Here is a 114329-nt window from a genome sequence, read left to right as displayed (position 1 = left end):
GCTCGTAGGAGCCGATCATGGTGTCGTCGGCCAGGAAGGCGCCGTCGGCGACGGTGGTGAGCCGGGGCAGCATCAGTACCGTCGACGCCTCGACGCCGCGGCCGATCCGGGCCCCGAGCAGCCGCAGCCAGAGCGGCGTGAGCAGGCTCGCGTACAGCGGGAACAGGAAGGTGCGCGCAGAGTCCATCAGCCGCTCGGTCGCCCACACCTGCCACCCGACCCGGCTGCGCACCGGGTGGTATCCAGGTCGCAGGCCCAGTCCGAGCAGCCGCACCGCGGCGACGGTGACGACGGCGAACACCAGCAGCGCGACCGCGGTGGCGACCGGCAGCATCGGCAGCGCCCGCAGTGCGGCCTTCCCGAGCGTGTCGGCGTCGCGGATCCGCCAGCCCAGCAGTGCCAGAGCGCACCCGATGGAGGCCAGCGGAAGCCCCGAGAGCACGACCGAGGTCAGCCCGTACACCGGGACCCAGCGGGACGCGCGCGGCGGACGGTGGTCGGGCCACGGGTGTTTGGCCTTGCCCACCTTGACCGCCGGCGACCCGGCCCAGCGCTGCCCGGCCTTGACCTTGCCGAACACCGCGGACCCGGGGGCGATCTCGGCACCGGCGCCGATCGTCGCGCCGGGCAGCAGCGTGGAGCGGGCGCCGACCGTGGCGTCGGCGCCGACGGCGATGCGGCCGACGTGGATGACGTCACCGTCGACCCAGTAGCCGGACAGGTCGGTCTCCGGTTCGACGGCGGCGCCGTCGCCGAGTTCGAGCATGCCGGTCACCGGGGGCAGGGTGTGCAGGTCGACGTGGCGGCCGATGTCGGCGCCCAGCACCCGGGCGTAGTAGACCATCCAGGTGGCCCCGGCCAGGTTTGCCGCACCGCTCGCCTCGGCGAGCCGTTCGGCGATCCAGATGCGCAGGTGGACGCTGCCGCCGCGCGGGTGGGTGCCGGGCGCGACGCCGCGCAGCAGCAGACGCGCGCCGCCGGCGGACAGTGCCATCCGGCCCAGCGGGGTGATGAACACGACGAACATCGCCAACACCCACCACCAGGACAGGGTCGGCGCCCAGCGGACGTCCGCGGCCCAGGCGAGCACGTTGTTCGCGATCGCCAGCCAGGTCACCCACTGCAGCCCGGTGAGCGTGGTCAGCGGGACCGTGGCGGCGATCTGGGCGAACTGCGCGCGGCGCGGGATGGGTTGCACGCGCCGGGTCTCGACGGCCGCCGCGGGGGTGAGGTCGTCGAGGAACCCCGCCAGCGAGCCGAGACGGGGGTGGTCGTAGAGCTGGGCGACGGTGATCTCCGGGTGCCGCTCGCGCACCATGCTCACCAGTTGCGCGGCCGCGAGCGAGCCGCCGCCGAGGGTGAAGAAGTCGTCGTCGGGGCCGGTGACCTGCGCCCCGAGGACCTGCGTCCACAGCCCGGCCAGCCAGCCGGCGGTGCCGTCGAGTGGGGCGCGCACCGCGTCCGGATCGGCGCCGGGCAGCGGCCACGGGAGGGCGGCGCGGTCGACCTTGCCGGATGTGCGGGTCGGTAACCGGTCGAGCACGGCGAGGCGGGGCACGAGCGCGGCCGGCAGCTGCTCGGTCAGCAGTTCGCGGGCCCGCGCCCGGTCGAAGTCCGCGGGCGCGACGAGATATCCGATGAGCAGCGCGGTGCCGGTCGCGGTGTGCCGGACCGCGGCGGCGGCCGCACTCACGCCCGGGAGGGCCTGGAGCGCCGCGTCGACCTCGCCGAGCTCGATGCGACGCCCGCCGATCTTGACCTGGTCGTCGGCGCGGCCCTGGAAGATCAGGCCCGCCGTGTCGAGCCGGACCAGGTCGCCGCTGCGGTAGGCGCGGTCCCAGCCGAGCGAGGCCAGCGGGGCGTACTTTTCCGCGTCCTTGGCCGGATCCAGATAGCGGGCCAGGCCCACGCCGCCGATGATGAGCTCGCCGACCTCACCCTCGGCGACCGGATTGTCCGCGGAGTCGACGACTGCCAGGTCCCAGCCGTCGAGCGGCAAGCCGATGCGCACCGGACCGGCACCGGTGAGCCGCGCGGCGCACGCGACCACGGTGGCCTCGGTCGGGCCGTAGGTGTTCCAGACCTCACGGCCGGGGATCGCGAGCCGTTCGGCGAGCTCCGGCGGGCAGGCCTCGCCGCCGAAGATCAGCAGCCGCACCGATTCCAGCGATTCCGGCGGCCACAGCGCGGCGAGGGTGGGGACTGTCGAGACGACGGTGACGTCGCGCGCGATCAGCCACGGCCCCAGGTCCGTTCCGCTACGCACCAGCGACCGCGGCGCGGGCACCAGGCAGGCGCCGTGCCGCCACGCCAGCCACATCTCCTCACAGGAGGCGTCGAACGCCACCGACAGCCCGGCGAGCACCCGGTCGCCTGGGCCGATGGGGGTGTCCTGCAGGAACAGTCGGGCCTCGGCGTCGACGAACGCGGCGGCGTTGCGGTGGCTGACCGCGACGCCCTTCGGTGTCCCGGTGGATCCGGAGGTGAAGATGATCCAGGCCGTGTCGTCGACGGTGGGCGCCGTGGCTTCGAGCGCCGGACCCTCCTCGGTGACAGACAGCCCGGCGGCGGTGATGACCGCGGAGACCCTGGCCTCGCCGAACACCAGTTCCGCGCGCTCGTCCGGATCGTCGGCGTCGATCGGGACATAAGCGGCGCCGGACGCGAGCACCGACAAGATCGCGAGGTAGAGCTGTCGGTCGCCGGACGGCATCCGGACGCCGACCCGGTCGCCGCGGCCGATGCCGTGCGCGGCCAGCCACCGGGCGCCCTCGTATACGCGCGCGTGCAGCTCCGCATACGTGAGCTGAACCTCGCCGTCGTCCAGGGCGTTGGCCTCTGGGTGCGCGGCGGCCGTGGCGGCGAGGATGTCGACCAGGGTTCGGGGCGCCGGGGCGTGGTCGGCGCGGGTGAGCAGGTCGGGGACCAGCTGGGCGGCACGCGTGGGCACGGCGGACTCCTGTCGGGGCGGGTGCGAGGTGGTGTCGGAATGGGGACGGTCGGGTTCGGACGGCCGGCATCAGGGGGCCGGCTCGGCGTATTCCTTGGGCAAGCCGAGCGCCTGCAGGGTCAGCCGGTGCAGGGTGCGGCGGTTCTTGTCCGACAGCGTGGCGAGCGCGTCGTCGGTGGCGCCGGTGACCAGGCCGTCGGCGCGGGTGAGCGCTCGCTTGCCCGATTTGGTCAGCGCGAGGATGTGCTTGCGGCGGTCCTTGGCGTTCTTGGCTCGGGTGACCAGGCCCTGGTCCTCGAGTTTGTCGATGTGCCGGACCATGTCGCTGCGGTCGACGCCGAGGAGGTCGGCGACCTGCTTCTGGGAGAGCTCGTCCGCCGAGGCGAGGCAACTGAGGATCTGGTGCGTTCGGACCGTGAAACCTTCTGCGGACAAAGAACTCTCGATCTGGTCTCGCACCGAGAGGTGCAGTTGGGCGAGAGCGTATGCCGGGCTGCGCAGCAGCTCGGTCGACGGGGCGGTGGTCGCGGTCACGACGACCAGGCTATCAATCAGTAGGGAATGTAAATGATGGGAGTCGCCCACCATGGGCTTTCGCCCGAATCGCGCGGGATCCGCGTCGTGGCCCCTGGCAGGTGATGGCTCCGATCGGTTGCGCACAACCTGCTGGATCTCCGTGGTGCGCCTTCGTTCAGTAGGGGCAGGGTTCGTCGTCGTCGCCGTTTCCACTGTGTCCGAACATGATTCGTAGGTGGTCTTCACGTCGTGCGGTGGCGTTGTCGATGCGTTGTCGGTCGAGGCGGCGTGCGGTGTGGATGCGGGCGGCGCGGTTCTGGGCGCGGGTCCGATGGCGGCGGTGTCCCGCATCCCCGCCGATGTCGAACATGTGAGCGACTGTACGCCCGGGGTTCGACACAAACCTCTGAATCGCTGAACGGGTTGACTTCGGAGTAGTGGCCCGCGCGGCCGCATTCACCGGTGGCATCAGTGGGAAACATCGACAATGGGGACAGCCCATCGTATTTGGTGTCGACATTGATCGGTGCGGGTCGGCGGGACCACAATGGAGTTGTCCATCACGCACAAGTCAATTGGTAGGTGATGCAACGATGGGTGCCCTGTATCGGCAATTACCGCTCATGCGTCTGTTCGGCGGGCTAGGTGGTCTCGGGGGCGGAGGTCTCGGGGGCGGAGGGCTTGGGGGCCTGGGAAGTCTCGGCAGCCTGGGAAGTCTCGGCAGTCTGTGACGGCCCCGCTTGCGACGATTTTCTTCATCGTGCCCTGCCGGTGAACCGGCGGGGCATACAGGTGCGGTCGCCTCGGGTCTGGGGCGACCGCTTTGGTGACGAGTGCGATTTCGGTCAGTGACCCTCGGAATAACGTGGGGTGTACGGGGATTCGATCAGCTCGAGGTCGTCGTCGAGTTCGAGATCCAGTGAGTCAAGCGCATCGGCGAGGTGGCCGGGCTCGGTTACCCCGATGATCGGCGCAGTGACCGCACCCTGCAAGCGAACCCATGCAAGTGCCACCTTCGCCCGTGAGACACCGTGGGGTTCAGCGACCTTGCCGACTCCGTCTGCGATGGTGTGATTGGACCCGGCGCCCTGGCGATAGCTGCGGCGCAGCACCGAGTCGGAGTCCGATCGCATGCTCATCCCAGTGAACCTCCACGGTCGCCTCGTTCCTCCAAGGCGAAGTCTCGGGGTCTTGGCGCAGTGTTGCTGGCAGTGTGGCGCAGTCGCGTTCCATGAACGTTCAGCACCCTGAGGATGCTCGACTGCTCGAGCGCGTCGCGGAACTCGAGGCCGCCGACGCGACCTTCCGTCGACTCTGGGCCGCGCAGAAGGTCGGGTCGCGCCGTCACACCACGAAGTCCTTCGATCACCCGGCTCACGGCGCGGTTTCCTACGACTTCGAGACCCTGTACCTGCCGGAAGACGGCTTGCGGATCTCCGTCTACGCGCGGCAGCCGCGACCGCGGCGGAACCCGGGTGGTGGGGATCACGCTTGACAGGAACTGCGTCGACCTGCCAACCTTCGAACAGGTCACGAGTACCAGCGTCAAGCCCCGGCTAGCTGGTCGGCAACCCTCCACCGCGGCGGGGTGCTCCGGGTGACGACCTGGCTGCGACCCGACCGGGCGCGGCAAGCGCGGACTCTCACTTCTTCCGTCGAAGGCGAGTCCTGTACCCGAAGGACGTCGTGATGACTGCTGTGTGCCAACCTGTTTCGTTGATCAACTGCCCCATCGCCGAGGTGACCGGAGCCGACCTGCAGGTCCCGTTGATCCACGGCGGAACTGCGCGCTACGCCAACCTCGACTACGCCGCCAGCGCTCCGGCGCTGGCCACGGTCGTCGAGGAACTGAGCCGGACCCTGCCGTTCTATGCGAGTGTGCACCGCGGCGCCGGCTACGCCTCGCAGGCCTCGACGGCCTGTTACGAGTCCGCACGACGGGTGGTAGCGGGCTTCCTCGGGGCCCGAACCGACGACCACGTCGTCTTCACCCGGAACACCACCGACTCGCTGAACCTGTTGGCGCACTGCGTACCCGGCGAGACCGTCGTCCTCGACGTCGAACACCACGCGAACTTCCTGCCGTGGCGCCGAGGCGGTGCCCGCGTGGTCGAGGCGGCCGGCACGCTGGCCGAGACCCTCGAGTGCCTCGACCGAGAACTCGGCCGCCGTCCGGCCGCGCTGCTGGCCGTGACCGGCGCGTCCAATGTCACCGGCGAGGTGCTGCCGATCGCCCGGCTGGCGAAGATCGCGCACCGCCACGGCGCCCGCATCCTGGTCGATGCCGCACAGCTCGCCCCGCACCGTCGAATCGACTTGTCCGAGTGTGGAATCGACTACTTGGCGCTGTCCGGCCACAAGCTCTACGCGCCCTTCGGTGCCGGCGTGCTGGTGGGCCGGGCCGACTGGCTCGACGCGGCCGAGCCGTATCTGGCCGGCGGCGGTGCGGTCCGCAGCGTGGGCCTGCACGAAACCCGCTGGGCCGATGGTCCGGCACGCCACGAAGCCGGCTCGCCCAACGTCCTCGGAGCAGCGGCGCTGGCGCAGGCGTGCGTGACGCTGGCCGGCCTCGACCGCGACCGCGCACACCGCCATGAGCAGGCGCTCGTCCGGCTGCTCGTGACCGGACTGGAGGACCTGCCCGGGGTCACGGTGCACCGGATCTGGGGCGACCCCGAGGGCGGCGTCGACACCGTCGGCATCGCGACCTTCACAGTCGCCGGCCACCATCCCGCCGAGGTCGCGACCTATCTGTCGGCGGAGCACGGCATCGGGGTGCGGCACGGCAAGTTCTGCGCCCATCCGCTGCTGGACCGCCTCGGGCTGCCCGACGGTGCGGTCCGTACCAGCCTGGGTCTGGGGTCGACCGCCGACGACGTCGAACGGCTCATCCGCGCGATCGACCAACTGCTCACCTGCGGCCCGGTGTGGGACTACGCCGCGGACGCGCGGGGTCAGTGGGCGCCCGTGCCGGAGACCCGCACGCTGCCGGACTTCCTCGGCGGGCACCTGATCGGTGACCCCGCCGCGGGCACGCCGTCCACCCCGCCCTGTGGACGTGACTGAAATTCACTCTCGTGCCGGCCGTGGGTCCTACAGTCGTCGGAAACGGCGAACGGGGAGAGGGACGAGCCGATGCACAGGGGACTGCACAGCGTTGCACTGATCGCGGCGATCGTGGCGAGCATGGTGCTGGCGACGGGGGTGGCGGCCGCCGCACCCGTCGCGGCGCCCGCCGCCCAACCGGCGCCGCCCGGACCGTGGGGCGACTTCTACGACCCGCCGGTGCCGCTGCCGCCGGGACGCAACGGTGACCTGATCCGGACCCAGCCGTCGCACCTGGCGGTGTCGGTCGGCGACCTGCCCGGCGCCGCCACCCGGGTCCTGTACCGCAGCGAGGACACGCACGGTGCGCCGACGGCGGTCAGCGGCACCTACATCGCGCCGACGGCGCCGTGGAAGGGGAAGGGGCCGCGCCCGCTGGTGGTGCTGGCGCCGGGGACGCAGGGCGAAGGCCGGCAGTGCGCGCCGTCGATGATGCTGAACTCGCTGGTCCAGTACCATCCGCCGTTCGACCTGATGACCGAGTACGAGTTGCCCGCGATGGACTCGCTGCTCGCCGACGGCATCGCGGTCGTGTTCACGGACTATCCGGGCCTCGGCACCCCCGGACCGCATCCCTACGCGAACCGGCTGGCGCTCGGGCACGCGGTGCTCGACGCGGCCCGCGCCGCCCGGCGACTGCCCGGGAACGGGCTCGATCCGCACGGTCCGGTCGGGCTGTGGGGCTACTCGGAGGGCGGCGGCGCGGTCGCGTCGGCCGCCGAACTGCAGCCCGGCTACGCGCCTGACCTCGACCTCGAGGGTGTCTACGCCGGGGCGCCGCCGGCCCGCGACATGCCGGCGATGCTCGACCGGGTGGACGGCACCCTGTTCGCCGGCGCGATCGGCTACGCGATCAACGGATTCGAGGCGTCCTATCCCGAACTGCGACCGGTCGTCGACAAGTACCTCAACGACCGGGGCAAGCGGATCGTCGCCGCCACCGCCACCCAGTGCGACATGGAAACCATGCAGTACGGGCTGCAGCACACCAGCAGCTGGACGACGACCGGACAGTCGCTCTCGCAGATCATGATGGCGGACCCGACCTGGCGAAAGATCGTAGAGGAACAGCAGATCGGCACGCTCAAGCCGCAATCCCCGGTGCTGATCGCGTCGAACGTCAACGACGACCTCGTGCCCAACGGTCAGGTTCGGCAGCTGGCCGCGCAGTGGTGCGCCAAGGGCGCGACCATCGAGTACCAGCAGATCGACCTGCCGCCGCTGTTGCCCGGCAGCGTACTGGGACACGGCATCCCGATGGTGACGAACCTGCCTGCCGCCAACGCGTGGATGGTCGACCGGTTCAACGAGGTTCCGGCGCCGTCCAACTGCGCGGCGGTGTAGGGCGGGGCGTCAGCCGCGGGTGTTCGCGTCCAGCCACTCGACGGTCTGCATACCGAACAGGTCGGTGCCCCAGCCGTACAGGTTGGTCAGCATGCGGGTCATGCTGCAGTCGGTCGGCTGGTAGCTGACGTCGGTTCCTCCGGCCCGGTACTGCGCCACCAGATTCCGGGAGTCCGCGGCGGGCACCAGTGACATCGGGGAGTCATCCGCGGCGCACGAGGCGACCAGCACCTTCGACTTCGGCGCGCGCGTGCCGAGCAGGTTGTCGTCGTACACTGCCTGGAAGTCCGGGATGTCCGCCGGATTCTGCCCGCCCTTGAACAGCGCGCCCAGCGGCACGTACGGCAGCGTGAAGTACGCCGGCGTCTGGCACTGGGTGCGGTAGTAGTCCGCAACCGTCCGGCCCAGCGGACTGAGCTTCTCGTCGAGCTTCATCTCCGGATACGACGGCTCGAGACCGAGCAGCGTGGCGAACGCGAAGCCGGAGCCGACCGAGCCGTTCGCGACCCGCATGAAGTTGCGCTCGTCGACGACCATGCCTTCGAGCACGGTGGCCTTGATGTTCAACTCCGGTGCGTACTCGGCGGCCTGCTCGGCGGCGAAGGCCGCGCCCACACCGCCGCCGGCGATGCCGAATTCGCCGATCGGGGCGTGCTTGTTCAGGCCGGCGGGTGGCAGTGCCAGCGCGGCGCGGAGCCCGTCGAGGTTGGCGTGACCGGCGAACTTGCCGGCGAAGGGACTGTGCGGCGCGAGGGACCCGTCGTTGCCGATGTCGGTGCTCATCACCGCCATGCCCTTGCCGAACATCAGCGCCAGCGGGCCGAGCGCGGACCACGAGGCACCGTCCGCCGGGTCGCCGCCGGTCCACATCGTGCTCGGGTGGCAGTAGCCGCCGACGGCGTCGTTCGCCATCTGGTAGCCGACCAGCGTGCGGTCGGCGTTGTCGCGCCCGTCGCGGGGGATCATCAGGATCCCGGTGCTGATCTGCTTGTCGCCGTGCAATCCGGTGGTGACGTACATCAGCTTGTACGCGTCGACGTTGCCGGGCCGGAAGCCGGTGAACTGCACGTCCACCCGCTCCCACTTGAGCAGGGTGCCGGGCTTCTCCGCGCCGGTCAGCTTCGGTTCGGCGTAGAACGGGTCGTTCGCGTCGAGTCCGCGAGAGAACTCCGATCGGGTGGCCATCCGCCCGTCCTGGAACGCGCCGACCACGAATCCGTTGAACACCTGGCCGAGGGCCGGGGGCTGGTTGGGCACGTCCGCGCCGGGTGCGCCGGGAGCCGCCGCGTCCGCCGCCGCGGCGGGAGTCGCCAGCGTCAGCGCGCCGGTGAACACCACCAGCGCGGCCGCGGTGAGGGCTCTGGTCCGCACGCCCATCAGGTTCCTCCTCATGAGTACGTCACCGACGTCGCGGCGAGCGCGGACTGCAGGATCTCGGGAATGTTGTTGATCGGCCGGTGGCCCTCGAGTTGCTGCTCATAGGGCACCTGCAGTTCGGCGGCCAGCTGGGGCCAGTGGTCGTTGACCATCACCTTGTACTTTGGCAGCAACTGCGAGGTGATGTACTCCCAACGCTGGTCATACACCGACCAGTTCCAGTCCGGCAGCGGTGTGTGAAGGGTGGCGGTGCGCCCGTCCGGCAGCACCCGGCTGATCTGCACCGAGTGGAACTGTCGCGGCGGGAGGACGCCCGCGACCGAGGGCGACCCCGCGACCGTGCTCAGGTAGGTGATCGCCTCGCCGACGTCGCCCTTGTAGGCGCGGGTCTGGTCCCACTGGGCCTTGATGGCGACGCCCTGCTCGCGCTGAAGCAGGACCGCGTTGCCGTTCGCGATCCTGTCCGCGTTCCCGGACGCGATGTCGCGCCATGCGCTCATGATGTTGTCGCCGAACAACCCCGCGCGCTGCATCTCCTCGAGCGCCGGCAGGCCCTTGCTCACGTAGGCGCGGTGCATGGTCATCAGGTCGCCGAAGATGTTCTTCTGCATCACCAGGATCTGGCCCTGGATGTAGCGCAGGTCCTCCGGGGTGATCGTCTGCCCGGCGCGGGCCAGCGCCCGCAGACCTTCGGGCAGCAGGGCGATGCCGTCGGGCCCGAGCGCGCCGTCGACCCGGGTGACGATCTGGTTGGCGAGGTTCGCGATGCCGGGGAGGCTGTAGATCCCGGTGGCCAGGTCGAAGTCCAGCAGCCCGCCGCCGAAGTCGGCGCCCACCAGTCCGCCCATGCCGGCCCATTGCAGCTCGCGGTGGTGCAACTGCAACTGCTCGTAGAACGTGTACGACTTGACCAGGTTCTCGCGGTTGGCCGCCACGCCCGCCCGCGGGTCCCAGCGGGCCAGGTCGATGCCCGCGGCCTGCGTGGTGTCCGCCAGCCAGTACTGGAACAGCAGCGCCGCATAGGAAGTCGGCGCGTAGCCGTCGCGCCGGGCCTGGTCGAGCAGCCGGGTCAGCGTGGGCAGGTCGGTGGGCAGTGCCGGGTTGACGCCGCCGGGCCCCTGGCCCATGTCGCGGTTCACCAGCGGAAGGTTCAGGTAGCGGTCCACATCGGTGGCCGCGGTGTCGGTGACCGCCGTATCGGTGACCGCGGCGGGCGCGGCGACGGCCGCGGGGGCCAGGATCAGGGCGGCGGCGGCGGTCCCCAGGCCTGCAAGAGCCGTCCGCCGGGAAATGCGGTGTCCGGTGTGTCCGGGCATGTCTGCTCCTCAACGACGGACATCCCCGACCGCCGGTCTGTTTGTCTACAGTTCTCTTGACTTTCGGTCACACGTAGCGGTTCGTTACCTATGTGTGACCGGAAGTGCGCCGATTCACAGCTCGGTTCGCAGGCCTGCGCGATCCCGCCCGGGGTGCCGGAGGCTGTGGCACAGTCGCGTCATGGCGACCGAGATCAACGGGTGGACCGCGCCCGCGCGCGAGGTGCTGCGGGTGACCACGTCGACGCGGATCGCCGAGGTCGACGCGGGCGCCACTCCCGGATTCGACGGCGACAAACAACTCGGCTCCGCGCTCTTGGAGGAGCGCGGAGCGCGGCTGTCCGCGCTGCAGGAGCTGCTGTACGCCAACGGCCGCATCGGGGACCACCGCTCGGTGCTGCTGGTGCTGCAGGGCATGGACACCGCCGGCAAGGGCGGCATCGTGCGGCACGTGATCGGCCACGTCGATCCGCAGGGTGTCGACCACGCCGCGTTCGGGTCGCCCACCGAGGAGGAACTGCGTCACCACTACCTGTGGCGGATCGAGAAGGCGCTGCCACGCGGCGGGCAGCTCGGGGTGTTCGACAGGTCGCACTACGAGGACGTGCTGGTGGTGCGCGTCCACGAACTGGTGCCGGCCGACGTGTGGGGCGCGCGGTATCAGGAGATCGTCGACTTCGAGGACCGCCTCGTCGACACCGGGACGACGGTCGTCAAGGTGCTGCTGGCCGTCTCCAAGGAGGAACAGAAGCGTCGCCTCGCGCAGCGCCTGCGGAGGCCGGACAAGTACTGGAAGTACGACCGCCGCGATCTCGACGAGCGGGCGCTGTGGCCGGACTACGAGCAGGCCTACCAGGCGGTGCTCGACCGCACGTCCACCGAGCGTGCGCCGTGGTTCGTCGTGCCGTGCGACCGCAAATGGTATGCGCGTCTGGCGGTCACGGAACTGCTCATCGATGCCCTCGAGGGGCTCGAATTGTCTTGGCCGCCCGCGCATTTCGACGTCGAGGCGGAGCGGCTCCGGCTGGAACGGTCCTGATCGGACGGCAAGCTGTCCTGCGTCAGTCCAGCGGCTCGGGCCGGTGGTAACGGCCGCGGTGATAGAGCAGCGGCCGGACCGGCTCGCCCGTGACGTCGCCGCCGGTGGCTGCGTCTTCCGCTGCGACGTTCGTGCGACCCGCGCCGACCTCGTGCACGCGCGCGATCACCAGCGTGTGGTCGCCGACCTGGACGAGTTGCTCGATGGTCGTGCGCAGCCAGGTCGGGGTGTCGTGCAGCATCGGCTCACCGGTCGGCAGCCGGGACCAGCAGGACGGGTCGGCGAACCGCTCGGCTGCGGGTCCGGAGAAGCGGCGGGCCAGCGACTGCTGGTGCTCGCCGAGTAGATGGATGACCACCGAGTCGGCTGCGTGGACGGCCGCGAAGCTCGACGACGTGTGGGCGATGTTGAACGACACCAGCGGCGGGCGCATCGAGATCGAGGCCATCGAGGTGGCGGTGAACCCGACCGGTCCGGTGCCGGGGTCGAGGGTGACGATCACGACGCCGGCGGGATGCCCGCCGAGCGCCCGGCGGTACACCTCCGGATCGACTCCGGGTGCGGAGGCCGCGGCTGCGGTGTCGTCGGTACTCACACCGGTCATGATACGACCGGTCGCGAAACCACCGGCGTCACATGATCACTCAGGTGATGTCGATCGCGAGTCCGGCCGTGATGCGCAGCAGTTCCGGGAACGTCGTGCGGAACACCGTGCGCGGGTGGCCCGCGCACGCCCACAGCACCGGGTGATCCGCCAGCGACTCGTCCAGGTAGGTCGGCAGGTCGGTCGGATGGCCGACGGGGGCGATGCCGTCCTCGGGCTGTCCGGTCGCCAGCCGGACCATCTCGGGAGGCGCCGGCGCGAGGACGCCCTCCAGGCGCTTGCCGGTCGCCTCCTCGTTGACCTCGTGCGCACCCGAGACCAGCATCAGTACCGGGTCGTCGTCGAGCAGTAACACGACGGACCGGACTATCGCCCCTGCCTCGACCCGCAGGGCGGCGGCCGCCTGGGCGGCGGTGCGCACGGACTCGGCCTGGGCCTGGACCACGCCGGGATGCCCACGGGCGATGAGCGTGTCGGCGACGTGTGCCGCGGTGGGATGCAGTGGCACGGACATGAAGTCAGCGTAGGACGCCGTCGTCGATCGGGGCCGGGATTCGGCGCCGTGTGCGCGGTCCGGTCCGCCGACTAGCCTTAGGTGACCGTTCGGTAACTGATTTCCGAATGCATGTCCCGACTCACCGTTTCCGAACACCGATCCCCGACGGAGGAACCCATGAACGAGAACCCGACCGCCTGGAAGTCGGTCACGGTCGAGCGCACGGGCCATGTCGCCCAGGTGACGCTGATCGGGCCGGGCAAGGGCAACGCGATGGGACCGGACTTCTGGGCCGAGCTCCCGCAGGTCTTCGAGGAACTCGACGCGGACCGTGAGGTGCGGGCGATCGTGCTCACCGGCTCCGGGAAGAACTTCTCCTACGGGCTGGACCTGGCGGGTATCGCCGGCGACCTCGCGCCGGTGCTCGCCGACAAGGCGCAGGCCGCGCCGCGCACCGACTTCCACGACATGATCAAGCGGATGCAGCGTGCGACCACCGCGGTCGCCGAATGCCGCAAGCCGGTGGTCGCGGCGATCTCCGGATGGTGCATCGGCGGCGGCGTGGATCTCATCGCCTCGGCCGACATCCGGTACGCGAGCGCCGACGCGAAGTTCAGCATCCGCGAGGTCAAGGTCGCGATCGTGGCGGACATGGGCAGCCTGGCCCGGCTGCCCGGGATCATCGGCGCCGGCCATCTGCGCGAGCTCGCGCTGACCGGCAAGGACATCGACGCCGCCCGCGCCGAGAAGATCGGGCTGGTCGGCGACGTGTACGAGGACCAGGCCGCGGTGCTGGCCGCCGCGCATCAGGTCGCCGCCGAGATCGCCGCGAACGCGCCGCTGGTCGTGCAGGGCGTCAAGTCGGTACTGGAGCACAGCCGCGCGGCCGCGGTCGCCGACGCCCTGCGCTACGTCGCGGCGTGGAACGCTGCCTTCCTGCCGTCGGAGGACCTCGGCGAGGCCATGGCGGCGGTGTTCCAGAAGCGCGAACCCGAGTTCAAGGGCCGCTGACCGCGACGGGTGAGCGGGGGCTCGCGCGGAGGTCCGCTCAAGGGGCCGACGGGGCGTCGACCGTCCACGTGACCCGAATCATGATCGCCCCGTCGTCGCATCGAATGTCCAGCGCAACGGTGTCGTGACCGCCGACCTCGTGCCCGTTCCCTCGGGCACGGGGTCGACGGTCGGTCTCGGGGATTTGCATTCCTCTGCCCGCGGGCTAATGCTTGACGCATACAACTAGTTGAGACGTGAAAATACTTTCGGGAGGTGACCTCGATGACCGCCGATGTCCGTGTGGCATCCGAGCCCGGCATCGAACCGTACGCAGACGAGCTGGCCAATCAGCTCGGCAGGATGCAGCGGGTCCGTGAGCGGACGATGCACCAGCTGGGATCGCGGGGGCCGGGAGGCCTGGACCTGGCGGCATTCCGCTGCCTGTTCGCGCTCATCGAGCAGGGGCCGATGCGCTCGGGTGCCCTTGCGGAGGCGGTGCTCTCCGATCCGTCGACGGTCAGCCGTCACGTGGCGCAGCTGGTCCAATTGGGCCATCTCGAGCGGCTCGCGGATCCGGAGGACGGACGGGCGAGCGTCATCGCCGTGACACAGGACGGTCGCCGGGCCGCCGCCGAGATGCGTCACCGGCGCAATGCCCGGTTCAGCCAGGTGATCGAGCACTGGTCGATGGAGGACCGCGACGCGCTGCTCAGGTTGCTGACCCAGTTGATCGACGACCAGGAACGAGTCCGACTCGTCCGGGCGGCGGAGTGCGCGAAAGACGCTCCCGACCGGACCGGATCGGCCGACACTTCATTGAGGGAACAGAGATGACCGCCACCAAAGCCGCGCCGCCGGGCGCCACCGCCGAATCGCCGGGTGGGTTCACCCACCGGCAGATCATGCTGATCCTCAGCGGCCTGATGCTGGGGATGTTCCTCGCGTCGCTGGACCAGACCATCGTGTCGACGGCGATCCGTACCATCGCCGACGACCTCAACGGCTATGCGCTGCAGGCGTGGGTGACCACCGCGTACCTGATCACCGCGACGCTGGCGACCCCGCTGTACGGCAAGTTGTCCGACATCTACGGCCGCAAGATGCTGTTCATGTCCGCGATCATGATCTTCGTCGCGGGCTCGCTGTTGTGCACCTTCGCGCAGTCGATGTACATGCTCGCGGCGTTCCGCGCCTTCCAGGGCATCGGTGCCGGCGGTCTGATGTCGCTGGCATTGGCGATCCTCGGTGACATCCTGTCGCCGCGGGACCGCGCCAAGTACCAGGGCTACTTCCTCGCCGTGTTCGGCACCTCGAGCGTGCTCGGACCGGTGCTCGGCGGTCTGCTCGCCGGGACGAACTCGATCGTCGGCATCGCCGGCTGGCGCTGGGTGTTCCTGGTGAATGTGCCGATCGGCGCTGTCGCGCTGCTGGTGGTGTTCAAGAACCTCAAGCTGCCCAAGGTGCGCAACGAGACCCGGATCGACTGGTGGGGCGCCGCGGTGCTCGCGGTCGGCATCGTCCCGCTGCTGATCGTGGCCGAACAGGGCCGCGAGTGGGGCTGGGGCTCGGCGGCATCGTTGAGCTGCTACGTGATCGGCGCGATCGGTGTCGTGGGCTTCGTCCTCGTCGAGATCAAGATGCGCGACGCCGCGCTCATCCCGATGCGCTTCTTCCGCAACATCACCTTCTCGATGGGCGTGGTCATCTCGTTCGTCGTGGGTATGGCGATGTTCGGCGGGATCTCGCTGCTGCCGCAGTACATCCAGGTGGTCAAGGGGTCGACCCCGACGATCGCCGGCCTGCAGATGCTGCCGATGGTCATCGGCCTGATGCTCGGCTCGATCATCTCCGGTCAGCTGATCTCGCGCACGGGCCACTACCGCAAGTACCCGGTCATCGGCGCGGTCCTGCTGACGCTCGGCATGTTCCTGCTGCACTACGTGCACGCCGACACCAGCTTCACGATCGTGATGGCGTTCATGGCGATCGTCGGCTTCGGACTCGGCAACATGATGCAGCCGCTGACCCTGGCCATCCAGAATGCGTTGCCGCCGAAGGACATGGGCGTGTCGACCGCGTCGGCGACGTTCTTCCGTCAGATCGGCGGCACGCTGGGTGTCGCGATCTTCCTGTCGATCCTGTTCGCGCAGATGACGCCGAACATCACCAGCCGGCTGGAGACGGCGGCGAAGGACCCCGATTTCCAGCACGCGCTGGTGCAGGGCGTGCAGAGCACCAACCCGGCCGACGTCACGTTCTCCAAGGGCATCCTGAGCCGTGACTCCGCGGCCGCGGGCAAGGTGCTCAGCGACAGCTCGATCATCCAGCAGCTCAACCCCGAACTGGCGCAACCGCTCAAGGCAGGTTTCGCCGATTCGATGGACACGGTGTTCCTGTCGACGACGGTGTTCGCCGGCATCGCGCTGGTTCTGGTGCTGTTCTGGAAGGAGGTGCCGCTGCGCAAGGCCGGCGGTCTGGCCGCGGCGGCCGAGGAGTCGAGCGGTGAGCAGTCAGGCTCGGGGGCGCCGGCTCCGAGCGAGCCTGCCGCTCCGCCGGTCCCGGCGGCTCCGTCGGGGACCGCGCTCGAAGGCGACCCGGACGGGACCGGACATTCGGGACGGCACCGGGCGGACTGATCCGTCCCTGACGGATCCCGTTCCCATGGACGACGAAACGGCGGCCCCGGGCATCGATGCCCGGGGCCGCCGTTTCGTCGTGCTCGCGGCTCAGTGACCGCCGTTGACTCAGTGCCCGCCGGAATCGGCGAGACGCTTGATCGAACGCTCGATCTCGGCCTCCGCCTCGGCCTTGCCGACCCAGTCGGCCGCCTCGACGTGCTTGCCCGGCTCCAGGTCCTTGTAGTGGACGAAGAAGTGCTTGATGGCCTCCAGCTCGTCCTGCGGGACGTCGGCCAGGTCCTGGATGTGGTCCCAGCGGTGGTCGCCCGCGGGCACGCACAGCACCTTGTCGTCGCCGCCGGCCTCGTCGACCATCTTGAACATGGCGACCGGACGGGCCTCGACGATCACGCCGGGGTACACCGACTGCGGCAGCAGCACGAAGGCGTCGAGCGGGTCGCCGTCCTCGCCGAGCGTGCCCTCGATGAAGCCGTAGTCGGCGGGGTACTGCATCGACGTGTACAGGTAGCGGTCCAGGCGGATGCGGCCGGTCTCGTGGTCGACCTCGTACTTGTTCCGCTGGCCCTTGGGGATCTCGATGGTGACGTCGAACTCCACGCGTCCTCGCTTCGTGTCGGTGTGGTGCAGGTATCGGTGGGAGGATAGCCGGTCCGCACTAGGGTGGACGGACGAAGACCCACTGCGTGCTCGGAGTCGGCGCCGGCCCGACACGTCGCGGAGTGCTCGCTGGTCACGACGGGCGGAGATGAATTGGGCAGCAAGAAGCGCGGGAGTCTCGAGGGACGACGGCGCACCTGGCGCGTGACGGTCATCGTGGTCGCAGTGTTGTTGCTGGTCGGGGCGGGTACGGCGGTCGCGGTCACGCAACTCGGGGGAACGAGTCTGTTCGGTTCCGGCGCGGTCGCCACCGCGGCGGCGCCACCGCTGCAGACCCCGGCGCCGCAGGTGCTCCCGGTGCCTGCCGATGCGCCGGTGCCGTCGCCGGCGGGCTTGGCGCGCACGCTGGCGCCCACCCTCGCGAACCCGGGCCTGGGCTCGTTCACCGGGCAGGTGTCCGACGCCGAGACCGGGCAGGTGCTCTGGCAGCAGGGCGCCGACACCCCGCAGACCCCTGGATCGGTCACCAAGGTGCTGACCACTGCGGCGGCGTTGCTGACGCTGCCCCTCGACCAGCGGCTGACCACGAAGGTGGTGCAGGGTGCGGCGCCCGGCCAGGTGGTGCTGGTCGGCGCCGGCGATCCGACACTGACCGCCCAGCCGGACGGCGAGACGGGTTTCTACCTCGATGCCCCGCACGTCTCCGACCTGGCAGACCAGTTGCGCCGCGCCGGTATCCCCGTCACCAGTGTGGTCGTGGACAAGAGCCTGTTCCCGGGGCCGGGCATGGCCAAGGGCTGGGACGAGTCGGACATCGCCGGCGGCAACATCTCGCCGATCGAAGCGGTCATGCTCGACGGCGGCCGGCTCAGTCCCACCGTCGACGAGTCGCCGCGCAGTCCCACCCCGGCGCTGTACGCGGGACAGACGCTGGCGAAGCAGCTCGGCCTGGACGCCTCCGCGGTCACCGAGGGCACCGCGCCGGCGGGCGCGCAGACGCTGGCCTCCGTGCAGTCGGCGCCGCTGAGCGAGCGGCTGCACGAGCTGATGACGGTCTCCGACAATGTGCTCGCCGAGACGGTCGGGCTCGAGGTGGCCAAGGCGCGCGGTCAGGCGCTGACCTTCGACGGCGCGGTCGCGGCGGTGACCCAGACCCTGCGACAGGCGGGCTTCGACACCACCGGACTGACCCTCGAAGACGTCAACGGCCTGTCCACGTACGACCGTATCCCTGCGCGGCTGATCGACCAGGTGCTCACCGCCGCGGCCGGCCCCTCCCAGCCGAAGCTGCGCCCGCTGCTCGACGACCTGCCGGTCGCCGGCGGTACCGGCACGCTCGCGGACCGTTTCGACCACGCCTCGGCCGCCGCGGCCGGGTGGACCCGGGCCAAGACCGGCACGCTGTCCGGCGTCAGCTCGCTCGCCGGTGTCGTCACCACCGTCGACAACCGGGTCCTCACCTTCGCGCTGATGTCGAACGGCACCTCGCCCGACCAGGCGCGGACGGCGCTGGACGCGGTCGCCGCCGCGCTGCGCTCGTGCGGTTGCCGATGACCGGCGCGGCCGGCGACCCGGACCCCTCGGGGGGCGAACGCAGCCCGCTGGGCGGCGGGGTGGATTGGGCGCTGGCCGCCAAGACCGGCGCACGTCTGGTCCGGCCGGGTCCGGCGATGACCCCGTACACCCGTGCGGCCGCGACCGAGGAGCTCGCCGCCGCCGCGCGGTTCGCCGAGCAGCCGGTGCGGGAGGTGACCGGCCTCGCCGACGGACTGCCGGTGCCGGCCGCGATGGTCGTCGACCGCGCCGGCTGGATCGACGCGGCCGCGGCCTCGATGGGACAGCTGACGGCGGGGCTCGACGGTCAGGGGTCGCGAGACGGCAGTCCCGGCATCGGCGGTCGTGTGGCCGGGGTGCAGGCCGGCGCGGTGTTGGCCTTCCTGTCCACCGCGATCCTCGGCCAGTACGACCCGTTCACCGGCGAGCACGGCACGCTGCTGCTGGTCACCCCGAACGTGATTGCGGTGGAGCGCTCGTTGAAGGTGGCGCCCAAGGACTTCCGGCTCTGGGTCTGCCTGCACGAGGTGACCCACCGGGTCCAGTTCTCGTCGGCGCCGTGGCTCGCCGACTACATGAAGAGCGCGGTCGACCTGCTCGGCGAGGACACCGGGGAGCCGCTGGCGAACATGGCAGGCCGGCTCGCCGCGGAACTGAACCGCCGTCGCCGCGGCGAGGTCGAGCCGGGGGACGGGGGCCTGATCGGGCTGGTCAGCGCGGCCCAGGCCGAGCCCCAGCGCAATGCCATCGAGCGGCTGCTCATGCTCGGCACGCTGCTCGAGGGCCACGCCGACCACGTGATGGACGCGGTCGGGCCGGCCGTGGTCCCGACCGTCACCCAGATCCGCTCGGCGTTCGACGCGCGGCGCCGGCGCACCCCGAGTCCGCTGCAGCGCATCATGCGCGCACTGCTCGGCATGGACGCCAAGCTCGCGCAGTACGTGCGGGGCAAGGCGTTCGTCGACGCCGTGGTCGGCCAGGTCGGGATGGAGCAGTTCAACGCGGTGTGGACCGGCCCCGAGACGCTGCCGCGGCGCGCCGAGATCGACGAGCCGGCGCGCTGGGTCACGCGAGTGCTCGGTTGACCGGACCCGTCCCGCCCGTCTTCTCCCGCCGGCCCGGTCCCGGTGCGTTCGGCGAGGTGCGGCGGGCGCTGCGCGGCTGGCTCGACCGGCACGGCAACGCGTTCCCGGACGCCGGCGAGGTCTGCGTGGGTCTGTCGGGCGGCGCGGACTCGCTGGCGCTGACCGCCGCCGCGGTCGCCGAGTTCGACACCGTCCGCGCGCTGGTCGTCGACCATCGGCTGCAGGCAGGCTCGGACCGGGTGGCCGCACGCGCGGCGCGGCAGGCCGTCGACCTGGGATGCGGCGACGCCGAGGTGCTCGCCGTCGACGTGCACGGAGCCGGTGGGATGGAGGCCGCCGCGCGGCGGGCCCGGTATCCGGCGCTCGCCCGCGCCCGGGGCGGCGCGCCGGTGCTGCTCGCGCACACCCTCGACGACCAGGCCGAGACCGTCCTGCTCGGGTTGGCGCGGGGATCCGGCCCCCGCTCGATCCGCGGCATGAGCGAGTTCGACGCGCCGTGGGGTCGGCCGCTGCTCGGACTGCGCCGCGAGGTGACCCGCCGCGCGTGCGTCGAGTTGGGTCTGGACCCGCACGAGGACCCTCACAACCGCGACCCCGCGTTCACCCGGGTGCGGCTGCGGACCGAGGTGCTGCCACTGCTCGAGGAGGTGCTCGGCGGCGGGGTCGCGCCGGCGCTGGCCCGCACGGCGACGCAACTGCAGGAAGACGGCGCCGTGCTCGACCGCGCGGCGGCGGCGTGCCTGGACCGCGCCCGTGCGGCCGACGGCACGCTGGACGTCGCGGTGCTCGGCGAGGTCGAGGCCCCGGTAGTGCGAAGGGTGCTGCGGGAGTGGTTGCTGGGCGGCGGTGCTCGCGAGCTGACCGACTCCCACCTGCGGGCGGTCGCCGACCTCGTCGTGCGCTGGCGCGGGCAGGGGCCGGTGGCGCTGCCCGGCGGCGGTCCGGGTGCGAGGTTGGTCGCCTCGAGGCGACGTGGCAGGCTGAACCTCGGAACCGAGGGCTGATCCGCTCGGGTCCGGCCACCCACACGCGCAGCCACCCGCCTGGCACGAACAAAAGGGGATAGCGCCTTGTACGACGGCGACATCGCATCGGTCCTGATCTCCGAGGAACAGATCAATCAGCGCACCGCGGAGCTCGCGGAGATCCTGGCCAAGCGCTATCCGCCCTCCACCGACGGCGACCCCGACAGTGATCTGCTGCTGATCGGCGTGCTCAAGGGCGCGATGATGTTCATGACGGACCTGGCCCGCGCGCTGCCCATCCCCACCCAGATGGAGTTCATGGCGGTCAGCTCGTACGGCTCGTCCACCTCGTCCTCTGGAGTGGTGCGGATCCTCAAGGACCTCGACCGCGACATCGCCGACCGCAACGTGCTGATCGTCGAGGACATCATCGACTCCGGCCTGACGCTGTCCTGGCTGATGCGCAACCTCGCGAGCCGCAACCCGCGTTCGCTGGAGGTGTGCACGCTGCTGCGCAAGCCGGACGCCGTGCGCGCCGACCTCGAGGTCGCGAACGTCGGGTTCGACATTCCCAACGAGTTCGTCGTCGGCTACGGCCTCGACTTCGCCGAGCGTTACCGGGACCTGCCCTACATCGGCCTGCTGGATCCCAAGGTCTACAGCTCGTGACCGACGCGACGGCCGCGCAGATCGCCGAGTCGGTTCGGACCGGTTCGGCCTCGGCGACCGGGGCCGTCGAGCGTGCGCTGGCACGTATCGCCGAGCGCGACGGCGAGATCGGGGCGTTCCGCCGGGTGCGCGCCGCCGAGGCGATGGCCGAGGCCGAGCAGGTGGCCGCCCGCACCGACCTGGACCGGCTGCCGCTGGCCGGGGTGCCGGTCGCGATCAAGGACAACGTGGCCGTCGCAGGCGAGAGCCTGCGCGACGGGTCCGCGGGGACGAGCGGGCAACCGGCCGCCGCCGACCATCCGGTCGTCGCCCGGCTGCGGGCGGCGGGCGCCGTCGTGGTGGGACTGACCAATGTGCCCGAGCTGTGCCTGTGGGGCACCTGCGATTCCTCGTTCGGGATCACCCGCAACCCGTGGTCGCCGGGGCGCACACCCGGCGGGTCGTCCGGCGGCTCGGCCGCGGCGGTGGCGTCCGGCATGGTCCCGGTCGCCCACGGCAACGACGGGCTCGGGTCGATCCGCATCCCGGCCGCGAACTGCGGACTGTTCGGGTTCCGCCCCGGCCGCGACGTGGTGCCCGCCGAGCTGGGCGAGAACGCGTGGTTCGGCATGTCCGAGAACGGTCCGCTGACCACGACGGTCGCGGATGCGGCCCTGCTGCTGTCGGTGTTGGCCGGCCGGCCGGAACTGGCCGACCCCGCCCCTGCACCCGGACTGCGGATCGCGCTCGCGCCGGGGTCGCCGAGCCCGGTGATCGGCGTCGACCCCGCCTGGTCGGGCGCGGCGGCCCGGGCGGGCGAGGTGCTGTCCGGGGCCGGCCACACGGTGACCTCCGCGCGGCTGCCGTATCCACGGAACCTCGCCCCGCTGTTCGAGCGGTGGACCGCCGGCGCCGCGGCCGATGCGCGCGGGCTGGACCGGAACCTGCTGGCGCCGCGCACCCGGCGGCACGTCGCGATCGGGCGGGTTGTCGAGCGATTGCGGCTTGTCAACCCGGGCCAGCTGGTCGGGCTCGAGGCGCGGGTGCGGGAGTTCTTCGCGGACCACGATGTCGTGCTGACGCCGACGCTGGCGCGGTTCGCGCCCGAGGCGGCGCGGTGGTCCGAGAAGTCCTGGCTGTCCAACATGGCGGTCAACCTGCGGTACGCGCCGTTCCCGGCCCTGTGGAATCTGCTCGGCTGGCCGGCCGCGAGCGTGCCCGCCGGCGTGGACCCGGGCACCGGCCTGCCGGTCGCGGTGCAACTGGCGGCGCTGCCGGGCGGCGAGTCGACGCTGCTGGCCCTGGCCGCACAGCTCGAGGCGTTGATGCCGTGGCAGCGGGTGGCGCCCGGCTACCGCGACTGATCAGGTCGGGAACCGAATGCGGACGCCGGACGTTGCCCCCATGTCGGGGTGTCGCGATCCCCGTCGGTGGACCGTGCGGCACGGTTGTCGCAAGGTAGCCTGATAGTGCCGGTGAGCAGCCGGATCCTCATGACCTGGAAGGACGAGGCCACCTCGGCCGACGCTGTATGAACCGCAAGACTGTGTTCCGCAACCTGGCGATTCTTGCTGGAATCGTGCTGATCATCTGGGCGTTCTTCCACTTCAGCGACAGCACGCGGGGGTACACCTCCGTGGACACGTCGGTCGCGATCACCCAGCTGCAGAAGGGCAATGTCGAGTCCGCGCAGATGGACGACAAGGAGCAGCAGCTGCGGCTGACGCTCAAGGCGCCCGCGGACGGCACCGACGGCGCGAAGCAGATCATCACCAAGTACCCGAGCGGTGTGTCGGGCCAGCTGTTCGACGACCTCAAGGCCGCGAACCTCAAGGACTACAACACCACCGTCACGCAGGACAGCATCCTCACCTCGATCCTGGTCTTCGTGCTGCCGATGGTGGCGATCCTGGCGCTGTTCATGTTCATGATGAACCGCATGCAGGGCGGCGGTAAGGGCGTCATGGGCTTCGGCAAGTCCAAGGCCAAGCAGTTGACGAAGGACATGCCGAAGACGACGTTCGCGGACGTCGCCGGCGCCGACGAGGCCGTCGAAGAGCTGTACGAGATCAAGGACTTCCTGCAGAACCCGGCCCGCTACCAGGCCCTCGGCGCCAAGATCCCCAAGGGCGTGCTGCTGTACGGCCCGCCCGGCACCGGCAAGACGCTGCTCGCCCGCGCGGTCGCCGGCGAGGCCGGTGTGCCGTTCTTCACGATCTCCGGTTCGGACTTCGTCGAGATGTTCGTCGGTGTCGGCGCCTCCCGCGTGCGCGACCTGTTCGAGCAGGCCAAGCAGAACAGTCCGTGCATCATCTTCGTCGACGAGATCGACGCGGTCGGCCGCCAGCGCGGCGCCGGGCTCGGCGGCGGGCACGACGAGCGCGAACAGACCCTCAACCAGCTGCTGGTCGAGATGGACGGCTTCGGTGCGCGCACCGGCATCATCCTGATCGCGGCGACCAACCGCCCCGACATCCTCGACCCGGCGCTGCTGCGGCCCGGCCGGTTCGACCGGCAGATCCCGGTCGGTAACCCGGACCTGGCGGGTCGTCGAGCCATCCTGAAGGTGCACTCGGCGGGCAAGCCGATCGGCCCGGACGCCGACCTGGACGGGCTGGCCAAGCGGACGGTGGGCATGTCCGGCGCGGACCTGGCCAACGTGATCAACGAGGCCGCGCTGCTCACCGCGCGCGAGAACGGCACCGTGATCACCGGCGAGTCGCTCGAGGAGTCCGTGGACCGGGTGATCGGTGGGCCGCGGCGCAAGAGCCGCATCATCAGCGAGCACGAGAAGAAGATCACCGCCTACCACGAGGGCGGTCACACGCTCGCCGCGTGGGCGATGCCGGACATCGACCCGATCTACAAGGTCACGATCCTCGCCCGCGGACGCACCGGCGGCCACGCGCTCGCGGTCCCCGAGGACGACAAGGGTTTGATGACCCGTTCGGAGATGATCTCGCGGCTGGTCATGGCGATGGGGGGACGCGCGGCCGAGGAACTCGTGTTCCACGAGCCGACCACCGGCGCGTCGTCCGACATCGACCAGGCCACCAAGATCGCCCGCGCGATGGTCACCGAGTACGGCATGAGCGCGAAACTGGGTGCGGTCCGCTACGGCCAGGAGCAGGGCGACCCGTTCCTGGGCCGGTCCATGGGCATGCAGTCGGACTACTCGCACGAGGTCGCCCGGGAGATCGACGAGGAGGTGCGCAAGCTGATCGAGGCGGCGCACACCGAGGCGTGGTCGATCCTCAACGAGTACCGCGACACCCTCGACGTGCTCGCCGGGGAACTGCTCGAGCGTGAGACGCTGCACCGCAAGGACCTGGAGAAGATCTTCGGGGACGTCGAGAAGCGCCCCCGGATCACCGCGTTCGACGACTTCGGCGGGCGCACCCCGTCGGACAAGCCGCCGATCAAGACCCCCGGTGAGCTGGCGATCGAGCGCGGCGAGCCGTGGCCGCCGCCGGTCCCCGAGCCCGCCTACAAGCGTCGCCTCGCGGAGGAGCAGGCAGCCGCCAACGCGGCCGCGACCGGACCGAACGGTCACGGCGCGCCGCAGTACGGTCAGCCCTACCCGGTGCATCCGGCGCAGAACGCCCCGCACGGCGCGCTGCCGAACTACGGCGCACCTCCCGGGTGGTCCGCGCCCGGATGGCCGCCGCGCGACGGCGCCCAGCAGCCGGTCGGCCCGGGCTACGGTGCTCCCGGCTACGGCGCGCCGGGATATGGCGCACCGGGCTACAGCGCTCCCGGCGGCTACGCCCCATCGGGCCAGGCCGCGCCGGGGCAGGGGTCGACCGGCGAGGACGGCGCGGGCAGTGGCAACGGTGCGGGCAGTGGGCACCAGGGGCCGCAACCGAGCACCGGTTCGGACGCCGAGAGCAACCACTGGAATGCTGAAGACGGTAAGCGTTGACCACTCGCGGCCGGTGTCGTGCGGGTCGGTCGAAGAACGATCCGGAACTTCGGAGGTGCAGGCAGTGTTGTCGATCGATCGAGTCGGCGACCGGAGCAACGCAGGCGACCGGCGCGTCGGCGATAAGGCGGAGCCCGGCGCGAAGGTGTTCGACCAGGCGCGCGCCGAGGCGGCGGTGCGCGAGTTGCTGCTCGCGGTCGGGGAGGACCCGGATCGCGCCGGTCTGCTCGAGACCCCGGCCCGGGTGGCCCGGGCCTATCAGGAGATGTTCGCCGGGCTGTACACCGATCCCGACGCGGTGCTGAACACCACGTTCGACGAGGACCACGAAGAGCTGGTGCTGGTCAAGGGCATCCCGATGTACTCGACCTGCGAGCACCACCTGGTGTCGTTCCACGGTGTCGCGCACGTCGGCTACATCCCCGGCGAGCACGGTCGCGTGACGGGGCTGTCGAAGCTGGCCCGCGTGGTCGACCTGTACGCCAAGCGTCCCCAGGTGCAGGAGCGTCTGACCAGCCAGATCGCCGACGCGATCATGCGCAAGCTCGAGCCGCGGGGCGCCATCGTGGTGATCGAGGCCGAGCACCTGTGCATGGCGATGCGCGGCATCCGCAAGCCCGGCGCGACCACCACCACCTCGGCGGTGCGCGGGCTGTTCAAGTCGAGTGCGGCCTCACGAGCCGAGGCGCTGGACCTCATCCTCCGCAAGTGAACCCCGAGGTTCCGCCGGTGCGCGCGGATCGGTCGCAGAGCGGGCTGCCGACTCCCGGCCGGTGTGTGGTGATGGGGGTCCTCAACGTCACCGCGGACTCGTTCTCGGACGGCGGTCGCTACCTGCGCCACGACGCGGCGGTCGGGCACGGTCTCGACATGCAACGGCTCGGCGTCGATGTCATCGACGTGGGCGGCGAGTCGACCAGGCCCGGCGCCCAACGGGTCGATGCGGCTGTCGAGGCCGCGCGGGTCACCCCGGTGATCGCGGACCTCGCGGCCGGCGGCATGACGATCAGCGTCGACACCATGCGTGCATCGGTGGCGGCCGCGGCCGTCGAGGCCGGCGCCGCGATCGTCAACGACGTCTCCGGCGGGCTGGCCGACCCCGACATGGCCCGGGTGGTCGCCGAGGCCGGCGTGCCGTGGATCCTCATGCACTGGCGTGCCGACGGCGGCTACGTCCATGCCGGTGGTGCGGCGCATCGCGGTGAGGACGTCGTCGAGACCGTCGTGACCGAACTGCTGCGTCAGGTGGATGCGGCGGTCGCGGCGGGGGTGGACCCCGGCAAGCTGGTGCTCGACCCCGGTCTGGGCTTCGCGAAGACCGGCGCCGACAACTGGGCACTGCTGGACGCGCTGCCGCGTCTGACCGGGCTCGGGTTTCCGGTGCTGATCGGCGCCTCACGCAAGCGGTTCCTCGGCGAACTGCTCGCCGGGCCGGACGGTGCGCCGCGGTCGCCGGACGGCCGGGAGGTCGCCACCGCGGCCATCTCGGCGCTGGCCGCGGCCGGGGGCGCCTGGGGGGTACGCGTGCACGACGTACTCGCCTCACTCGACGCGGTCGCGGTCGCGACTCGGTGGCACCAGGAGGGACAGCGATGAGGGGCCGACGGGGATCCGACCGGATCGAACTGCGGGGGCTGCGTGTCCGCGGGTTCCACGGCGTCTTCGACCACGAGAAGCGCGATGGGCAGGACTTCCTCGTCGACCTGACCGTATGGCTGGACCTGTCGGTCGCGGCGGCCTCCGACGATCTGGCCGACACCCTCGACTACGGCGCGCTCGCGCAACTTGCCGCGGCGGTGATCGCGGGCCCGCCGAAGGACCTCATCGAGGCCGTCGCCGGTGAGATCGCCGACGGCGTGCTGGTGGACGGACGGGCGGAGGCGGTCGAGGTGACCGTGCACAAGCCGTCGGCCCCGATCCCGCTGACGTTCGCCGACGTCGCCGTCACGGCGTACCGCACCCGTGAGGGGCGACAGCGGTGAGCCGGGCGGTGCTCTCGATCGGTTCGAATCTCGGCGACCGGCTCACCCACCTGCAGTCGGTGCTCGACGCGCTCGGCGACCGGGTGACGGCATGTTCCTCGGTCTACTCGACGGCGCCGTGGGGCGGGGTCGAGCAGCAGGACTTCCTCAATGCCACGTTGATCGTCCGGGACGACGACCGGGACTGCCACGACTGGCTGCGGATCGGACAGGAACTCGAGCGCGCCGCGGAGCGGGTCCGGCTGGAGCGGTGGGGCCCGCGAACCCTGGACGTCGACGTCATCACCTGCGACGACGTCGTCAGCGACGATCCGGAGCTGACGCTTCCGCATCCGCGCGCCCACGAGCGGGCCTTCGTGCTGGTTCCCTGGCTGGAGATCGAGCCCGACGCGCGGTTGGCCGGCCGGCCGGTGCGTGAGCTCCTCGGCGACCTGGCGTCCGGCGAGTTGTCCGGGGTGACCCGGACCGAGTTCGTACTCGTCCGCGGGGGTGCATGAGGTTGCGGACGACGCGCATCCGGGACCTCGTCGCGCTCGCGGTGGTCGCCGCGGTCGTGGTGTGGACGCTTGCGCACGTGATCTACGGCTCGCTGCCGCGGGTCCCGATCTACGCGGGAGCCTCGCTGTATGTGCTCGCCGCGATCGAGGTCGTGCTGGCCTACATCATCCGGTCCCGGGTGGCGAACCGGGAGCTGGGCACCGACCCGCGCCAACTGCACCCGATCACCGCCGCGCGGGCGCTCGCGCTGGCGAAGGCGTCCGCGGTCGTCGGCGCGCTCAGCGCCGGCATCTGGGCCGGATTCTGGCTGTATCTGTTCCCACAGCGACCGTTGTTGCGTTCGGCCACGCTGGACAGCCCGGGAGCCCTCGTCGGCACCGTTGCCGGGATCGTGCTCGCGGCCGCCGCACTGTGGCTCGAACACTGCTGCAAGGCCCCGCCGGAGCCGCCGGAGGATCCCGCGCATTAGACGCGTGACCAGGAACTTTCTCGGGAATCGCCGTGCGTGCTCGGGTAATACACAGCCACATCCCGGTATGGTCGCGGCATGAGCGTTTCCGGTCGCAGCAACGTTCCACGTCAACGCCGCCGGAGCACCGCGAGGCGGGACGGAAGACGCGCCCGCAGCCCCTGGCAGGTGGTGTCGGCGGCGCTCATCGTGCTGGCCGTGATCGCCAGCATCATCATGATCTTCAGCGACAGTGTCGCGCTGCTGCGGCTGGCCGTGGTGGCGGCGGCGTGGGCGGCGGTGCTCGGCGCGATCGGGATGACCATGTATCGCAAGGAGTCGGAGAGCGACGCGGCCAAGGCGCGCGACCTCAAGCTCGTCTACGAGTTGCAACTCGAACGGGAGATCTCGGCCCGGCGGGAGTACGAGCTCGCGGTCCAGGCACAGGTGCGCCGCGAACTCGAGGAGGAGTCGTCGTCGGAACTGGCCGCGCTGCGCGAGGAGCTGTCGGCGCTGCGCTCGAATCTCGAGTTGCTGCTGGGCGGGGAGCTGCCCGACCTGGTGCCGGCCGTGCGGGCCCGGGCCGATCGTGTCCGCGAACTCGGCAACCGGGAGCGGGGGAACACCGACGAGCGCACCGACGCCCGGACCCGTGGCGACGACCGTCCTCCGGTCAGCGGGCCGAACCTGGTGCAGCCGGGGGACGAGCCGTGGACCGCGGAGACCCAGGTCGTGTCGATGTCCCCGGTGACCGACGATGTCGAGCCCCTCGATGCCGAGACCGAGATCATCCCGGCGGTCCGGGTGGGGACGGACGGGACGGCGACGGACGGGGCGTCCGATGCCGGCCGACGGGACGGCGCCGGTGCGGATGCCGAATCAGCTGCCGATGACGAGGACGAGGACGGCGCGCACTCGGGCGCCCATTCGGGGGGCAGCTCGGTGTCCGAGCTGTTGGCCCGGCTGCAGACGGGCGGTGCCGCGGCCGCGGGTGGGGGCCGGCGCCGCCGCGCCGAGTAGCCGCACACCCGCGTGACATGGCTCACCTCTCGTGGCCCCCGATGAGGCCGCCGCGATAACCTCGACGGGCACGTCCGGTACCTGCACGGCAGGACTGGAACGACTCCGGAAGGACCACGAGTGGACTCACTCGGCTTCAACGCGTTTGCCGACGGCGCCGACCCCGATCAGGGTGGCCCGGCTTCGGCGATCCCCGGGAACTGGCCGACGCCCGCCAGGCTCACCGTCGGCGTCGTCTCGGCCGGTCGCGTCGGCACCGCGCTGGGTGAGGCGTGGGAACGCGCCGGCCATGTCGTCGCAGCCTGCAGTGCCATCTCGGAGGCCTCTCGCGAACGGGCCGGCACCCGGCTGCCCGAATCCGCAATCCTGCCGATCCCCGAGGTCGTCGCCCGTGCCGAACTGCTGCTGCTGGCGGTGCCCGATGCGGAGCTGCCGGGGCTCATCCGCGGCCTAGCGTCCGACGGCGGGATCGGTCCGGGCAAGATGGTCGTGCACACCGCGGGCGCCCAGGGCGTCGGCATCCTTTCCCCGCTGACCGAGCTCGGCGCGATCGGCCTGGCGATCCATCCGGCCATGACCTTCACCGGCCACCGCGAGGACACCGACCGATTGGCATCGGCCTGCTTCGGGGTCACCGCCGCCGACGAGGTCGGCCACGCGATCGCGCAGTCGCTGGTCATCGAACTCGGCGGGGAACCGGTGCGCATCCCGGAACGGTCCCGACCGCTCTATCACGCGGCGCTCGCGCACGGCAGCAACCACCTGGTCACCCTCGTCAACGACGCCGTGGCGGCGCTGCGGGTGGCGATCGGCGACTCGGGCGCGACCCAGGACGCACTGCTCGGCGCCGACGCGGAGGGAGTGCCGCAGCGAATCCTCGCGCCGCTGCTGACCGCTGCCCTCGACAATGCCCTGCGCTACGGCGACCGCGCGCTCACCGGTCCGGTGGCCCGCGGCGACGTCGAGGCTGTCTCCACCCATCTGCGGGTGCTCGGCGAGGCCGATCCCGAGATCGCCGCCGGGTACCGGGCGCTGTCGCTGCGGACCGCTCGCCGGGCGGCGGCCGCACCCGAGCTGATCGCACTACTGGAGGACCAATCGTGACCGAATCGCCAACCGCTGCAGGCGGATACGTCCGTGGACAACTGACCGTCCACCACGACCCTGCCGCGCTGACCGCGGTGTCGCGCGCACTGCGCGGGGTCGGCAGGCAGGTCGTGATGGTGCCGACCATGGGCGCGCTGCACGCCGGACACGTCTCGCTGGTGCGGCAGGCGAAGCGGGTGCCGGGCTCGGTGGTCGTGGTGTCGATCTTCGTCAACCCCCTGCAGTTCGGGGCCGGCGAGGACCTCGACGCCTACCCCCGCACGCTGGACCGTGACCTGGAGCTGTTGCGTGAGGAGGGCGTCGAGCTGGTCTTCGCGCCGAACGCGGCCGCGATGTACCCGCACGGACCGCGCACCATGATCCACCCCGGACTGCTCGGTGCGGAGCTCGAGGGAGCTTCCCGCCCAACGCATTTCGCCGGGATGCTGACCGTCGTGGCGAAGCTCTTCGGGATCGTCGAACCGCATCAGGCGTTCTTCGGCGAAAAGGACTACCAGCAGCTCACGCTGATCCGCCAGATGGTGGCGGACCTGAACCTGAGCGTGCGGGTCGTCGGTGTACCCACGGTCCGCGAACAGGACGGGCTCGCACTGTCCTCACGCAACGCCTACCTCGACGAGGACCAGCGGGCGGTGGCGGCCGCCCTGTCGGCCGCGCTGGTGGCGGGGGCGCATGCGGCCGCCGACGGTGCCGAGGCGATCCTCGGCACCGCCCGCCGGGTGCTCGAGTCGACCCCGGAGATCGAGGTCGACTACCTGGAACTGCGCGGTGTCGACCTGGGGCCGGCGCCGGAGCGCGGCGACGGCCGCCTGCTGGTGGCCGCACGTCTGGGCGGCACCCGACTGATCGACAACGTCGGCGTCCCCATCGGCACCGGCTTCACTGGCTCCGAGATGCCCGGTGTCCCAGAATCTTCCACCGAATCCGTCAGCCACTGAACCGGAGGACCCAATGTTTCGCACCATGCTCAAGTCCAAGATCCACCGCGCGACCGTCACGCAGGCCGACCTGCACTACGTCGGCTCGGTCACCGTGGATGCGGACCTGATGAAGGCGGCCGATCTGCTCGAGGGCGAGCAGGTCGCGATCGTCGACGTGACCAACGGGGCCCGTCTGGAGACCTACGTGATCACCGGTGAGCCCGGCTCGGGTGTCATCGGGATCAACGGTGCGGCAGCGCATCTGATCCACCCGGGCGACATCGTCATCCTGATCGCCTACGGCGTGATGGACGAGCGCGAGTGCCGCGAGTACCAGCCGCGCGTGGTGTTCGTCGACGCCGACAACAAGCCCGTCGACCTCGGCTCGAACCCCGGGCACGCGCCGGAGGGCTCCGGCCTGGTCAGCCAGCAGTTCGTCGGCGGCCTGGTGTAGCGGTGCTGCTCACGGTCGACGTCGGCAACACCAACCTGGCGCTCGGCGTGTTCGAGGGCGCCGGTGCGGAGGCGGAACTGGTGCAGGACTGGCGGATGCGGACCGATCCGCGGGTGACCTCCGACGAGATCGCGCTGACCATCAGGGGCATGCTGGGCCGCCGGGTCGAGCAGATCACCGGTGTCTCGGCGCTGTCCACCGTGCCCACCGTCCTGCGGGAGTTGCGCATGATGCTGGCCCGGTACTGGGCCGATGTGCCGCAGGTGGTCGTCGCTCCGGGCGTGCGCACCGGTGTGCCGCTGCTGGTGGACAACCCCAAAGAGGTCGGCACCGATCGTGTGATGAACGCGCTCGCCGCGCACACGATCTTCCAATGCCCGTGCATCGTCGTGGATTTCGGGACCTCGACGCGCGTCGACGTGGTCACCGCGGCGGGCGAGTTCCTAGGTGGCGCGATTGCGCCGGGCATCGACATCTCGGTCGACGCGCTGGCCTCGCGCGGCGCCGCGCTGCGCAAGGTCGAACTGCTCCGGCCCCGGTCGGTGGTCGGCAAGAGCACCGTCGAGGCGCTGCAGTCGGGGATCCTGTTCGGCTTCGCGGGCCAGGTCGACGGACTCGTCGCCCGGGTGCGCCGCGAGCTCGCCGAGTTCGCGGGCGACGACGTCGCGGTCGTGGCGACCGGCGGGCTGGCGCCGTTGATCATCGACGAGTGCGAGTCGATCACCGACCACGAACCCGACCTCACGCTGACCGGGCTGCGGCTGGTCTACGAGCGCAACCAGGCGGGCACCCGCGCCGGCCGGCGGCACTCCGGCCAGTCCTGACCCGGCCGTCCTGATCTGGAGGGCTGCCCGCCGAGCAGCGTCCTTTCGTGGACCCCTGGCCTGGTCTGCTATTTTCGCAACAGAGTGGCACGTATCACAGGTTTCGGCTATGGTCACGATCACTGTTGGACGTTCGCCTAAGAGTGTGCCGAGGAGTCCCTGTGAGTGAACTGGCCGCCGCTGCCGTCTCGTCCCGTGCGTTCGGACGGGGCCCGGGTGTCGATGTCGAGATCTCGTTCGCGCCGCGCAACGTCGAGGCGCTGGTCGGCATGCTGAGCGCGTGGCGGGGCATTCAGTCGGGGCGCGCAGGTACAGCGCAGCGCCTCCCGTCGGACCTGGGGATGCACGCCCACGGATCGGCGCGTGGCGGCCGGGGACGGCTTGTGGCAGACTTGCCTGCGTGAATCGTCGTGCAGCCATCGACCCCGTGTGGGCGAGCGCTGCCGCGGTGTCCGGATGTTGCCAGGAGTGTTGTCGCGGCTGACCGCCGTATTGACCACCTCTCACTCCTGGAGTCCCCGAAATGGCTCTTTCTGTAGCCGACCTGTCTGTTCCCCGTCCCGCCGGCGCGAATTCGATCGCGCCCACCGATCTTCGCCCCGCGGATCTGCTGCGGATCACCGACGAGTACTCCGATCAGGTGCTGGCCGGCGACTTCGACCACCTGCTCCCGGCCGCGGGGTTGCCCGTCGAACAGCGATGGGCGACCCGCCTGCACATCGACGACGACGTCGACGCCTGGCTGATCAGCTGGGCCTCCGACGACTCCACCGAACTGCACGACCACGCGGGCTCGATCGGAGCGCTCACCGTGCTGTCCGGCGCGCTCAGCGAGTTCCGTTGGGCCGGTGGGGAGTTGAAGCATCGGCGGCTCGAGGCCGGTGATCAGGCCTCGTTCCCGCTGGGCTGGGTGCACGACGTCGTGCAGGCGCCCGGGGGTGCGGGCGACCCCACGCTGAGCGTCCACGCATATTCGCCACCGCTGACCGCGATGTCCTATTACGAGCCGACCGCACGGGGCACGTTGCGGCGCACCCGCACCGAGCTGACCGACCAGGCCGAGTCCGGGCGAGGGGGCGACCGATGACCGTCGTCGAGATGCTCGACCGCGCCCGCGCGCGGATCAGCCGGATGCCCGCCACCGAACTGGCCGAGGCGGTGCTCCGCGGGGCGGTGGTCGTCGACATCCGGCCGCAGGCGCAGCGCGACCGGGAGGGGACGCTGCCGGGCGCGCTCGCCATCGAACGCAACGTCCTCGAATGGCGCCTGGACCCGACCAGTGACGCACACCTGGCCACCGCCGTCGACCACGACGTGGAGTGGGTCATCGTCTGCTCCGAGGGCTACACCTCGTCGCTGGCCGCGGCCGCGCTGCAGGATCTGGGGCTGCACCGGGCGACCGATCTGATCGGCGGATATGCCGCCCTGCGGGAGACCGGACTGCGGCACGTGATCTCCTCGGCGGCCCACCTGCGGCGCGAGATGGCGACGATCACCGCGCACTGAGGGCCGGAGCCGCGGCGCGCGCCGCGGACCGCGACCGTGGCGTGGCCCGCGACACGAACTAGGCTGGTCGTCCGTGAGCAAAGCATCGCCTGTCGACACCGCGAACCCCGCGACCGCGGAGGACACCCTCCCCGAGCAGCAGCGCATCCGGCTCGGCAAGCGCGAGCGGATCCTCGCCGAGGGCGGGCAGCCCTACCCGGTGACGGTTCCGCGCACGCACTCGCTCGCCGAGGTGCGTGCGGCGCACCCCGATCTCGAGCCGGACACCGCGACCGGCGAGGTGGTCGGCGTCGTCGGCCGGGTGATCTTCCTGCGCAACACCGGCAAGTTGTGCTTCGCGACCCTCCAGGAGGGCGACGGCACCCAGTTGCAGGCGATGATCAGCCTGGCCGGGGTCGGCGAGGACGCGCTGGCGTCATGGAAGGCCGAGGTCGACCTCGGCGACTTCGTCTTCGTGCACGGCGAGGTGATCAGTTCCCGCCGCGGCGAATTGAGCGTGATGGCCGACGCGTGGCAGATGGCGGCCAAGTCGCTGCGCCCGCTGCCGGTTGCGCACAAGGAGATGAACGAGGAGTCGCGGGTCCGCCAGCGCTATGTCGACCTGATCGTCCGACCCGAGGCCCGGGAGGCCGCCCGTAAGCGCGTCGAGGTCGTGCGGGCACTGCGGGACGCGCTCGAGCGCCGCGGATTCCTCGAGGTCGAGACCCCGATGCTGCAGACCCTGCACGGCGGCGCCGCGGCCCGCCCGTTCGTGACGCATTCGAATGCGCTCGACATCGACCTGTACCTGCGTATCGCGCCGGAGTTGTTCCTCAAACGCTGCGTGGTCGGCGGCATCGAGAAGGTCTTCGAGATCAATCGGAACTTCCGCAACGAGGGTGTCGACTCATCGCATTCGCCGGAGTTCGCCATGCTCGAGACCTACGAGGCGTACGGCACCTACGACGATTCCGCGACGATGATCCGGGAATTGATCCAGGAGGTCGCCGACGCCGCCTTCGGAACCCGGCAGTTGACGCTCGCCGACGGCAGCACCTACGACATCGGAGGCGAGTGGACGACGCTCGAGATGTATCCGTCGCTGTCCGGCGCACTCGGCGCCGAGGTCACCCCCGACACCACCATCGACGAATTGCTCGCCCACGCCGACCGGGTGGGCCTGGAGGTGCCGTCGAAGGCCCTCAGCCACGGCAAACTCGTGGAAGAACTGTGGGAGCATCTGGTGGGCAACGACCTCAGCGCGCCGACGTTCGTCCGGGATTTCCCAGTCGAGACCTCGCCGTTGACGCGTCAGCACCGCAGCAAGGCCGGCGTGACGGAGAAATGGGACCTCTATGTGCGCGGGTTCGAGCTCGCCACCGGGTATTCGGAATTGGTCGATCCGGTCATCCAGCGGGAACGATTCGAGGATCAGGCGCGGCTCGCCTCGGAGGGTGACGACGAGGCGATGCGTCTCGACGAGGATTTCCTGGCCGCGATGGAGCACGGCATGCCGCCGACCACCGGGACCGGTATGGGGATCGACCGACTCCTCATGGCGCTGACCGGACTGGGAATTCGGGAGACCATCCTGTTTCCGATTGTGCGCCCGCACACACACTGACACCGGGTGCGAATTGGCCTGTCACCTGCACGGCGTGATCGCTATTGTGAATTCTCCAAAGAATTCGAAGTATGGGATTACCCGGTAGTAGGCTGACCTCTCGATAGGGCTTGCATATCGTGCGGCGGGCTTGTGGACACTGCTTTCGGGTCGAGAGGGAATTCATGGCGAAGAAGGTCACCGTCACATTGGTCGACGACGTCGATCAGGAATCACCCGCGGACGAGACCGTCGAGTTCGGTCTCGACGGCGTCACCTATGAGATCGATCTTTCGTCGGGCAATGCGGAGAAGTTGCGCGGCGAGGTCGAGAAATGGGTCGAGTACGCGCGCAAGACGCAGGGGCGTAAGCGTGCCAAGGGGCTTGCCCCCGCCGCCGGTGGGAGCCGAAGTCGTGCCGCGGTCGATCGCGAGCAGAGTGCGGCAATCCGCGCCTGGGCGCGCCGCAACAATCTTGCGGTTTCCGATCGGGGTCGCATCTCCGCGGAGGTGCTCGACGCCTACAACAAGGCGAATTGAGCAATTTCGAACGGACCGTCCGGTCCGGTACTGCCCCTGTCGGTTCCACCGGCGGGGGCAGTCGTGTATCGGTCGATTTCCCGGGCGGTCATTCGCGGTGGTCGTCATTCACGCGGTAATGCGATTCGAGGACGGCGGCCGCTGCCTCGATAAAACATGAGGAATTCCACATGTTCCGATTTTCTCGACGTACGCGCGGGTGCCCTGACCGGCGGCCGCGTGGCCGGGCGACAGTCGCGGCACTGGCCGTAGTGGTCGTGTCCGGGGCGCTGACCCTGCTGCCGGCCGCAATCGGCGAATCGGCCGTGCCGGTCGCGGCAGCGGCACAACCGCCGTTGCCGGTCCCGGGCACGGTGCTGTCGGGGATCGGCGAGGAACTGGCAAACCCCGGTGGTTCGTCGCCGGGGTCGAACGACTGGTCCTGCCGCCCGACCGTGGCCCACCCCGATCCGGTGATCCTGCTGCACGGCACCGCGGGCAACCGGCAGACGGAGTGGGGGACGCTCTCGCCGCTGCTGGTGAACGCGGGTTACTGCGTCTTCGCGCTCACCTACGGCAACGATCCTTCGCTGCCCTGGCCGCTCAGCGGGTTCGGCGGGCTGGGCCCGCTCGAGCAGAGCGGGGTCCAACTCGCCGATTTCGTGCACCGGGTGCTGGCGGAGACCGGGGCGCGCAAGGTCGACGTCGTCGGGCATTCGCTCGGCACGATCCTGCCGGAGTACTACGCGAAGTTCCTCGGCGGCACCGACACCATCGGCCGGTACGTCTCGCTCGCGCCGTTCTGGAATCAGGGACTTCCAGTCGGCACACCCGGCCTGGGCACATCCTCCGGCGGCGCCGTTCCCGCCGCGCCACCGCCCGTGCCGTCGCTGTGCGCCTCGTGCGACCAGACCGACCCCGGCGCCCCGTTCATGACGATGATGCAGAGTGGCGGCGTCTACTCGCCGCAGATCCGGTACACCAACATCATGACCAGGTACGACGAGGTCGTGGTGCCCTACACCGACGGATACGCGCCGGCGCCGAACGCGACCAACATCGTCGTGCAGGACCAGTGCGCGCAGGACTTCTCCGAGCACCTGGCGCTGGTGGCCGATCCGGTGGCGCTCACCGATGTGCTCAATGCGCTGGATCCGGCGCATCCCCGGCCGGTCCCGTGCACGTTCGTCCCCCCGTTCCTGGGATGACCGCTCCTCGGGCGCTGCGCGGCCTAGGCTGAGGGCAGGCCGAGGTGGTCCCGCGCGGTGGGGGCCGCCGGCAGTGGACGACCCGGTCCGGGGGCATGACCATGAGGCGAGCATTCGGCTCGGGCCCCGCAGGTTCGAGCCCGGCAGCGGCGGTCGCGGGAGGTGCGCCGACCGAGGAGCCCACCCGTGCCGCCGAGCCCCCGGCGCCCGATTCGCTCGACGCCGTCGAGGCGGGGCAACGGCTCGACGACTTCGACCTGCTCGTCGGGCTCGGCCGCGGCGCCTTCGCCCGGGTGTTCCTGGCACGTCAGCGGTCCATGCAGCGACTGGTCGCGGTGAAGATCTCCCAGGACAGCGGCACCGAGCCGCAGACGCTGGCGCAACTCGATCACGACTACATCGTCCGGGTGTTCGACCAGCGCCTGCTCGAGGAGCGCCGGTTGCGCGTGCTCTACATGCAATACGTGCCGGGCGGCACGCTGCTCGGCGTGCTGCGCCGGGTCCGGGACACCCCGCCGGAGATGCGTCGCGGGCGGCTGCTGCTCGAGGCGATCGACGATGTCCTCGCGGAGAAGGCCGCGATCCGGCCGAGCGACTCCGCTGTGCGTGCCCAGATCGCGCAGATGTCGTGGCCCGACACGGTGGCCTGGCTGGGCCGGCGCCTGGCCGATGCGCTCAACTATGCCGGCGAACATGGCGTGCTGCACCGCGACATCAAGCCGGCCAACGTGCTGCTGACCGAGGAGGGCGTGCCGAAGCTCGCAGACTTCAACATCAGCTTCTCCAGCGCGGTCGCCGGGGCCAGCCCGGTCGCCTACTTCGGCGGGTCGCTGGCGTACATGTCGCCGGAGCAACTCGAGGCCTGCCACCCCGGGATGGCCGGGACCGCCGCCGACCTGGACACCCGCAGCGACCTGTACGCGCTGGGCGTGATGCTGTGGGAGTTGCTGACCGGGGCGCGGCCGTTCGCGGACCGCGAGGACCCGGCCGGGGCGGACCCCGACGACGATCCGGACACCGAGGACGCGCTGCAGCACATGCTGGACCTGCGCCGCCGGGCCGTACCCGCGCAGGCGCAGGAGCGACTGCCCGCGGACTGTCCGGCCGCGCTGCGCCGGGTGCTGCTGACCTGCCTCGCCCCGGATCCAGGGGACCGCTGGGCCACCGGCGCGGAGCTGGCCCAGCAGTTCGATCTGTGCCTCGACGTCCACGCGCGCGATCTGGTCGACCCGCCGCCGCGCAGCCCGCGGGCCCGGGCCTCGCGCTGGCCGGCGCCGATCCTCGCCGCCGGCATCGGCATCCCCAACGGCGTCGCCGCGCTGTACAACTACCACCACAACAAGTCGTTGATCGTCGACGGGCTCGACCCGCAGGTGCAGGCGCGGTTCGACGACCTCGCGCAGGTGATCAACCTGATCGTCTTCTCGCTCGGCGCGCTGCTGATCCTGTACTTCTGCCGGCGGCTGCTCACCGTGCCGCCCGGGTTGCGTGCCGGTCGGACGTACGACGCCCGGACGCTCGCCCGGGTGCGCGCCGACAGCCTGCTGCTGGGTGACCGGGTGGTCGTGGTGTGCGGGCTGCTGTGGCTGGCGTCGGGAATCGCGTTCCCACTGCTGCTGCAGGCCGCCGGGGGATCGCTGCCGACCTACGACTTCGTGCATTTCGTCGCGTCCCAGGCGGTGTGCGGCGCGATGGCGGTGGCGTATCCGTTCTTCGCGGTCGCCTTCTACTGTGTGCGCTGCCTGTACCCGGCCCTGCTGCCGCACGGCGGTCCCGGCAGCGCAGCCGACGGCCGCAAGCTGCGCGGGCTGGTCCGGCGAAGCATCCGCTACCTGGCGGTCGCGGCGTCGGTGCCGCTGGTGGCCGTGGTCGGGGTGACGTTCCTGTCGCACGACGACTTCGATGCGGTGATCGTCGCGGTGCGGGTGCTCTGCGTGGGCAGCATCTTCGCCTTCATCGGCGCCTACTGGCTGTTCCGGATGCTCGAGGCGGACCTGCGCGCGCTCGAGCGGGTGGTGGCGACGGCGCCGCGAACGACGTGAGCCGGGGCCGGCCAGGGGTCCGGCTGCGGGGTCGCCACACGAGTGGCCGCCATGTTCGCTGCGGGCGTACAACGTCGGGAAACGTATCGATGGCCGTGGGCGTTGACTCCCTATACGGTCGTTCTCTACACCGAGTGCGGTGGAGGGAGCGCGGGTCGCAGGCCCGGCAACTAGAGTGAAAGGTGCGGAGACTCGCCCACGGGGGTGCGGGAGTTCGCACACCGGATGTGCCGGAGCGAATCCGGCGGAAACGGTGGGCACGACGACATTGGTCGGCGGTGCCGGCCAGCCCTTTCGGGGGTGTTCGCCACGGAGTGTAGGGAGAGCAATGTTCGAGAGGTTTACCGACCGCGCACGGCGCGTTGTCGTCCTGGCTCAGGAAGAGGCCAGGATGCTCAATCACAACTACATCGGTACCGAACACATCCTGCTGGGCCTCATCCACGAGGGTGAGGGTGTCGCGGCCAAGTCGCTCGAGTCGCTGGGGATCTCCCTCGAAGGCGTGCGCAGCCAGGTCGAGGAGATCATCGGTCAGGGCCAGCAGGCCCCGTCGGGTCACATCCCCTTCACCCCGCGGGCGAAGAAGGTCCTCGAGCTGAGCCTGCGCGAGGCGCTGCAGCTCGGACACAACTACATCGGTACCGAACACATCCTGCTGGGCCTCATCCGCGAGGGTGAGGGCGTGGCGGCGCAGGTGCTGGTCAAGCTCGGCGCCGACCTGAACCGGGTCCGGCAGCAGGTCATCCAGCTGCTCTCGGGATACCAGGGCAAGGAAGGCACCGAGGGCGCGGCCACCGGCGGGCGCAGCGGCGAGGCCGGCACCCCGTCCACCTCGCTGGTGCTGGACCAGTTCGGCAGAAATCTGACCCAGGCCGCGATCGAGGGCAAGCTCGATCCGGTCATCGGCCGTTCGAAAGAGATCGAGCGGGTCATGCAGGTGCTCTCGCGGCGCACCAAGAACAACCCGGTCCTCATCGGTGAGCCGGGTGTCGGCAAGACCGCCGTCGTCGAGGGCCTGGCGCAGGCCATCGTCAACGGCGAGGTCCCCGAGACGCTCAAGGACAAGCAGCTCTACACCCTCGACCTGGGTTCGCTGGTCGCGGGCAGCCGGTACCGCGGCGACTTCGAGGAGCGGCTGAAGAAGGTCCTGAAGGAGATCAACACCCGCGGCGACATCATCCTGTTCATCGACGAGCTGCACACGCTGGTCGGGGCGGGCGCCGCCGAAGGTGCGATCGATGCGGCGTCGATCCTCAAGCCGAAGCTGGCCCGCGGCGAGCTGCAGACCATCGGCGCCACCACCCTCGACGAGTACCGCAAGTACATCGAGAAGGACGCCGCACTCGAGCGCCGGTTCCAGCCGGTGCAGGTCGGCGAGCCGACGGTCGAGCACACCATCGAGATCCTCAAGGGCCTGCGCGACCGGTACGAGGCGCACCACCGCGTCTCGATCACCGACGGCGCGCTGGTCGCGGCGGCGACGCTCGCCGACCGCTACATCAACGACCGGTTCCTGCCGGACAAGGCCATCGACCTCATCGACGAGGCCGGCGCCCGCATGCGCATCCGCCGGATGACCGCGCCGCCGGACCTGCGGGAGTTCGACGACCGGATCGCCGAGGCGCGGCGCGAGAAGGAGTCCGCGATCGACGCGCAGGACTTCGAGAAGGCCGCCAGCCTGCGCGACAAGGAGAAGACCCTCGTCGCGCAGCGTGCCGAGCGGGAGAAGCAGTGGCGTTCCGGTGACCTGGACGTCATCGCCGAGGTCGACGACGAGCAGATCGCCGAGGTGCTGGGCAATTGGACCGGCATCCCGGTCTTCAAGCTCACAGAGGAGGAGACCACGCGTCTGCTCCGCATGGAGGACGAGCTGCACAAGCGGATCATCGGCCAGGAGGACGCCGTCAAGGCGGTCTCGAAGGCGATCCGTCGCACCCGTGCCGGCCTGAAGGACCCGAAGCGTCCGTCCGGCTCGTTCATCTTCGCCGGCCCGTCCGGCGTGGGTAAGACCGAGCTGTCCAAGGCGCTCGCGGAGTTCCTGTTCGGCGAGGACGACGCGCTCATCCAGATCGACATGGGCGAGTTCCACGACCGCTTCACCGCCTCGCGGCTGTTCGGTGCCCCTCCGGGCTACGTCGGCTACGAGGAGGGCGGCCAGCTCACCGAGAAGGTGCGCCGCAAGCCGTTCTCGGTGGTGCTGTTCGACGAGATCGAGAAGGCGCACCAGGAGATCTACAACACGCTCCTGCAGGTGCTCGAGGACGGCCGTCTCACCGACGGCCAGGGCCGCACGGTCGACTTCAAGAACACCGTGCTGATCTTCACCTCGAACCTGGGCACCGCCGACATCTCGAAGGCCGTGGGCCTGGGCTTCACCCAGGGCAGTGGCGAGGGCTCGAACTACGAGCGGATGAAGCTCAAGGTTCACGACGAGCTCAAGAAGCACTTCCGGCCGGAGTTCCTCAACCGTATCGACGACATTGTCGTGTTCCACCAGCTCACCCAGGATCAGATCATCGAGATGGTGGACCTGATGGTCGGTCGCGTCGAGAAGGCGCTGAAGAACAAGGACATGGACATCGAGGTCACCGAGAAGGCGAAGGCGCTGCTGGCCAAGCGCGGCTTCGATCCGGTGCTCGGCGCCCGTCCGCTGCGCCGGACCATCCAGCGCGAGATCGAGGACCAGTTGTCGGAGAAGATCCTCTTCGGCGAGGTCGGCCCCGGTCAGATCGTGCTGGTGGACGTCGAGGGCTGGGACGGCGAGGGCTCGGGCGAGAACGCGAAGTTCACGTTCGCCGGATCGCCCAAGCCGGTGTCCGTGCCGGACTCGCCCGCGGAGGCAATGGCCGCTGCGAGCGGTGACGGCGCAGGCTCGGGCGAGGCCGGGTCCGCGGACTAGTCCGCAGCGTTCCGCACAGGGCGGGCATCCCTCCGGGGGTGCCCGCCCTGCCGCATGTCGGGGCGCGGACCCGCCGATCCGCACCTTCACCCACGGGTGCGTACCCGCCGATCCCCACTCACACACCGCGCGCGAACTCCGCACATTCCCCACTTCACACACCGCGCCCGAACTCCGCACATTCCCCACTTCACACACCGCGCCCGAACTCCGCACATTCCCCACTTCACACACCGAGCGCGAACTTCGCACGCCCCCGGTGTTGTGCGAGGTGCACCGCCGGCACGCGAGGTGGTCAGATCGCCCCGGGAATCCGGCCGTCGGCGCCGCCGTTGCACCCGGTACAGCCGCGTGCGAGGGACTGCTCAAAGGGGACAGCGATGACCGTCGAGTTGAACCACACCATCGTGTACGCGCACGACAAGAGCGTCTCGGCGAGGTTCCTCGCCGACATTCTGGGAGTGCCGGTCGGGTCGCCCGCCGGGCATTTCGTCCCGGTAGAACTCGGCAACGGCGTGACACTGGACTATGCGGACGCCGACGACATCCGCGCGCAGCACTACGCCTTCCTCGTCGATGAGGAGGACTTCGACGCCGCCTTCGCGCGGATCCGCTCGTCGGGAGCCGACTACTTCGCCGACCCGGGACACCGCAGGCCCCGCGAGATCAATCACCGCGGCGGCGGCCGCGGGGTGTATTTCACCGACCCGAACGGTCACAACCTGGAGTTGCTGACCCGGTCCTGACCGCGCGGCCGGGAACACGCTGCCGGCGACGGGCGTTGCTGACGGACGTGAGCAACAACGAACCCACCGCAGCCGGAGCACCAGCCGTCGTCGAGATCTGGTCTGACATTGCCTGCCCGTGGTGCTACATCGGCAAGCGTCGGTTCGCCCGCGCGCTCGAGCAGTTCGAGGGGCGCGATCGGGTGCAGGTGGTGTGGCGTTCGTTCCAGCTCGCACCCGACACCCCCGCGGGCCTGGGCCGGAACGAACTCGAGGCGCTGGTCGAGCACAAGGGCATGGCCCCCGATCAGGTGCGCGCGATGTTCGCCCACGTGTCGTCGACCGCCGCGGCCGACGGACTGGACATGGATTTCGACACGGTGATCGCCGCCAACACGTTCGATGCGCACCGGCTCGTCCACCTGGCCGGCGACCGCGCGGACGAGGTCGTCGACGCGCTGTTCCGCGCGCACTTCACGCAGGGACGGATCATCGACGACCGTGACGAACTCGTCGCGGTCGCCGCGGAGGTGGGGCTGGATGCCGGCGAGATCCGGGCCGCGCTGGATGGTGACGCCGCCGCCGAGCAGGTGCACGCAGACCTCGCACAGGCCCGCGCACTCGGTGTCACGGGTGTGCCGTTCTTCGTGGCGAACCGGGCGCTGGCGGTCTCGGGAGCGCAGCCGGTCGGGGTGTTCACCCAGTTGCTCGACCGTGCCTTGGCGACGGCGGGCACGATCACCGCGGACGAGGCCGCCCCGTCCTGCGAGGACGGCTCCTGCGCCGTCTGATCGACGAGGGCGTTGGTTCGACGCTCGTGTCCGGTCGACGCGGGCGCCTGGAGCGGCTGGATCAACGCTCGGCGTCGAGCCGACGCATGGCCTCCGGCCACTGCAGCGGCAGCGAGGTGCCGGGCGCGGTCCAGAAGGCGAACGTCGAGCCGGCCATCTTCGGGTGGAAATTCGTCATGGTGTCGACGTGCGGACGATGTGCGACCGCCTTGTCCAGCGCCCCGCGGTCCGACCAGGCGGACAGGGTGAAGAACGTCTTGTGCAGTGGACGCGCGATCAGCGACAGGCCCACGACACCGGGTGCGCCGAGCATCTGGGCACGGATCCGCATCGCGGCGCGCAGGAAGGCGGGCACCTGCGCCAGGGACTGCAGGTCGAACCGGGAGGCCATGACCACTACCTCTGGCGGGATCGCGGCGTCCTTCGGGGTGGTCCAGGGGATCGTCGGCATGTCGTGCCTCCTCGGTGAAGGTGTTCGGATGAACACCGCCGTGAACTAGACACTGACCAGATTCCATCGGTCCGGCGAACTTGTCAATGACTAGTCTGCGGGTATCGTCGAGTCGTGGAACCCCATCCCTACCATCACGGAGATCTGCGGCGGGCGGTGCTAGACGCCGCCGCCGAGGCGATCCGCGAGCGGGGGATCGCCGCGCTGAGCCTGCGGGACCTGGCCCGCCGCGCGGGCGTATCGCATGCCGCGCCGGCGCACCACTTCGGGGACAAGTCCGGGCTGCTCACCGCGCTCGCGGCCGAGGGCTTCGACCTGCTGACGGACTCGTTCGCGGCGGCGTCGGATCCGGGACGGCCGACCGACCTCGCGGAGATGGGGGTGCGGTTCGTGCGGTTCGCGCAGGCGCACCCGGCGCACTTCCAGGTGATGTACGACCGGGAGGTCGTTCGGGTCGACGACCCGCAACTGACTGCCGCTCGGGACCGCGCGGGGCGTCTGCTGGGTGCGGCGGTCGCCGGCCTGTCCGCCGAACAGCGCGGGGAGGATCCGGCGCTGGCGGCGACGGCGGCCTGGGCGCTGGCCTACGGCTTCGCCGCGTTGTGTTCGTCTGGCAATCTCGACGTGGGGCCGCGGTCGCCGGACGAGGTGTTCCGATCCGTGACCGGACTGATCTTTCGGGGCAGGTGACGGACCGCACTTCTCAGCGCGGTCACAGCGACCGGCTGCCACCGTGGCGTCATGACGACCGCACCATCGACGCACGACCGCCGGACCCCCTCGCGAGAGGTGTGCCGCTGATGCAGCAGTTCATCGTCAGCGCGGGCTACCTCGCGGTGTTCCTGCTCATGTTCGCCGAGTCGGCGTGCATCCCGATCCCGTCCGAGGTGACGATGCTGTTCGCCGGGGCGCTGGCCGGCGGTGCGGTCGCGGGTGCGCACCTGAACATCGTCTGGGTGATCGTGCTCGGCGCGCTCGGCAACGTCGCCGGCAGCTACCTGGCGTGGGCGGTCGGACGCTATGCCGGGCGGGCCGCGCTCTACCGGTGGGGCCGCAAGGTCTGGTTGCGCGAGGACGACATCGACAAGGCCCACGACTGGTTCGTCAGGCACGGTCCGGTGTCGGTGTTCGCCGGGCGGTTGCTGCCGGTGATCCGCACGTTCATCTCGCTGCCCGCAGGTTTCGCGGCCATGCCGGCGGTGCGGTTCGGGATCTACACGACAGCCGGCTGCCTGCTCTGGTCGGCGGTGCTGGCGCTGATCGGCTACGCGATCGGCGCGAACTGGCACACGGTGGCCGACGGCTTCCACGGGCCCACCTACGTGATCGCGGCGATCGTCGCTGTCGTAGTGGTCGCGCTCGGGTGGCGGTTCGTCCAGCGCCGTCGTGCGGCCGCGGTGGACGCGGGCTGACGTGGCCCCCGGATCACCCCTCAGCGCCGGTTACCCGGAATGCCGGCCACCTGAAGCGGTCGGCAAGCCGAGACGGTAGGCAAGAACGAGACTCGGGATGCCCGGCAGGAATCTCCTCCTGCCGGGCATCCTGGTGCCGAAATTACTTGGCGGCCTTCACGTCCTGGACGACCTCGAACTCCAGCAACGAGGCGCCGGTCGAGACCGGTTTGGCCCGCTCACCGGCGTGCGCGGCGCGCGCGGGGCCGCCGGCCCACGCCTGGAACGCCTCCTCGGTCTCCCATTCGGTGACGACGAAGTAGCGCTGCTCGCCCTTGACCGGCCGCAGCAGTTGGAACCCGATGAAGCCGGGGGAGTTCTCGACCGCGCCGGCGCGGGCAGCGAAGCGCTTCTCCAGCTCGGGGCCGGCGCCCTCGGGGACCTCGATGGCATTGATCTTCACGACTGGCATGGGTTCAGCGTACGGGAGCGGGTGGGACCGCAGCGGGGTCTACGCGTATCTTGTCAGACAAGTGAATGACTGAGGGTGGGTGTGAATGCGTGGATTGACGAGGGTGCCGTTGTCCGAACGGGCGGCACAGGAGCTGATGGGCGAGATCGAGTCCGGGCGGTGGGAAGTCGGTGATCAACTGCCCGGCGAACTGGCGTTGGCTGCCGAGTTGAACGTGGGACGGTCCACGATCCGCGAGGCCATCCGCCAGCTGGCGGCCCGGCGGGTGCTCACGACCAGGCAGGGCGTCGGGGTGTTCCTCGCCGCCACCCGAGCCTCCGAGGGCTGGGACCGGCTGGCGGAGATCGCCGCCATCACCGAGGTGGTGCAGGTGCGCGTCGCGATCGAGTCGCGCGCCGCCGCATTGGCGGCTGTCCGGCACGAGGAGGCCGACGCGGACCTCATCCGCCGGGCGTTGACCGCGCGCAACGCGCTACTCGGCGCGCCCTCCGCGGAACTCGCCGCCGCGGACATCGAGTTCCACGGCGTCCTCGTGGCGGCTTCCCGCAACAGCCTGCTGGACGCGCTGTTCACCGGCGTGCGCCGCCGCCTCGTCGAGGCGATGACCGAGTTGCTCGACCTCATGCCTGCGACTGAGCAGGATGCCGACGAGCACCAGGCGGTGGTCGACGCGATCCTCGCCCGGGACGCCGACCGTGCCGAGGCCCTGACCCGCGCGCATCTGCTGGGCCTGGCGACTTCGCTGCAGTCCGGCGCGGGGCAGCGCTCGTGAGCGCGGCCGAGGTTGTCCTGTCCGTCGAGGACGCGAGCGTCGTCCGGCAGGGGCGTGCGCTGCTCGACGCGGTCGGGCTCGAGGTCCGCGCCGGCGAGCAGTGGGCGCTGCTCGGACCGAACGGGGCGGGCAAGTCGACCTTGCTGGGACTGTGCGGTGCTCGGCTGCACCCGACCACCGGGACCGTGCGTGTGCTGGGTCATCGACTCGGCCGCGTCGACATGCGGCAGTTGCGCACGCACATCGGGCATGTCGACCCGCGCACGCGGATCGAGCCGTATCTGTCGATCCGTGAGGTCGTGCTGACCGGCCTGGTCGCCGCAACGGCCTTGCCCCGCAACTGGAATCCGACCGGCGACGAGGCCGTGCGGGCCGACGAACTGATCGAGGTGCTCGGGCTGACCGCCCGCGCCGCACGCGAGTGGTCGGTGCTGTCGCAGGGCGAGCGCGGCCGTGCGCTGATCGCGCGGGCGCTGGTCACCGAGCCCGGATTGCTGCTGCTCGACGAGCCGACGACCGGGCTGGATCTGGCGGCGCGCGAGATCCTGCTCGAGGTGCTCGCGCAACTGCGGGTCGCCCGGCCGGAACTGTCCTCGGTGCTGGTCACCCACCATCTCGAGGAGCTGCCGGCGTCGACCTCGCACGCGCTGGTCCTCGCCGAGGGCCGGGTGCTCGTGTCGGGACCGGTCGAGATCGCGCTGAACTCCGAGGTGGTCTCCCGCGCGTTCGGGCATCCGATCCGCGTCGAGCGCAACCGGGGGCGGTGGTCGGCGACCGGGGCCGCCCGGGTCCATTCGGACTGACCGCTACGGGGACACGGCGACGCCGAGGGAAAAGGCGCCGGCGAACTTCGGTGTGCCGTGGGCGTAGAAGACGTCGACGGTGTCGACGACGAACCCGGCGTCGGTGAGCATCTCGACGACCGGGCGGGTAAGGTGGCAGCCGCCGGCCATGCGCCGCTGCATCGGCTCGAGCCGGTGCTGCCACCGTCGCACGCGATCGTCGGGCGCCAGCCCGTGCTCGAGGAAGTGCAGGGCCCCACAGGGTTTGAGTACGCGTCGCAACTCCGCGAGGGCATGCGGCGCATCCGGGATCGTGCACAACGACCAGGTGGACAGCGCGCAGTCGTAGCCGCCGTCGGGAAGGGGGAGCCGCTGCCCGTCCAGTCCGGCGCGGCGCACGTCCACCGCCGACGAGTCCACCCGGCGCCCGGCGAGGTGCCAGGCCAGATCAGACGGTTCCACGGCGTCGACCCGCCGCACTGTCGACGGGTAATGCGTGATGTTGCGACCCGACCCGAAGCCGATCTCGACGACGTCGCCGGTCAGCCCCGCGCACACCCGCTCGCGCAGCGGATCCATCTGCCGTGACCCGCAGGTAAGGTCGATCAGCCGCGGTAACACCCGCTCGTCGTACCACCTCACGGCCCATCCCTTTCCGCCGTCGTGTCACACCGGCGGGCTGCCCAGCTCCCGCACATGCGGCCACCGTAACCCGCGGACCACCGGTGCGAGGCCTTGTGCGGGGGATGGCATTCCGGTCACCATGGACAGGATGACGGACGGAGCGGTGAGGATCTGCCTTCCCGAGGCGCTGGTGCGCATCGGCGTGCGGCTACGCGGATCCAGGCGCGACCTCATCACCGCGGCGCGGGCCCGTCGCCATGTCGCGCGGTTGCAGTGCTCGCCTGCCGGTCACGCTCCGCCCCGACGGCTGTCGAAGACGGCGACGTTCGTCGAACGTTCCTTCCGTGGCCGGCCCTGCTATGAGGTGTCGCCACGAGCAGGTGCGGTCGCCGGGCGCGCCCTGTACCTGCACGGCGGCGGCTACGTGCGTGAGATAGTCCGACAGCACTGGCAGTTCGTCGCCGAACTGGTGGCCGCGACGGGTGTCGCGTTCACCGTGCCGATCTATCCGCTCGCCCCGCGCGGGACCGCGGCGACGCTGGTGCCGACCGCCGCCGACCTCGCAGAAGAGTTGCTGCGGGACGCCGGCGCCGATCGGATGTTCCTGATGGGTGACTCCGCGGGCGGCGGCCTTGCCGCGGCGGTCGCGCTGGAGTTGCGCGAGCGCGGCGCACCGCGGCCGGCCCGCACGATCCTGATCTCGCCGTGGCTCGACGCGACCATGAGCGACCCCGCGATCGATGCGATCGCACCCCGTGACCCCTTTCTGGCGGTGCCCGGTGCGCACGTGTTCGCGGACTACTACCGGGGCGCGCTCGACCCGCGGGACCGCCGGGTCAGCCCGCTCTACGCGGACCTCGCCGGGCTCGGCCCGACCACGCTCTTCAGCGGTACCGACGACATCCTCAACCCCGATGCCCGCCGCTTCGCCGGGCGTGCGCGACAGGCCGGTGTCGAGGTGGACCTGTACGAGGTGCTCGGCGCCATCCACGTCTACCCGCTGCTGCCGATGCGGCCGGGCGCACAGGCCCGCGCACAGATCCGGCAACTGCTCTCCGTGAGCGCATTGCGGGGCCCGGACCACGCAAGGCGCGCACGGGGGCGGATCGAGTAGCGTCCGGGTCGTGACCGAGAGCGCATCCGAGAAGGAACTCGAGCGGCTGGGCGTGGTCGACCGTGGTGGAACGGGGCGGCCGATCCTGTTGCTGCACGGGCTGATGGGCCGTGGCCGCACCTGGGACGCGCACCTGCCGTGGCTGCGCGGATACGGTCACGTCTACACGCTGGACGCGGCCTGGCATCGCGGCCGCGACGTCGCCGAGCAGCCCACCGCGGCCGGTGTGTCCACCGAGCGGTTCGTCGACGACGCCGCCCGCGCCATCCGGGCGATCGGCGACGGCCCGGCCGTGGTGATCGGGCACTCGATGGGCGGCCTGCACGGCTGGTGTCTGGCAGCCGCGCACCCGGATCTGGTGTCCGCCTTGGTCGTCGAGGACATGGCGCCGGACTTCAAGGGGCGCACCACCGGACCGTGGGACTCGTGGTTCGACAGCTGGCCGGTCGAGTTCGCCGACGCCGACGCGGCCCTCGGCATGTTCGGCGACGTCGCCGGCCGGTACTTCCTGGACTCGTTCGACCGCACCGACACCGGCTGGCGGCTGCACGGGCACATCCGCGTCTGGCGCGACATCGCCAATCACTGGGGCACGCGCGACTACTGGGCGCAGTGGCACGCGGTGCGCGTGCCGACCCTGCTGATCGAGGCCGAGTACTCCATCACACCCGAGGGGCAGATGCGTCAGATGGCGCAGACGCCAAGGGATTCCGGCACCACCTACCTGCGGGTGGCAGGCGCCGGTCACCTGGTGCAGGCCGACGCGCCGCAGGCCTACCGGCAGGCGGTCGAGGACTTCCTGTCCGGACCGGCTCAGCTCTCGCCGGGCAGCGCGAACAGGCCCTGATCGGTCTGCTCGATCAGGCCGTCCACCAGTAGCGAATCCAGCGCGCGGTCGCGCTGGCCGGGGTCGCGCAGCCACACCTGGTCCAGGCGGGCGCGCTCGACCGGTCCGCTGTCGTCGCGCAGCACGTCGAGCAGCAGGCCGCGGACCTGACGGTCGGTGCCGGCGTAGGTCTGGGTCTTGCGCCGCGGACCCGTGTGCGCGGGGGAGCCGGCCGCGCGCCAGGCGCACCGTGGCAGCGGACAGTTCGCGCAGTCGGGCTTGCGCGCCGTGCAGACCGTCGCGCCGAGTTCCATCAGGGCGGCCGACATCACCGCCGCTTGCGGGACCTCGGCCGGCAGCAGTGCCTCGGCGTCCGCGAGGTCGCGGCGGGTGGACGGGTTGCCGGGCTCCGCGGTGCCGTGTACGGCGCGGGCGATCACCCGTCGAACATTGGTGTCCACCACCGGAACTCGCTGTCCGTATGCGAAGCAGGCGACCGCCCGCGCGGTGTAGTCGCCGATGCCGGGCAGCGCGAGCAGCGTGTCGACGTCGTCGGGCACGCGGTCGCCGTGCTGCTCGGCGATCACCCGTGCGCACTCGTGCAGTCGCAAGGCCCGTCGCGGATAGCCGAGCTTGCCCCATGCGCGCAGCACCTCGGCCTGACTCGATGCGGCCATGGACGTGGGCCGCGGCCACCGGCTCAGCCACTCGGCCCAGATCGGCGCGACCCGGGCGACCGGGGTCTGCTGCAGCATGATCTCGCTGATCAGCACCCCCCAACCGTCGACGTCGGGACGGCGCCACGGCAGGTCGCGGGCATGCTCGTCGTACCACCGCAGGAGGGCGGACGCGTCCACCGTCTGGTTTGCCAGCACGAAACTTCTATCCTTACTCGGTGTCCCACCGGGGAGTTCACCCAGGGTGTTTTTGCAGGTCTCGCCGCTGCGGCGGACGTTTACGTGTGCACAATGGGCCCATGCCCAATTCGAATCCGATTTCTGCATGGAACGCCCTCAAAGAGGGTAACGAGCGCTTTCTCAACGACACCCCGATCCACCCGAACCAGGGGACCGCGGATCGCGCGAAGCTGGTCGACGGTCAACACCCGACGACCGTGATCTTCGGCTGCGGCGACTCCCGTGTCGCCGCCGAGCTCATCTTCGACCAGGGCCTCGGCGACACGTTCGTCGTCCGTACCGCCGGTCATGTCGTGGACAGCACGACCCTCGGCTCCATCGAGTTCGGTGTCGAGATCTTGAACATCCCGCTGATCGTCGTGCTCGGCCACGACAGCTGTGGTGCGGTCAAGGCCACCCTCGACGCCCTTGACAACGTCAACATCCCGGGCGGTTTCATCCGCGACATCGTCGAGCGGGTGACCCCGTCGATCCTCAAGGCCCGCCAGGACGGCGTGACCGAGGTCGACGAGTTCGTCGGCCGGCACGTCATGGAGACCGCGGACCTGCTGATGCAGCGCTCGCGGATCATCGCCGACGCGGTCGAGGCCGGAAAGTGCGCCATCGTCGGCGCGACCTACACGCTCTCGGACGGTCGCATCAAGCTCCGGGGCTCGATCGGCGAGATCGGTGAGCTGAGCGCCTGATCGCCTTCGGATTCATCGCCTTCGGTCACGCGCAGAGGCAACTGCCCTGCGCGTGACCTGGCGCTCTCCAGGACGACACGCCGGTCCAGCTGCTGAGCAGCAGGGAATCGGTCACCTACCGTGGAGTTCGTGTTCGAACCGAATGGGCCGTTGCCGCGTGAGATCTATTGGCGCCGTCGCGCGCTGGCGATAGGCGTCGCGGTCGTCGTCCTCATCGTGCTGATCGGGATCATCATCGCGGTCTCCGGCGGCGGGGACTCGTCCTCGGCCGCCGCCGAGTCCACGGCGAGCGCCCACCCCTCGGCCTCCGCCGATCCGTCCGCGTCGGCCGATCCCTCGGACAGCGCCGATCCTTCCGCGACCGGCACCGCCGACCCCTCGGCCACCGCCACGCCCGCCGCCGCCGTGCCGGGCGGGAACTGCGCCGACCAGTCCGTCGGCATCACGATCACCCCGGACCAGTCCAGCTACCAGGTCGGGGCCCAGCCCGTGTTCACCACCGCCGTCACCAACATCGGTTCGGTGGCCTGCACCCGCGACCTCAGCGCCGGCCTGCAGTCGGTGGTGGTCAACACCCTCGACGGAACGCACCGCATCTGGTCGAACGTGGACTGCTTCCCGGGCACCGGCAACGATGTGCGCACGCTCAAGCCGGGCGAGCAGGCATCGTTCCGGGTGACCTGGTCGGGCACGACCTCACAGCCGGGATGCCAAGGGGACCGGGCGCCGGTGCCGGCCGGGGGTTACACGGTGACCGCGACCCTCGGTGCACTGCACAGCGCTCCGGTCCCCTTCAACATCGGTTGAGCCGGGGCCCGACCCGAAGGTCAGGGCTTGACTGCCAACTCGGTGGCCCAATAGGTGGCCGAGTCGTTGGGCATCCCGTGGGACGTGAGGAACTGGTACAGCAGGGTCGACATGAGTCCTCCTCGCGCGACGATCGATCACTCGGACGTGTGCAGTATGCCCGAAATGGTGCTGTTGGTGTGGTAATCGCCCATCCGACGCGCCTGGCGGGTGTATGGGAGGGTCGCGCGGGCGGGGATCTGCCGAGAAGATCTTGGCCGGATACCTATGATTTGATTCCGCCAAATGGCCGCGGACCGCGCGGTAAAGTCCGTGAACAGTACTGATTGGTCTGATCGCCGACAGAGGGGTGGGGTGCGGTCGGGGGCCCGCACCCCTCGGCGGTCGGACCGATTCACCCTGCAGGTACCGACGCGGTACTCGGGTGCCGCTGCAGTCGGCCTTCAGCGTTGCCGACGGGCCGGCGGCAGCGCCGCGACCGACCGATCCAGCTCGTCCTCGGTGTTGTAGTAGTGCACCGACGCCCGGACGACGTCCGGCACTGCGCGTGCGGTCAGATCGAACTGGGATGCGGCCGCCGGCGACATGCTGGTGTTGATCCCTCGCGACGAGAGTTGCCGCCGCACATCGGCACTCGGCACACCGTCCACGGTGAACGTCACGATTCCACAGAGCGGCACCCCGCGGTCGCGCACCAGCACACCGTCGACCGCGTCCAGGCGCACACGCAGCGACTCGGCCAGCTCCCGGACCCGGGCCTCGATCGCGTCCAGTCCCCAGGACATCGCGTACTCCGCGGCGACACCAAGCCCGATCCGTCCCGCGACGTTGCTCTCCCACGTCTCGAATCGCCTTGCGTCCGGGCGGATCTCGAAGCTCGACGGTCCGGTCAAGGTAGCGGAGTGCAGGTCGAGCATCGGTGGGACCAGCCGGTCGACCAGATCGCGCCGGACGTACAGGAACCCGGTGCCGCGCGGTCCGCGCAGGAACTTGCGGCCGGTGGCCGACAGCAGGTCGCAGCCGATCTCCCGGACGTCGATCGGCAGTTGCCCGACCGACTGGCACGCGTCGAGCAGATACGTCACCCCGGCGTCGCGCGCCACCGCGCCGACCTCCGCGGCCGGATTGATCAGCCCGCCGTGGGTCGGCACGTGCGTCATCGCGATCAACCGCACCGGTCCGGCGCCGGGGCGGTTCAGCCGGCGGCGCAGATCCGCGACCGAGAACCGGCCGTGCTCGTCGTCGTCGACGACCTCGACGACCGCGCCGGTCCGCTGCGCGACCTGCAGCAGCGCGATGACGTTGCTGGCGTACTCGGCACGCGCGGTGAGGATCCGGTCGCCCCGCGTGAACGGCAGCGCGTAGAAGGCCATGTCCCAGGCGCGGGTCGCGTTCTCCACCAGCGCGATCTCGTCGGGATCGGCGCCGATCAACCGGGCGATCGCGCCGTAGGTGCCCTCGATCAGGTCCGCGGCGGCAGCGGCGGCCTCGTAGCCGCCCATCTCGGCCTCGCGGTGCAGGTGGGCGACGACGGCGTCGGTGACCTGCGACGGGGGCAGCGCGGCGCCGGCGTTGTTCAGGTGCACGACATGGGCGGTGCCGGGTGTGTCCCGGCGTGCCCGGGCCACGTCGAAAGCGGCACGCTCGACAGCGTTGCCGCCCGGACCGCTAGTCGTAGCGTTCCCCGATGCTCGACTCGGCGAGCCGGGACAGGCCCTCACGGATGTGCCGGGCCCACAGCCCGCCGATCCCGTCGACCGATTGCAGGTCGGCGGCGCTGGCCGCGAGCAGCGCCTGCAGGCTGCCGAACGCCTGGACGAGACGATCGATCTGGATGTACTGCAGCCGCGGGATGCGGGTGAGCAGCCGGTAGCCGCGCGGGCTCATCGGCGTCTCCAGCGCCTCGATGGTCGGCGGGTAGCCGAAGGTGCGCGCGATCGTGGTGAGGTCGAGCAGGTCGGCGTCGGTGAGCTGGTCGAGCGCGTCGAGCGCGATCTTCACCTCGGTGGACGACGGCCGGTCCGGTCCGGGCAGGTAGTCGCGGACCAGCAGTTCGCGCGCGGAGTCGTTGTTGCCGACGAGCTCCTCGAGCTGCAGTGCCAACTGGCGACCGTCGGTGCCCAGCTCGACGACGTTCTGATCGATCTCGATCGAGATGCGCCGGACCTTTTCCTGCCGCTGGGTGACCGTCAGCGCGTCGCGCAGCGTCACGAAGTCCTCGATCTCGACCACCGACAGCTGCCGGGTGACCTCGTCGAGACGCGTCTTGTAGCGCTCGAGGGTGGAGACGGCCTGGTTGGCGCGGGCCAAGATGGTGCCCGAGGTCTCGATGACGTGGCGGGTGCCGGCGACGTAGACGCTGACGATGCTCATCGACTGGCTCACGGAGATCACCGGGTAGCCGGTCTGGATCGCGGTGCGCTCGGCGGAACGGTGGCGGGTGCCCGACTCCTCGGTCGGGATGCTCGGATCGGGGACCAACTGCACGTTCGCCCGCACGATCCGGCTGCCGTCGGTGGACAGCACCACCGCGCCGTCCATCTTCGACAGCTCACGCAGGCGGGTGGGGGCGAACCGCACGTCGAGTTCGAAGCCGCCGTCGCACAGGTCCTCGACCAGGTCGTCGTAGCCGAGCACGATCAGGGCGCCGGTGCGACCGCGCAGGATTCGCTCGAGCCCGTCCCGCAGTGCGGTCCCCGGTGCCAGCCGTGCCACGGTTTCCCGCAGGCTGGGCGGTGTCCCGGCGTGGTTCATGGTGTGAGATCCCCCGATGGTTTCCGGCGTACCGGCATCTCGGCAGCCTGTCGATCGGCGCTCACGTCGTGGTGTCGGAAAACCTGTCGACGGTAAGGGTGCCTAACGGTCTGTTGTCAGTCGCATTTACATTACTCATTCATGAGTAGTACGTGGAGTTTGCCCGCAGACATCGAGATCCCGGTTCGGCATCCCATGGCCCCGGAGCCGGGAGCCCAGATGCGCGAGCACTGGGAAAAATGCTTCGGTTGCGGATCGGACCAGCCGACCGGTCTGGGCATGACGTTCATCGCGGGCGAGGGGCTGACCGTCGAGGCGCAGTTCGACGTCGCGCACCGCTACCAGGGCGGCCCCGGGGTGATCCACGGCGGCATCCTGTCCACCGGCTTCGACGAGGCGATGGGCACCTGCTGCATGCTGCTGGCCAACTCGGTGGTCACCGCGCACCTCGAGGTCGACTACGCGCGGCCGATCGTGTTGGGCAGCACGCTGAAGTTCTCGTGCCGGATCGACGGCGCGGTCCGCCGCAAGGTCTACACCAGCGCCGAGGCCTACGTCGACGGCAGCAACGCGCCGGTGGCCACCGCCCGCGCGCTGTTCGTGCAGATCGACATGGACCAGCACTTCAAGGACACCAAGCAGTTCATCGACCACTTCTGAGTCGCCCCGCGCCGGGCATCCGGGCCCGGTGACCGTCAGCCGCGCAGGACGCGCAGCGCGGCACCGAGGCTGTCGACGGGAATCGGTTTGATCCCGTCGGGAAGCCTGCCGGTACCGGCCGGGACCACCGCCTCGCGGAAGCCCAGCCGCGCCGCCTCCGCCACGCGCCGGTCGGCGCCCGCCACCCGGCGCACCTCGCCCGCCAGGCCCAGCTCACCGAGCACCACCATGCTCGGCCGCAACGGCCGGTCGGTCGCCGCCGAGGCCACCGCCAGGGCCAGCGCCAGGTCGGCGGACGGCTCGACCACGCGCATGCCGCCGACGGTGGCGGAGTACACCTCCTTGTCTGCGAGCTTGATCCCGCCGCGCCGGTCCAGGACGGCCAGGATCATCGAGACCCGGGCCGAGTCGAGTCCGCTGACCGCGCGGCGCGGTGACGGATTCGACGAGTTGGCCACGAGTGCCTGAACCTCGCCCAGCATGGGGCGCTTGCCGTCCATGGTGACCGTGACGGCGGTACCGGGCACGACGGCGTCGCGATGGTGCAGGAACAGCCCCGACGGGTCCGTGATGCCGACGATGCCGTCGTCGCGCAGCTCGAAGCAGCCGACCTCGTCGGCGGCGCCGAACCGGTTCTTGATGCCGCGCACCATGCGCAGCGTGGAGTGCTTGTCGCCCTCGAAGTGCAGCACGACGTCGACGAGGTGCTCGAGCGAGCGCGGGCCGGCGACCGCCCCGTCCTTGGTGACGTGCCCGACCAGCAGTACTGCGACGCCGGTGGTCTTCGCCAGCGACGTCAACGCGCTGGTGATCGCGCGCACCTGCGTCACGCCGCCGACGACGCCGTCCACGTCGCCGGCGATCATCGTCTGCACCGAGTCGACGACCAGCAGGGTGGGGCGGACCTGATCGACGTGGCCGATCACGGTGTCCAGGTCGGACTCGGCGGCGAGCAGCACCCGATCGTGCACCGCGCCGGTGCGCTCGGCGCGCAACCGCACCTGGCCGGCCGACTCCTCGCCGGTGATGTAGAGGGCCGGTCCCTGCTCGCTCTCGGCCCAGCGCCGGACCACCTCGAGCAGCAGCGTGGACTTGCCGACCCCGGGCTCGCCGGCGAGCAGCACGACCGAGCCGGGCACGATCCCGCCGCCGAGTACCCGGTCGAGTTCGCCGACACCGGTCGAGCGGGCGCGGGTGGCGTGGCCGTCGACCTGGGAGAGCGGAAGCGCGGGCGTGCTGGGGAGCATGGGGCTGCGCGCCGACCCGGCGCCGGCCCCGACCCCGCCGCGCGCGGTGCCGGAGGCGACGACCTGCCGCTCCTCGAGCGACCCCCAGCTGCCGCACTCGGCGCACCGGCCCACCCATTTGGGGACGGTGTGCCCGCAGGCGGAGCACTGGTAGCTGGTCTTCGGTTTCGGCACGGGGGCAGCCTACGGCGGGCGACCGACATCCAGCTGGACTGTCGGCCCGCGTGCGAAATGCGCCCGACCCCGGCACGCAGTGCGTGCCGGGGTCGGTGATCGTGAGGGTCGCTCCGTCGGGGCCGCTCCCTCAGGGGGCCGGGACCCGCGTCGGTGCTATCCGCCCTGTCGCGGCGAGGAGTAGAAGACGGTGACCGGAACGGACATGTGCAGCGGTCCGGCGCCCTCGAAGTCGAGGGTGATCGGCACGTTCAGACCCGGACGGATGCTGTTGCTCAGGTCGGTCACCGCGATGTGGATCGGCGCGGTGGCGGGGTTGACGGGCTGGTCGGTGGCGGGCATCGCGGCGGTGAGCGTCTGGCCGCCGGGGACGATCGCCTTGTCCGGCTCGACGATGGTGGCGGTCGCGCCGGTGACCTCGACGCCGGTCAGGCGGTCCGAGGCGCCGGGGTTGCCGTTGGCCACGGTGAACGTCAGGTTCGCCTTGGCCGGTTCGGCGCCGGGCTTCTCGTTGCCCTGCGGGAACATGATCTGGGCGTCGCGCACGTAGAGGGCGCCGATCTTGGCTTCGGTCCCGTTGACTGCCGGCACCTGGTTGGCGGTCTGGGAGATCTGACCGGCGCTGCAGGCGGACAGGCCGAAGGCGGCTCCGGCGCTGAGCGCCAGGGCGACCAGAGCGCGGCGGGCGGGTCGGCTGGTGGCCCGGGCCACCAGGCTGGGCTTCGACGCATTCGGGGCAGTCACGGGCGGATCCTCCAGGGCGTTTCACATGGTCGCGGTTGGGGCATGGTCACGGTCACCGTGATCGGACGGCGGTCGGTCGCCCCGGGGGCGGTCGACGCTCGGTCGTGACGTCGGGTGATCGGCCGTGCACGGTCACCGAGCGGTGGCCCAGCCGATGTGTGTCCAAACTCGACTACACAGAGTAGTGGCCGACCCCGCTGCCGTGGAAGCCTGGGTCGGCGAGTCGGCCGGGCAATCGGGTCGGGTGCGATGTCACCGGCCGCGTCGGACGGGCCTGTTTCGCATGGAATTCCACCGTCCGAACGCACGAATTAACCGGCCTGTCAAGTGGCCGCAAACCCCCAGCATGGCCCTGACCTGCAAGGACAGGAAAGGCGTAATTGGATGGCGTGTTAACATAGACACATCGAAAGGGGCACGGGACAGATGATTTTCAAGGTCGGAGACACCGTCGTGTATCCCCACCACGGTGCTGCGCTGGTCGAAGCGATCGAAACGCGCACCATCAAGGGCGAACAAAAAGAATACCTGGTGCTGAAGGTCGCCCAGGGCGATTTGACGGTTCGGGTCCCCGCGGACAACGCCGAGTACGTCGGCGTGCGTGACGTGGTCGGACAGGAGGGGCTCGACAAGGTGTTCCAGGTGCTGCGTGCGCCGCACACCGAGGAGCCCACCAACTGGTCGCGCCGGTACAAGGCCAACCTCGAGAAGCTCGCCTCGGGCGACGTCAACAAGGTGGCCGAGGTCGTGCGTGACCTGTGGCGTCGTGAGCAGGACCGCGGGCTGTCCGCGGGCGAGAAGCGCATGCTGGCGAAGGCCCGTCAGATCCTGGTCGGCGAGTTGGCTCTGGCCGAGGGCACCGACGATGCCAAGGCGGAGGTCATTCTCGACGAGGTTCTCGCGGCCGCCTCTTGATCCACAGGTGATTACACCGAACGGCGAACGCTCGGTCGTGGCGCTCGTCCCTGCCGCAGGCAGGGGCGAGCGCCTCGGCATGTCGACACCCAAGGCGTTCGTCGAACTCGGCGGGAAGACCCTGCTGGCCCGCGCGGTGGACGGACTGCTGGCGTCCGGCTGCGTGGACCGCGTGGTCGTGATCGTGCCGGCCGAACTGACGGCGGCGGCCGCGGCGCTGCTGCCCGCCGGCGTCGAGGTGGTGATCGGCGGCGCCGAGCGCACCGACTCGGTGCGGGCCGGGCTGACCGCCGCCGGCGACGCCGAGTTCGTCCTCGTGCACGACGCGGCCCGCGCGCTGACCCCGCCGCAGTTGATCGAATCCGTGGTGCGGTCGCTGCGCGGCGGCCGCGGCGCGGTGATACCCGCGCTGCCCGTGGTCGACACCGTCAAGGTCGTCGACGAGTCGGGTGCGGTCACCGGAACCCCGGACCGGGCCGCCCTGCGCGCCGTGCAGACCCCGCAGGGGTTCGCCGCGGAGTTGCTGCGGCGGGCCTACCGCAGCGAATCGGTCGCCACCGACGACGCCGCGCTCGTCGAACTCGCCGGCGAGACCGTGCACACGGTCCCCGGCGACCCGATGGCCTTCAAGATCACCACCCCGCTGGATCTGGCGCTGGCCAACGCTCTGGTGGAGGCCGGGCAGGAGACGTCCCGAGATGTGGACGCTGTCGGACGAGGAGGAGCGGCGTAGTGCGCGTGGGAATCGGGACCGACGTCCATCCGGTCGAACCGGGCCGGCCGTGCTGGGTGGCCGGGCTGCTGTTCGAGGGTGTCGACGGCTGCGCCGGGCACTCGGACGGGGACGTGGCCTCGCATGCGCTGTGCGATGCGCTGCTCTCCGCGGCCGGTCTCGGTGACCTGGGCGCCGTGTTCGGCACCGGACGCCCCGAGTTCGCCGGCGCGAGCGGGGTGACGCTGCTGGGCCACGTGCGGGAACTGCTCGACCAGGCGGGTTTCGCTGTCGGCAACGCCGCCGTGCAGGTGATCGGCAACGCCCCGAAGATCGGACCGCGCCGGATCGAGGCGCAGCGAGTGCTCTCCGACGTTCTCGGGGCACCCGTGTCCGTGTCCGCGACGACCACCGACGGGCTCGGATTGACCGGCCGGGGAGAAGGGCTTGCCGCGGTCGCGACCGCGCTGGTGCTGGCAGTACCGGCTGACCAGTAGGATGAGCCATCGTGACCCTGCGCCTCTACGACACCGAAACACGGGCTCTGCGGGACTTCCGTCCGCTGACCCCCGGCCACGCCTCGGTGTATCTGTGTGGCGCCACCGTCCAGGGTGAACCGCACATCGGCCATGTGCGCAGCGGCGTCGCGTTCGACGTGCTGCGGCGCTGGCTGCTCGCCACCGGGTACGACGTGGCCTTCGTGCGCAACGTCACCGACATCGACGACAAGATCCTGCGCAAGGCCGACGAGGCCGGCCGGCCCTGGTGGGAATGGAAGTCCACCTACGAGCGGGCGTTCACCCGCGCCTACGACCAACTCGGCGTCCTGCCGCCGTCTGTGGAGCCGCGCGCGACCGGCCACGTGACCCAGATGGTCGAGATGATCGAGCGTCTGATCGAGCGTGGTCATGCCTACGCCGCGTCGGGCAACGTGTACTTCGACGTGCTCAGCTACCCGGGATACGGGGCGCTGTCCGGACACAAACTCGACGACGTGCACCAGGGCGAGAGCGCCGGCGAGGGCAAGCGCGACCCCCGTGACTTCACGCTGTGGAAGGCCGAGAAGCCGGGCGAGCCGTCCTGGCCGACGCCGTGGGGCCGCGGTCGGCCCGGCTGGCACCTCGAGTGCTCGGCGATGGCCGTCTACTATCTCGGATCGTCGTTCGACATCCATTGTGGCGGAATGGATCTGGTCTTCCCGCACCACGAGAACGAGGTCGCGCAGGCCAAGTGCGCCGGGGACGGCTTCGCCGACTACTGGCTGCACAACGGCTGGGTGACCATGGGCGGCGAGAAAATGTCGAAGTCGCTCGGCAATGTGTTGTCGATCCCGAACGTGCTCAAACTCGTTCGCCCGCAAGAGCTCCGCTACTACCTGGGCAGCGCGCACTACCGTTCCATGCTCGAGTACTCGGAGGAGGCACTGCACACCGGTGCGGCCGCCTTCCGGGGCATCGAGGCGTTCCTGCAGCGGGTGAACGTGCGCGCCGGGGCGGTGTCGGTCGGCAGCTGGACCGAGGCGTTCGCCGCCGCGCTCGACGACGACCTGGGTGTGCCCGCGGCGCTGGCCGAGATCCACGGTCAGGTCACCGCCGGCAATCGTGCGCTCGAATCCGGCGACCACAAGTCCGCCGTCGACATCGCGTCCTCGGTGCGGGCCATGATGGGGATCCTCGGGGTGGACCCGATGGACGAGCACTGGAACGAGGCGAGCGCGCGGTCCGAGGCCGCGACCTCCGCGCTCGACGTCCTCATCCGTGCCGAGCTCGACCGTCGCCAGCAGGCGAAGGCGGGCAAGGACTGGGCGGTCGCCGACGACATCCGCGATCGCCTGGCACGGGCCGGGATCGAGGTCACCGACACCCCGGACGGCCCGGAGTGGGCCCTGCGGGAACGTGACCGGAGCAAGCAGAAGACCAACCCCGAAGGTGGGAACTGATGGCCGGCAACTCGGCGCGGCGCGGCGCAATCCGCAAGAGCGGCACCAAGAAGGGGCAGGTCGTCGGTTCCGGCGGTAAGCGCCGCAGGGGACTGGAGGGGCGCGGAGCGACCCCGCCGGCCGAGGCGCGCACCAAGCATCCCGCGGCCAAGCGTGCGGCGGCCGCCGCACGGGCCGAGCAGAAGCAGCAGGGCGGTCGGGGCCAGGGTGGCCGCGGACCGCAGCGGCGCAAGTCCGACGACGGGCCGGAGACCGTGCTCGGCCGTAACCCGGTGCTCGAGTGCCTGCGGGCCGGCGTGCCTGCTACGGCGCTCTACGTCGCGGTCGGCACCGAGAACGACGATCGGCTGAGCGAGAGCGTGCAGCGTGCCGCCGACGCGAACATCTCGATCCTCGAGGTGCCGCGCACCGATCTGGACCGGCTCTCGGCCAACGGCCTGCACCAGGGTGTGGCCTTGCAGGTGCCGCCGTACCGCTACGCGCACCCGGACGACCTGCTCGCCGCCGCGCGGACCGCGCAGGAACCGGCGCTGCTGGTCGCGTTGGACAACATCACCGATCCACGCAACCTCGGCGCGGTGGTGCGGTCGGTGGCGGCCTTCGGCGGGCACGGAGTGCTCATTCCCGAGCGGCGCAGCGCGAGCGTGACCGCGGTGGCGTGGCGCACCAGCGCCGGTGCCGCCGCGCGCCTGCCGGTCGCCCGCGCGACCAACCTGACCCGCACGCTCAAGGACTGGGCCGCGAAGGGCTGCCAGATCGTCGGGCTGGACGCCGGTGGCGACGTCACCCTCGACGACTTCGACGTCGCGACCGATCCGTTGGTCATCGTCGTCGGCTCCGAGGGCAAGGGCCTCTCGCGACTGGTGCGGGAGAACTGCGACGCGATCCTGTCGATCCCGATGTCCGGGCCGGTCGAGTCGCTCAACGCCTCGGTGGCCGCCGGCGTGGTGCTGGCCGAGGTGGCGCGCCGCCGCCGCGCCTGACCGGTGCCGATCGGCGCCGGCGCAACAGTCGGCGGACCTCGCCACGCCTGGCCTTCGTCGGCACGCTGGTGTTCGATGGACCCATGAGGCTTCTGCGCACGACCGATCGCATCCGTCTTCGCCGCGCGGCGGCGGCCGGCCTGCTCACAGCGGCGGGCGCCGCGGCCCTGCTGGGTGTGACCGCCACGGCGGCGGCCGCCGCACCCGCGCAGCCCGCCGCGCCGGTGGTCCCGATGACGCCGCTGTCGCAGTCCGGTGAGTATCAGGTGGTGCAGGTCGCCGACCAGAACGATCTGCTCAACAGCGACAAGGCCATCGTGATCGGCGGCGGCGACGTCCGTGCCACCAGTGTCGACGGCCAGACGTTCCACTACTACCGGGTGGTCGACGGCGCCCGCTCGCCGCTGGTCGCGTCGGCGCCGGTGTGTCTGCCGACCGGTGCCTGCCACATCGTGCTGTCCGACAACCAGAGCCCGGTCGTCTGACGTTCACCGGCCGGCGACCGCCGCGTCGACCAACTGGATCCGGCGCAGCGGGATCTGCGTCTGCAGCGCGATCGCGGTCGACGAGCGCAGCACGTGCTCGCCGTCGACGATCTCGTCGATCACCCGCTGCAGGTCGGCGTTGTCGCGGGCCGCGACCCGCACCAGCAGATCTCCCGAGCCGGTGATGGTGTGTGCCTCGAGCACCTCGACGATCGAGGTCAGGTGCGCGACGACCTGCTCGTGCCCGCGGCCCTGCGCGATCTCGAGGGTGGCGAAGGCGGTGATCGGGAAGCCGAGGGCCGCCGGGTCGAGGGTGGGGGACAGCCCGGCGACGACGCCGGCGCGCCGCAGACGGTCCAGTCGGGCCTGCACCGTGCCGCGGGCGACGCCGAGCCGCCGCGAGGCCTCGAGCACACCGATCCGCGGCTGTGCATCGAGCAACGCCAGCAGATCCGCGTCGAGCCGGTCGATGGTCACGGGCATCCCTCCCAACAGGGGAGCAGCATTGGTCACATTGTCCATTCGGATGCGACCGTTCGGCGGCAATTTGTACAACCTGGCCAGCTCGGTCGGCACCGGTTGAGCGGTCCGGACCGGCGCGTCCACAGTGGGGCATGACCCTCGCAGACGATCGCCTCACACCCCGCGAACGCGCCGCGCACCTGCACGCCGCCGACCTGCGCGCACTGGTCGGCCTGGTCGAACACGACGACTGCGCCGACCCGTTCCCCGTGATCGGGATGGATGCGGTGGTGTTCGTGTGCGGCAACGCCACCCAGAGCGCGCACCACTTCGTGCGCACCTGGGGCATGGACCTGGTCGCCTACGCCGGGCCGGAGACCGGGCTGCGCGACCACAAGGCGTTCGTCCTCGAATCCGGCTCGGTGCGGTTCGTGCTGCAGGGGGCGGTCGACCCGGCCAGCGCGCTCGCCGACCATCACCGCCGCCACGGCGACGGGGTCGTCGACCTCGCGATGGAGGTGGTCGACGTGGACCGCGCCGTCGCGCACGCCCGCTCCCAGGGGGCGACGGTGCTCGACGAGCCGTATGAGGTCACAGATCGGTTCGGCACGGTCCGGCTTGCCGCGCTGGCCACCTATGGCGACACCCGGCACACGCTCGTCGACCGCAGCCGGTACGCCGGGCCGTACCTGCCCGGATTCGTCCCGCGCAGCAGCGGCTTCGCGCGTCCCGCGGGTTCGCGCGTGTTCCAGGCGCTCGACCATGCGGTCGGCAACGTCGAGATGGGCCGGATGGATCAGTGGGTGGGCTTCTACCAGCGCGTCATGGGGTTCACCAACATGGCCGAGTTCGTCGGCGACGACATCGCCACCGAGTACTCCGCGCTGATGAGCAAGGTCGTGGCCAACGGCAACCACCGGGTGAAGTTCCCGCTCAACGAGCCTGCCGTCGGCCGGCGCCGCTCGCAGATCGACGAGTTCCTCGACTTCTACGGCGGGCCGGGGTGTCAGCACCTGGCGCTGGCCACCGCCGACATCCTCGCTGCCGTCGACACCCTGCGCGCCTCCGGCGTGGAGTTCCTCGACACTCCCGACGCGTACTACGACGACCCCGAGTTGCGGTCCCGGATCGGCGCGGTGCGGGTGCCGGTCGACGAGCTCAAGCGGCGCCGGATCCTGGTGGACCGGGACGAGGACGGCTACCTGCTGCAGATCTTCACCAAGCCGCTCGGCGACCGTCCGACGATGTTCTTCGAGCTGATCGAGCGGCACGGGTCGCTGGGCTTCGGCAAGGGCAACTTCAAGGCGCTGTTCGAGTCGATCGAGCGCGATCAGGCGGCCCGCGGCAACCTGTGACCCGGATGCCGATCGCCGGGCGGTGTCCGCATCACATGCTGGGAACACTCTGGCAGCAGCGGCGAAGGACACTACACCCTGTCGTTGGCAAATTCGCGATTACTGGGACACTGGAAGTCGTGACTGTCTCCCCGCACCCGGCCGAGCCTGGCACCCAGGCCTCTGCGCGGCTGTTCACCCGCGCCGCCGTCGTGACCCCCGGTGGGGTCAACTCGCCGGTCCGAGCCTTCCACTCGGTCGGCGGCACCCCCCGATTCATCAAGTCCGCGAAGGGCTGCCGGCTCACCGATGTGGACGACAACACCTACGTCGACCTGGTGTGTTCCTGGGGGCCGATGATCCTCGGGCACGCCCATCCGGCCGTGGTCGAGGCGGTCCAGCGCACCGCCGTCGACGGGCTGTCGTTCGGCGCGCCCACCGAGGGTGAGGTCGAACTGGCCGAGGAGATCGTGTCCCGGATCGAGCCGGTCGAGCAGGTCCGACTGGTCAACTCCGGCACCGAGGCGACCATGAGTGCGGTCCGGTTGGCGCGCGGATACACCGGCCGAACCAAGATCATCAAGTTCGCCGGTTGTTATCACGGTCACGTGGACGCGCTGCTCGCCGACGCGGGCTCCGGTGTCGCGACGCTCGGCCTGCCGACCTCGCCCGGCGTCACAGGTGCGCAGGCCGCCGACACGCTCGTGCTGCCGTACAACGACCTGGAGGCGGTCGCCGCGGCCTTCGCCGCCAACCCCGGCCAGATCGCATGCGTGATCACCGAGGCCGCCGCCGGCAACATGGGCACGGTGCCGCCGCTGGCCGGCTTCAACGCGGGGCTGCGCCGGCTGTGCGACGAGCACGGCGCGCTCTTGATCATGGACGAGGTCATGACGGGGTTCCGGGCCGGCCCCACCGGTTGGTACGGCATCGACGGTGTGGCCGGCGACCTGATGACCTTCGGAAAGGTGATGAGCGGCGGGCTGCCGGCCGCGGCGTTCGGCGGCCGGGCCGAGGTGATGAGCCGGCTGGCGCCGGACGGCCCGGTCTATCAGGCGGGCACGCTGTCGGGGAACCCGGTCGCGGTCGCCGCCGGACTGGCCAGCCTGCGCGCGGCCGACGCTGACGTCTACCGGCAGCTCGAGCGCAATGCGACCGCGCTGCGCACGCTGCTGACCGATGCGCTGGACCAGGAGGGCGTGGAGCACCGGATCCAATCTGCGGGCACCATGGTCGGCGTGTTCTTCACCGGCACCCCGGTGACCGACTACGCCACCGCCAAGGCCACCCACACCTGGCGCTACGCACCGTTCTTCCATGCCCTGCTCGAGCGCGGCGTCTATGCGCCGCCGAGCGCCTTCGAGACCTGGTTCGTCTCGTCCGCGCTGGACGACGACGCCTTCGAGACCATCGCCGACGCAATGCCTGCCGCCGCCAAGGCCGCCGCGGCAGCAAAGGAGCCCACCCAGTGAACGCCGTGAACAACCCGTCCGCCGACGCCCCGACCGCCGAAGCGGCCGAGATCCCGGGCGCCAAGACCCGGACGGTGGTGCACTTCCTCCGGCACGGCGAGGTGCACAACCCGACCGGGATCCTCTACGGGCGGCTGCCGGGCTTCCGGCTGTCGGTGACCGGGCAGGCGCAGGCCCGGACGGTCGCCAATGCGCTCGCCGACCACGACATCACCTATGTCGTCGCGTCGCCGCTGCAGCGTGCCCAGGAGACCGCGAGCCCGATCGCCGAGAGCCACGGCCTGACGATCAGCACCGACGAGAACCTGATCGAGGCGGACAACGACTTCGAGGGCCTGCGGGTGTCGGTCGGCGACGGCGTGCTGCGCCGTCCCCGGCACTGGCCGAAGCTGCGTGACCCGTTCACCCCGTCCTGGGGCGAGCCGTATCTGCAGATCGCGCACCGCATGCTGGCTGCCGCGAACACCGCGCGCACCAAGGCGTACGGGCACGAGGCGGTCTGCGTGAGCCACCAGCTGCCGGTGTGGACGCTGCGGCGGTTCCTGCAGGGCAACCGGCTCTGGCACGACCCGCGGCGTCGCGAATGCGGGCTGGCGTCGCTGACCAGCCTCGTCTACGACAACGACAACCTGGTCGACATCGTGTACTCCGAACCGGCGGGCGCCTCCGACCCCATGGTGACGGGAGCATGAGCCGCGGGCGCAAGGCGCTGGTGGCGGTGCTGGCGCTGCTGACGCTCGTCGTGGTGTCCGGGTGTGCCGCGGACAAGGACGCGGTCGCGCAGGGCGGCACCTTCGATTTCGTCTCGCCGGGCGGCAAGACCGAGATCTTCTACGATCCGCCGTCCTCGCGCGGGACCATCGGCGACCTGCACGGCCCTGACCTGATGCACGAGGGCAAGACCGTCTCGCTCTCGGACTTCCCGAACCAGGTCGTGGTCGTCAACCTCTGGGGCCAGTGGTGCGGCCCGTGCCGCGGTGAGGCCGGCGACCTCGAGCAGGTCTACACCGCCACCAAGGATCAGGGTGTGCAGTTCCTCGGCATCAACGTGCGCGACCAGCGTTCCGCCGCCCAGGATTTCGTCACCAACAACAACATCACCTACCCGTCGATCTACGATCCGGCGATGCGCAGTCTGACCGCGCTGGGCAGCCGGTTCCCGACCAGCGTCATCCCCTCGACGCTGGTGCTCGACCGGCAGCACCGGGTCGCGGCCGTGTTCCTCAAGGCGCTGCTCGCGGGCGATCTGACGCCCGTGGTCGAGCGCGTCGCGGCGGAGAAGTGACGGCGGACTGACGTGACGACCCAGACGCGCATCGCGATCGGGACGCGCCCGTGGTGACGGGCGCGGTCGTGCTCGCCTCGGGCGGGATCGGCGAGACGTTCCAGACGACCGCGGCGACCGGGCCGGTATTCCTGGCGCTCGCCGCCTGTGTGCTCGCGGGCGCCGTCTCGTTCGCGTCGCCCTGCGTGGTGCCGTTGGTGCCCGGTTACCTGTCCTATCTCGCGGGTGTGGTCGGCGCCGACGCGCCCGCGGTCACCGTCGCGGAGGCGAAGACGGGTGTCCGGCGCGGCGGGCGCTGGCGGGTCGCCGGCGCGGCCGGGCTGTTCGTGCTCGGCTTCACCGTCGTGTTCGTGCTGACGTCCGCCGCGGTGTTCGGGCTGATCTCCGCGCTCACCGTCAACCGGGACGTGTTGCAGCGCGTCGGCGGCGTGATCACCATCGTCATGGGCCTGGCGTTCATCGGGCTGATCCCCGCGCTGCAGCGCGACACCCGCTTCGAGCCGCAGCGGATCTCGTCGCTGCTCGGGGCACCGCTGCTCGGGGCCGTGTTCGGCCTCGGCTGGACCCCGTGCCTGGGACCGACGCTGGCCGGGGTGATGTCGGTGGCCGCCGGCACCGAGGGGACCACCGCGGCGCGCGGCGTGCTGTTGATCGTCGCGTACTGCTTCGGGCTGGGCCTTCCGTTCGTGCTGCTCGCGATCGGCTCGGCGGGAGCACTGCGCGGAGTGGGCTGGCTGCGCCGGCACACCCGCGCGATCCAGATCTTCGGCGGCGTCATGCTGGTGCTCGTCGGTCTGGCACTGGTCACCGGACTCTGGGGCCAGTTCGTGAGCTGGTTGCAGTCCACCCTCGTGGCGGGGGTCAACCTGCCGATATGACCTCGCACATGAACCTCGCCGGGGCCCCCGACCGGGCCCGCACAACCCGATCGACAGGACAGCGATGACGACCACGCAGCAGCGACCCAGCCCACCGGAGGAACCCCGGGTGGTCAAGCGGCAGTCGACGGCGCGCCGGGCGCTGGCGCTGGTCCGCAACGCCTGGCGCGGTCTGACCAGCATGAAGACCGCGCTGATACTGCTGTTCCTGCTGGCGCTCGCGGCGATCCCCGGCGCGCTGATCCCGCAGCGCTCGCTCAACGCGCAAAAGGTCGACAGGTACATCGCCGACCACGCGACCATCGGGCCGTGGATGGACAAGCTCGAGCTGTTCGACGTGTTCGGCAGCTTCTGGTTCACCGCCGTCTACGTGCTGCTGTTCATCTCGCTGGTCGGCTGCATCCTGCCGCGTGTGGTCGAGCACGCCAAGGCGCTGCGTTCCGCGCCGGTGGCGGCGCCGCGCAATCTGGGCCGCCTGCCGCACCACTCGGAGCAGATCTTCGACGGTTCTGTCGACGAGAACGTGCAGCGGGTCCGCGGGGTGCTGCGCGGCTGGCGGGTCACCACGCGTCAGGGGACTGGCGAGCGTTCCGATGAGGTGACGGTGTCCGCCGAGCGCGGCTACCTGCGCGAGGCCGGCAACATTCTGTTCCACCTGTCGCTGGTCGGGCTGCTCCTCGCGATCGGCCTCGGCAAGATGTTCAGCTACGAGGGCAACGTGATCGTGGTCGCGGATCCGAACGGCGCCGGGTTCTGCAACACCACCCCGGCGGTGTACGACTCGTTCCGCGCCGGGGCCACCGAGAACGGCACCGGGCTCAAGCCGTTCTGTGTGAAGGTCAAGGACTTCAACGCCGACTACCTGCCCACCGGTGAGGCGAAGATGTTCCGGGCGCACATCGACTACCAGGCCACCTCAGACCTGGCCTCGGACACCTGGCACCAGTACGACCTGCGGGTCAATGATCCGCTGCGCATCGACGGCGACCGGGTCTACCTGCAGGGCCACGGCTTCGCGCCGACCTTCACCGTCACCTTCCCGGACGGGACGTCGCGCACGCAGACCCTGCAGTTCCGTCCGGACGACGCCCGTTTCTTCCTCAGCTCGGGCGCGATGCGGTTCGATCCGCCGGGCGGCATGTACCCGAACGCCGACGAACGCCGTAAGCATCAGATCGCCATCGAGGGTCTGTTCGCGCCGACCGCGATGTTCGAGGGCAACCTCATGCAATCGGTCGCGCCGACCATGCAGAACCCGGCGGTCGCGATCGACATCTACAAGGGCGACACCGGACTGGACACGGGCCGGGCGCAGTCGATCTTCTCGCTGGACCCGTCGATGATCAGCCAGGGCCGGCTGGTCAAGCAGACCCGGGTGAACCTCAAGGAGGGGCAGAGCGCCACCCTCACGGACGGCACCAAGGTCACCTTCGACGGCGCGAAGGAGTTCGTCAACCTGCAGGTCTCGCACGATCCGACCCAGGACTGGGTGCTGGTGTTCGCCGTGACGATGATCGCCGGCCTGCTCGTGTCGTTGCTGGTCAAGCGCCGCCGGGTGTGGGCCCGGATTTATCCCGACGCGGCGTCGGCTAGCTTGTCCACAGGTAAACGACGTACCGTAGTAGAGCTTGGCGGCCTCGCCCGTACCGATCAGGCCGGGTGGGGCGAGGAATTCACCAAGCTCGGCAAGCGGCTCAGCGTCGGCGAACAGGAGTGATGTACCGATGCCCGTGAACGAAAACCTTTCGCATTACAGCGATCTCGCGTTCGGGTCGGCGACCGGCGTCTACGTGCTGGCGCTGCTGCTGCTGTTGGCGTCGTACGCGGTGGTCCGCGGACGGGCGGTCGAGGCCCGCGAGGAGGCCCGCGAGCGGGAACTCGTCGGTCCGGCCGGGCTAACCGCGACCGAGAACACCCCGGGGCGGGTGATCACGGACAAGCCGAACCGCCCGATGCACGAGCGCCTGGCAAACATGGGCTACGCGCTGGTGGTCCTCGGCTTCGGTCTGCACGTGGCGATGATCGTGCTGCGCGGCCTCGCGGTGCACCGCATCCCGTGGGGCAACATGTACGAGTTCGTCGCGCTGACCTGCTGTGTCGGCGTCGGCGCCGCGCTCTTCATGCTGCGCCGCCGCGAGCAGCACCCGCTGATGGCGTTCGTGATGGTGCCCGTGGTCATCCTCATGTTCGTCGCCGGCACCGTGCTCTACGCGAACGCCGCCCCGGTGGTGCCCGCGCTGCAGTCGTACTGGCTGCCGATCCACGTGACGATCATCAGCATCGGCAGCGGTGTCTTCCTGGTCTCCGGTGTGGCGAGCGCACTGTTCCTGTTCCGCGTGCGCTTCCCGAAGGGCGAGGAGCCCGATACCGCGGTGGGCCGGTTCGCCGCGAAACTGCCCGACGCGCGGGCGCTCGACCGCCTGGCCTACCGGACCGTGGTGTTCGCCTTCCCCGTGTTCGGCGCGGGTGTCATCTGCGGCGCCATCTGGGCGGAGGCCGCGTGGGGCCGGTTCTGGGGCTGGGACCCGAAGGAGACCTGCTCGTTCATCGCGTGGGTCATCTACGCGGCCTACCTGCACGCCCGCGCCACCGCGGGTTGGCGCGATCAGAAGGCGGCCTGGATCAACCTCGCCGGCTTCGTCGCCATGCTGTTCAACCTGTTCATCATCAACATGGTGGTCTCGGGTCTGCACTCCTACGCCGGTCTGAACTGAGCGCCGGTCTGAACGGGGCGCCGGTCTGAACGGGGCGCCGGTCTGAACGGAGCCTGCGCCGACAGCAGACGGGCCCGCCCCGGGAGCGATCCCGGGGCGGACCCGTCTGCTGAGCTCGGTCGACTACTTCTCGGCGTCGGGGCCGTCGGTCGGCGTGCCGAGGCTGTGCAGGAACTCGGGATCGTCGTCGGGGCCCGTCACCGGACCCTTCCCGATCCCCGTGGGACCGAAGGCCCGCCACGCGAGCACGACGAGTGTGGCCAGGCCGACCATGGCCAACAGGTAGATCACGGGTTTACCTCCTTTTCAGGCGAGGGTAGACCCGGTCCGATGGTCGCCGCCACCGGTCGGGGCCGCTACGGAGACGTCCGGCTCGGCAGCGTCGCGCCCGAACTGAGCGAGGCGAGCAGCCGCCGCACCTCTCCCTCTCTGAATCGGCGATGGCCCCCCGGCGTGCGTAGGAACCCGAGCCGTCCGGCCGCGGCCCACCGGGTCACGGTCTTCGGGTCGACCCTGAACAGTTGTGCGACTTCGCGCGGAGTGAGCAGACGTTCCTGCGCCGCGGTGTCGCCCAAGGTGGGCATGTCCATCGGATCTCCTCTGCTACGGACCTGATCCTGACATTGCGTTCCGATCCTGATGCGGAAACCGGACGCCCGGTACCGGGTCCGCGAACGTGACCCGCACCACCGGTTCAACCCGGATTCCTGATCCCGACATTGCACTCATAGTGGCACGTCACAGTGTCTTCCGGACGAGAAATCGGCCGTCCGGGGGTGTCCGCGCCGGTGTCGGTAACCTGGATCCGTGAGTGAAGTACCCGTGAGCCCGCCAGAGTCGAGCCCCAAGGCCCAGCTGGTCAAGCATCTGCTCTTCTACACCGCTGCCAGGCTGGTGCTGTTCGTCGTGCTGACCGCGGCGATCTTCGGCATCGGCCACGTGGTTCTCCACGACGGTCTGCCGCTGATCCTGTCGGCACTGTTCGGCCTGTTGATCTCGCTGCCGGTGTCGATGTTCCTGTTCAAGAAGATCCGGCAGAAGGTCAATGCCGACATCGCCGTCGTCGACGAGCGTCGACGTCGCGACAAGGAGGACCTGCGGGCCCGTATCCGCGGCGAGGACGGCAGCCGGTGACCGCGCGGTGACGCAGCACGTGGACCGCAGCGCTCCCCGCGACTGGGTCGACAACGCAGTCCGGCTGATCGAGGCCGACGCCCAGCGCAGCGCGGACACGCACCTGCTGCGTTATCCACTCCCGTCCGAGTGGGGCGTGCAGCTCTACCTCAAGGACGAGTCGACGCACATCACCGGCAGCCTCAAGCACCGGCTGGCGCGCTCGCTTTTCCTGTATGCACTGTGCAACGGCTGGGTGGGGGAGGGCACCACGGTCATCGAGGCCTCGTCCGGCTCCACCGCGGTGAGCGAGGCGTACTTGGCCAAGCTGCTCGGTCTCGAGTTCGTCGCGGTCGTGCCGCGCGGCACCAGCGCCGCGAAGATCTCGCTGATCGAGGCGCAGGGCGGGCGGTGCCATTACATCGACCGGCCGTCGGAGCTGTACTCGGAGGCGCACCGGCTGGCGGTCGCCTGCGACGGGCACTTCATGGACCAGTTCACCCACGCCGAGCGGGCCACCGACTGGCGCGGGAACAACAACATCGCCGAGTCGATCTTCGGGCAGATGAGCCTGGAACGGCACCCGGTGCCGGACTGGGTGGTCGTCGGCGCGGGCACCGGTGGCACCAGTGCGACGATCGGCCGCTACATCCGCTACCGCCGCCACCACACCCGTCTCGCCGTGGTCGATCCCGAGGGATCGGCGTTCTACGGCGGTTACGAGGCCGGCTCGTGCGACTTCACCACCGGCACGCCGTCGCGCATCGAGGGGATCGGGCGGCCCCGGGTCGAGCCGTCGTTCGTCGGGCAGGTCGTCGACCGCATGATCCGCGTTCCCGATGCGGCGTCGATCGCCGCGGCCCGACACGGCAGCGCGGTGCTGGGGCGTCGGGTCGGCGGCTCGACCGGCACCAACCTCTGGGGCGCGTTCTCCCTGATCGCGGAGATGGTGGCGGACGGGCGCCGCGGGAGTCTCGTGACCCTTCTCTGTGATGGCGGGGAGCGCTATGCGGACACGTATTACGACGACGACTGGGTCGCGTCGGAGGGGCTCGACCTGGCCGAGTCCGGTGCGGTGCTCGCGGAGTTCGCCTCGACCGGCCGCTGGCTGGGCTGACGGCACGGACGTCTGGATACCCTCAGGGGTATCATCGGCGGCAGGTGTACGAACCGCTGGATGAACCAGCCGCCCGACGAATGGGCGTCGACGCGAGAAGAGGGTGTCATGACCGGCGACGAGCAGAGCATTGCCCAGGTCCTCAATCGGCTGCGCCGTGCACACGGCCAGCTGGCCGGGGTGATCTCCATGATCGAGGCGGGGCGCGACTGCCGTGAGGTGGTCACCCAGCTGGCCGCGGTGTCGCGTGCTCTGGATCGCGCGGGGTTCAAGATCGTGGCCTCGGGCCTGCGTGACTGCCTCGACAGCGAAGGCGCGGACGGCCGGCCGGAGATCACCGAGGCCGAGCTCGAGAAGCTGTTCCTCGCGCTGGCCTGATCAGGTCGGGATGTGGTCGCAGATCACTCTCGCACCGCCCGTGTGAGTAACCTCACACGGCGGTGTCGATCCGCCTGTCGCCCGACAAGCAGGTGTGGCGCAGGTTGACCACTGTGACTGGTGAGTACCCTTTCCTTGAGACGGCGTGCGCCGAAAGGTGCGGGTGGGCGACGGATCGGCCGTGACCTGCGAGCATGATCTGTTTGGTCGAACGAGCGCCTGCCGCTAGTGTCCGTGGTCACCCGGACGTCTGCCCGTCCACCCATGTCGGGGGCTCGGACGCGAGCGCGGATCGATGTGGCGGAACCAGGTGGAAAGTGAGCTTGCCGAATGAGGGACGTGTCATCGCGGCGCTGGCGCCTGCCCAGCCTCGAAAACTGGGGCGTCCGATGGAAGGTCACCGCGGTCCTCGCGGTGCCGCTGATCGTCGCCATGGTGTTCGGCGCGCTGCGTGTGCAGTCCGAGCTGAGCGACGCCGTGCACTACAGCTCGGCCGCCGACCAGATGGTCGAGATCCCGCCGATCGTGGCGCTGGAGGCCGCTGTCGGCACGGTGCTCCCCGCCCAGGCGTCGGGCACGCTGAGTCGGGACGACATGGCGACCTTCGACGCAGCCATCGCCGACATGACCAAGACGGCGCACAGTCCGGATCTGGCGGCGCCGGTTGCCGCGGAGCTGGGCAAGGCACTCACGGCTGCTGAGGCGCTGCGCACTCAGGTCCAGGGCGGGATCACCGACGCCGCCGCATTGGGTGAGAATGCGAACACGTCGCGGTCGAGTCTGGTCAACGCGGCGGACGCCATTCTCAGTCCGATCGACGATCACGACATCCAGGCGGCGAAGACCAAACTGATCGACACCTGGCTCGCGCAGCGTCGCCTGAGTGACGAGGCCATGACGATGGTCCAGTACCTCGGCAACATCAACACTCCGCCGACGCACTATGCCTCGGTCACCGGTGCCGAGCAGGCACTGCTCGACACGCTGACCCGCGACTATCCCGCTGATGATCAGAACCTTGCAACGCTGCACGACGCCTTGAACCAGCGCATGAGGATGTTCGAGCAGGGCATTGCATCCAAGCAGTTGCCGGTCCTCGAGGAACGGCAGTCGCTGTTGGAGAGCCTCGCGACCTACCACGGCATGGTCAAGCAGGCGACGGACGAGATCACCCAGGGCGTGCAGGCCAAGGCCATCGCCACCCGGTCGGCGGCGCTGCGTGACGCCGCGATCGTGCTGGGCACGCTGCTGGCCGCGATGGTTCTCGCGCTGTTGGTGTCTCGGTCGCTGGTCTCCCCGATCCGTCGGCTCCGCCACGGCGCGCTGCAGGTGGCACGGCGCGACCTTCCCGACGCGATCGACCGGATCAAGGTCGGCGACACCGTCGACGAGTTCAACGCGGTGCCCGTCTACACCACCGAGGAGATCGGTCAGCTGGCCCGCGCGGTCGACGACATCCACGGCCAGGCGCTGCGGCTCGCCGGCGAGCAGGCGCATCTGCGCCTCCAGGTCAACGACATGTTCGAAACCCTGGCGCGGCGCAGCAAGACGCTCGTCGATCAGCAGTTGGGTCTGATCGAGGCGCTCGAGTACGAGGAGAAGGACCCGAAGCGGCTCGAGAGCCTGTTCCGGCTGGACCACCTCGCCGCCCGCATGCGCCGCAACGGCGACAACCTGCTGGTGCTCTCCGGCATGCGCTCGCGCCGCGGGCCATCCGCGCCGGTCGCACTCAGCGACGTGCTGCGCGCCGCGATCTCCGAGGTCGAGAACTATCAGCGCGTCAAGTTGGGGTCCACCCCGGAGGGCGCCCTGTCCGGGTCCACCGCGACCGATGTGGTCCACCTGCTGGCCGAGCTGCTCGACAACGCATTGCGCGCCTCCCCGCCGGACACCATGGTGTCCTTCAGCTTCGCGCAGGCGATCGACGGCGGGCTGCTGCTGGAGATCTCCGACCGCGGCATCGGCATCCCGCGCGACGAGCTGGCCGCGATCAACAGCAGGCTCTCGACGGGCGCCGAGATCACCCCGGAGACCGCGCGGCACATGGGCCTGTTCGTGGTCAGCCGGCTGGCGGAGCGGTACGGCATCACCGTGCGGCTGCGCCCGACGGTGGAAACGAAGACGAACCCCGGCGTGACCGTGAGCGTGCACCTGCCCCAGCAGTTGATGGTCGCACCGCTGGCCATCGGGATGACCGGTCCGCAGCAGCGGGTCGACACCGGTGCCCAACCCGCCGTGGTGCGCGGCGAACTCGAGTCCGCTCCCGCCCCGCAGCAGCCGGCCCCGACCGTCGAACAGCGCGACCCCACCGGGCCGATGACCGTCACGATGTCGATTCCGGGGAAGATCACCACCTCCAGCGGGTTGCCGCAGCGTCGGCCCGGCTCGCACCAGGTGCCCGCGTTGGGCGTTCAGCCGGATCAGGCCCCGCCGGAGCCGCCCGCTCCGACGCCGCGGCCCGCGGCTCCGGAGCGCTCCGCGGAAGCGCCGGTGCTGCCGCAGCGCACCCCCGCACCGGATGCGGAGGAACAGGCCAAGCGGATCGGTGGAGCCTTCGCACTGCCCCAGCGTCGACCCGTTGCCCCGCAAGCGGACGCGCCGCAGGCAGAGACTCAGACAGCCGCCCCGTCGGCAGAGGCGCAGCGGCCTGCCACCCCGCAGACAGTCGCCCCGCAGCCGGACGAGACGCCTGCCGCGGACGCCCCGCCGGTGCTGCCGCAGCGCCAGCCGGGCCGCAGCGGGGTCTCGGCGCTGCTCAACCCGTCGCCGGCGGCTCCGCGACCGAGCATCCCCGCCCCGGCTCCCACGCCGACGCCCGCTCCGGCTCCGGCTCCGGCTCCGGACACTGCATCCGCCGCACCGGCGGCCGGACGCGCCCCGGCGCCCGCGGCCGTTCCGGCGGCAGGACCGGCGTCGAGGCCGATTGCGAACCCCGAGAACCCGCTCGGCAGGCACCGTTCGGGCCGTGATCCGGAGAAGACCGCGTCGTTCTTCCGGCCGCGGGTCGCGAACCCCAGCGGCCCGGTGCCGCCGGTGGCGGCACCGACCGCGGACCCGGAGCCGGCGGAGTCGCCGATTCCCGACGACACCCCGATCTTCGCCGACATGGTGTCGATGTGGCTTACCGATCCGACCGAGCAGTCGGCTCCGGCCCCGACCACGTGGACCTCCCCCGCCGACGAGGGATGGTCGGCGGCCCAGCGGGCCAGTGAGGAGCCGGTGCGGTCGCGGACCGACAAGGGACTGCCGCAGCGCCTCCCCGGGCATCGGCTGGTGCCGGGTAGCGTCGGCTCCGATCACACCGGCGACGGGCGACAGACACGCGACGCGGCCTCGATCCGGACCCGCCTGAGCCGTCATCAGCAGGGCGTCCGCGACGGACGGTCCACCGTCGCACCGCACCACAGCGCACCTCCCACCGTCGCACCGGGCCACAGCGCCCCGCCCAGCCAGGGTGCGGCATCCGGCAACACCGAAGGAGACCGATGAACTTCGAGAATGGTTCCGACACTTCCCGTCCGCTGGACTGGTTGGTCTCGAACTTTGCGCAGGAGGCGGCGGGTGTCTCCCATGCGGTGCTCGTGTCCGCCGACGGCCTGCTGATGGCGGCCAGCGCCCACCTGCCCACCGACCGGGCCGAGCAGCTCTCGGCGGTCACCTCGGGTCTGGCCAGCCTGTCCGCCGGTGTGTCGAACCTGTTCGACGGTGGCGGCGTGCTGCAGTCGGTGGTCGAGATGCAGCACGGCTACCTGCTGCTGATGAGTGTCGGCGACGGCTCGCACCTCGCGGTGCTCACCAGCTCCTCGTGCGACATCGGGCAGGTCGGGTACGAGATGGCCATGCTCGTCGATCGTGTGGGCGCCTCGGTGCAGGCGAACCCGCGCGTGACCCTGGGATCCTGAGTCCCGGTGACCAGCGATGGATGAGCAGACCCCGCAGAACGGACCGAGCCTGGTCCGCCCCTACTCGCTGACCTCGGGGCGAACCCGCCCGGCGGTGGAGCTGGCGCTCGAGGCACTTATCCAGGCGGTGCCGATGGCAGCCGATCACGAGGCCGAACTCGACAACGTCGAGGCGGCCATCCTCGCGCTGTGCCGGCAGTCGCCGTCGGTAGCCGAGATCGCCGCACGCCTGAGCATGCCGCTCGGCGTCGCCCGGGTGCTCGTCGCCGACCTGGTCGAGGCGGGCCACGTGCAGATCCTGGCGACGTTGAAGGAAGACTCCAGCGACGCCGAACGTCGCGAACTCATCGAAAGGGTTCTCAGTGGACTTCGCGAAATCTAGTGCCCCGGGCCGGGTCACCTCCACGAAGATCGTGATTGCGGGCGGCTTCGGCGTCGGCAAGACCACGCTGGTCGGTGCCGTGTCGGAGATCGTGCCGCTGCGGACCGAGGCACTCGTCACCGACGCCAGCGACGGTGTGGACAACCTGAGCGCCACCCCGAACAAGTCCACGACGACGGTCGCCATGGACTTCGGCCGGATCTCGCTGGCCTCGGATCTGGTGCTGTACCTGTTCGGCACCCCGGGACAGAACCGGTTCTGGTTCATGTGGGACGACCTGATCCGCGGCGCGATCGGCGCCATCGTGCTGATCGACACCCGGCGGCTCGAGGAGAGCTTCGCGGCCGTCGACTTCTTCGAGGCCCGCAACCTGCCGTTCCTGGTCGCCATCAACGAGTTCGACGATGCGCCGCAGTATCCGATCGAGGACATCCGCCAGGCGCTGGCGGTGTCCGCAGAGGTGCCGATCATGTCGATCGACGCCCGGGACCGTGAGTCCGCCAAGCGTGGGCTGGTAGCGATCACCGAGTACGCGTTGAGCAAGCTCGCCCAGCCGGTCGCCTGACCAGAAGGACGTTCGATGTCTGATCATGTGGACCTGTTCTCGCTCGGGGTGTGGGTGCTGTTCCTGGCATTCGTCACCTCGACGATCGCCGCGGCGGTCGGCTTCGCCTGTGCGCGCAAGTCGCGGTACTCGCTGTCGGTGGTGCGCCGGTGGTGTTGGCTGGCCGCGGCTGCGATGTCGATCGGCGGCGTGGCGATCTGGCTGGTGCAGCTGATCGTGCTGGTCGGGTTCACCGTTTCCGGCACGAAGATGCGTTACGACGGCACCTGGGTCACCGTCTCGCTGGTGCTGGCCGTGGCGCTCGCCCTCGTCGGCTTGCTGATCACGGGCCGCCGGGAGGACCGGGACGGGCTCGAAGAGCAGGTGCGGCCGAGCGGGACCGTCGAGATCGCGCGGATCGTCGGCGGCGGTGTGGTGATCGGTGCCGCCGTGCCGGTGGTGCACTTCACCATCGTGCGGGGCATCCACATTCAGGGGTCGTTCGGTTACGCCGTGCCGCTCGCGGTCGAATCGGTGGCGATCGGCGTCGTCGTGGGGACGCTGGCGGTCTGGCTCACCCTCACCGCGCACAACCGGTACCTGCGGTGGGCCGCGGCGCCGGTGATGGCGCTCGGTGTGGTCGGCGCCCACTATGTCGCGATGATGGCGATGCAGGTCGACCTCGACTCGGCGGCGGTTCCCCCGGCCGGCGTCGAGGTGTTCTCGATCCTGTTCCCGGCCTTCGTGGCCGGCACCCTCGTCCTGACAATCCCCATCACCGCGCTGCTGACCGCGCCGACCCGGGCCGAGTCGCGGCTCGAGGAGGAGGCCGAACGCTGGGTGGTCGAGGAGTACGCCGCGCAGGCCGAGCAGCCCGTCGGCTGAGCGGGTACCGCCGAAACGGACCGTGCGGTCGGGTATCTCGGCGAACGGGTGTCATCGCGGCTACCGAGGGGTAACACTGGTCTTCAGGAACCAGTTGCCCAGCTCGGAGGCGTGTCATGGTCCAGGCGACCCATGTCAGTGAGGAACAGGCGCGAGCGGTCGCGGAGGAGGCCCGCGAGAGCGGGTGGGAGAAGCCCTCGTTCGCCAAGGAACTCTTTCTCGGCCGGTTCCCACTCGAGCTCGTACACCCGTTCCCGGTGCCGACGCCGGAGGAACAACAGCGCACCGACCGCTTCCTGGCCAGGCTGCGCGACGTGTGCGTGGGACTGGACGGGACGGTCGTCGAGCGCGATTCGCGCATCCCCGACGAGTACGTCCGGGCGCTGGCCGAACTCGGCTGCTTCGGCCTGAAGATCCCCGAGGAGTACGGCGGGCTGGGACTCTCGCAAGTGGCGTACAACCGGGTCCTGATGCTCGTCAGTTCCGTGCATCCGAGTCTGGGCGCACTGCTGTCCGCGCACCAGTCGATCGGCGTACCGGAGCCGCTCAAGCTGGCGGGGACCGAGGAGCAGAAGCGCGAGTTCCTGCCGCGTTGCGCGCGCGGGGCGATCTCGGCCTTCCTGCTCACCGAACCGGACGTCGGCTCCGACCCGGCCCGGATGGCGTCGTCGGCGACCCCCGTCGACGACGGCCGGGCGTACGAACTCGAGGGCGTCAAGCTGTGGACGACCAATGGCGTGGTAGCCGAGTTGCTGGTGGTGATGGCGCGGGTGCCCGCGTACGACGGCGACGACGGCAAGCATCACCGCGGCGGGATCACCGCATTCGTCGTGGAGGCGGACTCGCCGGGCATCACTGTCGAGCGCCGCAACGCGTTCATGGGCCTGCGCGGCATCGAGAACGGTGTCACCCGGCTGCACCGGGTGCGCGTGCCGGCGCGCAACCGGATCGGCCGCGAGGGCGAGGGACTGAAGATCGCGCTGACCACCTTGAACGCCGGCCGGCTCGCACTGCCGGCGATGTGCGCGGGGGCCGGCAAATGGAGCCTGAAGATCGGTCGCGAGTGGTCGGCGGAACGGGTGCAGTGGGGTCGGCCGGTCGGCGAGCACGGCGCGGTCGCCGAGAAGCTCTCGTTCATCGCCGCCACCACTTATGCACTCGAGTCGGTACTGGAACTGGCCGGTCAGATGGCCGACGAGGGGCGCAACGACATCCGGATCGAGGCGGCACTCGCGAAGCTCTGGGCCAGCGAGATGGGCTGGCGGATCATCGACGAACTGGTGCAGATCCGGGGCGGGCGCGGCTATGAGACCGCCGCGTCACTGGCCGCTCGCGGCGAGCGCGCGGTGCCCGCGGAACAGTTGTTGCGGGACCTGCGGATCAACCGGATCTTCGAAGGCTCGAGCGAGATCATGCGACTGCTCGTCGCCCGTGAGGCGGTCGACGCGCACCTGACCGCCGCCGGCGACCTGGCCGACCCGAAGGCCGATCTGCAGCACAAGGCGAAGGCGGCCGCGCACGCCAGCGGCTTCTACGTGTCGTGGCTGCCGCATCTGGTGGCGGGCAAGGGGCAGATGCCCACCTCGTACGGCGAGTTCGACTCGCTGGCAACACATCTGCGGTTCGTCGAGCGCAATGCGCGCAAACTGGCCCGATCCACCTTCTACGGCATGGCCCGCTGGCAGGCGGGCATGGAGAAGCATCAGAGCTTCCTCGGCCGGGTGGTCGACATCGGGGCCGAGCTGTTCGCGATGTCGGCCTGCTGCGTGCGTGCCGAGATGCAACGCGCCGAGGATTCGGACGAGGGCACGGAGAAAGGTGCGGCCGCGTGCGAACTTGCGGATGCCTTCTGCCGGCAGTCGCGCATCCGCACAGAGGCGCTCTTCGCGGCGTTGTGGGACAACACCGACGACGTCGATCACCGGGTCGCCCAGTCGGTGCTGGACGGTCGGTACGCGTGGCTCGAGGAAGGGGTGCTCGACCAGAGTGAGGGCACCGGCCCGTGGATCGCGACGTGGGAGCCGGGACCGTCGACCGAGCCGAGTGTGGCGCGGCGGTTCGACCTGGACGGCACCGGGAGGCAGGGGACGCAGTCCTCCGACAGCGTTGGGAAGGAAGGTTTCTCGGCGGCGGATTCTGCCGTGGATGGCGGTTTCGCCGCGGACTGGGACATCGTGACCGGAGTCGGCTTGACGGCGCTGGGGGTCGCCGCGGGCCGCGCGATGGAGACGCACAGTGAGGGCGCGCTGGTGTCCGACCCGTTCGCGGAGGCGTTCGTGCGGGCGGCCGCGCCGCCGAAGCCGATGCCCACCCGGCTCGAGGATGTCGGCGACGACGAGGACCAGGTGATGTCGTGGACGTCGATGGCCACCTACATGGGGGTGCGGTCGCGCTACTTCGACGAGCGCCTGGCCGCCGCGGCCGAGGCCGGGGCTTCGCAGATCGTGCTGTTGGCGGCCGGCCTGGACGCGCGGGCGTACCGGATGTCGTGGCCGGAATCGGTGACGGTCTTCGAGCTCGATGCGCCGAAGGTGCTGGCGTTCAAGGACGCGGTGCTGGCCGGGCGGGGCGTGCGCGCCGGGGCGCAGCGGCGGACGGTCGCGGTGGACCTGCGCAACGAGTGGACCGGTGCGTTGCGGCAAGCCGGATTCGATCCGGCGCGGCCGTCGGCGTGGCTGGCGGAGGGACTGATGATGTTCCTGCCGAATGCGGCGAAGGAGCGACTGCTCAGGATCGTCGGCGATCTGACCGTGCCCGGCAGCTCCCTCGAGGTGGAGTACGTCGAGGGCATGGCGGCGATCCGGCGCGACCCGCAGTTCCAGCGGCGCCGCGCGCAGATGTCGGAGCGGATGGGTCTCGACGTCACCGATCTGTGGCCCGACGAGCCAGACTTCCCGCTCGGCGACTGGCTGCGCGAGCACGGCTGGACCGTGTCCACCGACTACGTCGTCGACGTCACCGGCCGGTACGGTCGCAGGCTCGAGGACGAGTCGATGTTCCCGCCGCGCTCGGGGGCGTTCGTCTCGGCGCGCAAGTAGGACCCGAGCCGGTCGCGTCAGCGGGGCGCGCTCGCAACCGGGCCGACCGGCCCGACCGGTCCGGTGCCGACACACAGTCGCAGCCCGGGGGTCAGCGTGCGGACCCGCAGCGTGTCACCCCCGCCGACGAGCCGCACGAACACCCGGTTCAGACCGGTACGGACGGGGACCCGCACCGCGGCGTCGTGCCCGACCGCGACGTCGATCGAGCCGTCCGCCGAGGCCAGATAGTTCAGCTGCGCGGTCCAGTTCCAGTCCGGCAGCCTGCCGCTGAGGACGAGGGTGGCGGGGGCCGCCGCGTCGACGCGGTACCCGCAACCGGCGACCGGCCCGGGCCGGATCGCGCGCGCCCACAACACTTTCGCGTCGACGATCTCGCCGGTGTCGGTGACCATCCGCAGCCGCGGGGTCGACGTCGCGAAGGCGGGCCGGTCGGGCAGCGGCGCGAAGACGTGCGACGCGAGGTTGTCCGGGTAGGTCAGCGGGGTCAGCACCCAGATCGAGACCGGCTGGTCCAGCAGCGGGACGTCCCGATGTGCGGCCAACTCGCGCCGGGCGGTCGCCAGGTACGACGCGGTCGGGTTCTTCTCCCACTGCCGGGTGAACGCCTGCGTGGACCACAGTGAGGCGCCGACGAACAGCACCGCCGCAGCGGCCCCGAATGCGGTTCGCGCGCGGTGCGGTCGCTGGGGTTCGGGCGGGGGCCGTCTGCGGGGCGCGCGCAGCACCAGTGCGCACGCGATCGTCAGTACGACCGCGCTGTCGGGCAGATACCGCAGCGTCTGGGCGAGCTCGGGGGCGGTGTCGGGGCTGTCCCGGACCAGTGCGATCGACAACTGTGCGACCACCACATAGGCGGCGGCGCAGAGCCACACCACGGCGACCCCGCGGCGGCGCAGCGAGGTTGCGACCAGCAGGAGGGTTGCGGCCACCGCGCAGCCCACGACCGCCGGGGTCGCGACGACCGCCCACGGCGGGGTGGTGGGCCAACGGATCCATGCCCACGGCCCGCCGAACAGCCCCGGCAGCACACCGCGGAACACCGACCGCGACACGAGCTGGCCCAGCATGTGCTCGCTGCCCCGACCGGGACTCGGGTGGACCAGCGTCAGGTAGCCGACGGTCCACAGTGCGGTCACCGCGAGCAGCGCCGACCACAGCAGTGCACAACGGCTCGCGGCGCTGCGCAACGGGGTGCGCCGTCGTTCGCCCGGGCGGCCGAACCTCGACCGGTCGACGTGCAGGGCCAGTGCCACGCACGCGAAGGCGACAGCCGGGACCACCACCGCCTTCTCGAAGCAGGCCAGCGCCGCCACGAAGACGAGGGTCCCGCTGAGAGCGTAGCGGGCGCGACCGGTCCGGTGCAGTTGCAGCGCATCGCCGGCGACCCAGACCAGGGCGATCTGCAGCGGCAGTGTGTTCAAACCCGCCGCCCACCAGGCGAAGGCCGGCAGTGTCAACGGCGAGAACAGGTAGAACACCAGCGGCACCAGCAGCAGTCGGCCGCGGTCGCCGAGCAACAGACGCAACAGTCGGAGCATGGCCAGCGACGCGAGGGCCTGCAGCGTGAGCAGTGTCGCCGCCGGGGCTGCCCAACTCAGAGGAGCCAGGCGGGTGGTGATCGCCGCGATCAGGAACGCTCCGGGCATGAAGTGCCCGTCGTGACCGCGCAGCAGCAGGTCCGCCGAGAACAACGGCAGGCGGGCGGCTCGCCCCTCGAGGATCAGGTCATCCCAGTAGAACGACCCGTGCTGCAGTGTCACCGCGCGGACGACCAGTTGAGCGACGATCAGCAGCAGCGCCAGGTGCACGGTGCGCATGCGGGGTGCCCGCGAGGCCGCCACCCCGGTGCGGGCGGTGGTCTGTGGCTGGGTCAGCTGGGTCATGCACCTCGCTCCCGGTGGATGGCCGTGCGGTCCGGACCGTCCGATCCTCGCATCCCGTCGGTGCCGCTGCGCCACGCCGCTGCCCGCCACACGTCCGCTGCGCTTCACACACGGTGTCCACGCCGCTGCCGACCTCGCGCCCACTGCGCTTCACACACGGTGTCCACGCCGCTGCCGACCTCGCGCCCACTGCACTTCACACACGGTGGGTGCACCTCGCCCTACCGGGTGGCGCGTGCGAGGTGCATGCCCGGTGTGCGAGGTGCACAGCGGCGTGGCGCGACCCTGCACGCCGGGCCCCTGCGCCGCGACCCCGCCCGTCTTGTCAATTTTTATTGACACCCGCCGTACTGTCAACATAAATTGACATCATGACCGAGGCGACAGACCTGGCCGCCGCTGCCGGAAGTCCCGACCCCACTGTGGGCCTGCGCGCGGTGGTGGCACTGCGCAAGCTTCTCGAGCGGCTCGAGGCGATCCAGGTGCACAACGCGCGCAAGCAGGGCTGGTCCTGGCAGCAGATCGCCGATGCACTCGGCGTCAGCCGCCAGGCCGTCCATCACAAGCACAGCAGGACCGGGAGGAGACCCTGATGTTCGAGCGATTCACCCGCAGCGCACGGGAAGCCGTCGTGCGCGCGAAAGTCGAGGCCGAGATGGCCGACAGTGCGGTGATCGACTCCCGGCACCTCGTCCTCGGGGTGCTGCAGGCGGGAGACGGGCCGGCGGTGACGGTGCTGTGCGAAGCAGGTTTCGGCGCCGCCGAGCTGAGACGCGCGCTGCGCGAGGGTGACGAGTTGGGCGACGCGGATGCCGAGGCGCTGCGGTCGATCGGCATCGACCTCGACGCCGTGCGGGCGAGTCTGGAGCAGAACTTCGGTGAAGGCGCCCTCGAAGGTCCGGAACCGGAGGAGACGGCCGGGATCTTCGGCTGGAGGAAGCCGGCGCGCGGGCACACCCCGTTCACCCGGGACGCGAAGAAGTCGATCGAGCTGGCGTTGCGCCAGGCGGTGCACCGGAAGGACGGGGAGATCCGCCCGGAACACCTCCTGCTCGGCGTCCTCACCGGCGGCGAACCCGCGGCGGCGCGGATGATCGAGTCGAAGATCGCGGTTGCGGACCTCCGGACCCGGCTGCTCGAGGAGATGGGCCGGGCGGCCTGACCCCGTCCGTGACACGATGGGTGGATGATCAGCTTTCTCGTGCGCCTGGCGATCACCGCGGTGGCCATCTGGGCGGCCGACTCGTGGATGAGCACCATCAGCGTCGACAGCGCCGGTCACGGAACCGAGGGGAACATTCTCATCTTCCTGGGCATCGCGCTGGTGTTCACGGTCGTCAACACGCTGATCAAACCGATCCTGACCGTGCTGTCGCTGCCGCTGCTGATCCTCAGCCTCGGGCTGTTCTACCTGGTGGTCAACGCGCTGATGCTGCTGCTGACCGCGTGGGTGACCCAGCAACTCGGCTGGGGCCTGCGCGTCGACGGGTTCTGGACCGCGGTCGGCGGCTCGATCATCATCTCGCTCGTCAGCCTGGCGCTGAACATGGTGATCCCGACGCGGGCGCTCGAGCGCCGCTGACTCGAGCGGCACTCAACGGTCCGAGCGGGGATCCGGCGCCGGGCCTCTCAGCCCAGGGTGAGCGCCAGCATCGTCGCGAGCGACCACGCGAGCATCGCCAGCCCGGTGTCACGCAGCGCCGGGATCAGCGCCATGCCCAGCGAACCGGAGCGCACCGGGGCATTGGCGCGCACCGCGAACGGCAGCGCCACCAGCCCGACCAGTGCCCACGGGGTGCGCACGACCAGCACCACGGACACCACGAACGGCACCGCCAGCAGAACCAGGTGCAGCACCCGGGTCCAGCGGTCGCCGAGGCGCACGGCCAGCGTGCGCTTTCCCGAGACCGCGTCGGTGTCGATGTCGCGCAGGTTGTTCGCGACCAGCACCGCGGACGAGAACGCGCCGACGGCCACCGCCGCCACCACGCCCACCCAGTCGATCCGCTCGGCCTGCACGAACTGGGTGCCGAGGACCGCGATCAGCCCGAAGTACACGAACACCGAGATCTCGCCGAAACCGCTGTAGCCGTACGGGTTCTTGCCGCCGGTGTAGTACCAGGCGCCGACGATGCAGAACGCGCCGACCAGGATCAGCCACCACGCGGAGGCGAGCGACAGCACCAGGCCGGCGACCGCGGCGACGGCGAAACAGCCGACGGCCGCGAACTTGACCGCACGCGGGGAGGCGACCCCCGACCCGACCAGCCGCAGCGGCCCGACGCGCTCGTCGTCGGTGCCGCGGATGCCGTCCGAGTAGTCGTTGGCGAAGTTGACCCCGATGATCAGCGCGAGCGACACCAACAGGGCCACCAGCGCCTTCCACACGACCGCTCCGTCGAGCGAGGCGGCGGCGCCGGTCCCGACGAGGACGGGCGCGATCGCATTGGGCAGGGTGCGCGGGCGGGCGCCTTCGATCCACTGGGCGGTGCTGGCCATGCACCGATCCTTTCAAGGCGGTGACCGAATGCAGTGGCCGGGGGAGCGCAGCGGCCAATAGAGTTGGCGCCCGGTGGTCGTGAACGCGATGGTGATGAACGGGTGGCGGTGAACGAGACAGAGGCGCCGGTGACGACACCGCAGCGGTCGCAGGCACAGGTGGGCGTGGGTCTGCTCGGTCCCGTGTCGGTGCGCCGGGGCGACGACCTCGCCGCGGTGGCGGGCGGTCGTGCGCGGAGCATGCTCGTCGCGCTGGCGCTGGAGCCCGGGCGTACGCGCAGCCCGCAGCGGCTGATCGAGGACGTCTGGGGCGACGAGCCGCCGCGCGCACCGACCAACGCGCTGCACACGCAGATCTCCCGGCTGCGGGCGCTGCTGCCGGCCGGGGCGCTCGAGGCCGGCCCCGCCGGGTACCGGCTTCGGCTCCCGCGCGACGAGACGGACCTCTCCCGCGCACAGGATCTGCTCATCCGTGCTCGTGCCGACGGCGACCCTGCGGCCGCCCGGGCCTGCGCGCAGGAGGCGCTGCGGTTGTGGCGGGGCGATCCGGCCGCGGACCTGCCGCCGGGTGCGCTGTCCGACGAACTGCGCCGGGTTGCGGACGGTCTGCGCGGTGAACTGGAGCGGGTGCGACTGGACGCAGACCTCGCCGAGGGACGCTTCGCCGACGCGGTGCCGGTGCTGACCGCACTGTGTGCGAACGATCCGCTGGACGAGCGGTCGCACTCAGACCTGATGCGCGCGCTGGCGGGGCTGGGCCGCGGCAACGAGGCGGTGGCGGTGTTCGCGGCGCTGCGCGGACGCCTGGCCGAGCGGCTGGGCACCGACCCGTCGGCCGCGCTCGTCGAGTTGCACACCGCGATCCTGCGCGGCGAGGTGCCCGCACAGGTGCAGCCCTCGGCTCCTGTGGTGGCGGCCGCCGCGGTGCCCTCCCGGGACCGGGGCGCCCCGGACCAGGCCGCGGATCGCGCGGGACGCACAGTCGGGCTGCGCGCGGCGCCGAATGCGTTGCTCGGTCGCGACGACGACATCGCCGCGCTGCAACTGCTGATGGCGCGGTCGCGGGTCACCACGATCCTCGGGCCGGGCGGCACCGGCAAGACCCGCATGGCTCACGAACTCGGCACCCGGGCGGCGGTGGACATGCCGGTGGCGCTGGTGGAGCTTGCGGGCGTGCGCAACGGCGAGGACGTGGTCGCGGCGATCAGCGCGACGCTCGGGATAGGCGAGGCGGAACTGTCGTCGGACGGGTTGCTGCGCACCAGGATCCGTGACATCCGGGAACGGCTTCGTGGTGCGCTGTCGGCGCGCCCGACACTGCTGATCCTCGACAACTGCGAGCATGTCATCGACGCCTGCGCCGACATCGTCGACGACCTGGTCGGGTCCGCCGACCGGCTGACCGTGCTCACCACCAGCCGCACACCGCTGATGATCGGCGCGGAGTCGGTGTATCCGCTGACCCCGCTGGCGGTCGACGAGGAGGGGTCACCGGCCACCGAGTTGTTCTGCGCCCGGTCTCGGGCGGTGCGCCCGGCCGTACACCTGGACCGCGCCGCCGTGGCCCGGCTGTGTCGCACGCTCGACGGGCTGCCGCTGGCGATCGAGCTGGCCGCGGCACGGGTGCGGACGATGACCGTCGAGGAGATCAACACCCGGCTGGTGGACCGTTTCGCGTTGTTGCGCAACGTCGATCGCGGTTCGCCGGAGCGGCATCGGACGCTGCACGCGGTCATCGACTGGAGCTGGGATCTGCTCGCGGACGACCAGCGCGCCGCACTGCGCCGGTTGTGCCGGTTTCCGGACGGCTTCACCCGGGACGCGGCCGCCGCGGTGGCCGGGTGGGGCGAGGTCGCCGACCCGGACCTGGCGCTGGAGGGTCTGGTCAACCAGTCGTTGCTCGCCGTGGAGGAGACGGCCGTCGGCCTGCGGTACCGCATGCTCGAGACCGTGCGCGAGTTCGGCGAGGAACAACTGGCCGCCGGCGGCGAGTCCGCGGAGGTGGACCGTCGGCAGCTGGACTGGGCGGTGTCCTTCGCGCGGAACCTGTTCGAGCTCGGCTGGAGCAGGGACCAGGTTCGGGTGGTCACGCTCATGGAAAGCGAGCACGAGGCACTGCTCACCGCGCTGCGCCGGGCGGTGGGTGCGGCGGACGGCGCCGCCGCGTTGACGCTGTTCGGGGTACTGGGGCTCTACTGGTCGACGCGCGGCGCCCACTCGGAGATCTTCACCTGGGCCGGCCGGGTGCTCGACCTGACCGGCGACCCGGCGGTCGAGAACGTCGCCCCCGATGTGCGGGCGATGGCGTACGCGCTGGCGGGCATACACCTCTGGGTGGGCCCGCGGCGGCACCGGCACCTGGGGACCGTGCGGATGCGGTTGCGGCGGTTGCTCGCCTCCGATGCGGGGAGCGGCCTGCGGCCGGTGGTGCGGTTGTTCGCCGACGCGATCATGCTGGATGCGTACGGTGCGGGACTGGGCCGGTTGCTGGCGCACGGAGTTCGATCGAAGGATATCGAAACACGCTGTGCTGCATATGTCCTGCGGGCGAATACGCACGAGAACGCCGGCAACCGGCGAGCCTCCTGGCGGGACGCCTCGACGGCGCTGGAACTTGCGCGCGTGAGTGGCAACCGCTGGGTCGAGGGCATGTCGGCGCAGCTGCTCGGGGGTCTGCACAGCCAGGCGGCGCGGTACGCCGAAGCGGTGGACTACTTCTACGATTCCGTCACGATCCTGCGGGAGTTGCACGCCTATGAGGAGAGCTCGCAGGTGCGGGCCTTCGTCGCCGCGGCGTTGGTCGGCGTCGGGCAGACCGAAACCGGACGGAGCGAGGCCGAGGCGGCCCTCGGGCACAGCGCGGTCGGCCCGGTCCCGGCGGCCGGTCCCGGTCGGGCCGACTACGAGCCCGCCGCCACCGCCGCGCTGGCCGAAGCCGATCTGGCCGAGGGTGAGACCGAGAGCGGGTTGGCCCTGTACCGGCGCGCGGTGGAGATGTCCCGGCCGGAGGACGGCGCGGATTTCGATCATCCGTACGCGGGACTGCTGACCTCCGCCGCCGTGTGCGCCTGCGTTCAGGCCGGCGAACTGGTCGAGGCGCGCCGGCTGTGCGATGCGATGCTCGAGGTGGCGATGCCACGGCTGGGCGCCACCCGGTCCCGGCGGTTCGTGGATCAGCCGGTCGCGGGCGCCATGGCCGTTGCGGTCTGTGCGATCGATCTGGCCGAGGGGCGGGCGGATCGGCAGGTGCTGCGACTGCTCGCGATCGCGGTTCGGGCGGGCGCCCGCCAGGACTATCCCGCGTTGCGACACGACCGACAGCTCGCCAGGGCCCGTGAGATCACCGGAGACGGACAGGTCGATGCCGCGCTGGAGTGGGCCGCGTCGCAACCGCGCCGCCAGGTGTCCTCCGACCTGGTGCAACTGCTGGTCGAGCGGTATGAGCGGAGCCCTGGGGCAGAGTGAATCGGGACACTTCGGAAAGATGACACTTCGGCGGGAACTTTTCGGACTCGCCGCGCATCACACTTGTGGGGAACCATGACCGTCGGGCTTTGAAAGGGAGGCTCAACCGGTGGACGACCACGACAGCGATGCCAGCCTGTGGGAGATGCTGCAGATCTCTCGGGAAGATGCGCTGCCTCCGCTAGATGACGATGTGTGGGAAGCGGTGCTCGGTGCTGCGCTCGACCCCGAGGCGCCCGAGGCCGACGACACCTTGGTGCCTCTGCACGACGACGAGCACGGCATCGTCGATCCGGGCTGGGGAGGCGACCACGACGCCGCTGCCGCGGGGGCGGACGACGCGCACCACGATCTCGGCGGGCTGCTGCACGATCCGGGAGCGGACCCTCACGATCTCGGGTCACTCGACCATCATCACCACGATCTCGTCGGCCACGACCCGGGACATCAGGATTTCGGCCACCCCGATCCGGGCGGGCACGACGGCGGCAGCGCCCATGACGGATTCGGTGGGGACGGGTTCGGTGGGGACCACCCCGACTTGGGCGGCTTCGACCACCTGGCTTGAGTGTGGCCGTGGCGCGGACGTCAGAGCAACTGCGATGGGGCGAGCAACTCGACGACCTTGTTGCGCGCCCGGTTGATCCTGCTGCGCACGGTCTGTACCGAGGTGCCCTGGGCCTCGGCGATCTCCGCATACGAGAGGTCGGCGTACTCACGCAGGACCAGCGCCTCGCGGAAGACATCGGACAACTGTCCCAACGCCCAGCGCACCGCGTCGGCATCGACGACACGATCCGCGGTCAGCGGGGCCTGGTCGATCAGGACGATCTCGTCGTCGGCCAGGTCGGTGTCCTGGAGGACGTCCTTGCGGCGTCGCACGATCTGCATCGCCGCGTTGCGGGTGATCGCATACATCCAGGTGCGGAAGCCTGATTCGCCTCGGAATCGGTGCAGGTTCTGCCACGCGGAGGTCAGCGCCTCCTGGATGGCATCCTGCGCGTCCTCGTGATTACCGGTGATCTGCAGGGCGACCGACCACATCACCTGCTTGCAGTGGCCGGAGAGTTCGGCGAACGCCCGATGATCGCCCTCGCGGCACAGCGCGAGCAACTCGGACTCATTCATCGGACCCCCTGTCAGCAACCGCTCAGGATAGTAGTCCGCGGACCGTGTCACAGGCGATATCGGGTGGGAGCAGACGCAAGGATTCGGGCGCAGTTTCGCCGGTCGTCATCGGGTTCCCGACGCTGTGCGTGGCAACTGCGGGGCGATCGAGGGTGTGTGTCGGTTCGTGCGGCGGTGCGTCCGCAGCCGGGGAACGACGAGTGTTCGCACACCCTGCGGTCAGGCGCATGCGTTGCAAGTGCGTGCTGATGGCCGCGGAGTGTGCGGATTCGCGCAAGCCGGCGCTGCTGGAATGGGGGAACGCGCAGCACCGGTCGCGGACGATGGGGCCCGGCGCAGTCGCACCCTGGATGATCACCGCGCAATCGAACGCACGTTTGAGAAATGCGCTTCCATCCGAGTGCTTCGAGGTCGGAACGATCAGCTCCACTAGTAATTGTCGAGGTGACAAAAACATGCTAGCGTTCAAATTGTCAGCAAGACAAAAGGAGGTGCGCCATGATCACGACCCACGCTCGGGTGCCCGAAGGCTGGGGCATCCGCGGCACCGACGAATTCGCCAGGTTTCCTGCGGGCGAGCGCCACGTGCGCGACCTCGCGCCCGAGACCGAGTCGCCCTGCTACGTCGTCGTGCGCGGCGCCGACGCCAACGACTACATCTCGGCGGCGATGTGGATCGACCTGCAGCACCGCAAGGGGCACAAGGTGACTGCGGTGGTTCCGTACCTGCCCGGCGCGCGCCAGGACCGCGGGCGACCCTTCGGCGCGGCGGTCTACGCCGGCCTGATCAACGCGATGAAGGCCGATCGGGTGGCCGCCTTCGACCCGCACTCCGCGGTGATGCCGCAGATGATCGACAACCTCGTCGTCGTCGACTCCACCCGGGCGGTCCGGCGCGCCGTCACCAACGGCGCGGGCGACACCACCTATACGGGGGTGATCAGCCCGGACGCCGGCGCGCTCGAGCGGGCCGGCAAGGTCGCCCAGGCGCTGCACGTGCCGCTGTACCGCGCGAGCAAGCGGCGCGACTTCGCGACCGGCGCGCTCTCCGGGTTCGACTGCGAGGCACTGCCGCCGGGAGGCCGCTACCTGGTCGTCGACGACATCTGTGACGGCGGCGGCACCTTCCTCGGACTGGCCGAGGCCACCGGACTGCCCGCGGCGCAACTGGGCCTGTGGGTGAGTCACGGGGTGTTCTCGGGGCGGGCCGACCGCCTCGGCCTGGCCTTCGGGGAGATCATCACCACCGACTCGCACCCCGGCCACTGCCGCGAGGACGTCGCCGCCCGCATCGTCCCTGTTCTCCCGCACATGATTTCGGAGATCCTGCAATGACCATGACCACCCTGCAAACCACCTCGCCGATCGCGCCGCTGCTGCTGACCGACGGCTACAAGCTCGACCACCGCCGTCAGTATCCGGCCGGCACGACCCGGGTCTACTCGAACTTCACCAACCGGGCCTCGCGCATCCCCGGTGTCGACCGTGTCGTGCACTTCGGGTTGCAGGCCTTCTGCCGGCGGGTGCTCGTCGAGGCGTTCGCCCGGTTCTTCGCCGCAGACGAGGATGTGGTCGCCGCCGAGTATCGGCGCGTCCTCGACGTGTACCTGGGCCCCAACGAGATCGGCACCGACCACATCCGCGCGCTGCACCGGCGGGGCTGTCTGCCGCTACGGATCTGCGCGGTCCCGGAGGGAACCCGCGTCCCGCTGCGTGTGCCCAGCTTCACGATCGAGAACACCGATCCCGAGTTCTCTTGGCTGGTCAACTATCTCGAGACGGCCATCTCGGCGGCGGTGTGGCACCCGTCGACGACCGCGACCATCGCCGATCGCTACCGCAGACTGCTCGACGCGCGCGCGGCGGCCACCGGAGGACCGGCCGCCGCGGTCGACTTCCAGGCCCACGACTTCTCGTTCCGCGGTCAGGCGAGCCTCGATGCGGCCGCGGCCTCGGGTGCGGCGCACCTGCTCTCGTTCCGTGGCAGCGACTCGCTCACCTCGCTCGACTGGATCGACCGGTACTACCCGGGAGACAACGGATTCGTGGCCGCGAGCGTGCCGGCGACCGAGCACTCGGTCATGTGTGCGGGCGGGCAGGAGGATGAGGCGCAGACCTACCGTCGGCTGCTCGAACTGTATCCGCGCGGCATCGTCTCGGTGGTCAGCGACACCTGGGACCTGTGGCGGGTGATCACCGAGATCTTGCCCGGGTTGCGCGAGCAGATCGTGGGCCGTGACGGCAAACTGGTGGTCCGTCCCGACTCGGGCGACCCCGCGGACATCCTCTGCGGCGACCGGACGGCGGAACCGGGGACCCCCGCGGCGAAGGGCGTCGTCCGGTTGCTGCACGAATTGTTCGGCGGCACGGTCAATCCCGCGGGCTTCGTCGAACTCGACCCGCACATCGGCGCGATCTACGGCGACTCGATCACGCTGGCCCGCGCCGAGGCCATCTGCGACCGACTGGCGGCCGCCGGCTACGCCTCGACGAACGTCGTGTTCGGCATCGGCTCGTTCACGTACCAGTACGTCACCCGCGACACGTTCTCGAGCGCGATCAAGGCGACCTGGGTCGAGGTCGGCGGGCAGGGCCGGAACCTGCGCAAGGACCCGGTGACGGACAACGGAACCAAGCGGTCGGCGACGGGTCGGCTCGCCGTCGCGTCGGGTCCGGACGGGGAGCTGACCCTGATCGAGCAGGCGAGTGCTGAGCAGGAGCGTGCATCGCTGCTGCGGCCGGTCTGGGAGGATGGCAAACCGGTCCGCACCCAGTCGTTCGCCGATGTGCGACGGGTGCTCGCAGAGGGAGCGGCCGATGCCTGAGTTCGACCAGCCGCTGGTGTCCGTGGACGTGGTCCCGGTGCGGTACGACCACGCCGGCGCGACCGTCGAGGTGCTGCTCGGCCGGCGGATCTACGAGCCGCACCTCGGCGAGTTCGCGCTGCCCGGTGTGCTGCTCGGTCACGAACGCATCGACGAGGCCGCGGTGCGCGCGTTGCGCACCAAGCTGGGCGTCGAAAACGGCGAGGTGCGGTTGCTCGGCGGGGTCGAGGTGTTCGACAACCCCGACCGCGACCCGCGCGGGCCCACCCTCTCGATCGCGCGCTATGCCGTCGTCGCCGACGACTACCGACCGCAGCCGGAACTGCATGCGGCGGTGGCGTTGCCGGCCGTCGACGCGCTGCCGTTCGACCACGGCCGCATCGTCACCCGCGCGGCCGAGGTGCTGGCCAAGGACCTGTGGGCCGATCGAGCAGTCGCCGCCGCGCTGCTCGGGACCCGGTTCGCGACCAGCGATCTGCGGGAGGTCTACACCCAGTTGCTCACCCGCGCCCACGGCGACCACGCCCCGCGCGTCGATCCCGCGAACCTGCTGCGGCGGTTGCGCGGCACCGGCTGGGTGCATCAGGTGGCGACCGCAGAGACCGGTCGCGGCGGTCGCCCGCCGACCGTGTGGGAGTGGAACGACTGAGCTACCCGCCGAGCCGGAGGCGTTGCAGGTTGTAGGCGACGGTCAGGGCCGTGAGCGCGGCGTCCTCGGCGGCGCTGCGGGTCGTGATGGCCTGGCGCTGCACCCAGGCGATGCGGTCGGCGGTGGCGCCGCGCACCTGATCCCAGCCTGCGCCGGGCGGCAGGCCGACGCGCTCGGCGTCGGTGCGGGCCTGCAGCGTGCGCGTCAGTTCGGCGGTGACGGGGGAATGGGGATCGGTGGCGAGCATCGAGCGCAGCGCTTGCAACAGCAGCACGGGGTTCATCGCGGGATCGGTGCGAGCCTGCTGGGTCACGGCGCGGATGTGGTCACGGTCAGGGTGAGATGACGCCAGCGTGTCCAGTTCGGCGAGGATCCGCCGGGCCCGGTGTACGGCGGCGAAGGCACCGATGTTGTTGTGCAACACCGACTGCAGGACCGGCAGCCCGGATACGTGGTCGAGCCATCCGGCCAGTGCGTGCGCTCCTTGCGCGGCGGCGGCCCGGCCGTTGACGGCGCCGTACTCGCCGAGCAGATCGAGGATGCGGTCGCGCTGCGGCGCGGTCATCGGCGCCGGGTCGTCGGCGCTGAGCACCCGGTACAGGTCCCACCCCTCGATCCCCGACAGTGCTGCGAGTGCTCGCGCGTCGGCTTCGGTGACGCGGCCGGTGCGGGCCGATTCGGAGAGCAACCCGGCCACCGGCAACACGGTCAATACCTGCCCGGCGAGCTGGTCGGCCAGGCGGCGGGCGTGTTCGTGGGCGTGCTCGATGGGGTCGCGGGTACCGAATGCGCCCTCGCCGAATCCGTCTGCGCGGGAAAGCACCCCGAGGGTGTTCAGGGGAGTGAACCCGAGTTCGCGCAGGAAGGCGACCTCGTCGGCGCGGGGCGTGGAGTCGAACAGGAACACCGCGGCGTCGGCGTCGACGGAGGCGTCCTTGGTCTGCGCGAACCCGTCGATCAGTGCGCGACGGGTGGTGTCGGCGTTGGCGACGGTCAGGGTGGCCAGTCCGGGGGTGTCGATGAGGGTGAGGTCGCGGATCGCCGCCGATGGCAGGTAGCGGTCGACGTAGGCGGTGTCGACAGGGGAGATCTCCACGGGGGCACCGAATCTCAGGTCGATCGGCACCGCGCGGCGGGTGCCGTCGTGGCCGACGACCTCGGCGCGCGAGGGTGCGCCGTCGTGGTAGACGGTCACCACGTTGGTGGCCTCGAGGGCGGCGGTTTCGGCGACCGGGGCGCCGATCAGCGCGTTGACGAGCGTGGACTTGCCGGCCTTGAGCCGGCCCACCACCACGATCCGCGGCGGCGACCACAGCATCGCCCCGATCCGGTTCGCGTGGCCGACAAGGTCCCCGCCGGGCGCGGCCAGCGAGCGCAGCGCCCGGTCCAGGACGGCGACCACCGGATCCATCGGCGGCGTACCCGGTTGCGCGGCCGGTGGCGGGAGCGGCTGCATCAGGAAGCCTCCCCGGCGACGCGGTCGGGCACGGTGGTCAGGGTCGCTATCTGATTCTCCAGCGCGGCGAGCTTCGCGGTGACGACGCGCTGGTTGGTGCTCAGCCGCTTGAGGTTTCGGTCCTTGGTGGCCTCGTCCTGCTGGGCGGCCTCGCGCGCCTCGACGAGTTGGCGCTGGATCTCTTCCATCTGGGTGCGCAGGTGCTCGCGGTAGCGGATGACGATCTCCGGTCGGGCGATGGAGATCGACGCCTCGAGCATCCGCACGACCTGGGTCTTGACGGTGCCCATGGTTTCGCGCATCCAGTTGAGCAGGTTCTGCTTGCCGTTGCGCATGGCCCGGTAGCCCATGTTCACCGCGATCCACACGGGTGCGCCCCACAGGCCGATGCCCAGGACCATGCCGAGCGCGCTGGTGCCGATCGACCCCATCGACAGCATCGTCGGGTCGATCAGTCCCTTGGTCTTCTTGGCGACCTCGCCGGTCTTGAGCTCGCCGAACGCCATGGCGCCGAGCATCAACTGGTAGATCTCCTGCCAGTTGTCGCTGGTGGGGAACAGCGGTTCGACCATGGCGTAGAGCCGGTCGAGGAACAGCTGGCAGGTGGAGGTCATCGCGGCGAGCAGTTCGGCCTCGATCTGGGCGGTGAAGATCTGCGGGTTGCTGCGCAGCACCTTGACGCCGTGTTTGGAGATCTGTTCGGACCACCGGGTGCGGATGTGTTCGAGCTGCTCGTCCAGATGGGTCATCGCCGCCTGCCGGGCCAGTGTCAGGTCGCGGCTCAGATAGTGTTCCCACTGTCCGGCTTGGTCTTTGAGCTCGGCGAGCCGATCACGTTCGGCCGTCAGGTCCGGCAGCGCGGTCGCGGTGTCCTGCATGATCTTGATGTCCTGGGTGATGGTCGCGTGGACCGCGCGCAGGCCCTCCGCCGCGGTGCGCAACGCATCCGCGACCGGCAGCTGTTCGCCCAGTGCGAGGCGGGCGGCGATCGCCCGGCGCAGATCGTTGAGCCCGGAAGCTTCCAGCGCGGCCTGACGCTGCGCGCCGTCCATCGTGGCCGCGGCCGCGGCGAGGGTGGAGGAGACACCGATGACGGGGATGTCGCGGCGCAGGTGTTCGCGCAGCAGTCGCCGGTTCTCGTCGACGATCGGCCGCCATCGGCGAATGTTCTTGTCGGTCTTGGTGACCGCGACGATCACCGATTCGACGGTGGCCGCGGCCTCGCCGATGAACGCCATCTCGGGCGCACTGATCGGCGAGGTGGCATCGCACACGACGACGATCACACAGGCCCGTTCGGTGGACTGCAGGGCCAGTTGGGCGTGCATCGGCTCGAGGCCGCCGGCGCCGGGGGTGTCGATGATGATCGGGTCGCCGGGAACGAGTCCGGCGACGGGGACGACCGCGCGCGTCGGCAATGCGTCGATCTGCGCGTCGGTGACGCGCCGGCCGGTCACGGTCACCCAGTCGGCCAGCTCGGCCCGCGGGATCTGCCGCGCGGTACCGGGAAAGACGAGTTCGGCGGTGCCCGCCGGGCGCGACTCGGTGGCCGGGACGAACTGCACCGCCGCCGAGGTCGCCACGTCCACGTCGACCGGGGAGGCGTCCGGCTCGCCGATCAACGCGTTGACCAACGCGCTCTTGCCACGCTTGACCTCGCCGACCACCACGATCGACCGTGCCGGCGGTCCGGCGGCCAGCTTGGACTCGGCCAGGTCCGCGGCCTGGGTGCGGCCGTAGGTGCGCAGGATCTTCGTCGCCTCGGCCAGCGCCGACCGCGGCGTCGACTCACCCTGCCCGGGCTGCACCATCGAAAGTCCCCTCACGAGCCGGCCGCGGCAGCCGGAATCCGTGACACAGGCTAACGTGCGGCGGCCGCCGGTCTGCACCCGATCGAGCGCACCGACCCGTCCAAGTGTGACGTGCATCACTTTCCGAATGAGGGTGGGAACCTTCGTCGTGGTCCCCGCATCCCATGTACGACAGACCCGAGCTGCCGACCTTGCCGGCCGCGTCGGGGACCGAGAAAGGGAGTACGTGATGAAGCGCGGACACACCATGGTGTCGATCGCCGCCGTCGCCGCTGCGTCGGCGCTGACACTGACCGCCTGTGGCGGCAACACCGACGCCGGCACGGCCAAGGCCGCCTCCACGAATGCGGCGGCCGCGGACTCGAATGCGGCGGCCGGCGCCAAGCTCGACACCGGCACCTACCCGACCACCCCGCAGCCGGCCTTCGGCAAGGCCGGTACGGCGCAGAAGGGCGCGATCGTGGAGGGCCAGCGGCTGGCCGAGTACGTCGTCCACCCCTGGGACATCGACATCAACCTGACGAAGAACTCGCCGGGTGGCAGCTACGTCATCAAGAACGCGGCCGCCGCGGCGAAGTTCCTGACCAAGCCGGTCGCCGATTCCATCGCGAACGACCAGTTCGTCACCGGTTTCGCCACCGCGGCGGGTGACGGCGACACGGTCGGTCACGAGAACGTGCACGCGGTGCTGCGGTTCGCGGATCCGGCCAGCGCGCAGAAGGCAGCCAACGATCTGCACCAGGCCTCGATCACGACCGACCTCAACACCGCGTTCGGTGGCACCGCCGACCCGAACACCCCGCCGAACACCGGCACCGCGGACAGCATCTCGGCGCTGCCGAACACGCTCGTCGTCACCCACGACAGCCTCGGCAGCTACACCGTCGAAGCCGCCACCCCGCACGGCGCCTACGTGATCTACGACTGGTTCAAGGGCAAGGACGGCAGCTCGACCGCGAACACCAAGGCGTGGGCTGCCAAGTCCGCGGCCACCGCGGTGCAGTTGCAGGGACCGCTGATCGACAAGTTCCCGGCCACCCCCGTCGACCAGCTGCCGAACCTGCCCATCGACCAGGACGGCGTGCTCCGACTGACCATCCCGCCGGCCAGCGGCAAGGTCAGCGTCAACCAGAACGCCGTGTACGGACCGAACGGCTTCCTGAACTTCTCGGATTCTCCGCTGCAGGACAAGGTGCTGCTGCAGTCGTCCGGCACCGACCGGGTGGCCTTCGGTGACTCGTCCGTGTACCGCACCCGCGACGCCCAGGGCGCCAAGGTTCTGCTCGACGGGATCGCCAAGCAGTTCAACCAGAGCCTGCACCCCGCGCCCGCGGCGCCCGGCGTGCCCGGATCGCAGTGCTGGGTGACCTCGAGCCGCTACCAGTCGCAGACTCTCTGCCTGGTCGCGCGCGGCCGGTATGTCGCGCAGGTGCAGGGCAGCGCGGACGTTCCGCTCGACGCCGGCGCGACCGCGCCGACCACCGCGCCCGCCCAGGCGGCCGGATCCGACATCACCATGGCGCACCAGAAGTCGGCCGCCCAGTTCGAGATCCTCGCCGGCCAGAAGTAGCCCCACCTCCGCACACGCGGGGTGTCTGTTCGGCCGAACCGGTCGGGCAGACACCCCTTGTGCGCGTCCTCTCGTCCGAGGCGACAGGGCGGACAACGATGAACGGGCGGGCCGGCACGGCATCGGCCCAGGTCAGGGCGACACCCCACGTTGTGGGATACTTCCCGGCGACATTCAGGAAGCTGACAAGAACTCACTTTCAGGGGGACGCTCCGTGGCTTCGGGCTGGGCTTTGGCGATCGACTTCGGCACCTCGAACACGGCGGCCGCGCAGATCGCCGCGAACTCGGGTGCGGTCACCGCGGTGGCGCTCTCGCACACCAGCAACCTGATGTCGTCGTCGGTGTTCGTCGAGTCGCCGGATTCGATCGTGGTCGGTGATGTCGCGTTGAACCGGGCCGAGACGAACCCGGCCGCCTATCTTGCCGCGCCGAAGCGCACGATCAGCCACGGTATGACCTATGTGGCCGGCTACGACATCCCCTCGTCGATGCCGGTCGCGGCGGTGCTGCAGTCCGTGATCTCGCGGGCGGTGGCCCAGCACGACGGGCAGATGCCGGACTGGGTGGTGCTCACCCACCCGGAGGCGTGGTCGTCGCGCGAGATCCAGGTGCTGATCGACGGGGCGCACCGGGCGGGGGTCAGCCCGGGCCGGATCATGACGGTCTCCGAGCCGCGTGCGGCGGCGGCCTGGTACGCGCGGTCGGCGTCGATCCCGACCGGTGCCCGGATCGCGGTGTTCGACTTCGGCGGCGGCACTCTCGATGTCGCGGTGCTGACCGCCTCGGCCGACGGCACCTTCTCGGTGCTCGCGGCGCGCGGCGACAACGGTCTGGGTGGCAAGAACCTCGACGCGTTCATCCGCCGCTGGATCGACGAGCAACTCGAGGACCGCAACCCCGACATGCTCGCGGCATTGCGAACTTCCGCCACGCCGGAATCGATTCGCGCGCTGGACGAGTCGATCCGCCGGGCCAAGGAGCTGCTCTCGGAGGCGCCGTCGGCGAGCATCACGGTGACCGCGCCGGGCGGTCTGCGTGAGGTCTTCCAGCTCACCCGCGACGAGCTCGACGACATCATCGGCCCGGAGATCGACAAGGGTGTCGCGCTCACTCTCGAGGCGCTGCAGCAGGCAGGGGTGCCCGCGGGCGGTCTGCAGGCGCTGTATCTGACGGGTGGTTCGTCGCGGATCCCGTTGGTGCACCAGCGTCTTGCCGCGCTCGGCAAGATCGCCACCCTCGACGACCCGAAGACCGTGGTCGCGCGGGGCGCGCTGGTCGCGTTGCAGGCCGGCGCCTGCACCCCCGCGGCGGTCCCCGGAACACCGGCGGCACAGCCGCAGTCGCAGGTCCAAGCCCAGGCCCAGGTTCAGGCCCAGACCCAGACCCAGACCCAGACCCAGACCCAGACCCAGACCCAACCGCAGGCTCAGTCACAGCCGACCCGGCATCAACAACAGCCGATCCCGCAGTCCGCGCCCCAGCAGATTGCGCCGCAACCGGTTGCCCGCCACCAGGTCACGCCCCAGCCGACCACTGCCGGACCGTCCTGGCAGCCCTCGGAACCGGCCGCGTCGACCGCCACCGCCACCGCCACCGCCGCGACGAAGGCGGCCGGCGGCGGACGGAAGCGGCTGATGATCGGCGGCGGCGGCGTCGTCCTCGCGCTGGTGGTGGCACTGGTGGTCGTGCTGGTCGCCACCAACTCCGGTGGCTCGGACTCGGCCGCGCCCGGCACCGCCGCGACCAGCACTCAGCAGTCCGCCGCGAGTGAGGAACAGGCGGTGCGGGACCTGGCGAGTGCCTACATCGATGCGGTCAGCGCGGGCGACAAGGCGACGCTGACCTCGCTGCGGTGCTCGAGTTTCGTCACCGCTGCGCCGACCACGACGAGCATGTACGCCACCGGTCAGCCCGAGGCCAAGCAGACGTATGCGCTCAAATCGCTTGACTCGCTGACCATCCTCGGCGACTCGGGCAGTGCGCGGGCGACCGTGGCCGTGACCGGTTCGGACGGCAGCGCGCCGACCACGGCGAGCATCCTGTTCACCTTCGGCAAGGAGAACGGCCAGTGGAAGGTGTGCGAGTCCTCCGTGCAGTGATCGGCACCGTGCAGTGATCGGCACCGTGCGTCGACCGGCCGAGGAAATCCCGTCGTGAAATTCTTCGTCGCCGCGGGAACTTTCGGGGATCGGTCCGCATCTCACTTGTGACTGCCGGGAGAGAGCCTCCTCGGCCGGACCAAGGAGACACCATGACCAGCCCGACCGCCCCCTCCCAGCCGACCGCCCCTGCCCAGCAAGCCGCCCAGGATCCCGCCGCCTCGCCCAGCCCCGCCGACACCGGCGTGCCTGCAGGCTCCAACCCCGACGTGGTGGGCGATCCGAGCCAGGCACACCTGACCGGGACCTCGGCCCCGGGCGGGTTCTTCGCGGACGTGCACACCACCACGACCGAGTCCCACTACCAGGTGACCGGTTCGGACCCGCTCGCCTCGGCCGCCGCGCCCGAGACCGCCCCGTCGGCCGATGCCGCTGCTCCTGCCGACGCTTCGGCCCCGGTCGACGCCACCCCCGCCGGGACCGTCACGGCTCCCGCCGACACCGCCACGGCTCCTGCCGACACCGCCACGGCTCCCGCCGACACCGCCACGGCTCCTGCCGAAGCGACCGTCGGTGCGGACAACGCGGGTGAGGCGAACGGCGGGTTCTTCGCGGACGTGCACACCACCACGACGACGACCGACTCGCACTACGCGGCAAACGGTTCCGCGCCGCTGACCGCCGATCCCGCTGCGTCCTCCGACCCGGCCGCAGCCACGCCTGCCGACGGCGCCACCCCCGATGCGCCGGCACAGGACGCCCAGGCCTCGGATGCGCAGGGCGGGCACCAGATCGGCATGGACACCAACGGCGACGGACAGGTCGACACCATGCTGATCGACCTCAACGGCGACGGGCTCGCGGACGAGATCCTGTCGGACACCAACGGCGACGGGCACTTCGACACGATGGTCTCGTCGAGCGGGCAGGACGGGCACTACGACACCCTCGAGCAGGACCTCGACCACGACGGAAGCCCGGACGTCAAGCGCGTCGACACCGACCACGACGACAAGTTCGACGCCGCCTACTTCTCCCACGACGCGGCCAACCCGAACTACGACGAGCTCGACATCGACAGCGACCACGACGGCGTCATCGACACCGTGTTGCTGGACACGAACGGGGACGGCAACTTCGACCACGGCGGCGTCGACACCGACGGCGACGGCATCGCCGACCGCACCTTCACCCCGGACGAGTCCGGCCACTGGGGCGGCGGGGACGACACCACCGGCGACGACCACCACGGCCTGGCGTAGTCCCCCCGAACGACAGACGAGGACACCCACATGGACTTCGGGACCGGGCACGACGAGCTCACCGACACCCATCACGACGGCGACCAACTCCACGCCGGTGAGGACGCCGGCGTGATGGGGCACATGGGCGAGGCGCTCGACGCGGTCGACGGTGGGCTGGGCCCGGCGATCTTCGACGACCTGATCCACGGGTTCGAGAACCTGCTCGACGGCCGGGATGACACGGCCGATCCCGTTGGTGTCGATCCCGTCGGTACCGGCCACTCCGGTCCCGACCACGCCGGGCTGCAATCGGATCCGCAGCACCAGCCGGTTCCCGTGCACGAGCCGGCGGCGAGCCTCGACCCGATGGATCCGCAGGCGTGGACGAACCTCGGCGACCACTTCGCCGTTCCCGGCAGCGACCATCTCCCCGACCTGGGTCCCGATGGCGGACACACTACCGACAGTGGGGTGGACGGCAATCCGCACGCGTGGACGAACGACTGGTTCTTCCAGGAGACCGACGGCTACTGCGGACCGAGTTCGATCGCGCAGGTCGTCTCGGAGTACACCGGGCTGGACGTGCACGATCCGCAGCAGCTGGTGGACCGGGCGGTCGAATTGGGGCTGTTCGACCCGAACCATCCCGAGAACGGGATGAGTTGGCAGGACATGCAGACGCTGATGCAGGACCAGGGTGTGCCGTGCCACCTGCAGTCCAGTTCGATGGCCGACCTCGAGGCCAAGCTCGACGACGGCTACGGGGTGATCGCGATGGTCCACGCCGGCGACATCTGGGGCGAGGAACACGACTCCGGGCACGGATCCGATCACGCACTGGTCGTCGCCGGCATCGACCACGACCGCGGGGTGGTGATCCTCTCGGATCCGGGCTCCCCCAACGGAAACCAGGAGGAGGTGCCGATCGACCGGTTCGAGCAGGCATGGTCTGCCTCCGGCGACCAGATGCTCGTCGCGGACAGCCCCGACGCCGACCTCGCCTCGGCCCCCGAAGCGACTCCGCCCGGAGTTCCGTCTTCGGCGGCGCTCGAGTCCACGCCGTGGGCGATCGCGAACGTCACCGGCGCACCCTGACCTGCGCCGTCGTGACCGTTCGGCGAACTCACAGCTCGATTTCACCGGACGGACCCCCGATGTTCAGGGCGACGACGTGAGGGAACGCGTTGCCGTTGACATTGTCGCGGTGCGCTGTCTCCACCACCGGCGAGTGTCCGGTGTCGAACAGGGGATGTCATGTCGCGCAGTCAGATCGCCTGCAGGGCCGCGGTGGGTGCCGCGGTCCTGCTGGCGGGCACCGCATTCACCGGTAGCGTCGCCGCCGCAGCGCCGCCGCCGGCGCCGGGTCACTCGAAGCACGTGCTGCTGATCTCGGTCGACGGCCTGCACCAGAGCGACCTGACGAAGTACGTTTCCCGGCATCCGGGCTCCGCGCTGGCACGGCTGGTCGCCCGCGGCGTCGACTTCACCCGGGCGCAGACCCCGGTGCCGTCGGACTCCTTCCCCGGCACCGTCGCCCAGCTCACCGGAGGCAACCCGAAGACCACCGGCATCTACTACGACGACGCCTACAACCGGGCGCTGCTGCCGGCGGGAACCACCTCGTGCGCCCACGCCGAGCCGGGCGCCGAGGTCGATCTGACCGAGGACATGGACAAGAACTCGAAGGAGATCGATGCGGGACAGGGCCTTTCGGGACTGCCCGGATCGGTCCTGTCGATGACAGGCAACCCGTCCACCGTCATCGACCCCGCCAAGCTCCCGGTCGACCCGACGACCTGCACACCGGTCAGCCCGGGCGACTACCTCCAGGTCAACACGGTCTTCCAGGTCGCCAAGCAGGCGGGCCTGCACACCGCGTGGTCCGACAAGCACCCGGTATACGAGATCCTCAACGGCCCGGGCGGGGCCACCCCGAGCATCGACGACCTGTTCACCCCGGAGATCAACAGTCAGGCGGCCGGCGCGGCACCCGGTACCGACTGGACCAAGGACAACGCGAAGACCCAGCAGTACGACGGGTACAAGGTCCGGGCGGTGCTCAACGAGATCGACGGGTACGGCCACGCGCGCACCCGGCAGACCGGCGAGCCGGCGATCTTCGGCATGAACTTCCAATCGGTCTCGACCGCCCAGAAGCTGCCCACCTCGGACGGCAAGGCCGGTGGCTACCTGCCGGGCGGCGACCCGGGTCCGCTGCTGGCCTCGGCGCTCGACTTCGTCGATTCGCAGATCGGCCGCATCGTGTCCGAACTCGACCGGCAGCACCACGCCGACGACACCACCGTGATCCTGTCGGCGAAGCACGGTCAGTCGCCGATCGATCCGAGCACGCTCGAGCGGATCGACGACAAGCCCATCATCGACGGACTCGACGTGGCCTGGGCCGCAGTCCATCGGGGTGCCGCGCCACTGGTGGCACACTCCGTCGACGACGACGCGATGATCCTGTGGCTCTCCGACCACTCGCAGTCCGCCGCGGACTTCGCCGCGAAGTACCTGAGGGATCACAGCGGTAGCGGCACCGACATCAACGGGCGACCGGTGCGGGCGGCCGCATCGGGGACCTCGAGCATTCACGCGGGAGCGGACGCGGCGGCCTTCTTCGGCACCTCCGTGTCGGACCCGCGGGTACCCGACGTGTTCGCGGTTGCCCGACCCGGCGTGGTCTACACCGGAGGGAAGAGCAAGATCGCCGAGCACGGCGGTGCGAGCGCGGACGACCGCAACGTGCCGATCGTCGTCGTGGGCGCGGGGGTGAGCCGCCACGGCACCGGTGCCGAGCCGGTCGAGACCACCTCCATCGCGCCGACGATCCTGTCACTGCTGGGGCTGAACCCGACGTCCCTGCAGGCGGTCCGGGCCGAGCGCACGCCGGTCCTGCCGGTGTCGGGCGGCGGCGCGACGACGGGGTTCCTCACCGGTCTTCGGTTCCTGACCGACGCTGTGGCGCTCAACGGGAGTCGATGAGCGCCACAGCAATCCGGTCGGGTCCGATGAAACCCGCTCAGGAACCGAACGGGCTCAGCGACCCCGATGAGGATCCTGCCGAACCCGTCGGCCCGGACGAGGGTCCCCTTGATCCAGTGCCCGTCGACCCTGTGCCCGCAGGTCCCGTCGGCAGCGTGGCGCCCGGGGAGCCGGGCCGGTTGATGTGGACGGTGACCGGACCGGCGCCGTCGGCCCGGACCGTCACCACCCGTGCGCCCGGTGTCGAGGTGACCGTGCCGCCGTCGGCGTGAACGACATAGCCGTCCGGGTAGTGGCGATCCGAGACGTAGATGTCGGTGGGCATGGGGGAGGGATGCGGGGTGTAGCGGTAGACGAAATCGCCGTTGTCGGAGTCGAACACCATCGCACCCGGGGTGCCGGCGGTCGCCTGCGGATAGGTGCGCACCAGTTCGTTGCCGATGTCGCCGAGGAAGGGATCGGGCTTGGCGGTGCCGGCCCCGACGGTCGAGGTGTACTGCCAGTACTGCCAGCCGATGAAACGTTGGTCGGCCTGGGTCATGGTGTTGTGCAGCACGGTCGCGTCGCCGTCGCCGAATTCGGTGACCAGCGTCGGGATGTGCGTGCGCCGGGTCAGCGAGTCGATGTTGCCCCACGTCTTGGCCTGCTGCAGCGAGCAGGCGGCCCGCAGTTGCGGCGGCAGGTTCAGATAGATCGCGAGCTGGCTGGGGATGCAGTAGTCGTGCGGGGCGAACACCACCCCGGGGGTGGTGATCGGCGGGTGCTCGCCCAGGTTCGAGGGCATCGTCTCGTTCCAGGTGACGTTCGGCTCCCAGAACACCGGGAGGGTGGCGTTCTTCGCGCGCACCGCATCGGTCAGTTTCTGCATGGCCGCTTGGTATTTCACGTCGAATCCGGGGCAGCCGTTCGGGAAGCAGGTCGGGAACGCGGTGCCGGGCCACGGCTCGTTGAGCAACTCGATGCCGAGCGCTCCGGGATGGCCCTGCATCTTCGCGGCGAGCGCGCCGAGCGCGTCGCCGAGGTGGTCGAGCACCCCGTAGGTGTTGTCCCACACTTCGTCCCAACCGGCGTTCATACTCGGCATCACGTAGTACAGCGGGAATCCCGGGTTCGGTTCGCCCGCGGCGGGGCGGGCATGGATGGACCACGCGGGGAACCCGTTGCCGCCCCAGATCGACGAGAGCCCGTCCTGATGGTCGTCGAGCAGCGTGTAGATGCCGTGTGCCGCAAGGGTGTCCACGACCGTTGCGACCCGGTCGAGGAAGCCGGTGTCGACGACGCCCGCGGTCGGCATGAGCGCGTCGAAGGGTGTACCGAGCCGGACGGTGTTGAAGCCGTGCTGCGCCAGCAGCGCCGCGTCCGCGTCGGAGACGGTGAATCCGTCGCCGAGTTGCACGTAGGGCGCTTCCTTGTCGACGTTGTTGACCCCGTGCAGCAGCACGGTGCGGCCGTATCGGTCGACGAACGAGGTTCCCTCTACGTGGAGCGGGCCGATCCCGGCGCTCGGCGGGGCGGCGTGACCCACGGCGGGCAGCGCCAGCGCGCAGCCGAGCACGACGGCGGCGACCGCCGCCAGTCGCCGGCGCAGCCGGGTGGGTGGTCTGGTCCGGGTCGGGTGGGTGCGCATCGATCCCCTCTTCGCTCGCTCATGTGGACGCTTGTTCAGATTCGAGAGGCTAGCCGGGGAAGTCGATCCGGTGTTGATCTAGGTCCGTTCGTTGCACACCTGCGACCTTGTCGGCGGTGCATCGTCAACCAATGGTTGACGTCAACCTCGGGTTGACTTATCTTCGGGGCATGGACACACCAGCACAGATGAACGTCAGGCTCGACGACCTGATCGACGCGATCAAGTCCGTCCACGCAGACCCGCTCGAGCAGTTGTCCGACGCGGTGCTCGCCGCCGGGCACCTCGGCGACGTCGCCGACCATCTGATCGGCCACTTCGTCGACCAGGCCCGTCGGTCCGGTGCCTCCTGGACCGACATCGGCACCAGCATGGGCGTCACCAAGCAGGCGGCGCAGAAACGATTCGTCGCAGGAGCAGGTATGGACCCGAACGAGGGCTTCAGTCGCTTCACCCCGCGGGCGAAGAACGTGGTGGTTGTCGCGCAGGAACAGGCTCGCACGGCCGGCAACGACCTGATCACGCCGGCGCACCTGGTGCTCGGACTGCTCGGCGACCCCGACTCGCTCGCGCTGCGGGTCATCGCCGCGCAGGCGATCGAGTCGGACGAGATCCGGCAGGCCGCGGTCGCGGCGCTGCCCCCGGCCGCCGGCTCGATACCCGCCCTGATCCCGTTCGACCCCGGTTCCAAGAAGGCGCTCGAGCTCACCTTCCGGGAGGCACTGCGGCTGGGCCACAACTACGTCGGCACCGAGCACGTCCTGCTCGCGCTGCTCGAGCACGAGAACGGCGACGGGCCCCTGTCCGAGGCGGGCCTGGACAAGGACTCCGTCGAGCACGCCGTCACCGAGATCCTGAAGTCGGTCAAGCCGCAGGAGTGACGGTCACGCCTTGCGCATGTACGTCCGCACCGTCAGCGGTGCCATCACCGCCACGACGACGGCCGCGCCGACCAGCGACCAGACCAGGTCCATGCCGACGTGGCCGTTGTTGGCGAGTTCGCGCACCGCGCTGACCAGATGTGAGACCGGGTTGACCTTGACGAACGCCTGCAGCCAGCCCGGCATGGTGTCGACCGGGACGAACGCGTTCGACATGAACGTCAACGGGAACAGCACCAGCATCGAGATGCCCTGCACCGACGAGGCCTTGCTCATCACCACGCCCATGAAGGCGAAGATCCAGCTGATTGCCCAGGCGCACGCGATCACCAGCACGCCTGCGGCGATCACGCCGAGGAGGCCGCCACCGGGGCGGTAGCCCATGATGTACCCCATCGTGAACGTGATGACGGTGGCGATGGCGTACCGCACGACGTCGGCGAGCAGCGCGCCGGACAGCGGCGATATCCGGGCGATCGGCAGCGCCCGGAACCGGTCGAACACTCCCTTGTCCATGTCCTCGCGCAGCTGGGTGCCGGTGACGATCGAGGTGGTGATCACGGTCTGGGCGAGGATGCCCGGGATGATCACCGGCAGATAGCTCGCGACGTCGCCGGAGATGGCGCCGCCGAAGATGTAGGTGAACATCAGCGTGAAGATGACCGGCTGGATCACCACGTCGAACAGCTGCTCGGGATTGTGCTTGACCTTCAGCAGTCCGCGGTAGGCCATCGTGAAGGTCTGGGTGACCGCCTGGGCGAGGCTGATGGTGCGGGCGGTGGGGGTGGTGCTCGGGGCGGCGTAGCTGCCGCGCTGAGGGGATTCGACGATGGTGGTCATGCGACGCTCCGGTTCTCGTCATCGGCGCCGTGACCGGTCAGGGTGAAGAACACCTCGTCCAGGCTGGGCTTCTGCACGTTCAGTTCGGTGATGCTGATCCCGTTGTCGCGCAGGCGGATCAGCACCTCGGGGGTGAGCGAGGGGTCGGCCATGGGGGCGGTGAGGCGGCCGGCCTCGGGGGACACGGCGACCTCGACGCCGAGGAATGCCGAGGTCAGCGCGCGGGCCCGGTCCAGTTCGCCGGCGGCGACCGTCAGTTGCAGGCTCGAGAGCCCGACCTCGGCCTTGAGGTCGTCGGAGGTGCCGTCGGCGACCACGCGGCCCCGGTCGATGACCGCGATCCGGTCGGCCAGCTGGTCGGCCTCCTCGAGGTACTGCGTGGTCAGCAACACCGTCGAGCCCTGCGCGACCAGTCGGCGGATGGTGTCCCACATCTGCGCGCGGGTGCGCGGGTCGAGCCCGGTGGTGGGCTCGTCGAGGTACAGCAGCGGCGGGGTCGCGATCAGGCTGGCCGCCAGGTCGAGCCGGCGCCGCATGCCGCCGGAGAACTCCTTGAGCGGCTTGCTCGCAGCCTCGGTCAGCGCGAACTCCTCGAGCAGGTCGGCGGTGCGCTTCTTCGCCGCCGACCGGGACAACCCGAGTAGGCGCGAGAAGACGATCAGGTTCTCGGTGCCGGTCAGGTCCTCGTCGACCGACGCGTACTGCCCGGTGACGCCGACCAGTGAGCGCACTGCGGTCGGCTCGCGGACCACGTCATGGCCGAAGATGCGGGCGCTGCCGCCGTCCGGGCGCAGCAGGGTGGCGAGCATGCGGATGGTGGTGGTCTTGCCGGCGCCGTTGGGGCCGAGTACCCCGTAGACGGAGCCGGCCGGGACGGTCAGGCTCACGCCGTCGACGGCGCGGTGGCTGCCGAAGACCTTGACCAGATCTTCCGCCTCGATGGCGGGAACGGTTGAGTGGGTCATGCCGGCAAGCCTGACCGACCCCGATTGCACGGCGCTTGCACCGCGCTTGCATGCCCTGTGGGTGAGTTGCGGAGCCGAGGCCCCGCAACTCACGCACGGGTGAGACGGTCCGCCAGGGTGCGTCGGTCGACCTTGCCCGGCCCGCGCAGCGGCAGCGCGTCGACCAGGTGCAGCTCACGAGGCGCGGCGGTCGGGTCCAGGCGCGCGCACACGACCTCGCGCAGCGCGTCCAGCGTCACGGTCGCCCCGGACGCGGGCACCACGACGGCGACCACCTTCTGGCCCAGTCGCTCGTCGGGCAGCCCGACGACCGCGCACTCGCGCACCGCCGGGTGTTCGGCCAGCGCGGCCTCGACGACCTGCGGTACCACCGTCAGGCCGCCGGTGGAGATCGCCTCGTCGAGCCGGCCCGCAACGGTCAGCACCCCGTCGGCCAGCGTGCCGGCGTCGTCGGTGCGGAACCAGCCGGGCTCGGCGAACGCCGGGTGGTCGGGAAGTCCGCGGTAGCCGGAGGCGAGCATGTCCCCGCCGAGCAGCACCCGGCCGGGGCCGCCGGCGACGTCCGCGGCGACTCGGATCCGGGCGCCGTCCAGCGGCAGCCCGTCGTACACGCACCCGCCGCAGGTCTCGCTCATCCCGTACGTGCGGACCAGTCGCAGCCCGGCCGCAGCGGCCCGGGCCTGCAGTGCCGCGGGGGTGGCGGCGCCGCCGATCAGGATCGCGTCCAGTTCGGCGAGCGCCTCGACCGCGGCGGGCACGTCGAGCGCCTTGACCAGTTGGGTGGGCACCAGCGAGGTGTACTTGTGCCCCGAGCTCATCGCGGCCACCGCGGCGGGCAGCACCGCGGGGTCGAACCCCGCCGACACGTCCACGACCACCGGATCGGTGCCGGCGAGCACGCTCCGCAGCAGCACCTGCATGCCGGCGATGTGATGGGCGGCCAGCGGCAGCAACCACGATCCGGGGCCGCCGAGCCGGTCGTGGGTGGCGGTGCCGCTGGCGTGTAGTGCCGCCGCTGTGAGCATCGCGCCCTTCGGCGTGCCGGTGGTTCCGGATGTCGCCACGACCAGTGCGATGTCGTCGCCGATCGGCTCTCCCGGAGCCAGCGCCACGCTCAGGCGAGCGGTCTCGCGTTCGTCACCCGCGGGCACCGGCAGCAGCGCGGGCGTGCGGCCGTCGAGGAGGTCGCGCAGGGTCGGCAGCACCTCGACGACCGCCGGGCCGGCGGGGACCGGCAGCACGTGCAGCGTCGTCACGCGTCACTCACCGGCGAGTCCCGGCCCGCGATGCGGGGACTGGGCCAGCGGCCAACCGCCCGCCACCAGGTGCGAGCGGACCCGGTTGACGTCGGTCTCCAGCGGCATCTCGTTGGTGACCTTGGTGATCAGCACCTGGATGTCGACCTTCTCGATCGGCAGATCGCCCTCGCGGATGAGTTCGTCGGTGATCGTCAGGACCTCGTCGTGGGTCAGCCGACGGTTGAGCAATGCGAGCAGCGGGACGTAGTCCTGCTCGGGGACGCCGTCGGGGTAGCCGGCCCGCAGCCAGTCGATGATCGAGTTCAGGAAGGGCGGGATCGTCATCGGTCCACCACCCCGGCATCGACGGGATCGTCCTCGGCCGAAGCTGCCAGGTCCGCCTCGGCCCGCGCCGGCTCGGCCAGCGGCCATCCGCCGGCGGCCAGGCGCGCGGCGACCCGGCGGACGTCGTCCTCGAGCGGCTCCTCGTTGGTGAGCTGGCTGATCGTGGCCTCGATGTCCGCCGTGGAGATCGGCGTCGGCGGTGCCTCCGGTCCGGCGGCGTCGTCGGGGCGGGGCGTCTCGGCGTCGAGTATCTCGACGACTTCGCGGACCTCGGCGTCGGTGAGCTTGCGGCGCAGCACCGCGAGCAGCGGCACATAGTCCTTGGGCGGGATGCCGTCAGGGTAGCCGGCGCGGAGCCAGTCCAGGATCGATCCGATCAACGGGCGCATGGTGGTCGGTCCTGTCAGTGGCCGCCGAGGACGATGAACGCGACGCCGCCGACGATCGCGATGATCACCGCCCCGAAGCAGGCGTAGCCGAAGACTGTGTGCCAGGTGCCCGGGCGCGCGGTGCGGATCTCGCCGTCGGCGTCGACTCCGACGGGGCGCGGGCTGAGCTCACGCATGCCGAGCGCGAAGAGTCCGGGCAGTCCGGCGCCGAAGAGCAGCCCGACGGCGACGACCTTCCACAGTGAGTCGAGGGTGTCGATCAACAGGTTCATCGTGTTGCTCCTTTCGTCGTCGGGGTCACTGCTGGTCGGTGGGGATGAGCTGGTCGACCGACTGGGCGGCGGCGGCCGGGGTGGCGGCGGGCAGCGGGGGCGCCGGGGCCGTCGTCGGGGCGGTGGCGATGGCCGGAGTTGCCTCGTCCCAGTCCGCATTGACGTTGTCGGCCGTGACCGCCTGCTTGCGCGAGTGCAACCACATCCAGCCGGCCGCCACGATGAGGATCGCGAACACGACGCCCACGCCCGGCGCGCCGCCCACGAGATGCGCGATCGCCCAGCAGGCGGCGCCGGCCACTGCCGCAGCCGGCAACGTGATCACCCATGCGACCACCATGCGCCCGGCGACACCCCAGCGCACCTCGGCGCCCTTGCGGCCGATGCCGGTGCCCAGGATCGAGCCGGTCGCCACGTGGGTGGTCGAGAGCGGCAGACCCAGGTGACTCGAGGTCAAGATGATGGCCGCCGACGAGGTGTCTGCGGCCATGCCCTGCGGGGAATCGATCTCGACGAGGCCTTTACCGAGGGTGCGGATGACGCGCCACCCACCGAGGTAGGTGCCGGCCGCGATGGCCAGTGCGCAGGCCACCTTCACCCAGAACGGCATGGGGGCGTCCGACGAGATGGTTCCGTTGGCGACCAGCGCCAGGAAGATCACGCCCATCGTCTTCTGGGCGTCGTTGGTGCCGTGGGCCAGCGAGATCAGCGAGGCCGACCCGATCTGGCCCCACCGGAAACCGGCGGTTCGGCGCTCCGGCGGCACCGTCGCGGTGAGGCGGTAGATCAGCCGGGTGCCGACGGTGGCGACCAGCGCCGCCACCACCGGCGACAGCACGGCCGGCACGACGATCTTGGTGAGCACGCCGCCCCACTCGACGCCACTGGTTCCCAGCGCGGCCAGCGACGCTCCGATCAGGCCGCCGAACAGCGCGTGCGAGGAGCTCGAGGGCAGCCCGAACAGCCAGGTCGCCAGGTTCCAGATGATGCCGCCGACCAGGCCGGCGAAGACGATCGTGAGCAGGGCCTGGCCCTGCACCTCGCCGAGGTTGACGATGCCCTTGGCGACGGTGGCGGCGACCGCCACGGAGAGGAAGGCGCCCAGCAGGTTCAGTGCCGCGGACAGCGCGACGGCGGCCTTGGGGCGGAGCGCGCCGGTCGCGATGGAGGTGGCCATCGCGTTGCCGGTGTCGTGGAAGCCGTTGGTGAAGTCGAATGCGAGGGCAGTGGCGATCACAATCGCCAGTACAGCGAACTCCGCAGTCACGTTAAAAGTTTGAAACCTCGGTAACAAAAAGTCGAATTGATGATCCGATTTGTGCGGAGTGTCGCTCGACACGCCGACGGAATTCACCCTCCGTTCACCTTCGCGGGGTTGCGCCCGGAGGTGAGTCGTGTGACCGGCCGCACATCGCCACGTGGATGTTCTGTCACACACAAAACTGTGACCGCGAGTAACGGTATCGGTAACTTTTGACGCTGGCCGACGAGACGCTTCGTGTTGTGACACCGAGTGT

Annotated in this window: 110 protein-coding genes, 2 pseudogenes and 1 riboswitch (1 of these 113 running past the window's edge); of the genes and pseudogenes, 79 read left to right on the top strand and 33 right to left on the bottom strand. The window is 70.4% G+C overall.

The window, feature by feature from the left end:
* The 4 genes from G4X40_RS04150 to G4X40_RS04135 form a co-directional block, all read right to left on the bottom strand.
* Window positions 1–2950 carry the 5' portion of a Pls/PosA family non-ribosomal peptide synthetase gene (locus G4X40_RS04150; protein WP_277830340.1) on the bottom strand. The gene continues 935 nt to the left of window position 1, outside the view, so only the first 2950 of its 3885 coding nucleotides appear in the window; it begins with the start codon at window positions 2948–2950; its stop codon lies beyond the left edge, outside the window.
* Window positions 2951–3019: 69 nt separating this feature from the next.
* Window positions 3020–3484 (bottom strand): MarR family winged helix-turn-helix transcriptional regulator, encoded by a 465-nt coding sequence (locus G4X40_RS04145; RefSeq protein ID WP_277830338.1) that lies wholly within the window; start codon window positions 3482–3484, stop codon window positions 3020–3022.
* A gap of 157 nt (window positions 3485–3641) precedes the next feature.
* Window positions 3642–3836, bottom strand: a complete 195-nt coding sequence (locus G4X40_RS04140; protein WP_277830337.1) for a hypothetical protein — start codon at window positions 3834–3836, stop codon at window positions 3642–3644.
* A 475-nt stretch (window positions 3837–4311) separates the two neighbouring features.
* Entirely contained in the window at window positions 4312–4605 is a 294-nt protein-coding gene (locus tag G4X40_RS04135; RefSeq protein WP_277830335.1) for an aldo/keto reductase, read from the bottom strand.
* A 68-nt stretch (window positions 4606–4673) separates the two neighbouring features.
* Between G4X40_RS04135 and G4X40_RS04130 the strand changes: the two are divergent.
* The 3 genes and pseudogenes from G4X40_RS04130 to G4X40_RS04120 form a co-directional block, all read left to right on the top strand.
* Window positions 4674–4961: pseudogene (locus G4X40_RS04130) on the top strand (MmyB family transcriptional regulator); the annotation flags it as partial.
* A gap of 33 nt (window positions 4962–4994) precedes the next feature.
* A riboswitch (SAM riboswitch) is annotated at window positions 4995–5108 on the top strand.
* Window positions 5109–5155: 47 nt separating this feature from the next.
* Window positions 5156–6532 (top strand): aminotransferase class V-fold PLP-dependent enzyme, encoded by a 1377-nt coding sequence (locus G4X40_RS04125; RefSeq protein WP_277830331.1) that lies wholly within the window; start codon window positions 5156–5158, stop codon window positions 6530–6532.
* A gap of 69 nt (window positions 6533–6601) precedes the next feature.
* Window positions 6602–7915: a lipase family protein gene (locus G4X40_RS04120; protein WP_277830330.1), complete on the top strand. Its 1314-nt coding sequence runs from the start codon at window positions 6602–6604 to the stop codon at window positions 7913–7915.
* 9 nt (window positions 7916–7924) lie between these two features.
* Here the strand turns inward: G4X40_RS04120 and G4X40_RS04115 are convergent, their stop codons facing one another.
* Complete coding sequence (locus tag G4X40_RS04115) at window positions 7925–9292, bottom strand: lipase family protein (RefSeq protein WP_277830328.1); 1368 nt, start codon at window positions 9290–9292, stop codon at window positions 7925–7927.
* Window positions 9293–9303: 11 nt separating this feature from the next.
* On the bottom strand, window positions 9304–10608 hold the full coding sequence (locus tag G4X40_RS04110; RefSeq protein ID WP_277830326.1) for a hypothetical protein: 1305 nt from the start codon (window positions 10606–10608) through the stop codon (window positions 9304–9306).
* A 181-nt stretch (window positions 10609–10789) separates the two neighbouring features.
* Here G4X40_RS04110 and G4X40_RS04105 point away from each other — a divergent pair, with 181 nt between their 5' ends.
* Window positions 10790–11647: a polyphosphate kinase 2 family protein gene (locus G4X40_RS04105; protein WP_277830325.1), complete on the top strand. Its 858-nt coding sequence runs from the start codon at window positions 10790–10792 to the stop codon at window positions 11645–11647.
* Between the two features lie 22 nt (window positions 11648–11669).
* On the opposite strand, the gene G4X40_RS04100 is transcribed toward G4X40_RS04105, so the two are convergent.
* A complete protein-coding gene (locus G4X40_RS04100) occupies window positions 11670–12242 on the bottom strand; it encodes a flavin reductase family protein (protein WP_277830324.1) in 573 nt (190 codons plus the stop codon).
* Window positions 12243–12291: 49 nt separating this feature from the next.
* On the bottom strand, window positions 12292–12765 hold the full coding sequence (locus tag G4X40_RS04095) for a YbaK/EbsC family protein (RefSeq protein ID WP_277830323.1): 474 nt from the start codon (window positions 12763–12765) through the stop codon (window positions 12292–12294).
* A 159-nt stretch (window positions 12766–12924) separates the two neighbouring features.
* Here G4X40_RS04095 and G4X40_RS04090 point away from each other — a divergent pair, with 159 nt between their 5' ends.
* The 3 genes from G4X40_RS04090 to G4X40_RS04080 all read left to right on the top strand — a co-directional run bounded on the left by G4X40_RS04090 (window position 12925) and on the right by G4X40_RS04080 (window position 16376).
* On the top strand, window positions 12925–13758 hold the full coding sequence (locus tag G4X40_RS04090) for a crotonase/enoyl-CoA hydratase family protein (protein ID WP_277830322.1): 834 nt from the start codon (window positions 12925–12927) through the stop codon (window positions 13756–13758).
* Between the two features lie 264 nt (window positions 13759–14022).
* Window positions 14023–14574, top strand: a complete 552-nt coding sequence (locus G4X40_RS04085; RefSeq protein ID WP_277830321.1) for a MarR family winged helix-turn-helix transcriptional regulator — start codon at window positions 14023–14025, stop codon at window positions 14572–14574.
* Window positions 14571–16376 (top strand): MDR family MFS transporter, encoded by a 1806-nt coding sequence (locus G4X40_RS04080; RefSeq protein ID WP_277830320.1) that lies wholly within the window; start codon window positions 14571–14573, stop codon window positions 16374–16376. Before G4X40_RS04085 ends, G4X40_RS04080 begins: the two co-directional genes overlap by 4 nt.
* A gap of 108 nt (window positions 16377–16484) precedes the next feature.
* Here G4X40_RS04080 and G4X40_RS04075 read toward each other — a convergent pair whose 3' ends face one another.
* Entirely contained in the window at window positions 16485–16976 is a 492-nt protein-coding gene (locus G4X40_RS04075; RefSeq protein WP_277830319.1) for an inorganic diphosphatase, read from the bottom strand.
* A gap of 153 nt (window positions 16977–17129) precedes the next feature.
* On the opposite strand from G4X40_RS04075, the gene dacB reads away from it, so the two are divergent.
* The 26 genes from dacB to G4X40_RS03945 all read left to right on the top strand — a co-directional run bounded on the left by dacB (window position 17130) and on the right by G4X40_RS03945 (window position 43674).
* Window positions 17130–18530, top strand: a complete 1401-nt coding sequence (gene dacB, locus G4X40_RS04070) for a D-alanyl-D-alanine carboxypeptidase/D-alanyl-D-alanine endopeptidase (protein WP_277830317.1) — start codon at window positions 17130–17132, stop codon at window positions 18528–18530.
* Entirely contained in the window at window positions 18527–19615 is a 1089-nt protein-coding gene (locus G4X40_RS04065; RefSeq protein ID WP_277830315.1) for a zinc-dependent metalloprotease, read from the top strand. Before dacB ends, G4X40_RS04065 begins: the two co-directional genes overlap by 4 nt.
* Entirely contained in the window at window positions 19612–20619 is a 1008-nt protein-coding gene (gene tilS / locus G4X40_RS04060) for a tRNA lysidine(34) synthetase TilS (protein WP_408642109.1), read from the top strand. Before G4X40_RS04065 ends, tilS begins: the two co-directional genes overlap by 4 nt.
* Window positions 20620–20685: 66 nt before the next feature.
* Window positions 20686–21249, top strand: coding sequence for a hypoxanthine phosphoribosyltransferase (gene hpt, locus G4X40_RS04055; RefSeq protein ID WP_277830313.1), 564 nt, complete (start codon window positions 20686–20688; stop codon window positions 21247–21249).
* On the top strand, window positions 21246–22592 hold the full coding sequence (locus tag G4X40_RS04050) for an amidase (protein WP_277830311.1): 1347 nt from the start codon (window positions 21246–21248) through the stop codon (window positions 22590–22592). The genes hpt and G4X40_RS04050 overlap by 4 nt, the downstream gene beginning before the upstream one ends.
* A 167-nt stretch (window positions 22593–22759) precedes the next feature.
* A complete protein-coding gene (ftsH, locus tag G4X40_RS04045; RefSeq protein WP_277830309.1) occupies window positions 22760–25150 on the top strand; it encodes an ATP-dependent zinc metalloprotease FtsH in 2391 nt (796 codons plus the stop codon).
* 145 nt (window positions 25151–25295) lie between these two features.
* The gene (folE, locus tag G4X40_RS04040) at window positions 25296–25862 is read left to right on the top strand and encodes a GTP cyclohydrolase I FolE (RefSeq protein WP_277831264.1); all 567 of its coding nucleotides are present in this window, start codon (window positions 25296–25298) and stop codon (window positions 25860–25862) included.
* A gap of 71 nt (window positions 25863–25933) precedes the next feature.
* Window positions 25934–26746 carry a dihydropteroate synthase gene (folP, locus tag G4X40_RS04035; protein ID WP_277831262.1) on the top strand — a complete coding sequence of 271 codons (813 nt, stop codon included), beginning with the start codon at window positions 25934–25936 and terminating at the stop codon, window positions 26744–26746.
* Complete coding sequence (gene folB, locus G4X40_RS04030) at window positions 26743–27132, top strand: dihydroneopterin aldolase (RefSeq protein ID WP_277830307.1); 390 nt, start codon at window positions 26743–26745, stop codon at window positions 27130–27132. The genes folP and folB overlap by 4 nt, the downstream gene beginning before the upstream one ends.
* On the top strand, window positions 27129–27629 hold the full coding sequence (gene folK, locus G4X40_RS04025; protein WP_277830305.1) for a 2-amino-4-hydroxy-6-hydroxymethyldihydropteridine diphosphokinase: 501 nt from the start codon (window positions 27129–27131) through the stop codon (window positions 27627–27629). The genes folB and folK overlap by 4 nt, the downstream gene beginning before the upstream one ends.
* A complete protein-coding gene (locus tag G4X40_RS04020; protein WP_277830303.1) occupies window positions 27626–28099 on the top strand; it encodes a DUF3180 domain-containing protein in 474 nt (157 codons plus the stop codon). Before folK ends, G4X40_RS04020 begins: the two co-directional genes overlap by 4 nt.
* Window positions 28100–28177: 78 nt before the next feature.
* On the top strand, window positions 28178–29098 hold the full coding sequence (locus tag G4X40_RS04015) for a DUF6779 domain-containing protein (protein ID WP_277830301.1): 921 nt from the start codon (window positions 28178–28180) through the stop codon (window positions 29096–29098).
* Between the two features lie 189 nt (window positions 29099–29287).
* Window positions 29288–30202 (top strand): Rossmann-like and DUF2520 domain-containing protein, encoded by a 915-nt coding sequence (locus tag G4X40_RS04010; RefSeq protein WP_277831261.1) that lies wholly within the window; start codon window positions 29288–29290, stop codon window positions 30200–30202.
* Complete coding sequence (gene panC / locus G4X40_RS04005) at window positions 30199–31143, top strand: pantoate--beta-alanine ligase (protein ID WP_277830299.1); 945 nt, start codon at window positions 30199–30201, stop codon at window positions 31141–31143. Before G4X40_RS04010 ends, panC begins: the two co-directional genes overlap by 4 nt.
* A 13-nt stretch (window positions 31144–31156) precedes the next feature.
* A complete protein-coding gene (panD, locus tag G4X40_RS04000; RefSeq protein WP_277830298.1) occupies window positions 31157–31579 on the top strand; it encodes an aspartate 1-decarboxylase in 423 nt (140 codons plus the stop codon).
* A 2-nt stretch (window positions 31580–31581) separates the two neighbouring features.
* Complete coding sequence (locus G4X40_RS03995) at window positions 31582–32403, top strand: type III pantothenate kinase (protein ID WP_277830297.1); 822 nt, start codon at window positions 31582–31584, stop codon at window positions 32401–32403.
* Between the two features lie 161 nt (window positions 32404–32564).
* Complete coding sequence (locus G4X40_RS03990; RefSeq protein ID WP_277830296.1) at window positions 32565–32807, top strand: hypothetical protein; 243 nt, start codon at window positions 32565–32567, stop codon at window positions 32805–32807.
* A gap of 119 nt (window positions 32808–32926) precedes the next feature.
* Window positions 32927–33490, top strand: coding sequence for a cysteine dioxygenase (locus tag G4X40_RS03985; RefSeq protein ID WP_277830295.1), 564 nt, complete (start codon window positions 32927–32929; stop codon window positions 33488–33490).
* Window positions 33487–33909, top strand: coding sequence for a rhodanese-like domain-containing protein (locus tag G4X40_RS03980; protein WP_277830294.1), 423 nt, complete (start codon window positions 33487–33489; stop codon window positions 33907–33909). The genes G4X40_RS03985 and G4X40_RS03980 overlap by 4 nt, the downstream gene beginning before the upstream one ends.
* Before the next feature lie 73 nt (window positions 33910–33982).
* Window positions 33983–35512 (top strand): lysine--tRNA ligase, encoded by a 1530-nt coding sequence (lysS, locus tag G4X40_RS03975; protein ID WP_277830293.1) that lies wholly within the window; start codon window positions 33983–33985, stop codon window positions 35510–35512.
* 164 nt (window positions 35513–35676) lie between these two features.
* The gene (locus G4X40_RS03970) at window positions 35677–36030 is read left to right on the top strand and encodes a histone-like nucleoid-structuring protein Lsr2 (RefSeq protein WP_277830292.1); all 354 of its coding nucleotides are present in this window, start codon (window positions 35677–35679) and stop codon (window positions 36028–36030) included.
* Window positions 36031–36281: 251 nt separating this feature from the next.
* A complete protein-coding gene (locus tag G4X40_RS03965) occupies window positions 36282–37217 on the top strand; it encodes an esterase/lipase family protein (RefSeq protein ID WP_277830290.1) in 936 nt (311 codons plus the stop codon).
* 95 nt (window positions 37218–37312) lie between these two features.
* On the top strand, window positions 37313–39259 hold the full coding sequence (locus G4X40_RS03960; RefSeq protein ID WP_408642108.1) for a serine/threonine-protein kinase: 1947 nt from the start codon (window positions 37313–37315) through the stop codon (window positions 39257–39259).
* Between the two features lie 328 nt (window positions 39260–39587).
* Complete coding sequence (locus tag G4X40_RS03955) at window positions 39588–42158, top strand: ATP-dependent Clp protease ATP-binding subunit (RefSeq protein WP_277830288.1); 2571 nt, start codon at window positions 39588–39590, stop codon at window positions 42156–42158.
* A gap of 380 nt (window positions 42159–42538) precedes the next feature.
* Window positions 42539–42904 carry a VOC family protein gene (locus tag G4X40_RS03950; protein ID WP_277830286.1) on the top strand — a complete coding sequence of 122 codons (366 nt, stop codon included), beginning with the start codon at window positions 42539–42541 and terminating at the stop codon, window positions 42902–42904.
* Between the two features lie 47 nt (window positions 42905–42951).
* Window positions 42952–43674, top strand: a complete 723-nt coding sequence (locus tag G4X40_RS03945; RefSeq protein ID WP_277830285.1) for a DsbA family oxidoreductase — start codon at window positions 42952–42954, stop codon at window positions 43672–43674.
* A gap of 61 nt (window positions 43675–43735) precedes the next feature.
* On the opposite strand, the gene G4X40_RS03940 is transcribed toward G4X40_RS03945, so the two are convergent.
* The gene (locus G4X40_RS03940; protein ID WP_277830283.1) at window positions 43736–44125 is read right to left on the bottom strand and encodes a hypothetical protein; all 390 of its coding nucleotides are present in this window, start codon (window positions 44123–44125) and stop codon (window positions 43736–43738) included.
* 114 nt (window positions 44126–44239) lie between these two features.
* On the opposite strand from G4X40_RS03940, the gene G4X40_RS03935 reads away from it, so the two are divergent.
* Window positions 44240–44815, top strand: a complete 576-nt coding sequence (locus G4X40_RS03935) for a TetR/AcrR family transcriptional regulator (protein ID WP_277830281.1) — start codon at window positions 44240–44242, stop codon at window positions 44813–44815.
* A 110-nt stretch (window positions 44816–44925) separates the two neighbouring features.
* Window positions 44926–45537: a DedA family protein gene (locus G4X40_RS03930; protein WP_277830280.1), complete on the top strand. Its 612-nt coding sequence runs from the start codon at window positions 44926–44928 to the stop codon at window positions 45535–45537.
* Window positions 45538–45679: 142 nt separating this feature from the next.
* On the opposite strand, the gene mhuD is transcribed toward G4X40_RS03930, so the two are convergent.
* Window positions 45680–45988, bottom strand: a complete 309-nt coding sequence (gene mhuD / locus G4X40_RS03925) for a mycobilin-forming heme oxygenase MhuD (protein ID WP_277830278.1) — start codon at window positions 45986–45988, stop codon at window positions 45680–45682.
* An 85-nt stretch (window positions 45989–46073) separates the two neighbouring features.
* On the opposite strand from mhuD, the gene G4X40_RS03920 reads away from it, so the two are divergent.
* Both G4X40_RS03920 and G4X40_RS03915 read left to right on the top strand, forming a co-directional pair.
* The gene (locus G4X40_RS03920; protein ID WP_277830277.1) at window positions 46074–46760 is read left to right on the top strand and encodes a FadR/GntR family transcriptional regulator; all 687 of its coding nucleotides are present in this window, start codon (window positions 46074–46076) and stop codon (window positions 46758–46760) included.
* Window positions 46757–47563 (top strand): ABC transporter ATP-binding protein, encoded by an 807-nt coding sequence (locus G4X40_RS03915; protein WP_277830275.1) that lies wholly within the window; start codon window positions 46757–46759, stop codon window positions 47561–47563. Before G4X40_RS03920 ends, G4X40_RS03915 begins: the two co-directional genes overlap by 4 nt.
* 3 nt (window positions 47564–47566) lie before the next feature.
* On the opposite strand, the gene G4X40_RS03910 is transcribed toward G4X40_RS03915, so the two are convergent.
* Complete coding sequence (locus G4X40_RS03910; protein ID WP_277830274.1) at window positions 47567–48184, bottom strand: class I SAM-dependent methyltransferase; 618 nt, start codon at window positions 48182–48184, stop codon at window positions 47567–47569.
* Between the two features lie 130 nt (window positions 48185–48314).
* On the opposite strand from G4X40_RS03910, the gene G4X40_RS03905 reads away from it, so the two are divergent.
* Both G4X40_RS03905 and G4X40_RS03900 read left to right on the top strand, forming a co-directional pair.
* A complete protein-coding gene (locus G4X40_RS03905; protein ID WP_277830273.1) occupies window positions 48315–49280 on the top strand; it encodes an alpha/beta hydrolase fold domain-containing protein in 966 nt (321 codons plus the stop codon).
* A gap of 10 nt (window positions 49281–49290) precedes the next feature.
* Window positions 49291–50127, top strand: coding sequence for an alpha/beta fold hydrolase (locus G4X40_RS03900; protein ID WP_277830272.1), 837 nt, complete (start codon window positions 49291–49293; stop codon window positions 50125–50127).
* Here G4X40_RS03900 and G4X40_RS03895 read toward each other — a convergent pair.
* The gene (locus G4X40_RS03895; RefSeq protein WP_408642107.1) at window positions 50094–50981 is read right to left on the bottom strand and encodes an HhH-GPD family protein; all 888 of its coding nucleotides are present in this window, start codon (window positions 50979–50981) and stop codon (window positions 50094–50096) included. The two genes, G4X40_RS03900 and G4X40_RS03895, sit on opposite strands and share 34 nt — an antisense overlap.
* A gap of 101 nt (window positions 50982–51082) precedes the next feature.
* On the opposite strand from G4X40_RS03895, the gene G4X40_RS03890 reads away from it, so the two are divergent.
* Together G4X40_RS03890 and G4X40_RS03885 are read left to right on the top strand one after the other, a co-directional pair.
* Window positions 51083–51709 (top strand): carbonic anhydrase, encoded by a 627-nt coding sequence (locus tag G4X40_RS03890; RefSeq protein ID WP_277830271.1) that lies wholly within the window; start codon window positions 51083–51085, stop codon window positions 51707–51709.
* Between the two features lie 129 nt (window positions 51710–51838).
* Window positions 51839–52516 carry a hypothetical protein gene (locus G4X40_RS03885; RefSeq protein ID WP_277830270.1) on the top strand — a complete coding sequence of 226 codons (678 nt, stop codon included), beginning with the start codon at window positions 51839–51841 and terminating at the stop codon, window positions 52514–52516.
* A gap of 443 nt (window positions 52517–52959) precedes the next feature.
* Here G4X40_RS03885 and G4X40_RS03880 read toward each other — a convergent pair whose 3' ends face one another.
* Window positions 52960–54144: an aminotransferase class V-fold PLP-dependent enzyme gene (locus tag G4X40_RS03880; protein ID WP_277830268.1), complete on the bottom strand. Its 1185-nt coding sequence runs from the start codon at window positions 54142–54144 to the stop codon at window positions 52960–52962.
* 40 nt (window positions 54145–54184) lie between these two features.
* Window positions 54185–55270, bottom strand: coding sequence for a DNA integrity scanning diadenylate cyclase DisA (gene disA, locus G4X40_RS03875; protein WP_277830266.1), 1086 nt, complete (start codon window positions 55268–55270; stop codon window positions 54185–54187).
* Window positions 55271–55411: 141 nt separating this feature from the next.
* Between disA and G4X40_RS03870 the strand changes: the two genes are divergently transcribed.
* A complete protein-coding gene (locus G4X40_RS03870) occupies window positions 55412–55930 on the top strand; it encodes a PaaI family thioesterase (protein WP_277830264.1) in 519 nt (172 codons plus the stop codon).
* 35 nt (window positions 55931–55965) lie between these two features.
* On the opposite strand, the gene radA is transcribed toward G4X40_RS03870, so the two are convergent.
* Together radA and G4X40_RS03860 are read right to left on the bottom strand one after the other, a co-directional pair.
* Window positions 55966–57351 carry a DNA repair protein RadA gene (gene radA / locus G4X40_RS03865; protein ID WP_277830263.1) on the bottom strand — a complete coding sequence of 462 codons (1386 nt, stop codon included), beginning with the start codon at window positions 57349–57351 and terminating at the stop codon, window positions 55966–55968.
* Between the two features lie 156 nt (window positions 57352–57507).
* Window positions 57508–58095 carry a copper chaperone PCu(A)C gene (locus G4X40_RS03860; RefSeq protein WP_277830262.1) on the bottom strand — a complete coding sequence of 196 codons (588 nt, stop codon included), beginning with the start codon at window positions 58093–58095 and terminating at the stop codon, window positions 57508–57510.
* 426 nt (window positions 58096–58521) lie between these two features.
* On the opposite strand from G4X40_RS03860, the gene carD reads away from it, so the two are divergent.
* The 6 genes from carD to G4X40_RS03830 all read left to right on the top strand — a co-directional run bounded on the left by carD (window position 58522) and on the right by G4X40_RS03830 (window position 63129).
* Entirely contained in the window at window positions 58522–59010 is a 489-nt protein-coding gene (carD, locus tag G4X40_RS03855) for an RNA polymerase-binding transcription factor CarD (RefSeq protein WP_277830260.1), read from the top strand.
* A gap of 10 nt (window positions 59011–59020) precedes the next feature.
* On the top strand, window positions 59021–59743 hold the full coding sequence (gene ispD, locus G4X40_RS03850) for a 2-C-methyl-D-erythritol 4-phosphate cytidylyltransferase (RefSeq protein WP_408642132.1): 723 nt from the start codon (window positions 59021–59023) through the stop codon (window positions 59741–59743).
* Window positions 59743–60219 (top strand): 2-C-methyl-D-erythritol 2,4-cyclodiphosphate synthase, encoded by a 477-nt coding sequence (gene ispF / locus G4X40_RS03845; protein WP_277830256.1) that lies wholly within the window; start codon window positions 59743–59745, stop codon window positions 60217–60219. The genes ispD and ispF overlap by 1 nt, the downstream gene beginning before the upstream one ends.
* A gap of 11 nt (window positions 60220–60230) precedes the next feature.
* Window positions 60231–61661, top strand: a complete 1431-nt coding sequence (gene cysS / locus G4X40_RS03840) for a cysteine--tRNA ligase (RefSeq protein ID WP_277830255.1) — start codon at window positions 60231–60233, stop codon at window positions 61659–61661.
* The gene (gene rlmB / locus G4X40_RS03835) at window positions 61661–62644 is read left to right on the top strand and encodes a 23S rRNA (guanosine(2251)-2'-O)-methyltransferase RlmB (protein ID WP_277830254.1); all 984 of its coding nucleotides are present in this window, start codon (window positions 61661–61663) and stop codon (window positions 62642–62644) included. Before cysS ends, rlmB begins: the two co-directional genes overlap by 1 nt.
* Before the next feature lie 83 nt (window positions 62645–62727).
* Window positions 62728–63129, top strand: a complete 402-nt coding sequence (locus G4X40_RS03830) for a hypothetical protein (protein WP_277830253.1) — start codon at window positions 62728–62730, stop codon at window positions 63127–63129.
* 3 nt (window positions 63130–63132) lie between these two features.
* Here the strand turns inward: G4X40_RS03830 and G4X40_RS03825 are convergent, their stop codons facing one another.
* Window positions 63133–63606: an Lrp/AsnC family transcriptional regulator gene (locus G4X40_RS03825; RefSeq protein ID WP_277830252.1), complete on the bottom strand. Its 474-nt coding sequence runs from the start codon at window positions 63604–63606 to the stop codon at window positions 63133–63135.
* Window positions 63607–63743: 137 nt separating this feature from the next.
* Between G4X40_RS03825 and hppD the strand changes: the two genes are divergently transcribed.
* The 7 genes from hppD (at window position 63744) to ccsB (ending at window position 71274) form a co-directional block, all read left to right on the top strand.
* Window positions 63744–64946, top strand: coding sequence for a 4-hydroxyphenylpyruvate dioxygenase (hppD, locus tag G4X40_RS03820; protein ID WP_277830250.1), 1203 nt, complete (start codon window positions 63744–63746; stop codon window positions 64944–64946).
* A 119-nt stretch (window positions 64947–65065) separates the two neighbouring features.
* On the top strand, window positions 65066–66397 hold the full coding sequence (gene hemL / locus G4X40_RS03815; protein ID WP_277830249.1) for a glutamate-1-semialdehyde 2,1-aminomutase: 1332 nt from the start codon (window positions 65066–65068) through the stop codon (window positions 66395–66397).
* Between the two features lie 5 nt (window positions 66398–66402).
* Window positions 66403–67089, top strand: a complete 687-nt coding sequence (locus tag G4X40_RS03810; RefSeq protein WP_277831258.1) for a histidine phosphatase family protein — start codon at window positions 66403–66405, stop codon at window positions 67087–67089.
* The gene (locus G4X40_RS03805) at window positions 67086–67682 is read left to right on the top strand and encodes a TlpA disulfide reductase family protein (RefSeq protein WP_277830248.1); all 597 of its coding nucleotides are present in this window, start codon (window positions 67086–67088) and stop codon (window positions 67680–67682) included. Before G4X40_RS03810 ends, G4X40_RS03805 begins: the two co-directional genes overlap by 4 nt.
* A 53-nt stretch (window positions 67683–67735) precedes the next feature.
* A complete protein-coding gene (locus G4X40_RS03800; protein WP_277831256.1) occupies window positions 67736–68560 on the top strand; it encodes a cytochrome c biogenesis CcdA family protein in 825 nt (274 codons plus the stop codon).
* A gap of 64 nt (window positions 68561–68624) precedes the next feature.
* The gene (gene resB / locus G4X40_RS03795; protein ID WP_277830247.1) at window positions 68625–70277 is read left to right on the top strand and encodes a cytochrome c biogenesis protein ResB; all 1653 of its coding nucleotides are present in this window, start codon (window positions 68625–68627) and stop codon (window positions 70275–70277) included.
* 7 nt (window positions 70278–70284) lie between these two features.
* The gene (ccsB, locus tag G4X40_RS03790) at window positions 70285–71274 is read left to right on the top strand and encodes a c-type cytochrome biogenesis protein CcsB (RefSeq protein ID WP_277830246.1); all 990 of its coding nucleotides are present in this window, start codon (window positions 70285–70287) and stop codon (window positions 71272–71274) included.
* Between the two features lie 123 nt (window positions 71275–71397).
* Here the strand turns inward: ccsB and G4X40_RS03785 are convergent, their stop codons facing one another.
* On the bottom strand, window positions 71398–71565 hold the full coding sequence (locus G4X40_RS03785; RefSeq protein ID WP_277830245.1) for a hypothetical protein: 168 nt from the start codon (window positions 71563–71565) through the stop codon (window positions 71398–71400).
* Between the two features lie 65 nt (window positions 71566–71630).
* Window positions 71631–71864, bottom strand: coding sequence for a BldC family transcriptional regulator (locus tag G4X40_RS03780; protein ID WP_408642106.1), 234 nt, complete (start codon window positions 71862–71864; stop codon window positions 71631–71633).
* Between the two features lie 217 nt (window positions 71865–72081).
* On the opposite strand from G4X40_RS03780, the gene G4X40_RS03775 reads away from it, so the two are divergent.
* The 10 genes and pseudogenes from G4X40_RS03775 (at window position 72082) to G4X40_RS03730 (ending at window position 82633) form a co-directional block, all read left to right on the top strand.
* Window positions 72082–72408, top strand: a complete 327-nt coding sequence (locus tag G4X40_RS03775) for a DUF4229 domain-containing protein (protein ID WP_277830244.1) — start codon at window positions 72082–72084, stop codon at window positions 72406–72408.
* Between the two features lie 7 nt (window positions 72409–72415).
* A complete protein-coding gene (cds1, locus tag G4X40_RS03770; protein ID WP_277830243.1) occupies window positions 72416–73504 on the top strand; it encodes an L-cysteine desulfhydrase Cds1 in 1089 nt (362 codons plus the stop codon).
* A gap of 108 nt (window positions 73505–73612) precedes the next feature.
* Window positions 73613–73882 carry a metal-sensitive transcriptional regulator gene (locus G4X40_RS03765; RefSeq protein ID WP_277831253.1) on the top strand — a complete coding sequence of 90 codons (270 nt, stop codon included), beginning with the start codon at window positions 73613–73615 and terminating at the stop codon, window positions 73880–73882.
* A 330-nt stretch (window positions 73883–74212) separates the two neighbouring features.
* The gene (locus tag G4X40_RS03760; RefSeq protein ID WP_277830239.1) at window positions 74213–77371 is read left to right on the top strand and encodes a sensor histidine kinase; all 3159 of its coding nucleotides are present in this window, start codon (window positions 74213–74215) and stop codon (window positions 77369–77371) included.
* The gene (locus tag G4X40_RS03755) at window positions 77368–77784 is read left to right on the top strand and encodes a roadblock/LC7 domain-containing protein (RefSeq protein ID WP_277830238.1); all 417 of its coding nucleotides are present in this window, start codon (window positions 77368–77370) and stop codon (window positions 77782–77784) included. Before G4X40_RS03760 ends, G4X40_RS03755 begins: the two co-directional genes overlap by 4 nt.
* 16 nt (window positions 77785–77800) lie before the next feature.
* Complete coding sequence (locus tag G4X40_RS03750) at window positions 77801–78166, top strand: DUF742 domain-containing protein (RefSeq protein WP_277830237.1); 366 nt, start codon at window positions 77801–77803, stop codon at window positions 78164–78166.
* Window positions 78147–78731: a GTP-binding protein gene (locus G4X40_RS03745; RefSeq protein WP_277830236.1), complete on the top strand. Its 585-nt coding sequence runs from the start codon at window positions 78147–78149 to the stop codon at window positions 78729–78731. The genes G4X40_RS03750 and G4X40_RS03745 overlap by 20 nt, the downstream gene beginning before the upstream one ends.
* Before the next feature lie 15 nt (window positions 78732–78746).
* Window positions 78747–79595, top strand: a complete 849-nt coding sequence (locus G4X40_RS03740; RefSeq protein ID WP_277830235.1) for an MHYT domain-containing protein — start codon at window positions 78747–78749, stop codon at window positions 79593–79595.
* 116 nt (window positions 79596–79711) lie between these two features.
* Window positions 79712–81655 (top strand): annotated as a pseudogene (locus tag G4X40_RS03735) (acyl-CoA dehydrogenase family protein); the annotation flags it as partial.
* On the top strand, window positions 81641–82633 hold the full coding sequence (locus tag G4X40_RS03730) for an SAM-dependent methyltransferase (protein ID WP_277831252.1): 993 nt from the start codon (window positions 81641–81643) through the stop codon (window positions 82631–82633). The pseudogene G4X40_RS03735 and the gene G4X40_RS03730, both read left to right, overlap by 15 nt.
* Window positions 82634–82650: 17 nt before the next feature.
* On the opposite strand, the gene G4X40_RS03725 is transcribed toward G4X40_RS03730, so the two are convergent.
* Window positions 82651–84519, bottom strand: coding sequence for a hypothetical protein (locus tag G4X40_RS03725; protein WP_277830234.1), 1869 nt, complete (start codon window positions 84517–84519; stop codon window positions 82651–82653).
* A 371-nt stretch (window positions 84520–84890) separates the two neighbouring features.
* On the opposite strand from G4X40_RS03725, the gene G4X40_RS03720 reads away from it, so the two are divergent.
* From G4X40_RS03720 to G4X40_RS03710, 3 genes are read left to right on the top strand one after another with little or no spacing between them, the layout of a single operon-like run.
* Window positions 84891–85112 carry a helix-turn-helix domain-containing protein gene (locus G4X40_RS03720; RefSeq protein WP_277830232.1) on the top strand — a complete coding sequence of 74 codons (222 nt, stop codon included), beginning with the start codon at window positions 84891–84893 and terminating at the stop codon, window positions 85110–85112.
* Window positions 85112–85681, top strand: coding sequence for a Clp protease N-terminal domain-containing protein (locus G4X40_RS03715; RefSeq protein WP_277830231.1), 570 nt, complete (start codon window positions 85112–85114; stop codon window positions 85679–85681). The genes G4X40_RS03720 and G4X40_RS03715 overlap by 1 nt, the downstream gene beginning before the upstream one ends.
* A gap of 27 nt (window positions 85682–85708) precedes the next feature.
* Window positions 85709–86101: a phage holin family protein gene (locus G4X40_RS03710; protein WP_277831251.1), complete on the top strand. Its 393-nt coding sequence runs from the start codon at window positions 85709–85711 to the stop codon at window positions 86099–86101.
* Between the two features lie 47 nt (window positions 86102–86148).
* Here G4X40_RS03710 and G4X40_RS03705 read toward each other — a convergent pair whose 3' ends face one another.
* Complete coding sequence (locus G4X40_RS03705) at window positions 86149–87018, bottom strand: 1,4-dihydroxy-2-naphthoate polyprenyltransferase (RefSeq protein WP_277830229.1); 870 nt, start codon at window positions 87016–87018, stop codon at window positions 86149–86151.
* 108 nt (window positions 87019–87126) lie between these two features.
* Here G4X40_RS03705 and G4X40_RS03700 point away from each other — a divergent pair, with 108 nt between their 5' ends.
* Together G4X40_RS03700 and G4X40_RS03695 are read left to right on the top strand one after the other, a co-directional pair.
* Window positions 87127–90483 carry an AfsR/SARP family transcriptional regulator gene (locus tag G4X40_RS03700; protein WP_277830228.1) on the top strand — a complete coding sequence of 1119 codons (3357 nt, stop codon included), beginning with the start codon at window positions 87127–87129 and terminating at the stop codon, window positions 90481–90483.
* 109 nt (window positions 90484–90592) lie between these two features.
* Window positions 90593–91051: a hypothetical protein gene (locus G4X40_RS03695; protein ID WP_277830226.1), complete on the top strand. Its 459-nt coding sequence runs from the start codon at window positions 90593–90595 to the stop codon at window positions 91049–91051.
* A 20-nt stretch (window positions 91052–91071) separates the two neighbouring features.
* Here G4X40_RS03695 and G4X40_RS03690 read toward each other — a convergent pair whose 3' ends face one another.
* Window positions 91072–91611: an RNA polymerase sigma factor gene (locus G4X40_RS03690; protein ID WP_277830224.1), complete on the bottom strand. Its 540-nt coding sequence runs from the start codon at window positions 91609–91611 to the stop codon at window positions 91072–91074.
* A 498-nt stretch (window positions 91612–92109) separates the two neighbouring features.
* On the opposite strand from G4X40_RS03690, the gene G4X40_RS03685 reads away from it, so the two are divergent.
* Genes G4X40_RS03685 through G4X40_RS03675 form a run of 3 tightly spaced genes read left to right on the top strand, consistent with a single transcriptional unit; the run spans window position 92110 to window position 95085 of the window.
* Window positions 92110–92946: a phosphoribosyltransferase family protein gene (locus G4X40_RS03685; RefSeq protein ID WP_277830222.1), complete on the top strand. Its 837-nt coding sequence runs from the start codon at window positions 92110–92112 to the stop codon at window positions 92944–92946.
* Between the two features lie 2 nt (window positions 92947–92948).
* A complete protein-coding gene (locus tag G4X40_RS03680) occupies window positions 92949–94436 on the top strand; it encodes a nicotinate phosphoribosyltransferase (RefSeq protein WP_277830220.1) in 1488 nt (495 codons plus the stop codon).
* Window positions 94429–95085 (top strand): NUDIX domain-containing protein, encoded by a 657-nt coding sequence (locus tag G4X40_RS03675; protein ID WP_277830218.1) that lies wholly within the window; start codon window positions 94429–94431, stop codon window positions 95083–95085. The genes G4X40_RS03680 and G4X40_RS03675 overlap by 8 nt, the downstream gene beginning before the upstream one ends.
* A gap of 1 nt (window position 95086) precedes the next feature.
* Here G4X40_RS03675 and G4X40_RS03670 read toward each other — a convergent pair whose 3' ends face one another.
* Together G4X40_RS03670 and G4X40_RS03665 are read right to left on the bottom strand one after the other, a co-directional pair.
* Entirely contained in the window at window positions 95087–96541 is a 1455-nt protein-coding gene (locus tag G4X40_RS03670; protein WP_277830216.1) for a GTPase, read from the bottom strand.
* Complete coding sequence (locus G4X40_RS03665; protein ID WP_277830214.1) at window positions 96541–98352, bottom strand: dynamin family protein; 1812 nt, start codon at window positions 98350–98352, stop codon at window positions 96541–96543. The genes G4X40_RS03670 and G4X40_RS03665 overlap by 1 nt, the downstream gene beginning before the upstream one ends.
* Before the next feature lie 229 nt (window positions 98353–98581).
* On the opposite strand from G4X40_RS03665, the gene G4X40_RS03660 reads away from it, so the two are divergent.
* From G4X40_RS03660 to G4X40_RS03640, 5 genes are all read left to right on the top strand, one after another.
* Window positions 98582–99922 (top strand): DUF7373 family lipoprotein, encoded by a 1341-nt coding sequence (locus G4X40_RS03660; protein WP_277830212.1) that lies wholly within the window; start codon window positions 98582–98584, stop codon window positions 99920–99922.
* Window positions 99923–100136: 214 nt separating this feature from the next.
* Window positions 100137–102023: an Rv0361 family membrane protein gene (locus G4X40_RS03655; RefSeq protein WP_277830210.1), complete on the top strand. Its 1887-nt coding sequence runs from the start codon at window positions 100137–100139 to the stop codon at window positions 102021–102023.
* A gap of 152 nt (window positions 102024–102175) precedes the next feature.
* A complete protein-coding gene (locus tag G4X40_RS03650; RefSeq protein ID WP_277830208.1) occupies window positions 102176–103285 on the top strand; it encodes a hypothetical protein in 1110 nt (369 codons plus the stop codon).
* A 30-nt stretch (window positions 103286–103315) separates the two neighbouring features.
* Entirely contained in the window at window positions 103316–104362 is a 1047-nt protein-coding gene (locus G4X40_RS03645; RefSeq protein ID WP_277830205.1) for a C39 family peptidase, read from the top strand.
* 159 nt (window positions 104363–104521) lie between these two features.
* Window positions 104522–106255 carry an alkaline phosphatase family protein gene (locus G4X40_RS03640; RefSeq protein ID WP_277830203.1) on the top strand — a complete coding sequence of 578 codons (1734 nt, stop codon included), beginning with the start codon at window positions 104522–104524 and terminating at the stop codon, window positions 106253–106255.
* A gap of 37 nt (window positions 106256–106292) precedes the next feature.
* On the opposite strand, the gene G4X40_RS03635 is transcribed toward G4X40_RS03640, so the two are convergent.
* A complete protein-coding gene (locus G4X40_RS03635) occupies window positions 106293–107882 on the bottom strand; it encodes an endoglycoceramidase I (RefSeq protein ID WP_277830201.1) in 1590 nt (529 codons plus the stop codon).
* Window positions 107883–108052: 170 nt separating this feature from the next.
* Between G4X40_RS03635 and G4X40_RS03630 the strand changes: the two genes are divergently transcribed.
* A complete protein-coding gene (locus G4X40_RS03630; RefSeq protein WP_277830199.1) occupies window positions 108053–108763 on the top strand; it encodes a Clp protease N-terminal domain-containing protein in 711 nt (236 codons plus the stop codon).
* A 3-nt stretch (window positions 108764–108766) separates the two neighbouring features.
* Here the strand turns inward: G4X40_RS03630 and G4X40_RS03625 are convergent, their stop codons facing one another.
* The 7 genes from G4X40_RS03625 to G4X40_RS03595 all read right to left on the bottom strand — a co-directional run bounded on the left by G4X40_RS03625 (window position 108767) and on the right by G4X40_RS03595 (window position 114079).
* Window positions 108767–109603, bottom strand: a complete 837-nt coding sequence (locus G4X40_RS03625) for an ABC transporter permease (protein WP_277830198.1) — start codon at window positions 109601–109603, stop codon at window positions 108767–108769.
* Window positions 109600–110568, bottom strand: a complete 969-nt coding sequence (locus tag G4X40_RS03620) for an ATP-binding cassette domain-containing protein (RefSeq protein ID WP_277830196.1) — start codon at window positions 110566–110568, stop codon at window positions 109600–109602. Before G4X40_RS03620 ends, G4X40_RS03625 begins: the two co-directional genes overlap by 4 nt.
* Before the next feature lie 89 nt (window positions 110569–110657).
* A complete protein-coding gene (gene menE, locus G4X40_RS03615; protein ID WP_277830195.1) occupies window positions 110658–111824 on the bottom strand; it encodes an o-succinylbenzoate--CoA ligase in 1167 nt (388 codons plus the stop codon).
* A gap of 3 nt (window positions 111825–111827) precedes the next feature.
* Entirely contained in the window at window positions 111828–112151 is a 324-nt protein-coding gene (locus G4X40_RS03610) for a DUF3349 domain-containing protein (RefSeq protein WP_277830194.1), read from the bottom strand.
* On the bottom strand, window positions 112148–112540 hold the full coding sequence (locus G4X40_RS03605; protein ID WP_277830192.1) for a DUF3349 domain-containing protein: 393 nt from the start codon (window positions 112538–112540) through the stop codon (window positions 112148–112150). The genes G4X40_RS03610 and G4X40_RS03605 overlap by 4 nt, the downstream gene beginning before the upstream one ends.
* Before the next feature lie 14 nt (window positions 112541–112554).
* Window positions 112555–112812 (bottom strand): hypothetical protein, encoded by a 258-nt coding sequence (locus G4X40_RS03600; RefSeq protein ID WP_277830189.1) that lies wholly within the window; start codon window positions 112810–112812, stop codon window positions 112555–112557.
* A gap of 25 nt (window positions 112813–112837) precedes the next feature.
* Complete coding sequence (locus G4X40_RS03595) at window positions 112838–114079, bottom strand: inorganic phosphate transporter (RefSeq protein ID WP_277830187.1); 1242 nt, start codon at window positions 114077–114079, stop codon at window positions 112838–112840.
* Between the last annotated feature and the right edge of the window lie 250 nt (window positions 114080–114329).

The sequence above is a fragment of the Speluncibacter jeojiensis genome (assembly GCF_029589495.1).
Taxonomy (GTDB): Bacteria; Actinomycetota; Actinomycetes; order Mycobacteriales; family Mycobacteriaceae; genus Speluncibacter; species Speluncibacter jeojiensis.
This window is presented reverse-complemented; position numbering and strand designations above follow the sequence as displayed.

Excerpts from the sequence above, each read along its gene's own strand:
- G4X40_RS03620 (WP_277830196.1), bottom strand. The coding sequence starts at position 110,568 with ATGACCCACTCAACCGTTCCCGCCATCGAGGCGGAAGATCTGGTCAAG.
- G4X40_RS03740 (WP_277830235.1), top strand. The coding sequence starts at position 78,747 with ATGTCTGATCATGTGGACCTGTTCTCGCTCGGGGTGTGGGTGCTGTTC.
- G4X40_RS03980 (WP_277830294.1), top strand. The coding sequence starts at position 33,487 with ATGACCGTCGTCGAGATGCTCGACCGCGCCCGCGCGCGGATCAGCCGG.
- G4X40_RS04135 (WP_277830335.1), bottom strand. The coding sequence starts at position 4,605 with ATGAGCATGCGATCGGACTCCGACTCGGTGCTGCGCCGCAGCTATCGC.
- G4X40_RS03890 (WP_277830271.1), top strand. The coding sequence starts at position 51,083 with ATGCCCAATTCGAATCCGATTTCTGCATGGAACGCCCTCAAAGAGGGT.
- ccsB (WP_277830246.1), top strand. The coding sequence starts at position 70,285 with ATGCCCGTGAACGAAAACCTTTCGCATTACAGCGATCTCGCGTTCGGG.
- G4X40_RS03955 (WP_277830288.1), top strand. The coding sequence starts at position 39,588 with ATGTTCGAGAGGTTTACCGACCGCGCACGGCGCGTTGTCGTCCTGGCT.
- G4X40_RS03645 (WP_277830205.1), top strand. The coding sequence starts at position 103,316 with ATGGACTTCGGGACCGGGCACGACGAGCTCACCGACACCCATCACGAC.
- carD (WP_277830260.1), top strand. The coding sequence starts at position 58,522 with ATGATTTTCAAGGTCGGAGACACCGTCGTGTATCCCCACCACGGTGCT.
- G4X40_RS04110 (WP_277830326.1), bottom strand. The coding sequence starts at position 10,608 with ATGCCCGGACACACCGGACACCGCATTTCCCGGCGGACGGCTCTTGCA.
- G4X40_RS03750 (WP_277830237.1), top strand. The coding sequence starts at position 77,801 with ATGGATGAGCAGACCCCGCAGAACGGACCGAGCCTGGTCCGCCCCTAC.
- G4X40_RS03640 (WP_277830203.1), top strand. The coding sequence starts at position 104,522 with ATGTCGCGCAGTCAGATCGCCTGCAGGGCCGCGGTGGGTGCCGCGGTC.
- G4X40_RS04115 (WP_277830328.1), bottom strand. The coding sequence starts at position 9,292 with ATGGGCGTGCGGACCAGAGCCCTCACCGCGGCCGCGCTGGTGGTGTTC.
- disA (WP_277830266.1), bottom strand. The coding sequence starts at position 55,270 with ATGAACCACGCCGGGACACCGCCCAGCCTGCGGGAAACCGTGGCACGG.
- G4X40_RS03705 (WP_277830229.1), bottom strand. The coding sequence starts at position 87,018 with ATGGCCAGCACCGCCCAGTGGATCGAAGGCGCCCGCCCGCGCACCCTG.
- G4X40_RS03985 (WP_277830295.1), top strand. The coding sequence starts at position 32,927 with ATGGCTCTTTCTGTAGCCGACCTGTCTGTTCCCCGTCCCGCCGGCGCG.
- G4X40_RS04120 (WP_277830330.1), top strand. The coding sequence starts at position 6,602 with ATGCACAGGGGACTGCACAGCGTTGCACTGATCGCGGCGATCGTGGCG.
- G4X40_RS04140 (WP_277830337.1), bottom strand. The coding sequence starts at position 3,836 with ATGTTCGACATCGGCGGGGATGCGGGACACCGCCGCCATCGGACCCGC.
- G4X40_RS03870 (WP_277830264.1), top strand. The coding sequence starts at position 55,412 with ATGAGTAGTACGTGGAGTTTGCCCGCAGACATCGAGATCCCGGTTCGG.
- G4X40_RS03660 (WP_277830212.1), top strand. The coding sequence starts at position 98,582 with ATGAAGCGCGGACACACCATGGTGTCGATCGCCGCCGTCGCCGCTGCG.
- G4X40_RS03665 (WP_277830214.1), bottom strand. The coding sequence starts at position 98,352 with ATGGTGCAGCCCGGGCAGGGTGAGTCGACGCCGCGGTCGGCGCTGGCC.
- G4X40_RS04015 (WP_277830301.1), top strand. The coding sequence starts at position 28,178 with ATGAGCGTTTCCGGTCGCAGCAACGTTCCACGTCAACGCCGCCGGAGC.
- G4X40_RS03755 (WP_277830238.1), top strand. The coding sequence starts at position 77,368 with ATGAACTTCGAGAATGGTTCCGACACTTCCCGTCCGCTGGACTGGTTG.
- G4X40_RS03930 (WP_277830280.1), top strand. The coding sequence starts at position 44,926 with ATGCAGCAGTTCATCGTCAGCGCGGGCTACCTCGCGGTGTTCCTGCTC.
- G4X40_RS03635 (WP_277830201.1), bottom strand. The coding sequence starts at position 107,882 with ATGCGCACCCACCCGACCCGGACCAGACCACCCACCCGGCTGCGCCGG.
- G4X40_RS03830 (WP_277830253.1), top strand. The coding sequence starts at position 62,728 with ATGAGGCTTCTGCGCACGACCGATCGCATCCGTCTTCGCCGCGCGGCG.
- G4X40_RS04090 (WP_277830322.1), top strand. The coding sequence starts at position 12,925 with ATGAACGAGAACCCGACCGCCTGGAAGTCGGTCACGGTCGAGCGCACG.
- G4X40_RS04085 (WP_277830321.1), top strand. The coding sequence starts at position 14,023 with ATGACCGCCGATGTCCGTGTGGCATCCGAGCCCGGCATCGAACCGTAC.
- G4X40_RS04020 (WP_277830303.1), top strand. The coding sequence starts at position 27,626 with ATGAGGTTGCGGACGACGCGCATCCGGGACCTCGTCGCGCTCGCGGTG.
- G4X40_RS03920 (WP_277830277.1), top strand. The coding sequence starts at position 46,074 with ATGCGTGGATTGACGAGGGTGCCGTTGTCCGAACGGGCGGCACAGGAG.
- G4X40_RS03670 (WP_277830216.1), bottom strand. The coding sequence starts at position 96,541 with ATGCAGCCGCTCCCGCCACCGGCCGCGCAACCGGGTACGCCGCCGATG.
- G4X40_RS03760 (WP_277830239.1), top strand. The coding sequence starts at position 74,213 with ATGAGGGACGTGTCATCGCGGCGCTGGCGCCTGCCCAGCCTCGAAAAC.
- mhuD (WP_277830278.1), bottom strand. The coding sequence starts at position 45,988 with ATGCCAGTCGTGAAGATCAATGCCATCGAGGTCCCCGAGGGCGCCGGC.
- G4X40_RS03765 (WP_277831253.1), top strand. The coding sequence starts at position 73,613 with ATGACCGGCGACGAGCAGAGCATTGCCCAGGTCCTCAATCGGCTGCGC.
- G4X40_RS03685 (WP_277830222.1), top strand. The coding sequence starts at position 92,110 with ATGATCACGACCCACGCTCGGGTGCCCGAAGGCTGGGGCATCCGCGGC.
- G4X40_RS04125 (WP_277830331.1), top strand. The coding sequence starts at position 5,156 with ATGACTGCTGTGTGCCAACCTGTTTCGTTGATCAACTGCCCCATCGCC.
- G4X40_RS03950 (WP_277830286.1), top strand. The coding sequence starts at position 42,539 with ATGACCGTCGAGTTGAACCACACCATCGTGTACGCGCACGACAAGAGC.
- G4X40_RS04065 (WP_277830315.1), top strand. The coding sequence starts at position 18,527 with ATGACCGGCGCGGCCGGCGACCCGGACCCCTCGGGGGGCGAACGCAGC.
- G4X40_RS03625 (WP_277830198.1), bottom strand. The coding sequence starts at position 109,603 with ATGACCACCATCGTCGAATCCCCTCAGCGCGGCAGCTACGCCGCCCCG.
- G4X40_RS03605 (WP_277830192.1), bottom strand. The coding sequence starts at position 112,540 with ATGCGCCCGTTGATCGGATCGATCCTGGACTGGCTCCGCGCCGGCTAC.
- G4X40_RS03650 (WP_277830208.1), top strand. The coding sequence starts at position 102,176 with ATGACCAGCCCGACCGCCCCCTCCCAGCCGACCGCCCCTGCCCAGCAA.
- G4X40_RS03940 (WP_277830283.1), bottom strand. The coding sequence starts at position 44,125 with ATGCCGACGATCCCCTGGACCACCCCGAAGGACGCCGCGATCCCGCCA.
- folP (WP_277831262.1), top strand. The coding sequence starts at position 25,934 with ATGGGGGTCCTCAACGTCACCGCGGACTCGTTCTCGGACGGCGGTCGC.
- G4X40_RS03610 (WP_277830194.1), bottom strand. The coding sequence starts at position 112,151 with ATGACGATCCCGCCCTTCCTGAACTCGATCATCGACTGGCTGCGGGCC.
- G4X40_RS03905 (WP_277830273.1), top strand. The coding sequence starts at position 48,315 with ATGACGGACGGAGCGGTGAGGATCTGCCTTCCCGAGGCGCTGGTGCGC.
- G4X40_RS03690 (WP_277830224.1), bottom strand. The coding sequence starts at position 91,611 with ATGAATGAGTCCGAGTTGCTCGCGCTGTGCCGCGAGGGCGATCATCGG.
- G4X40_RS03630 (WP_277830199.1), top strand. The coding sequence starts at position 108,053 with ATGGACACACCAGCACAGATGAACGTCAGGCTCGACGACCTGATCGAC.
- G4X40_RS03970 (WP_277830292.1), top strand. The coding sequence starts at position 35,677 with ATGGCGAAGAAGGTCACCGTCACATTGGTCGACGACGTCGATCAGGAA.
- G4X40_RS03720 (WP_277830232.1), top strand. The coding sequence starts at position 84,891 with ATGACCGAGGCGACAGACCTGGCCGCCGCTGCCGGAAGTCCCGACCCC.
- G4X40_RS04095 (WP_277830323.1), bottom strand. The coding sequence starts at position 12,765 with ATGTCCGTGCCACTGCATCCCACCGCGGCACACGTCGCCGACACGCTC.
- folB (WP_277830307.1), top strand. The coding sequence starts at position 26,743 with ATGAGGGGCCGACGGGGATCCGACCGGATCGAACTGCGGGGGCTGCGT.
- G4X40_RS03960 (WP_408642108.1), top strand. The coding sequence starts at position 37,313 with ATGACCATGAGGCGAGCATTCGGCTCGGGCCCCGCAGGTTCGAGCCCG.
- rlmB (WP_277830254.1), top strand. The coding sequence starts at position 61,661 with ATGGCCGGCAACTCGGCGCGGCGCGGCGCAATCCGCAAGAGCGGCACC.
- hppD (WP_277830250.1), top strand. The coding sequence starts at position 63,744 with ATGACCCTCGCAGACGATCGCCTCACACCCCGCGAACGCGCCGCGCAC.
- G4X40_RS04080 (WP_277830320.1), top strand. The coding sequence starts at position 14,571 with ATGACCGCCACCAAAGCCGCGCCGCCGGGCGCCACCGCCGAATCGCCG.
- G4X40_RS03780 (WP_408642106.1), bottom strand. The coding sequence starts at position 71,864 with ATGGACATGCCCACCTTGGGCGACACCGCGGCGCAGGAACGTCTGCTC.
- G4X40_RS03600 (WP_277830189.1), bottom strand. The coding sequence starts at position 112,812 with ATGAACCTGTTGATCGACACCCTCGACTCACTGTGGAAGGTCGTCGCC.
- G4X40_RS03725 (WP_277830234.1), bottom strand. The coding sequence starts at position 84,519 with ATGACCCAGCTGACCCAGCCACAGACCACCGCCCGCACCGGGGTGGCG.
- resB (WP_277830247.1), top strand. The coding sequence starts at position 68,625 with ATGACGACCACGCAGCAGCGACCCAGCCCACCGGAGGAACCCCGGGTG.
- G4X40_RS03805 (WP_277830248.1), top strand. The coding sequence starts at position 67,086 with ATGAGCCGCGGGCGCAAGGCGCTGGTGGCGGTGCTGGCGCTGCTGACG.
- ftsH (WP_277830309.1), top strand. The coding sequence starts at position 22,760 with ATGAACCGCAAGACTGTGTTCCGCAACCTGGCGATTCTTGCTGGAATC.
- G4X40_RS03715 (WP_277830231.1), top strand. The coding sequence starts at position 85,112 with ATGTTCGAGCGATTCACCCGCAGCGCACGGGAAGCCGTCGTGCGCGCG.
- G4X40_RS04105 (WP_277830325.1), top strand. The coding sequence starts at position 10,790 with ATGGCGACCGAGATCAACGGGTGGACCGCGCCCGCGCGCGAGGTGCTG.
- panD (WP_277830298.1), top strand. The coding sequence starts at position 31,157 with ATGTTTCGCACCATGCTCAAGTCCAAGATCCACCGCGCGACCGTCACG.
- G4X40_RS03675 (WP_277830218.1), top strand. The coding sequence starts at position 94,429 with ATGCCTGAGTTCGACCAGCCGCTGGTGTCCGTGGACGTGGTCCCGGTG.
- G4X40_RS03680 (WP_277830220.1), top strand. The coding sequence starts at position 92,949 with ATGACCACCCTGCAAACCACCTCGCCGATCGCGCCGCTGCTGCTGACC.